102 protein-coding genes and 1 pseudogene (1 of these 103 running past the window's edge) are annotated in these 115,343 nt (G+C 33.8%); 36 read left to right on the forward strand and 67 right to left on the reverse strand.

All coding sequences use genetic code 11. The features are described from left to right. Nucleotides 1-140: 140 nt before the first annotated feature. The 7 genes from BM239_RS12500 to tamL all read right to left on the reverse strand — a co-directional run bounded on the left by BM239_RS12500 (nucleotide 141) and on the right by tamL (nucleotide 9,854). Complete coding sequence (locus tag BM239_RS12500) at nucleotides 141-998, reverse strand: DUF4595 domain-containing protein (RefSeq protein WP_092209146.1); 858 nt, start codon at nucleotides 996-998, stop codon at nucleotides 141-143. A 163-nt stretch (nucleotides 999-1,161) separates the two neighbouring features. Then, complete coding sequence (locus BM239_RS12505) at nucleotides 1,162-2,280, reverse strand: tyrosine-type recombinase/integrase (RefSeq protein WP_092209148.1); 1,119 nt, start codon at nucleotides 2,278-2,280, stop codon at nucleotides 1,162-1,164. 95 nt (nucleotides 2,281-2,375) lie between these two features. Further along, nucleotides 2,376-4,631 (reverse strand): polyribonucleotide nucleotidyltransferase, encoded by a 2,256-nt coding sequence (locus tag BM239_RS12510; RefSeq protein ID WP_092209150.1) that lies wholly within the window; start codon nucleotides 4,629-4,631, stop codon nucleotides 2,376-2,378. A 190-nt stretch (nucleotides 4,632-4,821) separates the two neighbouring features. Continuing rightward, complete coding sequence (gene rpsO, locus BM239_RS12515; protein WP_092209152.1) at nucleotides 4,822-5,091, reverse strand: 30S ribosomal protein S15; 270 nt, start codon at nucleotides 5,089-5,091, stop codon at nucleotides 4,822-4,824. Nucleotides 5,092-5,234: 143 nt separating this feature from the next. Beyond that, nucleotides 5,235-6,092, reverse strand: a complete 858-nt coding sequence (gene accD, locus BM239_RS12520; RefSeq protein ID WP_092209154.1) for an acetyl-CoA carboxylase, carboxyltransferase subunit beta — start codon at nucleotides 6,090-6,092, stop codon at nucleotides 5,235-5,237. 124 nt (nucleotides 6,093-6,216) lie between these two features. Beyond that, nucleotides 6,217-7,284 (reverse strand): class II fructose-bisphosphate aldolase, encoded by a 1,068-nt coding sequence (gene fbaA, locus BM239_RS12525; RefSeq protein ID WP_092209156.1) that lies wholly within the window; start codon nucleotides 7,282-7,284, stop codon nucleotides 6,217-6,219. A 44-nt stretch (nucleotides 7,285-7,328) separates the two neighbouring features. Continuing rightward, nucleotides 7,329-9,854: a translocation and assembly module lipoprotein TamL gene (gene tamL / locus BM239_RS12530; RefSeq protein ID WP_245758238.1), complete on the reverse strand. Its 2,526-nt coding sequence runs from the start codon at nucleotides 9,852-9,854 to the stop codon at nucleotides 7,329-7,331. A gap of 182 nt (nucleotides 9,855-10,036) precedes the next feature. Here tamL and BM239_RS12535 point away from each other — a divergent pair, with 182 nt between their 5' ends. Further along, nucleotides 10,037-10,756 carry a TrmH family RNA methyltransferase gene (locus BM239_RS12535; RefSeq protein WP_092209466.1) on the forward strand — a complete coding sequence of 240 codons (720 nt, stop codon included), beginning with the start codon at nucleotides 10,037-10,039 and terminating at the stop codon, nucleotides 10,754-10,756. Nucleotides 10,757-10,833: 77 nt separating this feature from the next. Here BM239_RS12535 and porT read toward each other — a convergent pair whose 3' ends face one another. Both porT and ubiE read right to left on the reverse strand, forming a co-directional pair. After that, nucleotides 10,834-11,547 (reverse strand): type IX secretion/gliding motility protein PorT/SprT, encoded by a 714-nt coding sequence (porT, locus tag BM239_RS12540; protein ID WP_092209160.1) that lies wholly within the window; start codon nucleotides 11,545-11,547, stop codon nucleotides 10,834-10,836. A 5-nt stretch (nucleotides 11,548-11,552) separates the two neighbouring features. Next, nucleotides 11,553-12,278 (reverse strand): bifunctional demethylmenaquinone methyltransferase/2-methoxy-6-polyprenyl-1,4-benzoquinol methylase UbiE, encoded by a 726-nt coding sequence (gene ubiE, locus BM239_RS12545; RefSeq protein ID WP_092209162.1) that lies wholly within the window; start codon nucleotides 12,276-12,278, stop codon nucleotides 11,553-11,555. Nucleotides 12,279-12,518: 240 nt separating this feature from the next. On the opposite strand from ubiE, the gene trkA reads away from it, so the two are divergent. Together trkA and BM239_RS12555 are read left to right on the forward strand one after the other, a co-directional pair. Beyond that, nucleotides 12,519-13,868, forward strand: coding sequence for a Trk system potassium transporter TrkA (gene trkA, locus BM239_RS12550; RefSeq protein ID WP_092209164.1), 1,350 nt, complete (start codon nucleotides 12,519-12,521; stop codon nucleotides 13,866-13,868). Between the two features lie 2 nt (nucleotides 13,869-13,870). Further along, on the forward strand, nucleotides 13,871-15,364 hold the full coding sequence (locus tag BM239_RS12555) for a TrkH family potassium uptake protein (protein ID WP_092209166.1): 1,494 nt from the start codon (nucleotides 13,871-13,873) through the stop codon (nucleotides 15,362-15,364). 68 nt (nucleotides 15,365-15,432) lie between these two features. Here BM239_RS12555 and BM239_RS12560 read toward each other — a convergent pair whose 3' ends face one another. Both BM239_RS12560 and BM239_RS12565 read right to left on the reverse strand, forming a co-directional pair. Then, nucleotides 15,433-16,620 carry a pyridoxal phosphate-dependent aminotransferase gene (locus BM239_RS12560; protein ID WP_092209168.1) on the reverse strand — a complete coding sequence of 396 codons (1,188 nt, stop codon included), beginning with the start codon at nucleotides 16,618-16,620 and terminating at the stop codon, nucleotides 15,433-15,435. A gap of 29 nt (nucleotides 16,621-16,649) precedes the next feature. Further along, nucleotides 16,650-17,744: a fatty acid desaturase family protein gene (locus BM239_RS12565; RefSeq protein ID WP_092209170.1), complete on the reverse strand. Its 1,095-nt coding sequence runs from the start codon at nucleotides 17,742-17,744 to the stop codon at nucleotides 16,650-16,652. Nucleotides 17,745-17,890: 146 nt separating this feature from the next. Here BM239_RS12565 and rsmG point away from each other — a divergent pair, with 146 nt between their 5' ends. Continuing rightward, nucleotides 17,891-18,520, forward strand: a complete 630-nt coding sequence (gene rsmG / locus BM239_RS12570; RefSeq protein ID WP_092209172.1) for a 16S rRNA (guanine(527)-N(7))-methyltransferase RsmG — start codon at nucleotides 17,891-17,893, stop codon at nucleotides 18,518-18,520. 156 nt (nucleotides 18,521-18,676) lie between these two features. On the opposite strand, the gene BM239_RS12575 is transcribed toward rsmG, so the two are convergent. Both BM239_RS12575 and pruA read right to left on the reverse strand, forming a co-directional pair. After that, nucleotides 18,677-21,052: a T9SS type A sorting domain-containing protein gene (locus BM239_RS12575; protein ID WP_092209174.1), complete on the reverse strand. Its 2,376-nt coding sequence runs from the start codon at nucleotides 21,050-21,052 to the stop codon at nucleotides 18,677-18,679. Between the two features lie 128 nt (nucleotides 21,053-21,180). Continuing rightward, entirely contained in the window at nucleotides 21,181-22,809 is a 1,629-nt protein-coding gene (pruA, locus tag BM239_RS12580) for an L-glutamate gamma-semialdehyde dehydrogenase (RefSeq protein WP_092209176.1), read from the reverse strand. 149 nt (nucleotides 22,810-22,958) lie between these two features. On the opposite strand from pruA, the gene BM239_RS12585 reads away from it, so the two are divergent. Then, on the forward strand, nucleotides 22,959-23,675 hold the full coding sequence (locus tag BM239_RS12585; protein WP_092209178.1) for an NRDE family protein: 717 nt from the start codon (nucleotides 22,959-22,961) through the stop codon (nucleotides 23,673-23,675). A 6-nt stretch (nucleotides 23,676-23,681) separates the two neighbouring features. Here BM239_RS12585 and apaG read toward each other — a convergent pair whose 3' ends face one another. Then, a complete protein-coding gene (apaG, locus tag BM239_RS12590; protein ID WP_092209180.1) occupies nucleotides 23,682-24,068 on the reverse strand; it encodes a Co2+/Mg2+ efflux protein ApaG in 387 nt (128 codons plus the stop codon). A gap of 96 nt (nucleotides 24,069-24,164) precedes the next feature. After that, nucleotides 24,165-25,418: a type IX secretion system plug protein gene (locus BM239_RS12595; RefSeq protein ID WP_092209182.1), complete on the reverse strand. Its 1,254-nt coding sequence runs from the start codon at nucleotides 25,416-25,418 to the stop codon at nucleotides 24,165-24,167. A 194-nt stretch (nucleotides 25,419-25,612) separates the two neighbouring features. Between BM239_RS12595 and BM239_RS12600 the strand changes: the two genes are divergently transcribed. The 6 genes from BM239_RS12600 to nqrF all read left to right on the forward strand — a co-directional run bounded on the left by BM239_RS12600 (nucleotide 25,613) and on the right by nqrF (nucleotide 31,737). Continuing rightward, complete coding sequence (locus tag BM239_RS12600; protein ID WP_092209184.1) at nucleotides 25,613-26,968, forward strand: Na(+)-translocating NADH-quinone reductase subunit A; 1,356 nt, start codon at nucleotides 25,613-25,615, stop codon at nucleotides 26,966-26,968. 31 nt (nucleotides 26,969-26,999) lie between these two features. Then, nucleotides 27,000-28,199 carry an NADH:ubiquinone reductase (Na(+)-transporting) subunit B gene (locus BM239_RS12605; protein WP_092209186.1) on the forward strand — a complete coding sequence of 400 codons (1,200 nt, stop codon included), beginning with the start codon at nucleotides 27,000-27,002 and terminating at the stop codon, nucleotides 28,197-28,199. A gap of 2 nt (nucleotides 28,200-28,201) precedes the next feature. Continuing rightward, nucleotides 28,202-28,993: a Na(+)-translocating NADH-quinone reductase subunit C gene (locus BM239_RS12610; protein ID WP_092209188.1), complete on the forward strand. Its 792-nt coding sequence runs from the start codon at nucleotides 28,202-28,204 to the stop codon at nucleotides 28,991-28,993. A gap of 3 nt (nucleotides 28,994-28,996) precedes the next feature. Then, entirely contained in the window at nucleotides 28,997-29,641 is a 645-nt protein-coding gene (locus BM239_RS12615) for an NADH:ubiquinone reductase (Na(+)-transporting) subunit D (protein ID WP_092209190.1), read from the forward strand. A gap of 70 nt (nucleotides 29,642-29,711) precedes the next feature. Beyond that, entirely contained in the window at nucleotides 29,712-30,428 is a 717-nt protein-coding gene (gene nqrE, locus BM239_RS12620; protein ID WP_092209192.1) for an NADH:ubiquinone reductase (Na(+)-transporting) subunit E, read from the forward strand. 1 nt (nucleotide 30,429) lies between these two features. Continuing rightward, complete coding sequence (gene nqrF, locus BM239_RS12625; RefSeq protein WP_092209194.1) at nucleotides 30,430-31,737, forward strand: NADH:ubiquinone reductase (Na(+)-transporting) subunit F; 1,308 nt, start codon at nucleotides 30,430-30,432, stop codon at nucleotides 31,735-31,737. 72 nt (nucleotides 31,738-31,809) lie between these two features. On the opposite strand, the gene BM239_RS12630 is transcribed toward nqrF, so the two are convergent. Further along, nucleotides 31,810-32,259 carry a Na(+)-translocating NADH-quinone reductase subunit F gene (locus BM239_RS12630; RefSeq protein WP_092209196.1) on the reverse strand — a complete coding sequence of 150 codons (450 nt, stop codon included), beginning with the start codon at nucleotides 32,257-32,259 and terminating at the stop codon, nucleotides 31,810-31,812. 107 nt (nucleotides 32,260-32,366) lie between these two features. Between BM239_RS12630 and BM239_RS12635 the strand changes: the two genes are divergently transcribed. From BM239_RS12635 to BM239_RS12655, 5 genes are all read left to right on the forward strand, one after another. Beyond that, entirely contained in the window at nucleotides 32,367-32,744 is a 378-nt protein-coding gene (locus BM239_RS12635) for a Na(+)-translocating NADH-quinone reductase subunit F (protein WP_092209198.1), read from the forward strand. A 62-nt stretch (nucleotides 32,745-32,806) separates the two neighbouring features. Then, nucleotides 32,807-33,781: an FAD:protein FMN transferase gene (locus tag BM239_RS12640; protein WP_092209200.1), complete on the forward strand. Its 975-nt coding sequence runs from the start codon at nucleotides 32,807-32,809 to the stop codon at nucleotides 33,779-33,781. 93 nt (nucleotides 33,782-33,874) lie between these two features. Further along, nucleotides 33,875-35,851 (forward strand): tetratricopeptide repeat-containing sensor histidine kinase, encoded by a 1,977-nt coding sequence (locus tag BM239_RS12645; protein ID WP_092209202.1) that lies wholly within the window; start codon nucleotides 33,875-33,877, stop codon nucleotides 35,849-35,851. 2 nt (nucleotides 35,852-35,853) lie between these two features. Continuing rightward, nucleotides 35,854-36,603 (forward strand): LytR/AlgR family response regulator transcription factor, encoded by a 750-nt coding sequence (locus BM239_RS12650; protein ID WP_092209204.1) that lies wholly within the window; start codon nucleotides 35,854-35,856, stop codon nucleotides 36,601-36,603. Between the two features lie 96 nt (nucleotides 36,604-36,699). Next, complete coding sequence (locus BM239_RS12655; protein WP_092209207.1) at nucleotides 36,700-39,339, forward strand: T9SS type A sorting domain-containing protein; 2,640 nt, start codon at nucleotides 36,700-36,702, stop codon at nucleotides 39,337-39,339. Between the two features lie 54 nt (nucleotides 39,340-39,393). Here the strand turns inward: BM239_RS12655 and BM239_RS12660 are convergent, their stop codons facing one another. Beyond that, on the reverse strand, nucleotides 39,394-40,158 hold the full coding sequence (locus tag BM239_RS12660) for a class I SAM-dependent methyltransferase (protein ID WP_092209209.1): 765 nt from the start codon (nucleotides 40,156-40,158) through the stop codon (nucleotides 39,394-39,396). Nucleotides 40,159-40,160: 2 nt separating this feature from the next. After that, nucleotides 40,161-40,979 carry a type I methionyl aminopeptidase gene (gene map / locus BM239_RS12665; protein WP_092209211.1) on the reverse strand — a complete coding sequence of 273 codons (819 nt, stop codon included), beginning with the start codon at nucleotides 40,977-40,979 and terminating at the stop codon, nucleotides 40,161-40,163. 121 nt (nucleotides 40,980-41,100) lie between these two features. Here map and BM239_RS12670 point away from each other — a divergent pair, with 121 nt between their 5' ends. Then, the gene (locus tag BM239_RS12670; RefSeq protein WP_092209213.1) at nucleotides 41,101-42,372 is read left to right on the forward strand and encodes an acetyl-CoA hydrolase/transferase family protein; all 1,272 of its coding nucleotides are present in this window, start codon (nucleotides 41,101-41,103) and stop codon (nucleotides 42,370-42,372) included. Nucleotides 42,373-42,376: 4 nt separating this feature from the next. Here BM239_RS12670 and BM239_RS12675 read toward each other — a convergent pair whose 3' ends face one another. From BM239_RS12675 to pepE, 4 genes are all read right to left on the reverse strand, one after another. After that, nucleotides 42,377-42,790: a BT0820 family HAD-type phosphatase gene (locus BM239_RS12675; RefSeq protein WP_092209215.1), complete on the reverse strand. Its 414-nt coding sequence runs from the start codon at nucleotides 42,788-42,790 to the stop codon at nucleotides 42,377-42,379. A gap of 35 nt (nucleotides 42,791-42,825) precedes the next feature. Next, nucleotides 42,826-44,343, reverse strand: a complete 1,518-nt coding sequence (gpmI, locus tag BM239_RS12680; RefSeq protein ID WP_092209217.1) for a 2,3-bisphosphoglycerate-independent phosphoglycerate mutase — start codon at nucleotides 44,341-44,343, stop codon at nucleotides 42,826-42,828. 137 nt (nucleotides 44,344-44,480) lie between these two features. Further along, a complete protein-coding gene (locus tag BM239_RS12685) occupies nucleotides 44,481-44,948 on the reverse strand; it encodes a GNAT family N-acetyltransferase (protein WP_092209219.1) in 468 nt (155 codons plus the stop codon). 2 nt (nucleotides 44,949-44,950) lie between these two features. After that, nucleotides 44,951-45,658, reverse strand: a complete 708-nt coding sequence (gene pepE / locus BM239_RS12690; protein WP_092209221.1) for a dipeptidase PepE — start codon at nucleotides 45,656-45,658, stop codon at nucleotides 44,951-44,953. A 113-nt stretch (nucleotides 45,659-45,771) separates the two neighbouring features. Here pepE and BM239_RS12695 point away from each other — a divergent pair, with 113 nt between their 5' ends. The 7 genes from BM239_RS12695 to BM239_RS12725 all read left to right on the forward strand — a co-directional run bounded on the left by BM239_RS12695 (nucleotide 45,772) and on the right by BM239_RS12725 (nucleotide 52,174). Beyond that, nucleotides 45,772-46,557: a hypothetical protein gene (locus BM239_RS12695; RefSeq protein ID WP_092209223.1), complete on the forward strand. Its 786-nt coding sequence runs from the start codon at nucleotides 45,772-45,774 to the stop codon at nucleotides 46,555-46,557. Continuing rightward, a complete protein-coding gene (locus BM239_RS12700; protein ID WP_092209225.1) occupies nucleotides 46,544-47,323 on the forward strand; it encodes a peptidase associated/transthyretin-like domain-containing protein in 780 nt (259 codons plus the stop codon). Before BM239_RS12695 ends, BM239_RS12700 begins: the two co-directional genes overlap by 14 nt. Further along, nucleotides 47,310-48,053 carry a peptidase associated/transthyretin-like domain-containing protein gene (locus tag BM239_RS12705; protein WP_092209227.1) on the forward strand — a complete coding sequence of 248 codons (744 nt, stop codon included), beginning with the start codon at nucleotides 47,310-47,312 and terminating at the stop codon, nucleotides 48,051-48,053. The genes BM239_RS12700 and BM239_RS12705 overlap by 14 nt, the downstream gene beginning before the upstream one ends. 7 nt (nucleotides 48,054-48,060) lie before the next feature. Beyond that, nucleotides 48,061-48,864 (forward strand): peptidase associated/transthyretin-like domain-containing protein, encoded by an 804-nt coding sequence (locus tag BM239_RS12710; RefSeq protein ID WP_245758239.1) that lies wholly within the window; start codon nucleotides 48,061-48,063, stop codon nucleotides 48,862-48,864. 63 nt (nucleotides 48,865-48,927) lie between these two features. Next, complete coding sequence (locus tag BM239_RS12715) at nucleotides 48,928-49,431, forward strand: DUF6702 family protein (RefSeq protein ID WP_177209041.1); 504 nt, start codon at nucleotides 48,928-48,930, stop codon at nucleotides 49,429-49,431. A gap of 64 nt (nucleotides 49,432-49,495) precedes the next feature. Next, the gene (locus BM239_RS12720; RefSeq protein WP_092209229.1) at nucleotides 49,496-51,805 is read left to right on the forward strand and encodes a M1 family metallopeptidase; all 2,310 of its coding nucleotides are present in this window, start codon (nucleotides 49,496-49,498) and stop codon (nucleotides 51,803-51,805) included. An 81-nt stretch (nucleotides 51,806-51,886) separates the two neighbouring features. Continuing rightward, nucleotides 51,887-52,174 (forward strand): Sec-independent protein translocase subunit TatA/TatB, encoded by a 288-nt coding sequence (locus tag BM239_RS12725; RefSeq protein ID WP_092209231.1) that lies wholly within the window; start codon nucleotides 51,887-51,889, stop codon nucleotides 52,172-52,174. A 199-nt stretch (nucleotides 52,175-52,373) separates the two neighbouring features. Here the strand turns inward: BM239_RS12725 and BM239_RS12730 are convergent, their stop codons facing one another. From BM239_RS12730 to BM239_RS12800, 15 genes are all read right to left on the reverse strand, one after another. Further along, complete coding sequence (locus tag BM239_RS12730) at nucleotides 52,374-53,015, reverse strand: MIP/aquaporin family protein (RefSeq protein WP_092209233.1); 642 nt, start codon at nucleotides 53,013-53,015, stop codon at nucleotides 52,374-52,376. A gap of 68 nt (nucleotides 53,016-53,083) precedes the next feature. Beyond that, complete coding sequence (locus BM239_RS12735) at nucleotides 53,084-53,482, reverse strand: GlcG/HbpS family heme-binding protein (RefSeq protein ID WP_092209235.1); 399 nt, start codon at nucleotides 53,480-53,482, stop codon at nucleotides 53,084-53,086. Nucleotides 53,483-53,614: 132 nt separating this feature from the next. Beyond that, entirely contained in the window at nucleotides 53,615-54,454 is an 840-nt protein-coding gene (locus BM239_RS12740) for a helix-turn-helix domain-containing protein (RefSeq protein ID WP_092209237.1), read from the reverse strand. A gap of 147 nt (nucleotides 54,455-54,601) precedes the next feature. Continuing rightward, complete coding sequence (locus BM239_RS12745) at nucleotides 54,602-54,826, reverse strand: hypothetical protein (RefSeq protein ID WP_092209239.1); 225 nt, start codon at nucleotides 54,824-54,826, stop codon at nucleotides 54,602-54,604. A 66-nt stretch (nucleotides 54,827-54,892) separates the two neighbouring features. Then, the gene (locus BM239_RS12750; RefSeq protein WP_092209241.1) at nucleotides 54,893-55,537 is read right to left on the reverse strand and encodes an O-methyltransferase; all 645 of its coding nucleotides are present in this window, start codon (nucleotides 55,535-55,537) and stop codon (nucleotides 54,893-54,895) included. An 85-nt stretch (nucleotides 55,538-55,622) separates the two neighbouring features. Beyond that, nucleotides 55,623-56,708 carry an amidohydrolase family protein gene (locus BM239_RS12755; RefSeq protein WP_092209243.1) on the reverse strand — a complete coding sequence of 362 codons (1,086 nt, stop codon included), beginning with the start codon at nucleotides 56,706-56,708 and terminating at the stop codon, nucleotides 55,623-55,625. A gap of 3 nt (nucleotides 56,709-56,711) precedes the next feature. Next, a complete protein-coding gene (locus BM239_RS12760) occupies nucleotides 56,712-57,248 on the reverse strand; it encodes a 3-hydroxyanthranilate 3,4-dioxygenase (protein ID WP_092209245.1) in 537 nt (178 codons plus the stop codon). Between the two features lie 48 nt (nucleotides 57,249-57,296). Next, the gene (locus BM239_RS12765) at nucleotides 57,297-57,779 is read right to left on the reverse strand and encodes a hypothetical protein (RefSeq protein WP_092209247.1); all 483 of its coding nucleotides are present in this window, start codon (nucleotides 57,777-57,779) and stop codon (nucleotides 57,297-57,299) included. Beyond that, nucleotides 57,754-58,536, reverse strand: a complete 783-nt coding sequence (locus BM239_RS12770; protein WP_092209249.1) for an SDR family oxidoreductase — start codon at nucleotides 58,534-58,536, stop codon at nucleotides 57,754-57,756. The genes BM239_RS12765 and BM239_RS12770 overlap by 26 nt, the downstream gene beginning before the upstream one ends. Beyond that, nucleotides 58,533-59,195: a hypothetical protein gene (locus BM239_RS12775; protein ID WP_092209251.1), complete on the reverse strand. Its 663-nt coding sequence runs from the start codon at nucleotides 59,193-59,195 to the stop codon at nucleotides 58,533-58,535. Before BM239_RS12775 ends, BM239_RS12770 begins: the two co-directional genes overlap by 4 nt. Nucleotides 59,196-59,197: 2 nt before the next feature. Further along, nucleotides 59,198-60,676 (reverse strand): aldehyde dehydrogenase, encoded by a 1,479-nt coding sequence (locus BM239_RS12780; protein WP_245758240.1) that lies wholly within the window; start codon nucleotides 60,674-60,676, stop codon nucleotides 59,198-59,200. A gap of 115 nt (nucleotides 60,677-60,791) precedes the next feature. Beyond that, nucleotides 60,792-61,232 carry a RidA family protein gene (locus BM239_RS12785; protein ID WP_092209253.1) on the reverse strand — a complete coding sequence of 147 codons (441 nt, stop codon included), beginning with the start codon at nucleotides 61,230-61,232 and terminating at the stop codon, nucleotides 60,792-60,794. A gap of 112 nt (nucleotides 61,233-61,344) precedes the next feature. Further along, nucleotides 61,345-62,760, reverse strand: coding sequence for an FAD-dependent oxidoreductase (locus BM239_RS12790; RefSeq protein WP_092209255.1), 1,416 nt, complete (start codon nucleotides 62,758-62,760; stop codon nucleotides 61,345-61,347). Nucleotides 62,761-62,841: 81 nt separating this feature from the next. Further along, on the reverse strand, nucleotides 62,842-64,110 hold the full coding sequence (kynU, locus tag BM239_RS12795) for a kynureninase (RefSeq protein WP_092209474.1): 1,269 nt from the start codon (nucleotides 64,108-64,110) through the stop codon (nucleotides 62,842-62,844). Between the two features lie 173 nt (nucleotides 64,111-64,283). Next, nucleotides 64,284-64,958 carry a hypothetical protein gene (locus BM239_RS12800; RefSeq protein ID WP_092209257.1) on the reverse strand — a complete coding sequence of 225 codons (675 nt, stop codon included), beginning with the start codon at nucleotides 64,956-64,958 and terminating at the stop codon, nucleotides 64,284-64,286. Between the two features lie 60 nt (nucleotides 64,959-65,018). On the opposite strand from BM239_RS12800, the gene BM239_RS12805 reads away from it, so the two are divergent. Next, complete coding sequence (locus tag BM239_RS12805; RefSeq protein ID WP_092209259.1) at nucleotides 65,019-65,819, forward strand: class I SAM-dependent methyltransferase; 801 nt, start codon at nucleotides 65,019-65,021, stop codon at nucleotides 65,817-65,819. A 49-nt stretch (nucleotides 65,820-65,868) separates the two neighbouring features. On the opposite strand, the gene msrA is transcribed toward BM239_RS12805, so the two are convergent. The 3 genes from msrA to BM239_RS12820 all read right to left on the reverse strand — a co-directional run bounded on the left by msrA (nucleotide 65,869) and on the right by BM239_RS12820 (nucleotide 68,544). Then, nucleotides 65,869-66,525, reverse strand: coding sequence for a peptide-methionine (S)-S-oxide reductase MsrA (gene msrA / locus BM239_RS12810; RefSeq protein ID WP_092209261.1), 657 nt, complete (start codon nucleotides 66,523-66,525; stop codon nucleotides 65,869-65,871). A 120-nt stretch (nucleotides 66,526-66,645) separates the two neighbouring features. Continuing rightward, nucleotides 66,646-67,425 (reverse strand): zinc ribbon domain-containing protein, encoded by a 780-nt coding sequence (locus BM239_RS12815; RefSeq protein ID WP_092209263.1) that lies wholly within the window; start codon nucleotides 67,423-67,425, stop codon nucleotides 66,646-66,648. A 3-nt stretch (nucleotides 67,426-67,428) separates the two neighbouring features. Further along, the gene (locus BM239_RS12820) at nucleotides 67,429-68,544 is read right to left on the reverse strand and encodes a Nif3-like dinuclear metal center hexameric protein (protein ID WP_092209265.1); all 1,116 of its coding nucleotides are present in this window, start codon (nucleotides 68,542-68,544) and stop codon (nucleotides 67,429-67,431) included. 47 nt (nucleotides 68,545-68,591) lie between these two features. Between BM239_RS12820 and lpxK the strand changes: the two genes are divergently transcribed. Then, entirely contained in the window at nucleotides 68,592-69,602 is a 1,011-nt protein-coding gene (lpxK, locus tag BM239_RS12825; protein ID WP_092209476.1) for a tetraacyldisaccharide 4'-kinase, read from the forward strand. Here the strand turns inward: lpxK and BM239_RS12830 are convergent. The 10 genes from BM239_RS12830 to BM239_RS12875 form a co-directional block, all read right to left on the reverse strand. Further along, on the reverse strand, nucleotides 69,599-71,827 hold the full coding sequence (locus BM239_RS12830) for a tetratricopeptide repeat-containing hybrid sensor histidine kinase/response regulator (RefSeq protein WP_245758241.1): 2,229 nt from the start codon (nucleotides 71,825-71,827) through the stop codon (nucleotides 69,599-69,601). The genes lpxK and BM239_RS12830 overlap by 4 nt on opposite strands. Before the next feature lie 48 nt (nucleotides 71,828-71,875). Further along, nucleotides 71,876-72,874, reverse strand: a complete 999-nt coding sequence (gene gap / locus BM239_RS12835; protein WP_092209267.1) for a type I glyceraldehyde-3-phosphate dehydrogenase — start codon at nucleotides 72,872-72,874, stop codon at nucleotides 71,876-71,878. Beyond that, on the reverse strand, nucleotides 72,874-73,752 hold the full coding sequence (gene lipA, locus BM239_RS12840; protein ID WP_092209269.1) for a lipoyl synthase: 879 nt from the start codon (nucleotides 73,750-73,752) through the stop codon (nucleotides 72,874-72,876). The genes gap and lipA overlap by 1 nt, the downstream gene beginning before the upstream one ends. A 78-nt stretch (nucleotides 73,753-73,830) precedes the next feature. Then, nucleotides 73,831-74,391 carry an RNA polymerase sigma factor gene (locus BM239_RS12845; RefSeq protein WP_092209271.1) on the reverse strand — a complete coding sequence of 187 codons (561 nt, stop codon included), beginning with the start codon at nucleotides 74,389-74,391 and terminating at the stop codon, nucleotides 73,831-73,833. After that, on the reverse strand, nucleotides 74,382-75,494 hold the full coding sequence (locus BM239_RS12850) for a glycosyltransferase (RefSeq protein WP_092209273.1): 1,113 nt from the start codon (nucleotides 75,492-75,494) through the stop codon (nucleotides 74,382-74,384). The genes BM239_RS12845 and BM239_RS12850 overlap by 10 nt, the downstream gene beginning before the upstream one ends. Before the next feature lie 5 nt (nucleotides 75,495-75,499). Further along, on the reverse strand, nucleotides 75,500-75,703 hold the full coding sequence (locus BM239_RS12855; protein WP_092209275.1) for a membrane or secreted protein: 204 nt from the start codon (nucleotides 75,701-75,703) through the stop codon (nucleotides 75,500-75,502). 92 nt (nucleotides 75,704-75,795) lie between these two features. Next, a complete protein-coding gene (locus BM239_RS12860; protein ID WP_092209277.1) occupies nucleotides 75,796-76,590 on the reverse strand; it encodes an anti-sigma factor in 795 nt (264 codons plus the stop codon). A gap of 2 nt (nucleotides 76,591-76,592) precedes the next feature. Then, on the reverse strand, nucleotides 76,593-77,132 hold the full coding sequence (locus BM239_RS12865; protein ID WP_092209279.1) for an RNA polymerase sigma factor: 540 nt from the start codon (nucleotides 77,130-77,132) through the stop codon (nucleotides 76,593-76,595). A gap of 71 nt (nucleotides 77,133-77,203) precedes the next feature. Continuing rightward, complete coding sequence (gene murB, locus BM239_RS12870; RefSeq protein WP_092209281.1) at nucleotides 77,204-78,217, reverse strand: UDP-N-acetylmuramate dehydrogenase; 1,014 nt, start codon at nucleotides 78,215-78,217, stop codon at nucleotides 77,204-77,206. After that, a complete protein-coding gene (locus BM239_RS12875; protein WP_092209282.1) occupies nucleotides 78,217-79,407 on the reverse strand; it encodes a pyridoxal phosphate-dependent aminotransferase in 1,191 nt (396 codons plus the stop codon). The genes murB and BM239_RS12875 overlap by 1 nt, the downstream gene beginning before the upstream one ends. Nucleotides 79,408-79,530: 123 nt before the next feature. Here BM239_RS12875 and BM239_RS12880 point away from each other — a divergent pair, with 123 nt between their 5' ends. Next, complete coding sequence (locus tag BM239_RS12880) at nucleotides 79,531-80,883, forward strand: PDZ domain-containing protein (protein WP_092209284.1); 1,353 nt, start codon at nucleotides 79,531-79,533, stop codon at nucleotides 80,881-80,883. Between the two features lie 53 nt (nucleotides 80,884-80,936). Here BM239_RS12880 and BM239_RS12885 read toward each other — a convergent pair whose 3' ends face one another. Beyond that, nucleotides 80,937-81,362: a DUF1573 domain-containing protein gene (locus tag BM239_RS12885; RefSeq protein WP_092209480.1), complete on the reverse strand. Its 426-nt coding sequence runs from the start codon at nucleotides 81,360-81,362 to the stop codon at nucleotides 80,937-80,939. Between the two features lie 186 nt (nucleotides 81,363-81,548). Between BM239_RS12885 and BM239_RS12890 the strand changes: the two genes are divergently transcribed. Together BM239_RS12890 and BM239_RS12895 are read left to right on the forward strand one after the other, a co-directional pair. Then, nucleotides 81,549-84,185, forward strand: coding sequence for a valine--tRNA ligase (locus BM239_RS12890; protein WP_092209286.1), 2,637 nt, complete (start codon nucleotides 81,549-81,551; stop codon nucleotides 84,183-84,185). Further along, entirely contained in the window at nucleotides 84,185-84,991 is an 807-nt protein-coding gene (locus BM239_RS12895) for a DNA/RNA non-specific endonuclease (protein ID WP_092209288.1), read from the forward strand. Before BM239_RS12890 ends, BM239_RS12895 begins: the two co-directional genes overlap by 1 nt. 490 nt (nucleotides 84,992-85,481) lie before the next feature. On the opposite strand, the gene BM239_RS12900 is transcribed toward BM239_RS12895, so the two are convergent. The 4 genes from BM239_RS12900 to BM239_RS12910 form a co-directional block, all read right to left on the reverse strand. After that, nucleotides 85,482-86,771: an HlyD family secretion protein gene (locus tag BM239_RS12900; protein ID WP_092209290.1), complete on the reverse strand. Its 1,290-nt coding sequence runs from the start codon at nucleotides 86,769-86,771 to the stop codon at nucleotides 85,482-85,484. Next, nucleotides 86,771-88,963 carry a peptidase domain-containing ABC transporter gene (locus BM239_RS12905; protein WP_092209292.1) on the reverse strand — a complete coding sequence of 731 codons (2,193 nt, stop codon included), beginning with the start codon at nucleotides 88,961-88,963 and terminating at the stop codon, nucleotides 86,771-86,773. The genes BM239_RS12900 and BM239_RS12905 overlap by 1 nt, the downstream gene beginning before the upstream one ends. 51 nt (nucleotides 88,964-89,014) lie before the next feature. Next, a complete protein-coding gene (locus BM239_RS15445) occupies nucleotides 89,015-89,188 on the reverse strand; it encodes a hypothetical protein (protein ID WP_177209042.1) in 174 nt (57 codons plus the stop codon). A 119-nt stretch (nucleotides 89,189-89,307) separates the two neighbouring features. After that, the gene (locus BM239_RS12910) at nucleotides 89,308-90,927 is read right to left on the reverse strand and encodes a vitamin K epoxide reductase family protein (protein ID WP_092209294.1); all 1,620 of its coding nucleotides are present in this window, start codon (nucleotides 90,925-90,927) and stop codon (nucleotides 89,308-89,310) included. A gap of 213 nt (nucleotides 90,928-91,140) precedes the next feature. Between BM239_RS12910 and BM239_RS12915 the strand changes: the two are divergent. Then, nucleotides 91,141-91,488: pseudogene (locus BM239_RS12915) on the forward strand (DNA/RNA non-specific endonuclease); the annotation flags it as partial. 1 nt (nucleotide 91,489) lies between these two features. Here BM239_RS12915 and BM239_RS12920 read toward each other — a convergent pair. The 4 genes from BM239_RS12920 to gcvP form a co-directional block, all read right to left on the reverse strand. Next, a complete protein-coding gene (locus tag BM239_RS12920) occupies nucleotides 91,490-92,338 on the reverse strand; it encodes a glycosyltransferase family 2 protein (RefSeq protein ID WP_092209298.1) in 849 nt (282 codons plus the stop codon). A gap of 91 nt (nucleotides 92,339-92,429) precedes the next feature. After that, on the reverse strand, nucleotides 92,430-92,960 hold the full coding sequence (locus BM239_RS12925; RefSeq protein WP_092209299.1) for a methyltransferase: 531 nt from the start codon (nucleotides 92,958-92,960) through the stop codon (nucleotides 92,430-92,432). A gap of 51 nt (nucleotides 92,961-93,011) precedes the next feature. Next, the gene (locus tag BM239_RS12930; RefSeq protein WP_092209301.1) at nucleotides 93,012-94,070 is read right to left on the reverse strand and encodes a 3-oxoacyl-ACP synthase III family protein; all 1,059 of its coding nucleotides are present in this window, start codon (nucleotides 94,068-94,070) and stop codon (nucleotides 93,012-93,014) included. A 179-nt stretch (nucleotides 94,071-94,249) separates the two neighbouring features. After that, nucleotides 94,250-97,099: an aminomethyl-transferring glycine dehydrogenase gene (gene gcvP / locus BM239_RS12935; protein ID WP_092209303.1), complete on the reverse strand. Its 2,850-nt coding sequence runs from the start codon at nucleotides 97,097-97,099 to the stop codon at nucleotides 94,250-94,252. A 119-nt stretch (nucleotides 97,100-97,218) separates the two neighbouring features. On the opposite strand from gcvP, the gene BM239_RS12940 reads away from it, so the two are divergent. Beyond that, nucleotides 97,219-98,052 carry a UbiA prenyltransferase family protein gene (locus BM239_RS12940; protein ID WP_177209043.1) on the forward strand — a complete coding sequence of 278 codons (834 nt, stop codon included), beginning with the start codon at nucleotides 97,219-97,221 and terminating at the stop codon, nucleotides 98,050-98,052. Here BM239_RS12940 and BM239_RS12945 read toward each other — a convergent pair. From BM239_RS12945 to BM239_RS12965, 5 genes are all read right to left on the reverse strand, one after another. Continuing rightward, nucleotides 98,029-98,292 (reverse strand): hypothetical protein, encoded by a 264-nt coding sequence (locus BM239_RS12945; protein WP_092209308.1) that lies wholly within the window; start codon nucleotides 98,290-98,292, stop codon nucleotides 98,029-98,031. The two genes, BM239_RS12940 and BM239_RS12945, sit on opposite strands and share 24 nt — an antisense overlap. A 4-nt stretch (nucleotides 98,293-98,296) precedes the next feature. Further along, nucleotides 98,297-98,851, reverse strand: coding sequence for a sigma-70 family RNA polymerase sigma factor (locus tag BM239_RS12950; protein ID WP_092209310.1), 555 nt, complete (start codon nucleotides 98,849-98,851; stop codon nucleotides 98,297-98,299). Between the two features lie 41 nt (nucleotides 98,852-98,892). Further along, the gene (locus tag BM239_RS12955) at nucleotides 98,893-100,926 is read right to left on the reverse strand and encodes a M3 family metallopeptidase (protein WP_092209312.1); all 2,034 of its coding nucleotides are present in this window, start codon (nucleotides 100,924-100,926) and stop codon (nucleotides 98,893-98,895) included. A 280-nt stretch (nucleotides 100,927-101,206) separates the two neighbouring features. Continuing rightward, nucleotides 101,207-101,695 (reverse strand): 5-(carboxyamino)imidazole ribonucleotide mutase, encoded by a 489-nt coding sequence (gene purE / locus BM239_RS12960; RefSeq protein WP_092209314.1) that lies wholly within the window; start codon nucleotides 101,693-101,695, stop codon nucleotides 101,207-101,209. Nucleotides 101,696-101,718: 23 nt separating this feature from the next. Continuing rightward, entirely contained in the window at nucleotides 101,719-102,873 is a 1,155-nt protein-coding gene (locus BM239_RS12965) for a 5-(carboxyamino)imidazole ribonucleotide synthase (protein WP_092209316.1), read from the reverse strand. A gap of 156 nt (nucleotides 102,874-103,029) precedes the next feature. Between BM239_RS12965 and BM239_RS12970 the strand changes: the two genes are divergently transcribed. From BM239_RS12970 to BM239_RS12985, 4 genes are all read left to right on the forward strand, one after another. Next, complete coding sequence (locus BM239_RS12970; RefSeq protein ID WP_092209318.1) at nucleotides 103,030-104,139, forward strand: adenylate kinase; 1,110 nt, start codon at nucleotides 103,030-103,032, stop codon at nucleotides 104,137-104,139. A gap of 168 nt (nucleotides 104,140-104,307) precedes the next feature. Continuing rightward, entirely contained in the window at nucleotides 104,308-105,306 is a 999-nt protein-coding gene (obgE, locus tag BM239_RS12975; protein ID WP_092209320.1) for a GTPase ObgE, read from the forward strand. Nucleotides 105,307-105,312: 6 nt separating this feature from the next. Next, nucleotides 105,313-106,020 carry an ion transporter gene (locus tag BM239_RS12980; RefSeq protein ID WP_092209322.1) on the forward strand — a complete coding sequence of 236 codons (708 nt, stop codon included), beginning with the start codon at nucleotides 105,313-105,315 and terminating at the stop codon, nucleotides 106,018-106,020. A 23-nt stretch (nucleotides 106,021-106,043) separates the two neighbouring features. Next, complete coding sequence (locus BM239_RS12985) at nucleotides 106,044-106,550, forward strand: DUF4136 domain-containing protein (RefSeq protein ID WP_092209324.1); 507 nt, start codon at nucleotides 106,044-106,046, stop codon at nucleotides 106,548-106,550. 2 nt (nucleotides 106,551-106,552) lie between these two features. Here the strand turns inward: BM239_RS12985 and BM239_RS12990 are convergent, their stop codons facing one another. From BM239_RS12990 to BM239_RS13000, 3 genes are all read right to left on the reverse strand, one after another. Then, nucleotides 106,553-107,944, reverse strand: a complete 1,392-nt coding sequence (locus BM239_RS12990; protein ID WP_092209326.1) for a M64 family metallopeptidase — start codon at nucleotides 107,942-107,944, stop codon at nucleotides 106,553-106,555. Between the two features lie 5 nt (nucleotides 107,945-107,949). Continuing rightward, nucleotides 107,950-108,423 (reverse strand): hypothetical protein, encoded by a 474-nt coding sequence (locus BM239_RS12995; protein ID WP_143094925.1) that lies wholly within the window; start codon nucleotides 108,421-108,423, stop codon nucleotides 107,950-107,952. Between the two features lie 83 nt (nucleotides 108,424-108,506). After that, on the reverse strand, nucleotides 108,507-114,575 hold the full coding sequence (locus BM239_RS13000) for an alpha-2-macroglobulin family protein (protein WP_092209330.1): 6,069 nt from the start codon (nucleotides 114,573-114,575) through the stop codon (nucleotides 108,507-108,509). A 298-nt stretch (nucleotides 114,576-114,873) separates the two neighbouring features. Between BM239_RS13000 and BM239_RS13005 the strand changes: the two genes are divergently transcribed. Further along, a protein-coding gene (locus BM239_RS13005; RefSeq protein WP_092209332.1) for a tetratricopeptide repeat protein crosses the window boundary here: on the forward strand, nucleotides 114,874-115,343 show its 5' end (the start). Its footprint extends 484 nt past the window's final position; only the first 470 of its 954 coding nucleotides appear in the window; the start codon lies at nucleotides 114,874-114,876; the stop codon falls past the right edge of the window.

Raw genomic sequence — 115,343 nt, forward strand, 5'->3', positions numbered from 1 at the left:
GGTAACGTGTTTGTATATGAAAAGTGCGTGCTTGTGTCAGAGGATTTTCGGAACGAAAATCGGATGAAAGCAAGTACGCACTTTCCTTTGATTTAGCACTAAACTACGCATTTTTTATATACAGTGTTAGCAAACGTTTTTTAATAATATTCTAAATCAAATGTAATTGTATTCCCAGAAGTGTCTCCAAATACATTGGTTGGATAATCATCACTGTCATAAGTATAAGTGTATGTTGTAGTTTCTGCTCCTGTTTTAGAAATTGAAGCTATGTTGTTCTTTAAAAAAGGAAAACTATAACCTTCAAATCCGCTTATATATATTCCTTCAAATTCCCAAAAGAATTCTATGAAACGCTCAATGTATATAGATTCTAATTGTCCATAAAAAGGATTTACTTTATTGTCATAAGTCAAAGTGTATTCAAGCAAAAGGTTGTCAGAGTTATCATAGGATTTAGCTGTTGTCATATTTCCATTCGAATCATACTCGAAATTTGTATATTGATTACTTTCAGTTAATTTAATAATTAATCCATTGGGATTTAATTCTAAATCAGCTGACGAACCTGCATTGCCTTCAATCATTCCAGTAACAGTTACTATGTTGTTATTGTATTCTAAATTTACACTTTCATTATTTGCTGTGTAGCTGGATAGTTTTCCATTAGCATCGTAAGAGTATGCGTAATTGTCGCTGTAAGTTGATGAACCACTCTCTTGATAATTCCATTCCGTTATTTTATTTGTAGAGTTATAAGTGAAGTCAGAAACATATATAAAGCTGTTATAAACTCCAGTCAAACTAGAAAGTAAATCGTTTCCATCGTAAATATAATCAACTTTTCTAGTGTCGGATATTTTTTCTGTTTTAACGAGTTTGATTGTTTCTTCTGGTTCTGGTTCAGGTTCTTGTGTTACAGGGTTATCATCAGATGAACAAGAAAATAATACAATGTTTAGTAAAATTAGGGCTAAAAATAATTTGTTTTTTTTCATAAAGTTTGGTTTTTCAAATGTTTGCTAACTTAATTATATGCATAAGTTCTTTCAGGATATCTTTCCAATCTGGAGGGATATGCTTATGTTTTTGTAATATCGAATCAGCTTATTAAACACCAATTGAAAAGTAAACTTATGTGTTTCTAAATGTAGTATACTTTTACATATTGTCAAAAGGATTCTTAATATTTCGGATACTTGTTTCGCTTACATGTGTGTAAATCATAGTTGTTTTGGGGCTACTATGCCCTAACAAGGTTTGTATGTATCTTATATCAGTACCATTTTCAAGTAAATGTGTAGCGAAACTGTGTCTAAGTGTATGCAATGTTATAGGCTTTTTTATATTGGCCTTTTTTGCAGCTGTTTTTAGTATGGATTGTGCACTTGATCTGCTATAAAGTGTGCCATCCTGTCCCTCAAATAATAAATCTTTTGGTTTATAAGCCTTATAATATAACCTTAATAAATCTAGAAAATTTTTTGAGAGTAACGTGTATCTGTCCTTTTTGCCTTTAGCCGATTTTATATGAATCACCATCCGCTTACTATCAATATCCGTTATTCTAATGGATAAGGCTTCACCTATTCGTAAACCAGCCGAATAAACTAACGAGAGTAAGGTTTTGTGTTTTAAATTAAGTATGCTATCTAACATTGTTTTAACCTCGTAACTGCTTAAAATTTCTGGTAGTTTTTTTGCCTTTTTAGGTCGTTCAATGTTTAAAGTCGTCAAAACAAATCCAGTATATTCCAAATATTTCTTTATACCACTTATACACTGATTTTGATAGGAAATGGATTTATTTGGTTTTACAATAAAATCGTAATTAAATTGCTCAATTAACCGAACCGATATGGGTAGGTTTTTTAACTGAACATACCGTAAGAAAAATGCAGTGACTTCTACATATGTATGAATTGTATTATTGCTTAAACGCTTCTGTTCTAGCCATTTTTTGTAGCTTGTTAAATTGGTTTTTAAAGGGTCGTCAAGTTTTGGAAGCCTTACAGGTGTATACTGCCCTTTAGGCTTTGTTGTCACTTTATTAGTGGTTAGTGCGCTATAATCTACATAGTAATTTTTTAATCGTAACGCTTTATAAAGACGTTGCTTGTTTTGGCTGCTGTGTGCCATATAATAGGTGCCATGCGTTTGGCTCCAAGTAACACCTTCTATAGATTTTAAGTAGGCTTTTACCGATGCGTTAAATTCAAATTTAATAGCAATACAAGACTGTGATTTGTGTGTAAATGGCTTTAGAGTAATAGCGTTCATACTTGAATATTAATGGATTACAACTAAAGATAAGAAAAAAAGCCTATTCGTTAATTTGAATAGGCTTTTTAATATATAAATGATAAAAAGAAATATTAATCTTTTTTGTCGTTTCTTGGTTTTCTGTCGTCACGACGGTTGTCACGTCCTCGGTTGTTGTCACGAGATCCACGATTATCCCGTCCTCCAGAACGTTTGTCATCTCTTGGAGGTCTTTCAACAAAACCTTCTGGTTTAGGTAAAATAGCTTTACGAGACACTTTTTCTTTGCGTGTTCTAGAATCAATACCAAAATACTTCACATCAAAAACATCGCCCATGTTTACAACATCTGATACGTTTTCGGTGCGTTCCCAGGCTAATTCACTTACGTGCAATAATACTTCATTTCCTGGTGCATCTGTATATTCTACAACAGCACCAAAATCTAGCATTTTTATAACCTTCACTTCATATATACTGCCTACTTCAGGTTTGAATAAAATAGCATCAATTTTTGCTATAACAGCATCAATTCCTTTTCTACCAACACCTAAAATTTCAACTATACCTTCTTCTGTTACTGGATCTTCATTAATAACAATAGTCGTGTCTGTTTCTTTTTGCATTTCCTGAATTACTTTTCCTCCAGGACCAATTAAGGCACCAATAAATTCGTTAGGAATGCGTCTTGTTACCATAGTAGGTGCATGCTCCTTAACGTCAGCGTTTGGTTTTGCAATAGTATCTGTTAGTTTTTCTAAAATATGTAAACGGCCATTACGTGCTTGTTTTAACGCGTTTACTAATATTTCATAGGATAATCCTTTTACTTTAATATCCATTTGGCAAGCTGTAATACCATCAGCAGTACCAGTTACTTTAAAGTCCATGTCGCCTAAATGATCTTCATCACCTAAAATATCAGACAATACAGCATATTTTCCAGTTCCTGCATCAGAAATTAAACCCATGGCAATACCTGAAACGGGTTTCTTTAATTGTACACCAGCATCCATTAAAGCCATAGTTCCAGAACAAACAGTTGCCATAGAAGACGAACCATTAGATTCTAATACTTCAGAAACTACACGTACGGTATAAGGACATTCGTCAGGAATCATGCCTTTTAAAGCTCGTTGTGCTAAATTTCCATGACCTACTTCACGACGAGACGTTCCACGAATTGGGCGTGCTTCACCAGTTGAAAATGGTGGAAAATTATAGTGTAAGTAGAAACGCTCTTCACCTTCAAAAGATGGCATATCTATTTGGTTTGAATCTCTTGATGTTCCTAATGTTACAGTTGCTAAAGCTTGAGTTTCACCACGTGTAAAAATAGCTGAACCGTGTGTGGATGGTAAATAATCTATCTCACACCATATTGGTCGAATTTCATCTGTTTTTCTACCGTCTAGACGTAAACCTTCATTTAAAGTTAAATCACGAATAGCAGCTTTTTCTGCTTGGGAGTAATATTTTGAAATTAAGTCGCCAAAATCTTCTTGTTCCTCTTCGGAAAAAGAGTCCTTAATAGTTTCTTTTATTTCTGCAAATGCAGCACTTCTTTCATGTTTTGCCGATCCAGCTTTGGCAATTGCATACACTTTATCATAAGCCATACCATGAATTTTCTTGGCTAAATCTTCATCTGTTCTTTCTGGTGCATATTCACGAACTTCTTTCTTTCCAAAAGCTTCGGCTAGTTTTATTTGTGCGGCACATTGAATTTTAATGGCTTCGTGAGCAAACTTAATCGCTTCAGCCATTTCTTCTTCAGAAATTTCATCCATTTCACCTTCAACCATCATGACCGAATCAGCAGAAGCACCTATCATCATATCAATATCAGATTCAGCTAATTGAGCTCGTGTTGGATTGATAATAAATTCGCCATTTACACGGGCAACTCTGGCTTCAGAGATTGGACATTCAAAAGGGAAGTCAGATAATTGAATAGCTGCTGAAGCGGCTAAACCTGCCATAGCATCTGGCATTACGTCATCATCATGAGACATTAACTGAATCATTACTTGTGTTTCAGCGTGATAATCTTTTGGAAACAACGGACGTAATACACGGTCTACTAAACGCATGGTTAATACTTCGCCATCACTTGGTCTAGCTTCTCTTTTGAAGAAACCTCCTGGATAACGACCTGCTGCAGCAAATTTTTCTCTGTAGTCTACCGTTAATGGTAAAAAATCAACATCGCTTTGTTTGTAATTGGAAACAACGGTACATAATAACATACATTTCCCTGACTGAACAACAACAGAACCATGAGCCTGCTTTGCTAGTTTACCGGTTTCGATGGAAATTTCTCTACCATCACCAAGGTCTATGACCTCTCTAAATACTTTTGGAATCATAAATTTTTAATTCAAATTAAACATTGGTAGTTGTGTTGTGTAGTTGTTGTGAACCAATGAAAAACCTTTAGTCCTGTCCCGATAATTACCGGAATATAGCAGGATCTAGCTTCTTATTTACGAATTTTTGACTCTTGCGAATGAGTTATTACTAAAACAAAAAAGAGGCGCAAAGCCTCTTATATTGTGATTATTTTCTTAATCCTAATTCTTTAATAATAGCACGATATCTTAAAATATCTTTCTTTATTAAGTAATCAAGTAAAGCACGACGCTTTCCTACTAACATCACTAATGAACGCTCCGTATTGTAATCTTTACGGTTTGTTTTTAAGTGTTGCGTTAAATGTTCAATACGTTGCGTAAAAATGGCAATTTGGCCTTCTGCGCTTCCAGTATCGGTTTTCCCTTTACCGTGTTTTGCGAAAAGCGCTTGCTTTTCTTCTTTTGATAAATACATTCTAATATTATTGTAAATGATTGTTATGTATATGAAAGTTTTTCTTTCAAGCTGCAAATATAGTAAATTTTAATTATTCAGCTATTTTTTGTAAAAAAAAGACAGCTTCTCTTTAAAATTTTATTACTGATAAAAATGTGTTTTTACGCTCTTAATGGCTGATTGGTAATTAAATCAATATATAAATTGACTTTATCTTTCAAATGTTTTCGGTGTGTAATGAAATCTAAGAAACCGTGTTCTAATAAAAATTCCGATGTTTGGAAATCTTCTGGTAAATCTTGTCCTGTTGTGTCCCGAACTACACGAGGTCCTGCAAAGCCAATTAAAGCACCAGGTTCTGCAATGTTAATATCGCCTAACATGGCAAAAGATGCTGTTGTACCTCCCGTAGTTGGGTCGGTACATAAGGATATATACGGAATGCCAGCATCTGCTAATTGTGCCAATACAACAGACGTTTTTGCCAATTGCATTAAGGATAAAGCAGCTTCCATCATACGTGCTCCTCCAGATTTGGAGATAATCATGAATGGTATTTTTTTCTTTAAGGCGTATTGTCCAGCACGTGCTATTTTTTCGCCAACCACAGAACCCATAGAGCCACCTATAAATGAGAAATCCATACAAGCAACTACTAAATCGTTTCCTTTAGATTTTCCTACTGCTGTACGTACCGCGTCTTGTAGTTTGGTTTTTTCTTGAGCTGCTTTTAAACGGTCTGGATATTTTTTAGTATCCTCAAATTTTAAGGGGTCTTTAGATTCTAATTTAATATCTAATTCCTTAAATTTATTATCATCGAATAAGATTTCGAAGTATTCTTTACTGCCAATTCTTACATGATAGCCGTCTTCAGGACTTACATAAAAGTTTTGCTCTAATTCTTTAGCGTCAACAATTTTTCCGGTTGGCGACTTATACCACAGCCCTTTGGGTGTGTCTTTTTTTTCTTCCGTAGAAGTTTGAATTCCTTTTTCTTTTCGTTTAAACCAAGACATAGTGATTAACGATTTTAAATTATGCGATTTTCAACTTTTACTATTAAAAGCGTTAAGATTCGCGTTAGTTATACAAGCAAAATTACACGATTAATTTTAAATGCGTGTTTTTTGCACTTTTATTTTATAAAGTGTTCACGTTGTTTAAGTCCTCAAAGGCCTTTTTTAAACGGGCAACAAATGTTTCTTCTCCTTTACGCAACCAAACACGAGGGTCGTAATATTTTTTGTTGGGTACATCAGCACCATCTGGATTTCCTATTTGAGCTTGTAAATAAGCTTCCTTTTCTTTCATATAATCACGAACGCCAGAAGTAAAGGCATACTGCATATCGGTATCAATGTTCATTTTAATGACACCATAACCAATAGCTTCACGAATTTCTTCAACGGAACTGCCTGACCCACCATGGAATACAAAATCGATATGATTAGGTGCTACATTGAATTTTTCTGAAATATGTGCTTGCGAATTTTTAAGAATTTTAGGTGTGAGTTTTACATTGCCAGGCTTGTAAACACCGTGTACATTCCCGAAGGCTGCTGCAATAGTAAATTGATGGCTTACTTTGCTTAACTCTTCGTAGGCATAAGCTACTTCCTCTGGTTGTGTGTATAGTTTAGAATCGTCTACATCCGTATTATCCACACCATCTTCTTCGCCACCTGTAATACCTAATTCTATTTCGAGGGTCATCCCCATTTTGCTCATACGCTCTAAATAGCGCTTACAAATTTCGATGTTTTCTTCAATTGGCTCTTCACTTAAATCAATCATGTGCGAGCTGTAAAGTGGTTTCCCAGTTTCTTTAAAATGCTGTTCACTTGCTTCTAATAAGCCATCTATCCAAGGTAATAACTTTTTAGCACAATGATCTGTATGTAAAATTACGGGAACACCATAGGCTTCTGCCATAAGGTGTACATGCTTGGCGCCTGCTATACAGCCAGCTATAGCTGCTTTTTGGTTTTCATTACTTAAGCCTTTTCCAGCATTAAAAACACCACCACCATTTGAAAATTGAATAATTACGGGTGCATTTAAATCTCTAGCTGTTTCTAATACGCCATTTATAGTGTTGGACCCAACAACATTAACAGCTGGTAGTGCAAAGCCTTTTTCTTTAGCAAGTTTAAAAATAGCTTGAACTTCTTGGCCAGTTGCTACGCCTGGTTTTATAGAATGTGACATAATTTTTAGTTTTTTAGTGAAACAAAAATAATAAAATTAATAGCTTAAAACGGGTAATTGATACCAATGTTATAAACAGCATTGGTGAAATTATAATCATTTAGCCAGCGGTTGCCCATTTCATAGGAGGGATCATAGGTTTTAAAACCTGTGTCAAAACGGAAAATAATAAAACCAAAATCGTATCGTAATCCGAATCCTGTTCCAAGTGCAATATCTTCTAAAGATTGAAAGCTGGTAAAGGTTGCCTGCGGATCTTCAATATTATCTAAAACGTTCCATATATTTCCTGCATCTGCAAAAAAGGCGGCATAAAAATCGCCAAAAACATTAAAACGGTATTCTAAATTGAAGGCTAGTTTCATGTTTGCTTCATTAAATTCATCGTTACTATCTGAACTTCCAGGACCTAAACTATAGGCGGTCCATGCACGATTATCATTGGTACCACCTGCAAAGAAACTTTTTGAGAAGGGAATACTGTTCGAGTTTCCATAGGGAATGGCTATTCCAAAAAAGCTGCGTAGTGCTAAAACTTGTTTCTTGCCTAAATCCCAATGCTTGATATAATCGAGTTCCGTTTTGATGTATTGTGAATATGCTACATCAAAAATTTCAAAATTATCATTCATGTTTTTAGCTGCTCCAAATGCATTGGATGCTAATGAAAGTAGGTTTCCCGCCGATTCAATTTTACCTCGAAATATGGAGAAGTTTTCATCAAACAAACTGGTTCGGTTATCCCGAACATAATTATAGCTGGATGCAATTATAAGGTTGTTTTCGGTTAAACGTTCTTGACGTTCATTGATATAGTTGATATTTTGAATATTGTCTGCTGTTAAGCCACTTGGAGGATTGTCTCCAATGGATTCCTGAATGAACTGATTGGCTTGATCTGGAATGCCTAATTCATCGTCTGGTCCTATGTAATTGATATCTTGAGCAATATCATTCAAAGTGTTGTAGGAAGTACTGTAAACATTAAAATAATTATCAGGATTTAAGTTTTTTACATATTGGATGCTAAATAAATCGAATCGGTTTGTGACTTTAAAGTTTGGTTTCCAGCGGTAATTTAATGTTCCTGTAAGGGTCTGTTTATCTAAACCAATATTGGTCTGACTTGAGGTGGAAATACTCATGCGTGTACTTGGCGACATACTTTTAGGTATCAATTTTTCGGTATTGAAGGGGAGAAGTAGGCGTGGAACGGTTAATTTTAAATCGGCTCCCCATTCATTAATATCAAAAAACTTATCCTCATCATTGGCGGCATCTTTAGAGGCTCCAATGGATCCAAAGGCTGTGAGTTGTAAGGTTTCAGCACCACCAAAAACATTTCGCATGAGTACTGATGGATTAAAAGAGAGCCCAATAGTTTGAATATTACTCTGTGAAACTTCAGCGCTAAATTCTAAACCAAATTTCTTTAACGGTGTTAAATACACATTAGCCGTTAGTGTGGTATCGGCATTTTCAACATATTCTATGTTAGGGTATTTAAAGGTGCGTAATTCGGAAATATGTCTGTAAGATAACGTTCTGTCTCGATCTCTAAAGGTTGAATCTGGTGTAATAAAAACAACATCTGTTAAAGCCTTTGGCTTGAAACGAAGTTTGCTGTTGCTAAACAAGTTATAGCCTTTGTATTGGGTTGAATCTTTTTGAGGTTTGTTCCGGTTGCTATAGGAGTAATCGGTATAAATATTAACGTCTTTAATGGTGTAGATAGAAAACGGTTCGCGTCTAGATGAATCTTCATTTTTTATTAATCGATCCTGAATTTGTAATTCTACTTTTACTTTTTTGTCTGTATCAATCGTGTCCATTTCAAAATAGACATAGTCTTCACTAAAATGATACACGCCATGATTTCTAAAATAATTAGTTAATCGGTCTTTTTCCTGTTCAAAAGTAACGGTCTTATACTGTTTGTTTAACTGAATGAAAGATTGCTTTTTGGATTTGTTATATAAGCTATCTATGTTTGGTGACGAGATATTTACGCTTAATGAATCTACAAAATAAGGGTCGCCAGTTTTTACATAATAATCTACTTTGGCGCGATTAGAGTCAATTTTTGTTGTTTCAGAAGTGGCTTTAGCCGTAAACCATCCATTATGAAAATAATAGGCTTCTAAACGGTTTAAGGAGCGTTTTGTTTTTTCTTCATCGAGTATAACGGGAGCTTCACCTGTAGTTTTTAACCAATTATTAAAGCCTTTACGGGATGCGATATATTGATCCAGTTGTTTTTTCGATAGAAAACGTTCCAAGTTTTCTTCACGATTAGGTTTTTTAGCAATATTGGCCTTTAAAATGGAATCTATATTTGGCCGTGCTAAATTATAGATATGTAGCCTGATGGGTATGGTTAGTAGTTTTCGGTTTGTTTTTTGATAAATTAAGTTGTTGATTGTTTCAGTGTTATTTACTTTCTCATTTACAAAAACTGTATTTTTATCTAATAATTGTTCATCTTTTCCTACACGTTTTATTGTATTACAAGAAACCAAAAACAGGGTGAAAGTAATATAAAATGCTATTTTTGAAGAATGGATTCTCAAGGATACCTAATTATAAAAATTTAGTGATGCTTTTTGTGTAAATTTCAGACTGAATAAAAATCTAATAACTGATTCAAAAATACATTATTTCATTTGAAATAAAGCATATATATAAGGACACATTTTGAAAGCATTATATTTTAGTGTTTTTAATGTCTTTACAATCATTTAAAAGCTATTTCATGTTATCAAAAAATAAAATAAAACTACTAACGAGTTTAAAACAAAAAAAGTATCGGCAACAGCATGGGTTGTTTGTAGCTGAAGGTATCAAAACAATCCAAGAGCTTTTAAATTCAAATTTGGTATTACAACAACTCTACACACGGATTACTTTTAATTTAGATACTTCTTTAGAAACACTTATAACTGAAACCGATTTAAAAAAAATTAGTTTCTTGAAAACGCCCAATCAGGCTTTAGCAGTTTTTAAAATTCCTGATTCAAAACCCTTACCTAAAACAGGACTTATTTTAGTTTTAGATGCGGTTCGCGATCCAGGAAATTTAGGCACTATTATTAGACTATGTGATTGGTTTGGTATTTATAATTTGGTTTGTAGTGAGCAAACAGTAGATTGTTTTAATCCAAAAGTTATCCAAGCAACCATGGGTTCCATTACGCGTGTTCAAATACATTATACAGATTTGAATGACTATTTAAGTTCAACATCTCTGCCTGTTTACGGTGCTTTTATGGATGGTAATACGGTGTATCAAGAAACACTCATGAAAGAAGGTGTTTTGGTTATGGGGAATGAGGCTAATGGCATTTCCGAGGCCATTGAAAAGCTGGTAACAAAACGAATTAGCATTCCGCGTTTTGGCTCCATTCAAGAAACAGAAAGCCTAAATGTGGCTACTGCAACGGCTATTTTGTTGAGTGAATTTAAAAGGCGGTAGTTGTTAAGGTGTTTGGTTTTAGTTGTGGCGTGTATTAATTATGTGGTTTTTATCAATAAATAATATACAACTAACAATTATTGAAACGTGAAATTTAGAAACACACCACGTGTTTTCATGCTATTTACATTGCTTGTCCACGGACTATTAGGATCCTTGTCTTGAATAATTTCATCATTTAATGCAAAAACACCTCGGATAGAAGGGGTGAATTTAAAAAAGTATAAATAGAAATCAACTCCAAAACCAACCTCATAAAAGAACATGTTCTTTTTGGTTCTAAATTGTCCGCTGCTATTGTCATCTGGGTTGTTTTCGTTACTCGATAAATTTAATGCGGTAGATAAACCAGCAACAACAAACGGTTTAAAATTGTTTATACGTTTGGTGGAAAATTTCATTAACAACGGGAAATGGATGTAGGTAGACTTTACTTCGCGTTTTAAATCGGTATCGGTAAATTCCATGCCTTGAAAATAACTTTCATTGTAAACTAAATTCCGTGTTGTAATATATAAACCAGGCTCGAAGCGTAGATCCATGTATTCCATAATACGCAGATTTCCAATTAAACCAACACTAAAGCCTCCCGTTTTTTCTACTAAAATATCAGCCTGATCCGTATTGTAATCAAAATTAAAATCATAACTGTTGTACCCTAAAAAGAAACCATAACTCAAGCGCTTTTTGTCTTCAGTTTCAAGATTTCTAATTTTTTCTTTTGAAAACAATTGAGCTGAAGCTACTTGCGATAGTAAAATGAAACCAAAAAGGAAAAGGTGTTTTCTCATAAAAACTATTTTGATAATGTATAAATTGTGGCTACACCAAATGTTTGTGGCAAGTCATTCACATTAGTAAACCCAATTTTACGCAAAATATTGTTTAATTCCTCACCAAAAGGAAAAACAGAGGCTGATTCACATAAATAGGCGTAAGCCGTTTTATCTTTTGAAAATAGTTTTCCTATTACGGGTAAAATATTTTTAGTGTAAAATTTATAGCCTTGTTTATAAGGTGTTTTAGTAGGCATAGATGTTTCCAGTATGACAAACGTGCCTCCAGGTTTTAAAACGCGGTAAATTTCTGACAAGCCTTTTTCTAAAGTTTCAAAATTGCGTATTCCAAAAGCAACTGTAATGGCATCAAACGAATTGTCTTCAAAAGGCATGTTTTCAGAATCACCTAAAACCATGTCTATCCGATTGTTTAAATTTTTGTGGGCTACTTTTTTCTTGCCTATTTCTAGCATGCCACTACTAATATCAAAACCAACAATTTTTTGTGCTTTAGTTTGGGCAAGCATAATGGCTAAATCGCCAGTTCCTGTAGCAATATCCAATATTGTTTCAGGATTGCTAGCATTTACAATAGCGACTACTTTTTTACGCCAAGACACATCAATACCAAATGAGATAACACGATTTAAACCATCGTAATTTCCTGAAATTGTATCAAACATTTTTGTAACCTGTTCTTTCTTTCCAAGGTCACTGTCTTTATAAGGATTTACTTTTGACAACTTATATTTTTTTTTCGCAAATATAAACTATTACACAACCATTAAGCAACTAGATAGTAATTTATTATATCCTATTGAATTTATGTTTGTCCTAATTTTTCCTTTATCTTTGTACTACTTTTTAGAAAAAAAATTGAAACGGAAACGAATTAATCCCTGGCATTACGATGCTAAATTTTAATAGGTTTATTTGTTTTGGTTTCCGCTGATGACTATTGAAAAAAGAATAAAAGTAAGCAGATGAAAATTATTATTGCGGGAGCTGGTGAAGTTGGATTTCATTTAGCTAAACTATTGTCTTTTGAATCGCAAGAAATTACACTTATTGATACCAATAAAGAATGTTTGTTAAATGCAGATAATCATTTGGATATTAAAGTTATGAAAGGCGACTCAACGTCTATTTCCATTTTAAAAGATGCACGCGTTGCCGAAAGTGATTTGGTAATTGCTGTAACGTCCTCTGAAACAACAAACATTACTGTATGTGTACTAGCCAAACAATTAGGCGCTAAACGAACCATTGCACGAATTTCAAACACCGAGTTTATTCAACACAAAGACGAAGTTGGATTTACCAAATTTGGTATAGATGAACTCATTTCACCAGAAGCTTTAGCAGCTTCAGAAATCAGATTGTTATTGTCGCAATCAGCATTCAGTGATACATATGCTTTTGAAGATGGTGCACTAACCATGGTTGGTTTAGATTTGTCTAGAACCATGGCATTTGCAGGAAAAACAGTTAAAGAGGCAGCCGAAATATTTCCGGAAATACACTTTGTCCCCATTGCAATACAGCGTTTTGGAACACAATTTACCATTATTCCAAGAGGTGATACGCAATTAAAAGAAGGCGATCATGTGGTGTTTATCACATCGGAAGGTGGTGCTGAAGAATTGTGCAAAATTACGGGAAAAACAAATACAGATATCAAGAATGTTATGATCCTTGGTGGCAGTAAAATAGGTTATAAAACGGCTCGTGATCTTGCAAATAGTGGCTTTAATGTAAAATTAATAGAAAAAGATAAAAATCGTGCCTTTGATATTGCTGATGAGCTGCCAAACGTTCTAGTAATAAATGGTGATGGTCGTAATGTAGATTTGCTAGATGAAGAGAATATTGGCGATATGGACGCTTTTATTGCCGTTACTGGTAACAGTGAAATCAATATCATGTCTAGTTTGGTGGCAAAATCGAAACACGTTAAAAAAACGATTTCTTTGGTAGAAAACATGGATTATTTTGAGTTGTCGCAATCCATAGGAATAGATACTTTAATAAATAAAAAGCTGTTAGCGGCTAATACCATTTTTAGATATGTGAGGCGTGGTGAAGTATTAGCCATGACCAAACTGAATAATATGGATGCCGAGCTTTTAGAGTTTAAAGTAAAAGCACGTTCAAAAATTTGTAATAAATTAATTAAAGATGCTGGTTTTCCTAGATCAGCAATTATTGCCGGTGTTATAAGAGATGGCATTGGAAATATAGCTTTAGGAGATTTCAAGATTCAAGAAGGTGATTTAGTCGTTATATGCGGTTTACCACGTTCTATTAAAGAAGTTGAAAAACTGTTCTTATAAGTATGAAACTGAACTATAAAATCATTTTTCACTTTTTAGGATTGTTGCTTCTATTTAATGGCGGCTTTATGCTCGTGTCTACACTTATTAGCTTTATTTATAAAGATGGTGTTACATTTCAGTTGCTTTTAGCCGGTTTAAGCACGCTTTTAATAGGTGTTTCAATGATGTATCCCACACGAGACCATAAAAAAATTATGGATAAGCGTGAAGGTTATGTGGTGGTTACTTTTGGTTGGCTTATTATGGCATTTTCTGGATGTTTGCCTTATGTTTTTACAGGAGCTATTCCAGATTTTACCAGTGCTTTTTTAGAGACCATGTCTGGTTATACAACCACTGGAGCTACCATTTTAAACGATATTGAAATTATCCCAAAAGGGGTTCTTTTTTGGCGTAGCATGACGCATTGGATAGGTGGTATGGGAATTATTGTGTTAGCCATAGCTATTTTACCACTTTTAGGAATAGGTGGTATGCAATTATTTGCTGCTGAAGCTCCTGGACCCAATGCCGATAAATTGCATCCAAGAATTACTGATACTGCTAAACGTTTATGGCTTATTTATTTTGGGTATACCGTTGCCGAAACAATTTTGTTAAAAATAGCAGGAATGAATCTATTCGATGCCATGAACCATGCATTAAGTACGTTGTCTACAGGTGGTTTTTCAACTAAAAATGCAAGTGTCGCCTATTGGAATGATCAACCAATAATTCAATACATCATCATTCTATTTATGTTTTTGGCAGGTACTAATTTTGTATTAAGCTATTTTGCGTTTAAAGGGAAAATTCAAAAAATATTAAAGGATGAAGAGTTTAAACTTTATTTGTCTTTTATTGTGATTTTTACGATGATAGCTGCAGCCATTATTTATTTTAAAGCAGATCCATCGCTTTCATCTATAGCGCACCCTATGGTTTGGGGAGAGGCTGAAAGTGCCTTTCGTCATGGTCTGTTTCAGGTGCTAACCGTGATAACTACAACGGGTTTTATAACAGCCGATTATACCTTGTGGTCGCCATTTTTAGTGGTGTTTTTCTTTGGGCTGATGTTTTTAGGTGGTTCAGCAGGAAGTACCTCTGGTGGTGTAAAAGTAGTACGTCATTTAATTTTAATAAAGAATGGTTTTTTAGAATTTAAACGCGCTTTGCATCCCAATGCTATATTACCTGTTCGCTATAATTCCAGAGCCGTTACAGGTGATATTGTTTTTAATATTCTAGCCTTCTTTATCTTATACATGTTATCCTTTATTGTAGGTTCTTTGGTGTTTTCCATGTTTGGTTTGGATCTTATGTCGTCCATAGGAATAGCAGCTTCTAGTTTAGGAAACGTCGGTCCAGCTTTTGGCGATTTTGGCCCTGTTAATAATTACGCTGCCTTACCAGCTTTAGGGAAATGGTGGGCCGCTTTTTTAATGCTAATTGGGCGTTTGGAGTTGTTTACTGTTCTGATTTTATTAACGCCTTTCTTTTGGAGGAATCGTTAATGTAAATAAAAAAAAATCCACTTAAAATGATGTGGATTTTTTTTAGCTGTTACTTTAAACTATATTTATTATGAAACCGCTTCTTTAATTCGCTTAATAGCTTCCACAATTTGTGCCTGACTAGCTGCATAGGATAACCGAATGCAATTTGGATCGCCAAAGGCATCACCCGTAACCGTTGCTACCAAGGCGTGTTCTAATAAAAATAATGAGAAATCGGTTGCATTGTTAATGGTGGTTCCTTTTAGGGTTTTTCCGAAGAAAGCCGAAATGTTAGGAAATACATAAAAAGCACCTTCTGGTGTGTTGTTTACAAAGCCAGGAACATCCTCCAATAAGGTTAGTATCAAATCACGACGAATATGAAATTCATCAATCATGAATTTAACACGTGTTGGCGATTCATTTAAAGCTGTAATTACCGCACGCTGAGCAATGCTATTAGCACCACTAGTTACTTGACCTTGCATTTTATTACAAGCACGTGCTATATGTTCAGGAGCACCTAAATAGCCAATTCGCCAGCCTGTCATAGCAAACGCTTTAGAAACACCATTTATAGTTATGGTTCTGTTAAACATATCTGGAAATTGTGCCATACTTGTATGACCATCTTCAGTGAAATTAATGTGTTCATAAATCTCATCAGAAACCACATAAATATTTGGGTGTTTTTGAAGCACATCTGCCAAAGCACGTAATTCTTCTTTGCTGTAAAGGGAGCCACTTGGGTTACAAGGCGAACTATACCAAATCATTTTTGTTCTTGGTGTAATTGCGGCTTCTAATTGTGCAGGTGTCATTTTAAAATCGGTAGCAATACTGGTTTGCACTTCTACAGGAACACCTTCGGCAAGCTTAACAATATCAGCATAACTCACCCAGTACGGACAAGGTAATATAACTTCATCACCTGGATTAATCATGACTTGAGCTACATTATAAAGTGCTTGTTTAGCACCCGTAGACACCACAATTTGTGGTAAGGTATATGTTAAGTTGTTATCACGTTTAAATTTCGTGATAATAGCTTGTTTCAATTCTACATAACCGTCAACAGGTGTGTAGGAACTATAATTATCGTGAATGGCTTGAACGGCTGCTTCTTTAATATAATCTGGTGTGTTAAAATCAGGTTCTCCTAAACTTAATCCAATAATATCTTTGCCTTCAGCACGCAATTCGCGTGTTTTAGCTGCCATAGCTAATGTGGCAGACGTGGCCATGTTTAAAACTCTATCTGAAAGTACATTCATTAGAAATATCTTTTAAAAGTAAATGATAATTAAGCCATACTTGGTTTTGCACCAAGTGTTTTTAACTGGTTGTAATGTTCTGCTATTGCTGTCCAAATAGAATTGTACTCGTTATATGGTAAGCTAAATTCATGAGCAGTTTCCTTGACTATTTTGGCAATGTTTTTATAATGGACATGACTAATATGAGAGAATAAATGATGTTCCACTTGTCGGTTTAAACCACCTGTGTAAAATTCTACAATCCAACTTTTAGGTGAAAAATTGCTAGTTGTAAATAACTGGTGAATAGCCCATGTGTTTTTCATATTCCCGTTTTCATCAGGTAGAGGCATTTCCGTATTTGGCATAACATGTGCTAATTGGAAAATAACACTTAAAATAATTCCTGCAGTATAATGCATAATGAAAAAACCAATTAATACTTGCCACCAAGCAAAGCCTAATGCTAACGGCAGAACAACCCAAATTGAATAATAAATTATTTTTCCAATAATTAACTTTGTCCACTGCGTTGCTGGATTAGGAAAATCGCCATACGATAGTTTTCTTTTTAAGTAAATATAGGTTTGCTTGAAATCGGTTGTAATGGCCCAATTAACGGTTAATAAGCCATAAAGAAGAAAGGCGTAATATTTTTGATATTGGTGAATCTTTAACCATTTCGAGTGTTTAGAAAAACGGATAACACGTCCAGCATCAATATCCTCATCATGACCTTGAATGTTCGTGTAGGTGTGGTGTAATACGTTATGTTGTACTTTCCAATTGTAATCATTACCAGCTAAAATATGAATGCTGCTTCCCATAAGTGTATTCACCCATTTTTTACTTGAAAAAGAACCATGGTTAGCGTCGTGCATTACATTCATCCCTACGCCTGCAATACCTATTCCAATGACAATCATGCAAAGTATTTGAAGCCAGCCAGGCATTGTTACAGTTAATAAAAGAATTAAAGGTCCTAAAAGTAAGGTGAACATGATAATGGCTTTAATATATAATTTCCAATTACCAGTTTTTTTTATATTGTTCTCTTTGAAATAATCATTCACACGTTTATTCAGGGTTCTGAAAAATTTTGCAGAATCATTTCTTGAGAAAGAAAGGGTTTTATTTGTCATGCTATTTAATTTATAATATATAAACGCATTTAAAATGCGTAAAATATATATTTATGCAAATATAATTATTATGAGCCGTTATGGGCACAAAGTTTTCATAAAAATATGCACAAAAAAATACCTACTTTTGTCGAAAATATAAGAATATGGAACTCATTTTAAAGTATTTTCCAGATCTAACCGATGATCAGATTGCTAAATTTACTCAACTCGAAGCCTTGTATCAAGATTGGAACTTGAAAATAAATGTGGTGTCTAGAAAAGATATAGACGAGCTGTATTTACGTCACGTACTCCATGCTTTAGCTATAGCAAAAGTAATAACATTTAAACCAGGTACTAAATTAATGGATGTTGGAACGGGTGGCGGTTTTCCTGGAATTCCACTAGCTATTTTATTTCCGGAATGTTCGTTTCATCTAGTGGATAGTATTGCTAAAAAGCTTAAAGTTGTTGATGAGGTTGTTGCTGGTTTAGAATTGACCAACGTAAAAACTACGCATTCCCGTGTTGAAGAAATTAAAGATACTTACGATTTTATTATCAGTAGAGCAGTGGCTGCCATGCCAACTTTTGTACATTGGATAAAAGGTAAAGTTGCTAAAAAGCAAAATCATGAGCTTAAAAATGGGATTTTGTATTTAAAAGGAGGCGATTTATCTGAAGAACTCCAAGACTATAAAACAGCAACGATTTATAATATTTCCGATTTTTATTCTGAAGCATTTTTTGAAACAAAAAAGGTGGTTCATTTACCTATCAAGTTTAAAGGTTAACTTTTTGTTAATCAGTAATTAAAACGATTTTAAATTAATCTGGAATTATTATGAAATGCCATGCTGTAAACGTTTTAAATAGCCGCTCATTTTCCTCATAAAATGAAAAAGCTCCGAATATACTTCGGAGCTTTTTTAATTAGAATCAAGTATGTGCTACTTTACTAATAATCTCGTTTTCAAAATCTGATTGCCATGACTTTCAATAGTTAAAATGTACAATCCAGAAGTCATTTGAAAAGGAACAGTTGTGCGTTGATTGACATCTAAATTTGATTGTAAAACCGTTTTTCCTGTAACATCAACAACAGAAATACTCGCATTTTTATGAGCTTGAGAGCTTAATATTGTCAAGCTTTGCGATACCGGGTTTTGTTCTAGTTTTATAAAGTTTTCCGAAAAAGAATTTGTACTTAAAGTTTCTAAAATAATTTCACTTAAAGCAAAAGCAACGTTTTGAGGTGTTAAAGTTACGTGAGGTTCATTTTCATTTGGCATATACCATGCGTCAAAAGGGGTTATGTTCGATGTAGCGCGAGCCGTTGTAACGTTGCTTGGTGTGTGAAACCAGTTAATTTCATTATTTGTTACTTGGAAAGCCATTGAACTAACGCTTGGAATGAAATTGAAATAATCTGTAGACAATGAATTTAAAAAATCGCCCACTAAACCATCAGTTTCTAAATCTTCAGTTAAACTTAAAATATCAAATAACCCTCCAGAAGCAGCATCAACACCATTAGAGAAACTTGGTGCTGTTGAAGTTGCGTTATTAATTCGGTCGTTTGCTAATGGAAACCACCACGCAAAATCCAAATGGACTTTACTACTAAAAACTTGTGTTCCCGCATTTGGAGTAAAGCGTGTTTCAGCCTTTAATTCAGCTCCAGTAATAACATCAATATTAGCATTTAAAATGCGGCTACCAGGATTTAAATTGTTCGTAGCTGTTGTGTTGTCTTGATACCTAGCATTCATACCACTACCATTAATAATTGAAATATTTCGTGTTAGTTCTGGAAATCCAGAGGCATTAAAACTGTTTAGTCGCGCATCCAAAATGGCTTTGTATGGATGTTCTTGAGGTAAATCTAGAGAGCTGTTAAAAGATACACCGTCATTATTTGTAATATGTGGTTCAAACTGGTCTACAAGCATTTGCCTAGCAGCAGATGATGTTAACATACCATCAATAATAGGCTGTAGTTCTTCTACATTTTGATCTCCTAATACCGTAAAATCATCTAAACCAAAAGCTAGAAAATTAAATTGATGCTGAAATCCAATTGGTACATTTGCGCCATGATGTGGAGCATCAAAAGAAATCCAAAGTCTGGTTTCATGGTTTAAATTAGCATGTTCCATATAATTTAAAGCATATCTAGAAATTAATCCACCCATACTAGGACCAATAATAACATTGTCTTCAGTGCCAATTTTTTGAGCATTAACGGTATTTATTAATTCCACTAGAAGCATGGCATTACGCTCTATAAAATCTACACCACCATCAATAACTTGATTGTCTGCCGCACGTGTGTAAACAGGGAAATTTAATATAACCACATCAAAACCTTCGTCTCTTACTAAATCGCCTAAATTAGAAGTCGTTCCGTTTTGTTCAAAATTTAGTAATTCATAAATTCCAGCAATGTCGCGTCCATCAGCAGGATCAAAACCATCAACTAAAATAATGGGTTTGTCTAAAACGTTATCTGCGCTTAAAAACAATTCATATTCTCCAGTTCCATTGTAAGATGTTGTTTCGCCATAAGGAGAGAGGTCTGGTGTAATTGTTGAATTAAAAGTTGTTACCATACGATTAAAATTTCTTTCTAAATCGGCATTGGAATACGTAATTTCTATTCTTGTTTGACGAAAAACAACACTTCCATTGTCTAATGTTATTTGAAAAGTAAGTGTTTTATTGCCTGCTTTTAGATAAGAAACTTGTATGTTCTGATTAGTGCTTACAGTCCTAAAACCTTGGCCATCGTCAAAATTAACAGCTATTTTCTCAATAGTTTTTTCTGTTGTATTGAATATATGATTTGAAGCTATTGAAAAAGTCGTTTCTAAACCTTTGTGCTTGCTCCTTAAAGGGGCTGCTATAGTAATATTATTTTTCTTGAAAATAATGTCATTTGCATGGCTTCTAATAATATAGCCTTGTGCATCTCTGGTTACTGCTTGATTTTGAAAAGCTTGTTCCGTTATGGATTCATAATCTGAAAGCAAAATTGCCAATGGAATCTTGTTAGTAAAATGACTCTTTTTGTTAGCTTCTTTAAGGCTGGAAAGTGGTTTTAAGCGTTGTTGAAAATCGTTTTGAGCAATTGTTTTATAGGCTTGGTAGAAACTATAGGTGTTTGTTATCTTGTTGTTGTAGTTGTCGAGGTCTATAACGGGTGATTGTGGGACCAATATAGAAGTTTCCATGTCTTGTTTGTCAAATTTCTCGAAGGCTTTTTGTTTTTGTGAAAAAACGGAAATGGAAAGCATTGTGATTAGTAGTAAGTAGTTTGTTTTCATGAGTATTCAATTATTGATTATTTAAATATACAGCCTGAAATTAATTACTACTAATACTTTGGATAAACAACAGAAAAAACCCCTTAACTGGTATGGTTAAGGGGTTTTGTTTTAATCAATTAGAATTATTATTCGCCTAAAAAAGGATATCTGTAATCAACAGGTGTTACAAAGGTTTCCTTAATCATTCTAGGTGATACCCAGCGTAATAAGTTTTGTGCCGATCCAGCTTTGTCATTTGTTCCAGATGCTCTTGCACCGCCAAATGGTTGCTGACCTACAACGGCTCCTGTTGGTTTATCATTAATATAAAAATTTCCTGCACTATTTTGTAGAGCAGTTGTAGCCTCTTCAATAGCATAACGACAGGATGCTAAAATAGCACCTGTTAGGGCGTATTCGCTAGTTTCATCAACTAATTTTAATGTTTCAGAATAGGCCTCTTGATCGTAAACATAAATGGTAATAACAGGTCCAAATAGTTCGGTACACATGGTTGTGTACTTTGGATTTTTTGTAACAATCACTGTTGGTTCAATAAAGTAGCCTTTCGACTTATCATAATTGCCACCAGCAATAATTTCAGCATCTGTATGGGCTTTAGCTTCATCAATATATTTTGCTAATTTATCAAAAGAGCCTTCATGAATTACGGCTGTAATAAAGTTACTCATGTCTTCAGGAGATCCCATTTTAAAGGATTTTAAATCTGCAAGAACAAAGTCCTTAACATCTTCCCAAAGGTTATTAGGGATGTAAGCTCTGGAAGCTGCGCTACATTTCTGACCTTGGAATTCAAAAGCACCACGTACAATGGCAGTAGCTACTTGCTTGGCATTTGCTGATTTATGAGCAATTATAAAATCTTTTCCACCTGTTTCACCTACAATTCTTGGGTAGGTTTTGTAGGTGTCAATGTTATTTCCAATTTGTTTCCAAAGGGATTTAAAAATAGTTGTTGAACCTGTAAAATGTAATCCTGAAAAATCAGGGCTATTTAATACGGTATCTGTAATCATAACAGGGTCACCAAAAACCACATTAATTACACCATCTGGAACACCTGCTTCTTTAAAAACGTCCATGATAACTTTTGCAGAATAGATTTGGCTATCGCTTGGTTTCCATACAACTACATTTCCCATTAATGCCATACAAGATGGTAGGTTTCCAGCAATGGCTGTAAAGTTAAAGGGTGTTACTGCATAGGTAAAACCTTCTAAAGGACGGTATTCAATACGGTTCCAGGCATCACTAGTGCTCTCTGGTTGATCCATGTATATTTCGGACATGAATTGTACATTGAATCGTAAAAAATCAATCAACTCACAAGCGGCATCAATTTCAGCTTGGTAAATATTTTTAGACTGTGCAATCATGGTTGCAGCATTAATTTTAGCTCTGTAAGGGCCTGCAATTAATTCGGCAGCTTTTAAAAAGATACCCGTACGTTGTTCCCAAGGCATTTGAGACCATTTTTTTCTAGCTTCTAATGCAGTTGAAATAGCTTCTTCAATATGAGATTTTTCAGCTACATGATACGTTCCAACTATATGTTGATGGTCATGAGGTGGTGACATCGTTCTCGTATTCCCAGTTTCAACATCTTTTCCGTTGATGTACATTGGTACATCAATTTTACTGTTGTACATGTCTTTGTAAGCTTTTAAAACTTCTTCGCGCTCTGGCGATCCAGGCGCATAAGATTTTACAGGCTCGTTTACTGCAATTGGTACGTTAAAGAATCCTTTTCCCATGAGTATGTTGGTATTTAAATGTTTATGTTATTTTAAAGCTGCAAATGTACGATTTTTTAGCTGTTTTTTTGATAGAAAGCATCTTAAATACACGTTAAAAGTTTTTGTTTTTTTTGTAAGTTTCGTTTTTTATTGAAACACGCTAAACTATGTGTACAGTTACATTTATTCCTAAACAGAATAATCATTTTATTTTTACATCTAATCGAGATGAAGCTCCCGATAGAATAACAATTCCTCCTGAATTTTATACCGAAAATGGTGTGAAACTACTCTATCCCAAAGATAAAAAAGCTGGTGGGACTTGGATTGGCGTTAGTGAAAAGCAACGGTTAGTGTGTTTGTTAAACGGTGGATTTTCGGCTCATAAACCTGAACAGAATTACAGAATGAGTCGTGGTATTGTGGTTCGAGATATTTTAATAGCTTCTCTTTGTATAAAAACGATTGAGGATTATAACTTTAAAGGAATAGAACCATTTACAATGATAATTTTAGATTGGGAGAATGGCCTTGAACTGCATCAATTGGTTTGGGACGGTACGGTTAAACATTTAGAAAAACTCCCTAATGAACCAAAAATTTGGTCGTCTTCGTCCTTGTATACAGATTCTATGAAGCACTTACGAATGATTTGGTTTAATGAATTTAAAAACCAAAATAATTTTCAGTTGGAAGCTATAAATCAATTTCACAAAACAGCAGGTTCCCAATATCCAGATATGGGTATAATAATGGACAGAGGTTTTGTGAAAACCACTAGCATTACTCAAATTGAAAAAATGGATTTAAAAGTAACTATGAATTATACTGATCTACAAAATAATCAGACTACCCATAATGAGATGTATTTTAATAACTGGTAATTTGTTTTAATTTAATGCAAAAGGAGCACTTAATCTGAATGCTGGAATGGCTACTTTAAATTTTTTGTCAGATTCTAAATTAATCATATTATAAAAGCCATGCATAGCTCCAAATGGAGACGTTAACAGGCAACCTGAAGTATAGGTGTGGGATTCTCCAGGTTTTAAAATAGGTTTTTTACCTATAACACCTTCACCAGATACCAATTCAACATTGTTTAAAGCGTCAAGAATTGTCCATTCTCTGGCATAAAGTTGCACAAGGTGGTTGCTTTGGTTTTCAATTGTGACCTTATAACCAAAGGCAAATTGAATTTTATAATCTTTATAAAATGTGCCTTCAAAATGTGTTTCTACCGAAATTTTAATGCCTTTTGTAACTTGTTGAACCATGCTATTAATGGGTTTTCAAGGGTTTAGATTCTTGCTAATGTAATAAATAATAAGCTAGAATAAAAAAAAATAAATTTTTGTCGATTAACTGCGGACTTAATTGGATATATTCACAGAATTTCCTTCACCAAGACCAATAATTCGGTCGTATCTGGCACCCAAATCACGATAATAAACTAGAACCTTATAATTGTTTTCAGTTTGCCAATAGCTGCCACTAATTGCGCTTTCGTTTATTTTACCCGTTTGATTATTTACTATAACATACTTGTAATTATAAAACCCTTGCTTTAAAATAATTGGAACTTCGTAAATCCCTTTATTTGGATTAAAAGTCATTTTGGTAAAATCATCAATAGCATAGTTATTAAAGTTGCCATAAACATGTACAGATTGGTTAGCTGGTAGTTCATCTAATAATAAGGAGAAATGTATCCAAGCATAATCAGCCTCAATTGTCGGTCTTTCGGCATCAATAGCTGTAATTAAAAAGTTACCATTTATGTCTGGGTTATAGGTGTATGGCTGATTTAAACGCGGAACGTTAGTAAATAAATAATTGCTATACAATTCGTTTAATTCAATATACTGGATTGCTGCATTTGCACCTCGAATATCCTTGTTTTCAAAGTAAAAATATTCGTTTCCACCTTCAAAAAGAGTCTCTTTAGTGTATTTGTAAATTAGTTCGTTTCCAATAGTGTATTGAGGTGCCACATTGCTTATAGCCGTGTTGAGGTTGTTGTTTTGTATGATAAGTGTCTTAACCGTTTGTAATGGGTTGTTAAATTGCATATTCCCAGAATTAATAACAATATCTACGCTTTGCATGGTTTCTACTTGGCGCACATCGCGAGAGCGTTTAATAGAAACACCTACATTAGCAAGGTTTTCTTGAACCATGAATTTTCTAGAGAATACAAGTTCATCTAAATCATTAAAAATTTTAATCATATAATTACCAGAAACCTTAAGTCCACGAGTTTGCGAATTAGGAAGACGCAATGTGTAATGAGAATAGATTTGATACGTATTGAATGAATTCTCGTAATTACGAATTCGTTGATTGTCAATACCGCTTAAAAATTCGGTCTGCATAAGTTGAGAAGGAGTCCAATCGTAATCAAAGTGTTCAATTTTGTAATAGAAATCTTCCTCGTCACCATTTAACGCATCAAATTCTAAAATTAATTGTTGTCCAAGCTGTAAAATTGGTAATTGGCTCTCGCGAGTCTGACCTTGAAATGTAATCGATTTAATATAGCCAGGAGGATTAACTTCTTGTGCTATTTGAGAGTAAATAGACTGGCCGCAGATAATAATGACTAACGAGAAAAATGATTTAAACATGCATTGATGGTTTTGAGGGATAAATATAAGCAATTTTTATGCCTAATCATTCTTCATTATTTAGAATAAATATAAATAACAAACTTCATCGAAGTCTGGTATTAAATGATGTATAATTTCGTAAATTTGCACCGATTTTATCTGAATTAAAATCAGAATCATATTTTTTACTATTAACAAATAGATTTATAAACATGTCAAACGACATTACCATTAAAAAAGGTCTAGACATCAAGCTTAAAGGTGCTGCCGAGAAGGTGACTGAAAATGCTATTATTAGTAATTTTTGCACTGTTAGACCAGAAGACTTCCATGGTGTTACACCAAAATTAATTGCAAGAGTTGGAGATAAAGTAAAAGCTGGAGAGCCTATTTTTTATGATAAGGCTCAAGAAGCTGTAAAGTTTGTTTCGCCTGTATCTGGAGAGATTTTAGATATACCAAGAGGTGATAAACGTCGTATTTTAGCTTTAAAAATTCAAGCAGACAAAGAGCAAATTTTCCACGACTATGGAATATTTAATGTAGAATCTGCCACGTCAGAATCCATTAAAAACCATTTATTAGCATCTGGTTGTTGGCCATTTATTAAACAAAGGCCGTATGATGTTATTGCAAATCCTGAAAAATCGCCTAAAGCTATTTTTATATCGGGATATGCTTCCGCACCATTAGTTGCTGATTATGATTATGTGCTCCAAGGAAAAGAAGCTGAGTTACAAGTTGCCATAAATGCCCTTGGGAAATTAACCGAAGGTCAGGTGCACGTATCTGTATCTAAAAACGGAAGCTCTCCATTGTCAGGATTAAAAGGTGTTACCCTACACAAAGTGTCAGGCCCACATCCATCAGGAAACGTAGGAACACAGATAAATAAAATAGATCCAATAAACAAGGGTGAAACAGTTTGGACGATTAACCCTCAAGATTTAGTGATAATTGGTGAGTTGCTTTTAACCGGTAAATTTAATGCCGAGCGTTTAGTAGCTTTAGTAGGCTCTTCCGTTAAGAAACCGCGTTACTTTAAAACGAAAATAGGTAGTGAAATTGCAACGATGGTTTATGATAATGGCGTTGAAAAAGATGGTAATGATCGTATCATTTCTGGAAATGTTCTATCAGGAAAGCAAATAAAACCAGATGGTAGTTTGGATTTTTACAGTAACACCATTACTGTTATACCAGAGGGAGATGATTATGAGTTTTTTGGTTGGAATAAACCAGTTTTTAATAAAATTTCAACATCAAGAGCATTAACATTCTCATGGTTAACACCAAATAAAAAGTACGATTTAAACACCAATACTAACGGTGAACATCGTGCCTTTGTTTTAACAGGAAATTACGAACAAGTTTTTCCATTAGATATCTATCCACTTCAAATACTTAAAGCATGTATGTATGAAGATTTAGATGAAATGGAAGCTTTAGGTATGTATGAAGTAGCTCCAGAAGATTTTGCATTAACAGAATTTGTATGCGTATCTAAACAGCCTCATCAAGCTATTATAAGAAAAGGGTTGGACCTCATGATTAAAGAAATAGGATAATTCATTTTTACAATGAAAAATAAATAAAGAAATGAGTTTAAAAAGTAATTTACACAACTTAAAAGAAAAGTATAAAGGGACCAAAATGGCTCCTGCATTTAATGCACTTCATACATTTCTATATTTGCCAAATGAGACCACTCATAACGGAACTCACATTAAAGTGGCAGACGATTTAAAGCGTACCATGAATACGGTTATCATGGCTATGGTACCTTGTTTAATTTTTGGTATGTTTAATGCTGGTTACCAGCATTATGCCGCATTTGGCACACCTGTGGATTTTTTATCATGGGATGCATTCTACATTGGTTTAATTAAAATTTTACCATTAGTGGTTGTTTCATACGGTGTCGGTCTAGCTATTGAATTCCTTTTTGCTGTCATTAAAGGACACGAAGTAGAAGAGGGTTATTTAGTGACTGGTATGTTAGTACCATTAATTGTTCCTGTAGATACACCACTATGGATGTTAGCTGTTGCAGTAGCCTTTGGGGTTGTAATTGGTAAAGAAGTTTTTGGTGGAACAGGTATGAATATTTTAAATCCGGCATTAACAATCCGAGCCTTTTTATTCTTTGCATATCCAACTTGGATGTCTGGAGATAAAGTATGGGTTCATGGTGCGGTGGAGCGCTCTAAAGAAATAGCTAATGGTGCAAACCTAGATGCTATTTCAGGTGAAACTATACTAGGTAGTTTGGCGCAAGGACAAGAAACATCTTACTCCGTAGCTGATATGTTCTTTGGGTTTATTCCAGGTTCTGTTGGTGAAACATCAACCCTATTAATTCTTTTAGGCGGTTTGTTTCTAATTTTTACTAAAATTGGAAGTTGGCGTATTATGGTATCATCGGTTGTAGGTGCTCTTGTTATGGGCTTAATCTTTAATGGTGTTGTTAGTGCAGGGTGGATTTCTGAAAGCAGTAAGTTTTTCGGATTAATGAGTACAGAGTTCTGGCATCACTTATTAATAGGTGGTTTTGCTTTTGGTACTGTATTTATGGCTACAGATCCAGTAACAGCCTCTCAAACCAATAAAGGAAAATGGATTTACGGATTTTTAATCGGATTTATATCCATTTTAATCCGCGTATTTAACCCAGCTTATCCAGAGGGAGTTATGTTAGCTATTTTATTAATGAATGTATTTGCACCAACAATAGATCATTATGTGGTACAAGGCAATGTAAAACAACGTATGAAACGTTTAAAAGTTAAAACAGCATAATTATGAGCAATAGAACAGATTCTAACGTTTACACTATAATATTTGCCATTGCTATGGTAATTGTTGTAGGATCTTTATTAGCGTTTGCAGCGTCTTCTTTAGAACCAAATATTTCTGAAAATAAACGTTTAGAAAAGCAACAGAATATTTTATATGCTATGGGTGTTAACGATAATGATGAAGGTAGTGCTATCTTTATCTCAACCGATAAAGCCCCTGAAGCATTTAAAACTAACATTAAAGAACAACTGGTTTTAACGGTTGATGCAAGTGGTACGATTATTAAATCACAAACACGTGATGAGTATTATAACGAAACCAAAGAAGAACCATACTTAATTGACATTAAAAAACAAAAAACCAATGCCAAAAAGGGTGAGCCACGGAAGTTGCCATTATTTATTGGTGAAAAAGATGGTAAAACATTTTATATAGCACCAATTTATGGTAAAGGATTATGGGATGCTATTTGGGGATATGTATCTGTAGATGCGAACATGGTTGTTCAAGGTGCTTACTTTGACCACAAAGGTGAAACGCCTGGTCTTGGTGCCAACATAAAGCAGCGCTATTTTATGGACGATTTTTATGGTGAGCACTTATTAGATGAAGCTGGATATTTTAAAGGAATTACCGTTTCTAAAAGTAATGCCGATCCAAAGAATGAAGATAAAACAGATAATGAAGTAGATGCTATTGCAGGTGCTACCATTACAGGAGATGGTGTAACAGCCATGATTAAAAGCGATTTAAAGCTTTATGTGCCTTATTTTAAAAATTTAAAAAACAACTAATTTATGGGACTTTTATCAAAAAAAGACGCCAAATTAATTACCGATCCTTTAGCGGATAACAATCCAATTACTATTCAAGTATTAGGTATTTGTTCTGCTTTAGCAATTACAGCAGAATTAGAAGCGTCTATCGTAATGTCTGTTTCGGTATTATTCGTTTTAGGTGTAGGTAATGTGGTTATCTCACTTATGCGAAATATTATTCCAAGTAAAATTAGAATTATTGTTCAGTTAATCGTTGTAGCAACGTTAGTGATTATCGTAGATTTAGTTTTAAAAGCTTTTGCTTACGAGTTAAGTAAAACACTCTCCGTTTTTGTTGGTTTAATTATTACTAACTGTATCATTATGGGGCGTTTTGAAGCTTTTGCATTAGGAAATAGTCCTTGGCGCTCGTTCCTTGATGGAATTGGAAATGCAGCAGGTTATGGTGTTATTTTAATCATTGTTGGATTCTTTAGAGAGTTATTAGGTTCTGGTACCTTATTAGGTATTCCTGTTTTAGGAGACCCAATTGAAAAAACAGGATTGTATTCCATAGGTTATGAAAATAACGGGTTTATGTTATTGTCGCCAATGGCATTAATTGTTGTTGGTATCATAATTTGGGTGCAACGTAGTAGAAACAAAGCATTAATTGAAGATTAAAAAATTAGTCAGTAGTTTGGTATTTAGGTTTTGTTCCTGATTACTTCTACTGCGACTGAAAACTAATAATATGGAACATTTAGAATTATTTTTAAAATCAATCTTTATAGATAACATGGTATTTGCCACGTTCCTTGGAATGTGTTCGTATTTAGCCGTGTCTAAAAAAGTAACTACCGCAGTTGGTCTAGGAGCAGCTGTAATATTTGTATTAGCAATAACAGTCCCTTTAAACTGGCTGTTAGATCAGTACTTGCTACAACCAGGGGCTTTAGCTTGGTTAGGAGCCGAATATGCTGATTATGATTTAAGTTTCCTTTCGTTTATCATGTTTATTGCAACTATTGCAACCATGGTTCAGTTGGTTGAAATAGTAGTAGAAAAATTTTCACCATCCCTGTATAATTCGTTAGGTATTTTCTTACCGCTTATTGCTGTAAATTGTGCCATTTTAGGTGGTTCGTTATTCATGCAGTCGCGTGAAATTGCAACATTAGGTTTGGCTACTACTTATGGTGTTGGATCAGGAATTGGATGGTTTTTAGCTATTTTAGCTATTGCAGCTATTCGCGAAAAAATTAGATATTCTAATGTGCCTCCTGCCTTACGTGGTTTAGGAATAACATTCATTATTACAGGTTTAATGGCTATTGGCTTTATGAGTTTCGGTGGGATGTTAACAGGTGGTGATGACGAAGGCCAAAAAGAAGAGACAAAATCTGCACAAGTAGAGACTTTAAATGATACAGAAACAGAGTTAGCTAACAATACAAAAGTAATTGAGTAATATGATATTAGCAGCAAGCACACTAGGAACAATTATAACAACGGTTTTAGCTTTTATGCTAGTAACGATGTTATTAGTCGCATTACTATTATTTGTAAAGCAAAAATTATCACCGTCTGGTCCTGTTACCATAAAAATTAACGGCGAAAAAGAAATTGAAGTTTCATCTGGAGGTACGTTATTATCAACATTGGGTGGTAATAAAATATTTTTACCATCAGCTTGTGGTGGTGGTGGAACTTGTATTCAATGTGAATGTCACGTATTATCTGGAGGTGGCGAAGCATTACCAACAGAAACGCCTCATTTTTCTAGAAAAGAATTAAAGCATGGTGCGCGTTTAGCTTGCCAAGTTAAGGTGAAACAGGATATGGAAATTACCATTCCTGAAGAGGTTTTTGGTATTAAAAAATGGGAAGCTACAGTCGTTCGTAATTACAATGTAGCATCGTTTATTAAAGAATTTGTTGTAGAAATCCCAGAAGATATGGGCTACAAAGCTGGTGGATATATTCAAATAGAAATTCCACCTTGCCAAATTAAATTTGAAGACATGGACATTACTGCTCACCCAGAAGAGCATGAAACACCAGATAAGTTTCAAGCAGAATGGGATAAATTTGCGTTATGGCCTTTAGTAATGAAAAATACAGAAACAGTTGAGCGTGCTTATTCTATGGCTTCTTATCCTGCAGAAGGTCGCGAAATTATGCTAAACGTACGTATTGCAACACCACCTTTTGATCGTGCTAAAAACGGTTGGATGGATGTGAATCCTGGTGTGGCATCATCGTATATTTTTGCTCAAAAACCTGGCGATAAAGTAACTATATCTGGACCTTATGGTGAGTTTTTTATCAACGAATCTGAAGCTGAAATGCTGTATGTTGGTGGTGGAGCTGGTATGGCACCAATGCGCTCACATTTGTACCACTTATTCAAAACCTTAAAAACAGGTCGTAAAGTTACTTATTGGTACGGTGGACGTTCGAAACGTGAATTATTCTATTTAGAGCATTTCCGAGAATTAGAAAGAGATTTTCCAAACTTTAAATTTTATTTAGCATTATCTGAACCAATGGAAGAGGATAATTGGAAAGTAAAAGAAAATATTGATGCACCAGGAGATGGTTTCGTAGGTTTTATTCATAACTGTGTTATTGATAATTACTTAAATCATCATGAAGCACCTGAAGATATTGAATTATACTTTTGTGGACCACCATTAATGAATCAAGCTGTTCAAAAAATGGGTGAAGATTTTGGTATTCCAGATGAAAACATTCGTTTTGATGATTTTGGAGGTTAATTCAAAATTTTATTATAAAGATATAGCCGATTCTATTGAATCGGCTTTTTTTTATTGAATCGGTGTTTACTTTTAAACTGGTTTAACAAAATGGTCTTCAACTTTAAAACTAAACAAAACAGAACAATCCATTATGTTTGGAATATTGTCTAATTGGCATAAAAGTGCTACTACCGCAGATAAGCCTTTAAAAAGCACGTCTTTATCAGCTAGATTGGTAGGTCTTTTATTTCTATAATTTAAAGGTAATTGAAACCCACAAGCCTTTAAAAATGTAGCTTCAATTTGTAATAATTCCGATGGTTTAAAGCCTTGAAATCGTCTCCCAAAATTCTCATTTACTAAACCAATATAATTTAATTGGAGGCTTCCATGGGAATCACTGAAATGTTTCCACGCGTCAGTATTGTTTAAAATATTGCCAACAGCACATTGTTTATTGCATTCAGGTATGAGTGTATTGTTATGAAATGCTTGATAAAGTTTTTTTACGGCTTGCTCGAATCTGAAGGAAGTTTCCATGGCTCTACTTTTTTTAATAGGTCATATTAAGATACAAAAATTAAATTATTTTCAAGTATTATAACCCAATTTGGATACAGTTTTCTATTAATTAGTAATTTTGTATTATGAAAAAAGAACTCACAGAGCAAGAGCGACATAATTTAGCTATGAATCACGTTGGTAAAGATTTGGAGCAGCGTGGTTTTGAATTTATTGCTATTAATAGTAAGCTTAAACGCCATCCACAATTTGTGTGTATAGATAAAAATAGCCAGTATTTCTTTGTTATTGTTAAAGCTGTTTTACTGCCAGATAATCCCAATAATTACGATATTGTATGGATGGAGAGCTTTAAAAAACACGCCATGGAAAACGATGCTAAAGTTTTATATGCAGGTGTTGGTTTAGGCAACCCAGAAGGTGAAGATTTACCCATATATTTAAATGAAGAATACTTAATTGAATATAATGGCATTCAAGTAATTGAAACCAATTTAAATTAAAATTTGACTACCAAAACACAGAATGTGGCATTTTTAAAAAAGGAAGTAAATAAAATTTCAACATGAAAACATCATCAATTCTATTTTTAACTGTCATACTATTTGTTTCCTGTAAACAAGCACCTACAAATACTAAATTAAGCGGTTCTGTTTTTGGAACATCATATTCTGTAATTTATGATTCAGATGTTAATTATCAAAAAGAGATTGATAGTTTATTTGCGGTAATTAATAAATCTATGTCTACCTATATGACAGATTCTGATATTTCTAGATTAAATCGAAATGAAACAGTTTCGGTTGATAATCATTTTTTGAATGTTTTTAATACATCAAACACTATTTATAAAGCAACAAATGGTGCTTTCGATCCAACAATAGGAGCTGTTGTAAATGCGTGGGATTTTGGTCCAAAAGGAAAAATAGTTGCTTTAGATAGTCTGAAAATTGATAGCCTCATGCAAGGCGTGGGTTTTAATAAAGTTTCAATAAAAAATAATACCATTTTAAAGCCTGCAACTACGTTTATTGATTTTAATGCCATTGCCAAAGGGTATGGTGTGGATGTAATAGGTTTGTTTCTTGAGCAGAAACAAATTAAAAATTATTTAGTTGAGATTGGAGGTGAAATTCGAACACGAGGCACTAATGTCGTTAAACAAAGCAATTGGAAGGTTGGAGTAGAAATGCCACATTTTGATGGCGAACAATCCATTTTAAAAGCCATCAGTCTGCACAACGAAGCGATGGCAACCTCTGGAACGTATAGAAAGTTTAAAATTGATGATGAAGGAAACCGTTATTCCCATATTATTGATACTAAAACAGGTTATCCTAGTAAAACTAATTTATTAAGTATCTCTGTAATAGCACAAAATTGTATGACTGCCGATGCCTATGCAACGGCTTTTAAAGCTATGGGAATTGAAAAAATTCAAGAATTTCTAAAAACACATCCTGAATTAAAAGTGTTTTTAATTTTTGAAAATGATAAAAGAGAGTTAGAAACTAAAGGTTTTAACGGTTTCCCTGAATAAAGGTTTTGTTTAGAAATTATAAACTGCTTTTCAGAAACAATCCTAAATTTTCAAAAAATTATTTTCATTATTTTGTGGTTACAAAACTAATCAATGAAAATATCTTATACTTTACTTTTTATAGTTCTCATTACTTTTAGCGCTAAATCTCAATCCAAATTACCAGATAGTGTATTAACTAGAATTTCTGTTATAAAAAATGACAGTTTACGTACTTTAGAGTACCAAAAACTTATAAATCTTTATAGAAAATCTAATCCAGATTTACACTTTAGTATTGTAAAGCTACATTTAAAAGAACTTGCTCAAGATAGTTTAAAAAGTAATTATGGTAAATTATTAAGAGAGTTAGGTATCAATTATAGAAAACAAGGTCAGTTAGATTCTTCATTAGCTTACTATAAAAAGGCAAGTGTTATATTTTTAAAAAATAACGACAGTCTTAATATTGCTAAAATACAAAGTAGTTTAGCAAATGTTCTAAAGGCTAAAGGGGATTATCCGGCCGCTATTACAAACATTAAAAAATCTATTAAATTCTTTCAGAATTTTGAAGATAAAATTCCGCAAGCAATTGTAGTTAATAAGGTTAATTTAGGAGGTATTTATGTATCCCTTAAAGATTGGAAAAATGCCGATAAGTTTTTTTTTGAAGCATACAGTCATCCGTTCACTCAAAATAACAAAAGTGTTTTAAGCACTGTATCTATTAATTTAGCCATTACTAAAAATGAATTAGGTTTACTAGATGAAGCCTTAAAATACGCTAAACAAGCAGAACAAATAGAAAAGCGGCTAACTAGTCTCGCCAATCTTTACAATAACATAGGGAACATTTATGAGAAAAAAGAAAACTTTAAAGAAGCTAATAACTATTACCAAAAAAGTTTAGAATTATATAGAAAAAATAACAATCAAAATGGTATTATAAAAAGCTTTAATAATTTAGGGAATAATGCTACCAAATGGGGAAAATACAAGCTAGCGGAAGCGTATTTGCTAAAAGCCAATTCTTTATTAAACGAAGTAGATAATTTAGGCTCACTGCGTTATAATTACGAAATGCTAACTACACTTTATAACAAAAAGCAAGATTATAAAAAGTCTATATACTATAGTTATTTGGAGCAAAAAATTCAAGATTCGTTATTCAGTTTAGATAAGCAAAAGGCAATTGCAGAATTTGAAGTCGCTTATAAAACTGAAAAAACAGAACGAGAAAAAAATATTGCAAAGCAACAATTGGAGATTACACGTTTAGAAAGTATAAAGAACAGAAACTTGTTTTATAGTGCTCTAATCATAGCGAGCTTGCTAATATTAGCAAGTCTATTTTATTACAGCAGATTCAAAGCCCAAAAAAAAGCCGAAATAGTAACATTAGAATTAAAGGAAGTCCAAAAACGACTAGCATTAGAAAAACAATACAAAGATTCAGAATTAAAGGCTTTGAAAGCACAAATGAATCCGCATTTTATATTTAATGCATTAAATTCTATACAAGATTATATTGTTTTAAATCAAAAAGATTTGGCTAGTGATTATTTAGGTAAATTTGCCGATTTAATACGTAATTATCTTCATTTTAGCGATACAGGTTTTATTTCTATTCCAGAAGAAGTACACAACTTAAAATTGTATTTAGAATTAGAAAAGCTACGTTTTGAAGATGCATTAGACTACAGTTTTAATGTAGATTCTACAGCTAATTCTGAAGGCACAAAGATTCCAACAATGCTTATTCAGCCTTATGTAGAAAATGCTTTGAAACACGGGTTACTTCATAAAAAGGATAACAGGAATTTGACTATTTCAATTTCAAAATCTTCAAAAAACATTATTGAATGTGTTGTGGAAGACAATGGTATTGGAAGAGAAAAATCTAAAGCTATTAATCAAAAAAGACAAATACTGCACAAATCTTTTGCGCTTAAAGCAACAACAGAACGATTAGACTTATTAAACTATGGTAAAGAAAAGAAAATAGGAGTAAAGATAATTGACCTTAAAGAAAATAATAAAGCAATAGGAACAAAAGTAGTTTTGAAAATACCAACGATAAAGCGATAAATATGAAGGCACTAATTATAGATGACGAAAAAAAAGCAAGGCAAGTGCTACAAATTTTGGTAGAGGAAAATTGCCCAAAAATAAGTACCATTTTACAAGCCGACAATTTATTATCAGGTGTAGATTTAATAAGGCAAGAAACACCAAGCATCGTTTTTTTAGATATAGAAATGCCAGAACATTCTGGATTAGAAATACTAAATTTTATAGAAAAAGAAGTACATAATTTCGAAATTATTTTTACAACAGCTTATAGTGAATATGCTATACAAGCGTTTCAGTTATCCGCAATAGATTATCTGTTAAAACCAGTAAGACCAAGTCAGGTAAAGGAAGCTGTAGATAAAGCGATTGCATTTCTTGGCAACAATCAAATTAATAAACGTCTTGCCGAATTAAAATCCAGTATTCAAGAGTTTAACTTTAAAAAAATAGGATTGCCAAATGCAGATGGAATAAAATTCGTAGATTTTAATGACATCATTATGCTCGAGGCTGATGGTATGTATACTAATGTTTCAACTTTTAACAATAGTACCATTTTAGTAAGTAAACCATTAAAGTTTTTTGTAGAAAGTCTTCAAAAAATAAAAACGTTTTACCGTCCGCATCGTTCATACTTAATCAATTTAACCTATATAAAAGAATACATTAAAAAAGATGGAGGTTATATTGTTATGGAAAATGATAAATCAGTATCCATTTCAAACGACAAAAAAGAGGAATTCTTAACCATTATACAAAATATTTAGCCTTTAAAAGTTGAAATGCCAGTTTCAGAAACTTGCCATTAATTCTAGTAGTAATTAATGGCATTTTTGTTTTCATAACCAATGAAATAAATTATTATGAAAACAAGATTACTAATTTTTTTTTACCTAACTACATTTAGTTTTGTTCATGCTCAAGTTCCTTCAGATTATATTGGAAAATACAATTTTGATAATGGAAGCTTGGCAGATGAGGTAAATGGCATAGGAGATTTAATAAATCCTACTGGTCAACCAAGTAATTATTCTGTTACTGATGGATGGGACAATTTAACCAACAGTGCAATTGATGTAACAAATGTATTATTTGTAACAGGTGCATATCCTCAAATAGCTCAAGAGTATGCGTATTCCTTTTGGATTAATACAACATCAAACATTTCTAATAATAGAGATATATTTAAAAGATTAAATAATAACCAAAGTAATACTTTCTTTATGCAATCTGGTGGTATAACCATCCAATTGGAAGATGGAAAAGTGAAGGGTTACGTAATGCCGATTCTTAACGGTACAGCTGGTATATTAGGTTCTGTAGAAACTAATGTTATATCAGATGGTAATTGGCATCATGTGGTTATTTCAATTAAACGCATAACTTCAGGAGCTTTTAAAGGTTGGGAAATTGAAGCATTTCAAGATGGTACTTTAATTAGTACAGATCAAACAAATTTGTATCCAACATCCCAAAATCCTAGTATAACTACATCAAACCAATCATTATTTGTAGGATCTAACGCACAATCTTTTGTTGGAAAAATTGATGATATTAGAATTTTTGAAAGAGAGTTGTCTTTACAAGAGGTAATAGCAACACAAAATGATCCTGGTTACGTTAATTTTACGGATTCTAATTTTAAGTCATGGTTTGTAAATAATCCTTTAATTAATACAAATGGCAGCAGTGAAATAGAGTATACTGAAGCTTTAGCTTACACAGGTTCCGTTATGACTACTAATCTTAACGTAACTGATATAACTGGTATTGAGGAATTTACAAATGTAACAGCTATAGACGTTTCAAATAATCAAATTACTTCAGCAGATTTTTCAAAAAACAGTAATTTAACATCATTGAACGTATCCAGTAATAGTCTCGTAACATTTAATTTGCAAAATGGAAATAACACTTTAATTTCGACTTATAATTCTACTAATAATCCAAATTTAACTTGCGTATTAGTAGATGATTTTAATTATGCTAATACCAATTGGACTTTAAAAGATGCACAGACAAATTACTCATCAACGTGTAACAATTCTCAAGTATATGTGGCTCCTGATGCTACAGGAGCTAATAATGGGACATCTTGGTCAAATGCTTATACTAATCTACAAACTGCTTTAACAAATAATCCTTCAAGTACATTTTGGCTCAAAGCAGGATTTTATGTGCCAGGAACATCACGTACCGATAGCTTTATTGTAACAAGTGACCAAACTGTGTATGGCGGATTTAATGGTACAGAAATAGATGTATCACAACGAAATCCAGATGTAAACGAAACTATTCTTTCTGGAGATATTAATAGTAATGATAATGGTGTATTACAACATAATATACCAGCTTACGCAGATAATACATATCAAATAATCCAGGTTAGTGGAGATAATGTTGTTTTAGACGGTTTAACAATTAAAGGCGGAAACGCTGCTAGTAGTAGCAGTAATGATTTAAGATTTGGAGCTGCAATTACAATAGGTCAATTAGCAAAGAATATAACGTTCAATCGGTTACTTATTGAAGATAATAGAGTAAATAATGCAGGTGTTGTTTATTTTGGTCATACTTCAGCTCAAACAGGTAATTATAATTACTATTTTACCAATTGTATATTTAGAAATAATTTAGGAAGGTTTGCTACAGTTTATTATGCTTCTAATCCACGAACATCAGGTACTGCTAAAACAACATTTGTAAACAGTGTGTTTTACGATAATATAGTCGCTGATGTGCCAGCTTATAGCAATGGAACGAATACTTTAATTTGGTTTAGATCGGATATTTCCACCACACATATTGGAGAAATTATTAATTGTACTATTTCTAGTAATGATTTTAATGCAACTAACAACAATGCTTCTATAATTTCTGCTTCTAGGATTAATGGTTCTTGTACTGCAAGATTGTACAATAGTATTGTTTGGGATAATAAACGAGCAAGTGATAATAATGAGCATGTTACACTTGGTACATTTAATACACAAGCTGTTGCTAGTCGTGATGTACAACATAGTATTGCACCAAATTTTGCTTCTGGAATCGCACAAAATTCTAGTACTACTAACCCAATACTTTCAGTCGGTCAAACTTCTAATAAATATAAATTTCAAATAGCTAATGCAAGTTCTAATGCTATAAATTTTGGCAATAATGCATTACTCCAGTCATCAATAACAAATGATCTGTTAAATAATAATAGAATAATAAATACAACGGTAGATGCAGGAGCTTATGAATTTGATTCTACTTTAAGTTCAGAATACTTTGAAACTAATAATGAGTTTGTTGTTTATCCTAACCCAACAGAAAGTACCATAAACATAAAGATGAATACCAAACTAAAACAAGTAACTATTTATAACATGCTGGGAGCTGAAGTTTTAAATAAAAATAATTATAAAATTGATGTTTCAAGTTTAAAAACTGGTGTGTATTTAATCAAAATTGAGGACCAAAACGGAAAGAGTTATACTAAACAATTTATAAAAAAATAAAAGACGTTATTAATCAGTTATTGAAGAAGGGAAGACTACAATGGCTTCCCTTTTCTATTTATAAACCACTGGAATAATTTCACCTTTTGCCAAGCAATAGCGCTCTATTTCGGCATTGGTAAGTTTAGTGGTGTAATCCATTTCTTTAACCTTAAAGCCAATGTTTCGGAGTTTGTCAAAATAATCACGGCCATAAATACGAACATGGTCATATTGTCCAAAAATGGCAGCACGTTCTTTTTTATCAGTTATACTATCATCTTCAAACGTCGTTTCCCTATTTAAATCTTGAGGAATTTGAAATATACCATACCCACCAGGTTTCATAACTCTGTATAATTCCTTCATGGCTTTCGTATCATCTGGAATATGCTCTAAAACATGATTGCATAAAATAATATCATAGCTGTTATCTTCAAAGGGAAGATTACAAATATCTGCTTTTACATCAGCAATTGGCGACTCTAAATCTGTTGTAGTATAGTTGAGGTTATTAAGTTTTTGGAAGCGTTTTAAAAAACACTGTTCTGGTGCAAAGTGAAGCACGCTTTTTTTTGCGGTAAAAAAATCGGTATCATTTTGTAAATAAAGCCACAATAACCTATGTCTTTCTAAAGAAAGGGTAGAAGGTGACAAAACGTTATTTCGTTGCGTACCATAACCATAAGGCAGAAAAGACTTAAAGCTTTTACCGTCTATTGGGTCTGTATAGGTATTGCCTTTCATGAAAAAAGCTAAAATAGGACGTACTAGATAGCTTAACCTAATTAATAAAGGTCTAGGAATAACGTTAAGAATTGTTTTAAAAAGTCGCTTCATTATTAAAGCACTAACGCCTTCTGTCTAAATTCATCTTCCTCATTACTCACAATCCCTAAAGCCTCATAAATATATCCAAACGTAGAAAGCAATTCAGGTTTTCCATCAACAATAGCCACATCATGCTCAAAATGTGCCGATGGTTTATTGTCTAAAGTGGTAATGGTCCAGCCGTCTCTATGTTGTTTTATTCTGTGTGTTCCCATGTTTATCATCGGTTCAATAGCAACTACTTGGCCTTCCACAAACTTCTTACCACGACCGCGTTTACCATAATTTGGCATTTCGGGATCCTCATGCATTTTACGGCCTATGCCGTGGCCTACTAATTCCCGAACGACACCATAGCCTCTGTCTTCACAGTATTTCTGAATAGCATAACCAACATCGCCAACACGATTTCCTACTTTAAACTCGCGAATCCCTTCATATAAAGACTGCTTGGTAACTTCTAAAAGTGTTTGAGTTTCTGGATCAATTTCACCAACAGCAAAAGTATAGGCATGATCACCATAAAAGTTGTTTTTTATGGCACCACAATCAATAGAAATAATATCGCCTTCCTGCAGAGGCTCATTCGTTGGGAATCCATGTACGACTTGTGAGTTAGGGCTCATACAAAGCGTATTTGGAAAATTATACAAGCCTAAAAAGCCAGGTATGGCACCTTGTTCCCGAATAAAATCTTCAGCTAATTTATCTAATTGTAATGTGGTAACACCAGGCTTTACCTCTTTGGCAAGCATTCCTAAAGTTTTTGATACAATTAAAGCACTTTCACGCATTAATTCTATCTCTTCTCTTGTTTTTACTATAATCATAATTCAAAAATATGGGCAAAGATACTTAATTTAGATAAGCTATGTAATCTTTAGGAATATGACTTTTGACAGGTTTTAGTTCGTACTTTTTTAAGACCTTTGCAATTCAAAATAGTAAATTATGTATAAATCAGTTTCGGCCGAAGAAGCCGTGAAAATCGTAAAATCGAATAGTAAAATATATATTCAAGCAGCAGCAGCAGCTCCTCAAGTATTACTTCGTGCGCTAACGGCTAGGCATGAAGAGTTACGGAATGTAGAAATTTGCCAATTACACACCGAAGGAGACGCTCCTTATGCTAACCCAGAATATCGTAATAGTTTTCATGTAAATTCGTTCTTTATAGGAAAAAATGTAAGACATACCTTAAAAGCTGGAAATGGATCTTATACACCTGTTTTTTTAAGTGAGTTACCGTTACTTTTTAAACGTAATATTGTGGATTTGCAATATGCATTTATTCATGTTTCTGTACCAGATAAGCATGGATATTGCTCGTTAGGTGTTTCTGTTGAAGCTACTTTAGCAGCTATTGATAATGCCGATGTTGTTATAGCACAGGTAAACGCCCAAATGCCAAGAACACATGGTGCTGGTATTATTCACCATTCTGAAATTGATGTTTTTGTAGAGTGTGATGAGCCTTTACCAACACACAATATGGTAGAGCCTTCTGAACTAGAAAGTAAAATAGGAAATCATGTTGCAGGTTTAATAGAAGATAGAAGTACATTGCAAATGGGAATTGGTAACATTCCAAATGCCGTTTTAACACGATTAACCAATCATAAAGATTTGGGATTGCATACCGAAATGTTTTCAGATGGTGTTATTGATTTAATTTTAAACGATGTTATTAACGGAAACTATAAAGAAATTAATCGTGGTCGTGCCTTAACAACCTTTTTAATGGGTTCTAAAAGACTGTATGATTATGTGGATGACAATCCATTTGTAGAAATGCGCGCATCAAATTATACCAATGATGTGTCTATTATTAAAAGAAACCCAAGGATGGTAGCCATTAATTCGGCGGTTGAGGTGGATGTAACTGGACAAGTTTGTGCCGATTCTATAGGAGCACATATGTATTCAGGAGTCGGTGGACAAATGGACTTTATTAGAGGTGCTTCTTTAAGCGAAGGAGGAAAGGCTATAATTGCATTGCCATCAACAACAAAATCTGGAATTAGTAGAATTGTGCCTAGTTTAAAACCAGGAGCAGGTGTGGTAACAACCCGTTCACATGTTCACTATGTGGTTACAGAATATGGTATTGCAAATTTGTACGGTAAAACTATAAAAGAACGCGTAAAAGCTCTGGTAAATATAGCACATCCAAAGCATCAGGAATCCATTGATAAAAGTTATTTTGAGCTGATTAGAAGCTAGGAGTTTATTTTTTTAAAAACGAAAAGAAACCTTTCTTTTTAGGAAGTTTGTTAGGGTGGTTTTTTGGGTTGGCAAGTAGTTGATAAATTTCGCCCCAACCTAAAAGACCTCCTATATTTCTATCGTCAATAAAAATGTCAGCATGGATTTTTCGGCTTTTTGTGTAATCAAATTGTTCTTCAGGAAAACTTTTATTTACAGCATAAAACTCCAAACCATTTTCTTTACAAAAAGTTACGGCTTCTTCAAGTCTTAGATCACTTCTGTAAGTCCAAAGAATTAATCTATGACCTTCCTTTTGCAAGCGGACAAGTGTTTCGAAAGCAAATAGTTTAGGCTTCCCAATTTTAGGGTAAGCATCTTCTACAATGGTGCCATCAAAATCGACAGCTATTATAAGTTTTTCAGTAAAATTCATATACTAATTCTAATTCCCAAAATACAAAATCTAGTTTAAATAATAGGTTGTTGTGTCATGGCTTCTGGTTGTGGGATTCCCATGAGTTTTAAAATAGTTGGTGCTAAATCCCCTAAAACACCATCTTTAATAGATTTTAAATCGTTATCAATTAAAATAATTGGAACCGGATTTGTAGTATGTGCTGTATTGGGTGAGCCATCAGGATTGATCATGGTTTCGCAATTACCATGATCGGCAATTAATAACGTGGAATAACCATTTTCTAGAGCAGTAGTTACCACATCCTTCACACAAGAATCAACAACTTCACAGGCTTTTATGGCAGCACTCATAACACCCGTATGGCCAACCATATCTCCATTAGCAAAGTTAAGGCAAACAAAATCGGCCTCGCCTTTTTGTAGTTCGGGAATTAAGGCGTCTCGTAATTCATAAGCACTCATTTCGGGTTTTAAGTCGTAAGTTGCAACTTTTGGTGAGTTTCTTAAAATACGTGTTTCTCCTTCAAAAGGTGTTTCACGGCCACCAGAAAAGAAAAATGTAACATGTGGGTATTTTTCAGTTTCTGCAATACGTATTTGTTTTTTGTGGTGTTTTTCTAAAACTTCTCCTAGGGTATTGTTTAAATTGTCTTTGTTGTAAACAACATGAATATTAGTGTAGGTCTCATCATAATTGGTCATGGTTACAAAATATAAATTAAGTTTGTGCATATTTTGTTCATGAAAATCCACTTGCGAAAGCGCTTCAGTTAACTCACGCCCTCTGTCTGTTCTAAAATTAAAAAAGATAACAACATTGCCATCTTTTATAGTTGCTATGGGTTGTTTTTGCGCATCAACCATCACGATTGGCTTTATGAATTCATCTGTAATTTCAGCATCATAACTTTGTTGAATGGATTTAGTAGCGTTTTCAGATTGAATACCAATACCTCGTACCAAAGCATCATATGCCAATTTAATTCGTTCCCAACGTTGGTCGCGATCCATCGCGTAATAGCGTCCAGTAATACTTGCTAATTTGGTTGGGGTATTAACCATGTAATTTTCTAATGAAGTGATAAATCCAAAACCCGATTTTGGATCCACATCACGTCCATCTGTAAAGGCATGTACGTATGAGTTTGACACACCTGCTTGATGAGCCGCATCAATTAATCCGAATAGGTGATTTATATGAGAATGCACACCTCCATCACTCACCAAACCTACAAAATGAACTGCTTTATTGTTAATTTTCGCATAATTAAAAGCATCAACTAAAGCATGTTCGTCTTTAAGGGTATTATTTTTTACGGCTAAATTGATTTTTACCAAATCCTGATAAACTATACGTCCTGCGCCAAGATTCATGTGTCCGACCTCGCTATTTCCCATTTGACCTTCGGGAAGACCAACATGTAAACCATCGGTTCGTAAACTAGCGTGTGGATATTTGGCGTATAATGAGTCTATAAATGGTGTGTTGGCGTGATCTATAGCGGAAACTTCTGGGTCAGGAGATTTTCCCCAGCCATCTAAAATCATTAATATCACTTTTTTATTCATGGTAAAACGGTAAAAAATTAAAAACACAAAGATAGACGATAATTGTCTAGTTGAAAGTTTTTCGGTTGTTTTGATTTGCTCCTTGGTTTTATGTTATTGATTATTGAGTTACTTACCAGAATAACCCAATCACTTTTTTATTTATTTGTCATCAGGAAATGAATACCAACGCCTTCAATATTAAAACTTTTACCTTCAATTATATAGCCATGATTTTTATAAAATTGAATTGCCGTTTCACGCGCATTAAACCATAATCTGTCAACCTTCCTGTTTGATAACTCTTCCTTACCAGCTTGAATTAAAAGTGTGCCCAGACCTTTTTTTTGATACTCTTTTAAAATAGCCATTCCACGTAATTGATACTGGTATTCTTCTGAAAAATTTGCGTGATGGTTTTTCATGTAGGAAGCAACTCCAATTAAAGTGTCATTGAAAAAAAGACCTAAATGAAAGGTGGATTCTAACGTGTCACCTTCAAATTTACAGTCATCAATAGGCTTTCCAGCTCTTAAAATGGGTTGCCTAATTGCATAGGTTTCTTCAGCTGAAATAGGCTTAATGGTGAAATTAGAATCTGTTGTTATATGTAAGTTTTTTATCATATTTAATTTAAATGCTGTAATGTGGTGCCTGATTTTACTTCATAAGGCTCTTTGTTATATTCGAAAATTCGGGCATCTAAAGTTCCTTTTAGTAGAATAGTTTTGTCTTTTACCTCTAACCAACTACCTTCTCGCAACCCTATTACTGGAAAGGTGTTATAGGCATGAAACTCTTTAATTCGTGTTTCGCGAGTTTCTCCCATATGGGTATTGTTAGGAATGGGATCTAAATAATGCGGATTAATATTAAAAGGTACCAAGGCTAGCGCTCTAAAACTTGGCGGATATACAATAGGCATGTCATTGGTAGTGTTTATGGTTAAGCCACAAATATTACTACCAGCACTGGTGCCTAAATAAGGGGTTCCAGTATTGATAGCCTCTTGCAATGCTTCTATGCAGTTATTTTTATAAAGTTGTGCTAATAGTACAAATGTATTGCCTCCACCTGTAAAGATGCCATCTGCCTGTTGAATGGCACTTGCAGCCGATTCAAACTCATGAATACCCACTAGACTTTTATTGATTTTCTGAAAGGCTTCCCGTGCTTTTTGAGTATACTCGTCATGCGTAACGCCGCCTGGTCTTGCGTAAGGAATAAATAAAATAGTTTGGCAGTCTTTGAAGAACACACGTAATTCGTCTAATAAATACTCTAAATAACCACTGCCATGTATGGTTGATGTGCTAGCAATAAGTAATTGTTTCATAAGCCTTTTTTTTGTAAATTTAAGTAAACATTGTTTTTAACAAAAGTTTATAGGCTATTTGCATTTTAATTAAGATTTGAAATAGTTTCTTTATCACAACTAAACCTGCCACTATGAAACATCAACTACTCAAATTTCTTTTTTTAATAACATTGGGAACTGCTTTTTCTCAAAATACATCGCGTGTTGAGGTGGAAGGAAAAGTTATAGCTAATAGCGATGTGGAAGGGGTTACTATTTTTAATATATCTTCTAACAAAGGGACTATTGCTAATATTGATGGCGATTTTACCATGGAAGTCGCAATAAAAGATGTATTAGAAATTTCAGCTTTACAATACGAAGCCAGAACTGTAGTGATAACACAAGATGTTATTGATTCAAAAAAATTACGGTTGTTTTTAGTTGAAGCTGTAAATACATTAAGTGAAGTTATTTTGCTGCCTTCAAAATTAACAGGCGATTTATTAGCGGATATCAATAATGCTGAAACACAAAAAGCAATTTTAATGAGTTTTGGCGATTTGAGCAATATGGAATATGGTGAAGATGAATTTACAAAACCTCAAAATATTGCAGCAGATCCTGGTGTTTTTTACAATGGGTTGAATTTTGCTAATATTTTCGGCATCAATAAATGGTTAAACAAACCTTTAAAAAAAGAATCCATTCAGTTACTACGTGATAAAAGACCTTTAGATTTAGCTGATATTTATTCCACACAGTATATAAATGAAACCTATGGTGTTCCTGTAAATCAAGTAGAATTGTTCTTTGCGTTTTGTATTACAAACGGATTTGAAACCAGCATGCTAGGTGAAAAAAATGAAATTACTCGGATGGAGTTTCTTGAAAACCAAAGTAAATTGTTTTTAAAACAGACCAATGAGCAAAACTAAACTTGTTATTTTTTTACTGTTTATAGCATTTCAGCAAACTTACGCACAAACCATAGAGCTTTTAGGAAATGTACAAAGTACAACTGATGTAGAAAACATTCATGTAATAAATAAAACCGCACAGAAATTTACGGTTACTAATTCAGAAGGTGATTTCCGTATTGCTGCCACATTAAATGATACCCTAGTTTTTACGTCTATTCAACATAAAACACTTACAATTTTAGTCGATACAGAAATACTAAAAAACAAGACATTAGTGGTTACTTTAGAGGAACAGTTAAATGAGTTGGATCAAGTAGTGGTAGGTAAAATATTAACAGGAAACATGGAGTCCGATGTTTCTAATGTGGAGGGCGAACCAATGACATCTAATAAGGCTGGCGTACCAAGTTATCAAGGGCCGTTAAAAACACAAAGTGAACGCAAATTAAATGAAGCCACAACAGGAGGTGGAATTGTACCACTAAATCCAATTATTAATGCCATTACAGGAAGAACAAAAAAGTTAAAAAAACAGATTAAGTTAGAAGAGAAAGATGATTTAATGCAAACAATTAAGAATGAATTATCTAACGACTTATTTACTGAAAATCCGTTACCAGAAGAAAATATTATGGAATATTTCTACTTTGTTTCGGAACAACCTGACTTTTTGGTGCGCTGTAAAAATAAATCATCAATTGATATTCTGAATTATTTAATTGAAAAATTACAGATTTTTAAAAAGAATCTAAATACCATAAATTTACATGAAAGCGATTAGGTTTGGATTACCGCTATTAGCTTTCTCGTCAAATATGTTTTCACAAACAATAGACTTACAAGGTCAAGTGGTTTCTAATTTAGATGTAGAAAACATTCATGTTATTAATAAGACCTCCAAAAAATTTGCCGTAACAGATGCTTCTGGTGCTTTTGTAATTCCAAGTAAATTAAACGATACTATTATCATTTCATCCATCCAACACCAATTAACGTCTTTAGTTGTGGATGCTGAAATTTTGAGTGAAAACAAGTTTCAAGTTTTTTTAGAACCGTTAGTCAATTTGTTAGATGAGGTGGTTGTAGGTAAAGTGCTTTCGGGTAATTTACATCACGATGTACAAATGGTGGAAGGTGAACCCATGACCTCCAAAAAGGCAGGTATTCCCAGTTACCAGGGAAGTATGCCTACTTTAACACAAAGACGTTTAAGTTATGCTAGGAGTAGTTTAGTAGGCTTGTTAGTAAACACCATAAATGGCAATTTAAAACGTTTTAAAAAACAAGCTGTTTTAGAAGAAAAGGATGAACTTTTACACAAAATACGGATAGCTCATGAGGAAAATTTATTTGCCACTTACTCGCTAGAGCCACATTTGCGTATGGATTATTTTTATTTTTGTTCTGAAGATCCTAATTTTTTAGAACGCTGTCAGAATAAAAATGGGATAGATATTTTACAGTTCTTAATTGAAAAGTTACTACAATATAAGCAAAACATCAAAAAGTAAAAAAGGCATGAAACAAATCCTTTACATACTATTTTTAATCTGTAGCTTTACATCACATCAGCTTGTTGGACAAACTATTATCCTTCATGGTAAAGTGCTTACAACTCAAGACGCCGAGAATGTTCATGTTATAAATAAAACATCAAAAAAAAATACCATTACTAATAGTTCTGGATTGTTTAATATTGAGGTTAAACGTCAAGATACCTTAATTTTTTCATCCCTTCAACATGAATTGCAAATGCTTATTATAGATCGGGAAACCTATAATAAGGGAGCAGTAGTAATAACCTTGTTGGAGCACGTTAATAAATTAGATGAGGTAACCGTTGGAAAAATCTTAACTGGAAATATGAATTCTGATGTGGCTAATGTGGAAGGCGAACCAATGACATCTAAAAAAGCGGGTATACCCAGTTATCAAGGCAAACCGTTAATACAGACACAACGACATTTGAAAGATGCTGGCGATTTAAACCCAAAACTCGGAGGCTCATTAGGTGGTTTGGGTGCTTCTATTCGGTTGATTCCTGTTATTAATGCTATAAGTGGACGTACCAAGGAAATGAAAACTTATGTGCGTTTGGAGGAAAAGGAAGCCTTAATATATCATTTAAAAACTCATGTTTCAGCATCCGTTTTTGCAGACTATCCACTAGATGAAGACTATGTTATGGAGTTTCTCTATTTTGCTTCAGAACAACCAGATTTTTTAGAGCGCTGTAAAAACAAAACGACTGTAGATCAATATGAATACCTTAAAGAAAAACTACATGTATATTATAGCAACAAAAATGTTACCACTAATTAATAATAGCATGGAATAGTTTTTGAAACCACCAAATAACTACTTTAGCATTTTAAAATGACACATATGAAATTAATTAAATATCTGTTTGTTCTGGCTGTTGTTTCACTTATGGCATTTACATCAGCACACAAATATTATGTAAGCATAACCCAAGTTGAATATGTTAAGAACAAACAATCGGTTCAAATTATTACACGGATTTTTGTAGATGATTTGGAACGCCTGATTCGCATGCGATATGATGAAACGGTAACATTGGCCGCTATAGATGAATCCGAAAAAGTAAACGGATATATAGAAAAATATATTGGCGAAAAAATGATTATTACCATCAATGGAAAACAATCAAACATGAAGTTTTTAGGCAAAGAATATGAAAATGATATAGTATATTGTTATTTTGAAATAGAACAGGTAGCTTCCATTCAATCTTTTGAAATTCAAAATCAAGTTTTATTTGATGTCTTTCCTGAACAAAAAAATATTGTCCGAACCGAAATTAATGATGAAAGTAAAAGTTTTATCCTTATCAAACAAAATGATAAAGGTTTGTTAAACTTTAAATAAAACATCTTAAAAGCTTAAAAAAGTGTTAATTTTCAACTCAAATTTTTCGTAATTCATAACAACCATGACAAAAATTAAGTATCTCTTCTTATCCGCTTTGTTTATATCTATAGGTGCATTTGCCCAAGATCAAGAACAAAAGCCAGAACGTAAACCTGGTCATACAAACAACAACAAATTTAAACAACTGTATGACGAATTTTCAACACCAAATATGTTTCGTACAGCGTCTGGTGCGCCTGGTCCAGCATATTATCAGCAGCAGGCTGATTATAAAATGGATTTGACATTGGATGATGATAACGCTAGGATTTCTGGTTTCGAAACCATTACCTATACTAATAATTCTCCAGATCCTTTAAAGTATTTGTGGGTGCAATTAGATCAAAATATGCGTGCTAAAGATTCACAATCGCCTTTAATTGAAGGTAGTGGTGTGGCTCCAGCACAACAAGCAGGTAGTTTTGCTTCAGAGTATATGACCGATGGTTTTGATGGTGGTTTTAAAATTGAAGCTGTTACAGATGCTAGCGGTAAAGCCTTACCACACATGATTAATCGTACCATGATGCGTGTAGAGTTACCAAAAACACTAAATACTGGCGATAAATTTTCGTTCTCCATTAAGTGGTGGTACAACATTAACGATTATGTAAATATGGGTGGCCGTTCTGGATATGAGTATTTCCCAGAAGATGGTAATAGAAACTATATTATTGCACAGTTTTTTCCAAGAATGGCAGTTTATAATGATGTGGAAGGATGGCAAAACTCTCAATTTTGGGGACGTGATGAATTTGCGTTACCATTCGGTAATTACGAGGTGAACATAACCGTTCCGTCCGATCATATTATGGATGCAACTGGTGTTTTAACAAACCGTAAGGAGGTGTTTTCAAAAGACATGATGAAGCGTTACGAGCAAGCACAAAAATCATATGATAAGCCTGTTTTAATTGTAACACAAGCCGAAGCTGAACAAGCTGAAAAAAATCGTGCTAAAGGAACAAAAACATGGAAGTTTTCAGCCGAAAATGTGCGTGATTTTGCCTTTGCAACGTCTAGAAAGTATATTTGGGATATGATGGCCGTTAAAATTGGTGATAAAGATGTCATGGCTGTATCTATGTACCCTAAAGAAGGAAACCCGCTATGGGAACAATGGTCAACCTACGCGGTAGCTAGTACCTTAAAGTCGTATTCACGTATGACTTTTGATTACCCATACCATAAGGCTATTTCAGTCCATGCCAAGCAACAAGGTATGGAGTACCCAATGATTTGCTTTAACTATGGTCGTCCAGATAAAGATGGAAATTATAGTGATCGTACAAAATACGGTATGATAAGCGTTATTATTCATGAAGTAGGACATAACTATTTCCCAATGATTGTAAATAGTGATGAGCGTCAGTGGACATGGATGGATGAAGGTTTAAATACCTTTGTACAGTATGTTGCGGAACAAGATTTTGGTGAGTGGTATCCTGCTGCTTTATCTGAAGGAGATGCTAAATACCCTTCAAGTCGTGGGCCAGCTGCTAACATTGTGCCTTACATGGGTGGCGATCAAGATTATATTGCACCAATTATGACTAAAGGTTTAAACACCTACCAGTTTGGAAATAATGCTTATGGCAAACCAGGAACTGCTCTAAATATTTTAAGAGAAACGGTTATGGGACGTGAGTTATTTGATTATGCATTTAGAGAGTATGCTAACCGTTGGATGTTTAAGCACCCAACACCAGAAGATTTCTTTAGAACTATGGAAGATGCATCTGCATTCGATTTAGACTGGTTTTGGAGAGGTTGGTTTTACACAACAGACTATGTAGATATGGGTGTTAAAGAGGTGAAAAAGTATTACGTATCATCTGAACCTAACGCACGTATTAAAGAAATGGTTAAACAACGTGGTATGAAAATGAGCGATTTACCGCCTTTAGTTTATATGGTTGAAGAAGGTAGTGATGAGTTTACTGAAGATATGAAAAATGGAACGTTGCTAGAAAATTCGCCTACGTTAAACGAATACGTTATGGATAATTTCACGCCTGAAGAACGCGCAAAAATAAAACAACCTAAATATTTCTACAGTGTAACGTTTGAAAAGCCAGGTGGATTGGTAATGCCTATTATTGTTGAATATACGTATGCTGATGGCACTACAAAAATGGAGAAATATCCAGCGCAAATTTGGCGCCTAAATGATAAAGAAGTTAGCAAAGCAGTTGCATCTGATAAGGAGATTGTAAAAATTACAGTCGATCCTAATTTAGAAACTGCCGATGTGGATACCTCAAACAATTCTTGGCCAAGAGAAGTGAAACAAAGCCAGTTTGATCAGTTTAAGGAAAAGAATAAAGATTAATTATTATAATATTTTATTAAAAGCCGACTAATTACAGTCGGCTTTTTTTATTCGTATCAAACTACTTACTATATTTGCATCGTGATACAGCAAGCAACATTTTTATTTATAGGGACTACCGAAATCATGTTTATACTATTTATAGTAGTTATGGTCTTTGGTGCCGATAAAATTCCCGAGATAGCACGCGGAATGGGTAAAGGTATGCGCATGCTTAAAGATGCGTCCAACGACCTGAAATCTGAAATCACTAAAAGTGCCGAAAAAAATGGCATTGATACCAGCGTTACCAAAGACGTTCAAGACGAACTGAATAAAGTAAAAGACGAATTGGAGGATTTTACGGGTTCTGTAAGACGGAAGCTCTAAAGGAATATTGGGTCTTTACTTGGTTAGATAAGTATTTCTTTATTTTAATTTTTCAGTTTCGTTTACGGTTTTGTATATGAAAAGTAGCGGATTTTAAGCACTAACTTTTCGGTTTATAACTGACTTTAAATTTATAAAATTCACTTAAAATTAAGCACTTAAACCGCTATTTTTTATATACGTTGTTACCTGCTGGCTTTTATTCCGTTTTGTTAATTCCTTTCCAAACAAACATTGCTACTATTGCTCCTAATGTTGGAGCAGTAATATAAATCCAAAGGGCTGTAAAGTTTCCTGATACAATTGCAGGTGCTAAACTTCTTGCAGGATTAAATGAGCCACCAGAAATTGGTCCTGCAAAAAGGATAATTCCAGTAACTACTATTCCAATTATAAGTCCTGCTAAATTGGAAAATTCTTTTTTTGATGTTACCCCCAAAATTGTAAGCATTAAAAAAAAAGTCAGTACAAATTCTAAAATGAATGATTGCACTAATTCGCCAGAAGGAATTGTAGCACCTAATGTTAGGTTTTCTGAAAACATAATTTTAAGTAGAACACTTGCCAATATTGCTCCCAAAATTTGTGCGAAAATATAAAATGATGCTTCTTTTAATGTTGTTAATTTTCCTATTACTAAAGCTATAGTCACAGAAGGGTTTATATGTGTTCCAGAAATATTACCGAAAACATAAATCATAGCACTAATTATTATTCCGAAAGTTAAGGCGATTCCTATTAATCCTAAACTTCCATTGGATTGCTCGTTTACAATAATTGCTCCTGTACCACAAAATACTAGAGCAAACGTTCCAATGAATTCAGCTAAATATTTTTTCATAATTAGTTAATAAAAAAAAAGAGGATAATTTGTTTTAATTATCCTCTTTTATATTAATTAAACTGTGATTAAATTGCTGATGCTCCAGCTTCTGCAACAGTATGGTCGTTCTCAACCGTACTTCCGCTTACTCCAATTGCTCCAATAATTTCGCCATTTGCGTTTTTAATTGGCACACCTCCAGGGAAAGTAATTAATCCGTTATTTGAATGTTCTATATTATATAGAGAACCTCCTGGTTGAGATAACTCTCCAATACTTCCAGTATTCATATCAAAGTAACGAGCTGTTTTTGCTTTTTTGATAGATATGTCAAGTGAGCCTAACCAAGCACCATCCATTCTTCCAAATGCTACTAAATTTGCTCCAGCATCTACAACTGCAATATTCATTTTTGTGTCAATTGCCGTAGCTTTTTGTTTTGCTGCTACAATTGCTTTTTCTGCTTGTTCTAATGTAATGTTCATAATTTTATGTTTTAGTTCTGTTATTATTTCTGATACAAATCTACAATGAGAGTTGTATTTTTGAATTACTAAAACAGTTCAATAACTTATGAAAAAAGGTCAATTTTGAAAACAAAGTTGAAAATAAGAAACTTATGAAGTTATTTCACTTGGATTAATTCCGAATTTGTTTTTAAAGGCAATACTAAAGTTTGAAAGATTGTTATAGCCAAAATCCAAATAGATGTCGGAAGGTTTTAAATTACCTAGCTCTAAAGTTTCTTTTGCTTTTTGAAGTCGTTTGTCCTTAAGCCATTTTCCGGGTGATGTTTTATATTCTTTAATAAAATGGCGTTTAAAAGTAGATAAACTCATATTACATAAAAAAGCAATTTCTTCTAGTTTTAGATTTGAATGTATTTTGCTTTCTACAATTTTTTTAAAAGGTGAAGTTTCTTTAATTATTAAAGAATGTAGAAATAGTTCAAATTTTCTCCCATATTTTTGTAAAAGATAAAGCATTAATTCTTCAAATTTGACTGAAAGTAAATTATCAGCAAAAACTGTTGGTGCTTCACTAATTGTAGATAATGAATTTAGATATGAACTAATGTATGAGTCATTTCTAATTATGAAATAAGGTGTTTCTTCTTTTACTATTTTGCTATTTTTTTTGTGCTTTTCTAGAAACTCTTTCAATTTTTTTTCTGAAAAGAAGAAGAGTTTACAATAATAAATAGTCTCTGTATCTAGTAATTCTGTCCAAAGCCAATTTCCTTTTTTTAATAATAAAGATTGGTCTTTGTTAACTGCAACTGTTGTTCCTGCAAAGTGTACTTGCTTTTTCCCAACTTGTAAAAAGCTAAACATATTCATTCCTAAATTGACCTTACTTTTAACAACATCATTGGTCATTTTAAAGTCATACACGAACAAGTCAGATTTTTTTTGATTGTCCTTAATGTATATTTCAGGTATGTTTTCTATTGGCATCGAGATGTTTTTTCAGCTTGCAGGTAACGTTATGATATGAAATCGTTTGAATGTTTTATATCAGTTGTAAACGAAGTTCGTTATTTTTTTTAAGAAAGTCAAGTTTTAACTATTCTGTTAAATGATAGGCTACTACGAAATATTAGCTTACTCAACAATCTCATAATCAATATCCAATTTTCGTAACGCTCGTAAAGCGGAACCCGAGTTTTTATCAGATACGGCAATATCTACAGCATTGCCTTCTAATAGAATATCGGTGAGTTCATTAGCTAGAGATTCAGATATGTTTTTTGAAATCTCAACCATACATTTGGCTATCGCTCGTCTGTCTGGTCTTTGAGCTTCACAGGACAATAAGTTTAATTTCATATTAAATAATTAAGAGAAACCAAGTTAGGTAAAATTAAATAAAGAGATTGTTGTATTTACAGCAATTTAGCGCTTCCTACTAATGGTTAACCCATCACGAATGGGTAATAAAACGGTTTCTACACGCGGATCGTCCTTCAAAAGCTTATTGTATGCAATGAGTGCAGGTGTAGCTGTATCGTCCTTTTTAAAGCTTGTATTCAGTATTTTCCCACTCCAAAGCACATTGTCTGATAAGATAATACCTCCAGGATTTAAACGGTCTATAATTAGTTTAAAATATGCAGAATAATTTTCCTTATCGGCATCTATAAAAACCAAATCGTAGCTGTTATTGAATTTGGGAATAATATCTAAAGCGTTTCCTAAATGCTGATGGATTTGGTTACCAAATTCTGATTTATCAAAATACTTGCGTTGAAAATCAACCAATTCCTCATTGCTGTCAATGGTATGTAGTTCGCCTTTTTTTTGAAGGCCTTCTGCTAAACACAAAGCGGAATATCCTGTATAAGTCCCTATTTCCAAAATATTTTTTGGGTTGACTAATTTAGAAATCATACTCAACACACGACCTTGGTAATGCCCACTCAACATACGTGGTTGCAAAATTTTTTGGTAGGTTTCGCGTGTTAGTTGTTGTAATAATTCGGGTTCGTCCTCCGAATGGTTTGTCACATAGGTATCTAATTCTTCTGAAAGAAATTGCATAGTTTATCTAATATTGTCATTCAAAGTGAAATGTGGAATCTTATGTTTTATCATGAAGATTCTTTACATGAGCTCAAAATGATAGTTATTGACCTAGAATTCGGTTGACTAATTTTTGTTTGGCTGCTTCATCATCACCACAAAGCCACTGGATAACATTATCTTCCCAAATAGCATCCCGTTCGGTTTCATTAATAATGTTACGTTCCATTGCTAAATCGAGAATTTTACCTGGATAGGAAGATTGTTTTTCGCTCTCCATTTCACCTAAAGGATAAGGGTCGTCCAGTCCCATTAATACTTGTTTTGAGCCTTGATTTTTAATTAATAACTGTAGTCCACCTGTATCATGAACCAAGGTATCAAAAAAGATATTTTTATGCCCTACGGCTTTTCTTGGATGACTTTTTCCCTCAAATAAATCAGGTCTGCCATCAAAACCTTGAATACGTCTTCCCAGATTAATTTGCGCCAATTGGCCTCCATGAGCAAAACACGTTCGCATATTTGGGTATTTATCTTGGTAACCGTTAAGAGTTAAAAAGTGGTAAGCATCTGCACATTGTGCCAACATCCAAATTAAATGAAAACGCCACGAAGTGTTTTCTAATTTAATGAATTTTTCACCATCATATGGGTGAATTTCTACGGCTAAATTATATTTATTGGCCAATTCAAAAATAGGCTCATTTTCTTCATCAAAAATACAGCGCCAAGTTCCAATGGTGTCCATATAATGTGTAGGTAAACACAATAACTGCATACCTAATTCATTTACACAGCGTTCAATTTCCCAACAAGCGCCACGAACAAAACCAGGATGTACCACAAATCCGCAGGTAAATTTACTTGGGTTTTCACGCTGAACTTTAGCGTTAAAATCATTCTGAAAGCGCAAGGCTTGTTTCATTTCCTCTACGCGCAGACCATTTCCATAGAGTTGCGATAAATTTAAAACCACCGCATGATCTATTTTAAAACGTTCCATCCATGCAAGTTTCTCATCTAAAAAGAAACTAGAATCCGTAATGGGTCTGTTCCAATCTTTTTGAAGCATAAATTTCCGGTCTTTATCTACCCAGAAAATGCCTTTGTCTTGCATAAACTGCGGAATCTCCTCTGGATAAGGAAGTAGGTGAGAGTGGCCGTTAATTCGAAGTTTTCGTTTCATATTTTAGTCTTCTATCTGTACTTTTTTGGGTGGCTCCATAGTTTCACCACAGTTTGGGCACGTTCGTTTGTTTTGGTCGCCATAATATTTATCAAAAATAACAGGCATATCTGTTTCAATATTTTCAACAGTAAAATCCTCTTCGTATAGTTTGGTAGTACAATTTTCGCAAAACCATAGTAAGGCATCTTTTACGCCTTTTTCCCGAGGATATTCTATAACTAATCCGACGGTGTTTGCAGCGCGTTGTGGAGAATGTGGTACTTTTGGTGGTAATAAGAAAATGTCACCTTCGTTGATATGAATATCTTTTGGTTCGCCATTTTCTATAATTTTTAAAACCATATTCCCCTCTATTTGATAAAAGAATTCAGGTGTTTCGTTATAATGGTAATCCTTTCGGCTATTTGGACCACCTACAACCATTACAATAAAGTCGCCATCTTTCCAAACGACTTTATTGCCAACAGGTGGTTTTAAAAGATGTCTGTTTTCTTCAATCCAGGCTTTAAAATTAATAGGTGGAAATATGGTGCTCATTTTGTGTTTTTTTAAGAAATGAATGATATAAAGTTACAAACTTTGGTGTCAATTTGTATCATACTCACTAGTGTTTATTTTTTTCTTCTTACCAAATTGAAGGTCAATTATTCTATAGGAGTCATTAATAAATTCCACTGTAAAGTAAATTTGATAGCGTGGTTTTAATGTCGATTTGCTTTTTTTATAAAAGTTACGTTCATACCAAACGATATTTCGATTATCTGCTACCGTTGTATGCGTGTTGGATTCAACTCTATCTCTAGAGTACTCTAAAGATAAGAAGGTTGATTCTGAATCGAAATAAGTTTGATCTATGATATTTTTATTGGTTAATAATGGGATAACATTATCAATTTGATGGTATTGAATCCAATTAGCAATTTGTTGTACTATTGGCAACTCATCAATCTCTGCATTGGAATAATTTTTCAACGCATATTGTGCATGACTGATACCTGTAAACAACGTGAATAAAATTGTGATGTAAAAAGCTCTCATCGGGTTATAGGCTTTTAGTTCTACCACCATCAACAGGGAGGTTAATGCCATTAATGTAACTAGCACGCTCACTGGCTAGAAAGGTAATAGCATCAGCTAATTCTTCAGGTTTCGCAAAACGTTTTGCCGGAACAGCTTGTTTCATAGCATGAGCAGCTTCTTCTTCTGAATTTCCAGATTTAGCCGATTTATTTTTAATAATCTCAGTTAACCTTTCGGTTCCAGTCGCACCTGGAAGCACGTTATTTACGGTTATTCCAAACTGACCTAGTTCATTAGCAAGCGTTTTGCTCCAATTGGCAACTGCACCACGAATGGTGTTACTGACACCTAAACCATCTAATGGTTGTTTAACAGATGTAGAAATAACATTTACAATTCTACCGTAACCAGCTTCTTTCATAAATGGAACAACCGTTTGTGCTAGCACATGATTACATTTTAAATGTTGGGTGAATGCTTTTTGAAATTCATCCAAATCTGCCATAAAAACTGGTCCTCCAGCTGGTCCTCCTGTATTATTTACCAAAATATGAAATCCGTGATTTTTAGAAATATAATTGGAAACTTTAGACTTCAGTTCGTCTGGATTCGAAAAATCCGCTACTATATAATCGTGCTGTCTTTGCTGTGGTAACTCTGTCAAGGTTGCTTTTAATTTCTCTTCATTTCTCGCAATTAAGGTTACTTGAACACCTTCATTGGCAAGTGCCATAGCTGTAGCTTTTCCTATTCCTGCTGTGCTTCCGCAGACTAATGCGTATTTGTTGTTTAGATTTAGATTCATATTAATTTTATACTGTTTTTAAAGGCTTCAAATTCAATATCTGCTTTTTCGTTCATTTCTAAAGACTGATGACAACTAAACTCATAATAAAAGTTTTGATGTTCAAATTTAATGCTCTTTTGTTCTACTTTTATTGGTTTTTTGAGTTCTTTATGTTCAAATAAATATTCTGAGTCATCTTCAAAAAATTGACAATTATTTAATGTGTAGGGGACATAAATATTAACAATTTTATAATCTTTTAAAACAGAGTTGTCATTTTTTCTTGACATATGGATTAATTCTTCAAAATTCTTATGGCCATAACTATCAAACTCTGATTTAGGTGTTATTTTAAGTATTATAGAAGGAGAAAACAAGCCATCATGTTCGGGAAGGTCTTCGTAATATTTTGTAACAATACAAATAGGACTTCCTAAATCTTCATAAACTTCATTTTTTATCGATTCATAAAAACCATCAAGAATTTGTTTGTCTTTTATTTTGCCAAAATCTTTAATTTTAACAAAACCCCATGATTTAGGAATGGTAAACATGATTCCTAATTTTTTATTTATATAATATTCATTATGAGTCACAACTGCTTGAAGAGGATCGATTATTGTGCCTGTCAGAGCTAAACCAATTAATTTTGTGAATTCTCTTCTGCCAATTCCCATCTTTAATATTTTATACAAACATTTTTGGCTTCTGTAAAAAAGCGTAGGGCTTCATAACCACCTTCACGGCCAACACCAGATGCTTTTACGCCTCCAAAAGGGGTTCGTAAATCACGCATCATCCAGGTGTTAACCCAAACAATACCAGCCTGCAGTTCATTACTCAGGCGCATGGTGCGTTTTAAGTTATTGGTCCACAAGGTTGCAGATAAACCGTATTTGACTTTGTTTGCCATTTGTAAAACGGCATCTTCAGTTTCAAAAGGCATAATAGTTACGACAGGGCCGAAAATTTCTTCTTGATTTACACGGCATTCATCGTGTGGAACTTCGATAACAGTTGGTTCTAAATAATAACCGTTTTCGTAACCTGCAACTGTTACTTTGTTGCCGCCACACAGAATTTTACCATTTTCGTCTTTGGCAATTTGGATGTATTCCATTACTTTTTCAAGGTGTGGTTTGGAAACTAAAGCACCAATATTGGTTGTGGCTTCTGATGGATGTCCAACTTTTAAAGCTTGAATTTTAGTCACGAAATCACGTTTGAATTTTTCGTAAATAGCCGCTTCTACAAAAATTCTGCTGCCACATAAACAAATCTGACCTTGATTGGCGAATGAGGAGCGAACAGTTGTTTCAAGCATGTCATCATAATCACAATCTGCGAAAATAATGTTTGGATTTTTACCTCCTAATTCCAGCGATAATTTTTTAAACATAGGCGCAGCTACTTTAGCAATATGTGCTCCAGTGGTAGTGCCTCCTGTAAACGAAATGGCCTTAATATTTGGATGTTCAATAATAGCTTGACCTGTTGAACCACCCAAGCCATGAACAATGTTTAATACCCCTTTTGGTAAACCGGCTTCGTTGCAAATGTCTCCTAATAGATAAGCTGTCATGGGTGTTACTTCACTTGGTTTGGCAACCACACAGTTTCCAGCTGCTAAAGCTGGTGCAATTTTCCAAGTAAACAAATATAATGGCAAATTCCATGGCGAAATACAACCCACAACACCAATTGGTTGCCGTAAGGTGTAATTTATAGCATCTTGACCAACGCTTTCATGGCTTTCACTTGCGAATTGCGTAATGGCATTTCCAAAGAAACGAAAGTTGCTGGCTGCTCGTGGAATATCAACAGCTTTGGCTAAAGAAATAGGTTTGCCATTGTCTTTACTTTCGGCTTCTGCAAATTGTTGTAAATTGGCTTCTAGTAATTCTGAAATTCTAATGAGAATACGACTGCGTTCGTCTAATGTTGTTTGAGACCAACTAGGGAATGCTGATTTTGCAGCAATATAGGCATTCTCAACATCTTCTTTTGATGAGTTTGGTATGCGTCCGTAAACTTCACCATTTGCAGGGTTATAATTGTCTAACCACGCATTAGCGATGGGAGGTATGAATTTTCCGTTTATGTAGTTTTGAATTCCTGCGAAGGCAGGAATCTCTTTATTTCCTGATTTTGTTCCCACTTGATAAGGTGTTTATCTAAAGTTCTCGGTTTTGAGAAAAAAGAATTCTTGTAAATTACAATAAAAAAGAATGTTACAGCTTTTAAGGCTTTACTTTTTTCTACGAAATTCCTGTTTAGGCAGGAATTGGTTTGTATGCCGTTACCTTAATTTCCACTACCAAATCTGGATGCGGTAATTGGTGAACAGCAACAGTTGTTCTGGTTGGTCCTGTTTCTTTATCAAAAAATTCTGCATAGGCTTTATTATAGCCAGCAAAATCGTTCATGTTTACTAAAAACGTGGAAACATCTACAACATCTTTAACAGATGCTCCCACAGTTTGTAGGTTTCTATCAATATTTTTCAAAACTTCACGTGTTTGAACTTCGGCATTCAGATGTTTGGTTCCCATTTCATCAATAATTTCAACGCCTGCAATGCTGTTGTCTGCTCTTCGGGAACTGGTTCCTGAAACGAATATAAAATCGCCAACACGTTTTACATGTGGATAGGCTCCTCTTGGTGTAACACTAGTTCCTGCAGAAGCTGGAGTCTCGTTTTTTATGTTGCTCATAATTTTATAATGTTTTAAAGGATTCTTTTTTAATTTAATTTACAATTATAAGAAATGTTAATAACCTTATAATCATTTTGGGCTTATGGATTCCTGTTATTGAAGGAATTTGTTATTTCAATCCAGCAATTCTATCATCCTCAAGTATGGCTTCAGTTTCAGCTTTTACGTTTTCTAAAAGGGTTTTTAATGCTTGGTTTGATAAATTTTCTACCTCTGTAATTTTTCCGTCTGCTAACATATTTAATATGGCTTTATCTTGAGCACGACCTCGCGTCATGGCATCATGATAGCTAACATCTTCATTAAAAGTTACTAGAGAGTATTTTGATGAATAATCATTTGGGAATGTTTTTTCAAATGCCATTTCTAATGTGCGTTTTTCTCTAAAATTGGCGTGATTTACATGGCCTTTCATTTCATAAAAATTATCGATGGCTAAATCGGCAATGGCATCGGTATTTTTTTTGCGAGAGGATTCATATTTTTTAAATATGGTTTCCCAATCGCCTAAATTTTCATCTAAAACCTTATCGAATTCAACCACATCTTCAAAAGACGCATTCATACCTTGACCATAAAATGGAACAATAGCATGAGCCGCATCACCCATTAACAGCGTATTGCCTTTATAGTGCCAAGGTGAACATTTAACTGTACCTAATGGAGCTGTTGGATTTCTAAAGAAATCATCAATTAAATTAGGCATTAATTCTAATGCATCTTTAAAGTATTTTGAGAAAAACTCTAGTACACGCTCCTTTGTTGTTAAGTTGTTAAAATTATATTCACCTTCGTTATAACTTAAAAATAAAGTTACTGTAAAACTACCATCCAAATTTGGTAAAGCGATGAGCATAAAGGCTTCGCGACCCCAAATGTGGAGCGCGTTTTTATAGGTTTTATAGCTGCCATTTTCGCCGGGAAGGATACTTAATTCTTTGTAACCATGGGTTAAATAGTCTTGTGAAAAGCTAAACAAGAACTTATGCCCTAAATAGTAGCTTTTACGCATAGCGGAACCTGCACCATCTGTTGCAATAATCAAATCAGCATCTTCAATAAATTCGTTTTTAGTATTAAATTCTGTAAAGTGTGCTGTGGTATTTTCAAAATCTACCGATTCACATTTTCTATTAAAGTAAATGTTAACATTGTCATGTTTTTCAGCTTCATTTAATAATAAGGCATTTAGTTCACCTCGAGAAATAGAATTAATGTATTCATGGTCTCGGCCACTATACGGAGCCAAAGTTGTATTGCCATTTATATCATGTAGCATTCGGCCATTCATAGGAATGCAAAGAGGTTCTACCTTGTCTTGAATACCAACTAAATTCATGGCTTTTATACCACGATCAGAAAAAGCTAAATTTATGGAACGACCAGCACTGATATCAACTTTTCTTAAGTCAGGTCGCATTTCCATTACGGTAACCCTGTAGCCGCGTTGCCCAAGCCGCAATGCTAGAAGTGAGCCACAAAGTCCTGCGCCAATTATGAGTATGTTTTGTTGTTTGTTTTTCATATTAGTATATCACAATGGTGATGTTTACTGTTATTTTGGTTGTTTTGAAGACTTTTTAATATGACGCTTCAAATAACATTTTTATTTTAATATATTTTTTAATTTCTCTACCATATGATAAATATCTTGATAGGAGTTATATAACGGTACTGGCGCACAGCGAATAACGTCTGGTTCGCGCCAATCACTTATAACTCCTGCTTCAGTTAGTTTATCATGCAAAGCTCTATCGGCATTTTTTACTTGTATTGATAATTGACAACCACGTGCATCTGGATTGTTTGGAGTTATAATACGGATAGTGTCTTGGCCTAATTCTTTTAATAGGAATTCGAAATAAGCAGTTAAATCTTTCGATTTTTGATTGAGTTTTTTTATGCCTACTTCTTCAAAAATATCTAACGATGCTTTTATGGCAGCCATAGATAAAATTGGTGGATTACTTAATTGCCAACCTTCAGCTCCTGGTATAACATCAAACTCATCGCGCATTTTAAAGCGTGTTTCTTTATTATGACTCCACCAACCTGTAAAACGATTCAATGTTTTGTTATGTGCATGACGTTCATGAACAAAGCAACCACCTAAACTTCCTGGGCCTGAATTTAAATATTTATAGGTACACCAAACAGCAAAATCGGCACCAGAATCATGTAAATTAAGTTCTACATTTCCTGCACCATGAGCACAGTCGAAACCAACCATGCAGCCGTGTTTGTGTCCGAGTTTGGTAATGCGCTTCAAGTCGAAAAATTGTCCTGTGTAATAGTTGACACCGCCAATCATCACCAGAGCCACTTCGTCACCATGTTTATCCAGAATGGTTTCTAAATCTTCATAGCGTAGTAACTCTTCACCTTCACGTGCTTTCCAAAGTATTAAGCCTTCTTTATCATCATAGCCATGATGACGTAGTTGGGACTCTACAGCATATTTATCAGATGGGAATGCATCCGCTTCAATGATAATTTTGTAACGTGTAGTTGTGGGTTTATAAAAAGACACCATCATGAAATGTAAGTTAGCTGTTAGGGTATTCATAACAACTACTTCAATGGGTTTGGCACCAACAACTTTAGACATGCTTGTAGTTAAAAATTCATGATAAGGTAGCCATGGGTTTTTGGCATGTGTATGTCCTTCAACACCTAAATTAGCCCAATCTTCTAATTCTTGATTGATATAGTTTTTTGTTGATTTTGGTTGCAGTCCTAATGAATTGCCACAAAGATAAATAAGTTCGTTATTGTGTTTATCTTTTGGTATGTGAAACTGCTCTCGATAGCTAGATAGTGGGTCGTTTGCGTCTTGTTTTTTTGCAAAATCAAGACCGGTTTTGTAGTTGGACAAGGTGTTATGTTTTTCGGTTTCCCACAAAAATAAGAATTATAAATTTAGGAATGAAGGGAAAAAGAAAAAGGGCTTCAACCATTGGATGAAGCCCTTTTTGAATATATATAGACGCTTAAAGCGGGATATTTATTAGATATACGATTGTATTACTAGTTTTGGATGTTTTATAGTTAATTTATTGAAACATTATCAAAAAATAATTCCCAATTATCATCTGTTTTTTTATGGCTTAACGCGATTATAACACCATTATATCCAACGTTGTTCTCCCAAGTAGACATCATGGAAGGTTCTTTAGCGTTTCCTTTTCGGTAAACCCATTCCTCGATAAAGAAATCAGAATTATAATAAAAATCGTAAGCATCGCCAGGTGTATAGCCACCTTCATTAGGATACGTTAGCGTAATTTTATAAAGTGTTTTTTTACTAATTGGAGCAGTTTCTTCAACGGGCTCAGAAATTGTTGTTCCAGAATCCCAAATTAAATTAAATGGTGCCAATAACCAGAATTTATCGTTTATAAATGCTTTGTCGGCATTTATAAATGTACTATCCATTTCATTTCTGTTATACTGCAGCGTGTCGTTAGGTGTAATTAATGTAATGTTATTTGTTTTAGGAGACCATTTCCAAGAACGTTTAAAAAGCGAGCTATCTTTTCTCACATTAAAATCGAAACTAATAGTGTTTACCTCATTCCAATTTTCAATACCATAAGCTTGTGCTATTTTTTCAGAAGTTGTTAGTTCTTTTTCATTCATTTCCGTTATAGGGGTATTTTCCTTGTCGGATTTACAAGATTGTAAAATAAGTAACACACTTAAAATAAGTCTAAAATGTTTCATAGTTTAATTTTTTAAGAAGTTGTAAAGTTATAGTAAATTGGACAGATATTTAACTAGAATATGGAATTAGAAAAAAACTATTTTGAAACCAATAAGGCAACCTGGAACCAAAAAGTGCGTGTTCATGCAGAAAGTGACATGTATGATATGGAAGCTTTTAAAAAAGGGAAGTCGTCATTAATGTCTTATGAGTTAGAGGCTTTAGGTAATGTTTCTGGGAAATCTATGTTGCATTTACAATGTCATTTTGGGCAAGACACATTAAGTTGGAGTAGAATGGGAGCTTCGTGCGTCGGTGTCGATTTAAGTGATGAAGGCATAAAATTAGCCCAAACTTTGAATACCGAATTAGGTTTGGACGCTAAATTTGTTTGTTGTAATGTGTTAGATACTTCTAAACATATTACCGAGCAATTTGATATTGTTTTTACCAGTTATGGCGTTATTGGTTGGTTGCCAGATTTAAAGCCTTGGGGAAGGATGATTGCTGAACGACTGAAAAAAGGAGGGACATTTTTTATGGCGGAATTTCACCCGATAGTTTGGATGTTCGATTACATAAACGGGAAACCTAACATGAAATATGGCTATATGCAAGATGAAGTAATTTTTGAAGAATATGAAGGCACTTATGCCAATCAAGACTCTAAAATAATTAGTAAAGAATATGGCTGGAATCATGGTTTGAGTGAGGTAATTAATGCCTTAACTCAAGCAGGATTACATATTGAACATTTAAATGAATATCACGAAAGCCCTTATAATGTATTACCTAATTTGGTTGAAACCAAAAATGGTATGTTTAAAATAGCCGCTAATTTATATCCTTTAATTTTTACAATAAAGGCAACAAAACCATAAAAAGGAATCAGAACTTTTAATTGTAGAATCTAAATAGCCACTTAATATTTTAGTGATTGGCCTTTAAAACTTCTGGCATCTTTCTTTTGAAACGATTTAATCTTGGTATAGATACATTCTGGATGTACGGATTGTCGGGATGTAAGCGCTCATAATCTTGGTGGTAATCTTCAGCAATCCAAAATTTTTGAAACGGATAGACTTCAGCAGCAACAGGTTTACCAAGTTCTTTTTCTAAAGCGTTTTTCTTTTCCATAATAATATTTTTTTGCTCTTGGTTTTGATAAAAGATAATAGATCGATATTGAGAGCCTGTGTCTGGACCTTGACCATTTACTTGTGTTGGGTTTTGCGAAGCAAAATACACATCCACTAACGTTTCAAAACTAACAATTTCAGGATTGTAAATAACTTCTACCGCTTCCGCATGTCCTGTTCTACCAGTATTACTGGATTCGTATGTTGGATTTTTTGTATGACCTCCAGCATACCCTGAAGTAGATTCTTCAACTCCTTTTACACTCTCATAAACTGCTTCTACACACCAGAAGCAACCACTAGCAAAATAGGCTTTAGCCTTGCCGTTTTTCATGGCTACTTCTACAGGTTCTGCATTAATAACGTCTTGTTGTTTGGAGTTGACTTGAGCGTTGTTATTACAACTAAATAACAAGGCCGTAAATACCATTATGAGTAACTTATTCATAGTTTTCTTTTTAGTGTTAGACGTATAGAAGTCTATTACCTTATAAATGAAATGCTAAAGTTATATTAAAAAAAAAGCCTTCAATTTATTGAAGGCTTTCTATATAATTTTGAAAATAGCTTATAATTTAGAGAAAAGCTTTTCCATTTTTTCGCGTTCTTCTTCAGCTAAAGCGGCATCCACTAAAATACGCCCACTGTGTTCATCTGTTATGATCTTCTTGCGAGATGCGATTTCCATTTGAACCTGTGGTGGAATTGTAAAAAACGATCCTCCAGAAGCACCTCTTTCAATGGCTACAACGGCTAATCCGTTTTTAACATTGGTACGGATTCTGGTATAAGCAGAAACTAAACGCTCTTCAATAGATTTTTTAAATTCCTCCGATTTTTTAATAAGTGCTTGCTCTTCTTTTTCCGTTTCAGCCAAAATAGCATCTAACTCACTCTTTTTGTGTTTCAGGTGTGTTTGGCGTTCTTTTAAGCGTTCTTTAGTCTGGGCTATAACTTCTTTTTTCTGTTCAATCTGAACTTTGTGTTCATTGATGTTTTTTTCAGCTAATTGAATTTCTAATTCTTGAAATTCAATTTCTTTAGAAATAGAGTTATATTCTCTATTATTACGAACATTTTTTTGTTGCTCGTTGTACTTTTTGATGAGTGCTTTAGCCTCTTCTATCAAGTTCTTTTTAGAACTGATTTCATTTTTTATAACATCTAAGCTGTCTTCAAGCTTTTCATGTCTGGTGTTCATTCCAGCAACTTCATCTTCTAAATCGCGTACTTCTAAAGGAAGTTCTCCACGCACATTTCTAATTTCATCGATACGAGAATCTACAAGTTGTAAATCATACAGGGCTCTTAAACGCTCTTCTACCGTTGCTTCTTTCTTTTTTGCCATACTCTAATAATACTTAACTGGATTTGTATTGGTCTTTGATATAATAAGCCTACCTACCGGTAAGGCAGGTGCAAAATTAGTAATTTTTTTCGTAAGATATGCTACTAAAAGGTTTTTTGTGAACTGCTCACTTTCATAATGTCCAATATCAGCTAAAATTAGGCTGTTTTCGGCTTGAAAAAAATCATGATATTTTAAATCTGCTGTGATAAATATATCAGCACCAGCACGTTTGGCAGCCGAAATAGCAAAACTACCAGAGCCTCCTAAAACGGCAATTTTTTGAATAGGTTTGTTTAGGAATTGCGAATGCCTGATTGTTCCAGTTTGCATGGTCTCTTTTACATACTTGAGGAAATCAGTTTCCGTCATGGGCTTTTCTAGCGTGCCAATCATTCCCATACCAATATGCTGATTGGTATTGTCAATTTGTATTATTTCATAGGCAACTTCTTCATAAGAATGAGCCCTGAAAAGTGCTTGTAATATTTGAGATTCTAAATGCTTCGGAAATGTAACCGATATTTGTGTTTCTGGTTCGGAATGCATTTCCAATTTTTTGCCTTTTGTTGGGTTTGAAGTTTCGTTGCCTTTAAAAGTACCTGTACCATCTGTATTAAAACTACAATAATCATAATTACCAATGCTTCCTGCACCAGCAGTAAATAGCGCTTCCCGAACGGTAGCTGCTTCAGCTTGTGGCGCGTAAGTTGTTAGCTTTTTTATAGTTCCAGATTGGGGAATAAGCACTTTACGATTGGTAAGATTGAGTTTTTCACAAATCATATCATTCACGCCATGAAATGCATTATCTAAAGCCGTGTGAATTGCGAAAATGGCAATGTTGTTTTGGATTGCTTTAATAACAACACGCTCAACATAGTTTTTACCAGTGATTTTTTTTAAACCTTTAAAAACAATAGGATGAAAGCTTACAATTAGGTTGCAATTTGTTTCAATAGCTTCATCTATGACAGCTTCGGTTGTATCAAGGGTTACTAAAATACCCTTTACGTTTTCTTGGCTATTTCCAACTAATAAACCCACATTATCAAAATCTTCTGCGTAAGAAGATGGTGCTAAATTTTCTAAATAATTTATTATGTCTTGAACAATCATTTCTATTTATGTTTAACATCAAAGATAAAATAATTACTTTCGTTGTTATGAAGCTTCTGCGAAAAATATTGTTTCCTATTGTTCCTATTTACTATTTGGTAACATGGTTGCGAAATAGGTTTTACGATTTGGGACTTTTTAAAAGCCAATCTTATCCTGTTCCAATTATTTGTGTTGGTAACTTAAGCACTGGAGGTACGGGCAAGTCGCCTATGATTGAACTTTTAATTCATTTTTTGAAAGATTCATTTCGCGTTGCAACCTTAAGTCGTGGTTACAAAAGAGAGACAGAAGGATTTCGGCTGGCAACCGTGTCTGATTCTGCTAAAACGTTAGGAGACGAGCCGTTTCAGTTTTATAGTAAGTTTTATAAAAATGTACAGATAGCTGTAGATTCTAATAGACAACGTGGCATAGAAAATTTGTTACGTTTACCAAAAAAACCTAATGTTATTTTGTTAGATGATGCTTTTCAGCACCGTAAAGTAACAGCTGGTTTGAATATATTATTAACTACATACCAAGACTTATACGCTGATGATTTGGTTTTACCTACAGGTAATTTGCGGGAGCCAAAACAAGGAGCGAAACGTGCTCACATTATTGTGGTGACCAAGTGTCCTGATGATATTTCGGCTTTAGAAAAAAAACAGATTATTTCAAAATTGAAACCACAAAATAACCAAGAGGTGTTTTTTAGCGCTATTGAATATTCTGAAATTGTTTTTTCGGCAGAGGCCTCATATAACTTATCAAATTTAAAAACCTTTACTTTAATTACTGGTATTGCCAATGCAGGTCCATTGGTTTCGTATTTAAAAAATAGCGGATTGGAGTTTGAGCATCTTAACTTTCCAGATCATCATGTATTTACCGATGCTGAAATTTTAAAACTGGCTCAATTTGAAATTCTATTAACTACGGAAAAGGATTTTATGCGATTGAAAGTTTATGAAACACTACGTAAAAAGTTATTCTTTATACCTATAAAAGCAGTAATTCATGAACAAGAGAGGTTTCAGAATTTGGTTTTAAATTATATAAAGGGAGCTGTTTAAACAGATTTTGTTTCTTTGTTACTTATTAAAGCTTCAAAGAGTTTTTTCTCAAAATCTTCTTGTTTAAATGGTTTTGAGATGATATCTGTAAATCCAGCTTCATCAAATTCATGCATTTTATCTTCTATAGTTACCGCAGTTAAAGCAAAAATAGTTAGCTGCTCATTAAATGCGCGAATGCGTTTAGTAGCTTCTAGACCACTGATACCTGGCATATGGATATCCATTAAAATAACATCATAGTTTTCTGTGCGCGCTTTTTCAACAGCTTCTTCACCATTATCAACAATATCACATTTAAGCTTCATTTTGTTTAGGATTTTTTTGGTAATCATTTGGTTGATTTTATTATCCTCAACTACTAAAATCTTAATGTTTTCTAAATCAATATCTGCCACATTATTGAAATAATCTACTTTTTTAGGTTTTGCTACTGGTGCAGCATACTTCATTGGAACTTCAAAAATAAAATTAGAGCCTTTTCCAAGTTCACTTTTTAAATAAATAGTTCCTTTTAAAATTTCTATTAATCCCTTCACAATAGATAACCCTAAGCCTGTTCCGCCATATTTTCTATTAATTTGTATGGAACCTTGAGAGAAACTTTCAAAGAGTTTTTCTTGTTTCTGTTGACTTATACCAATCCCGTTATCTTCAACTTCAAAACGAATGGTATAATTATCGCCATCTTGATGTAGTTTTTTAGCACGTACCCAAATATCGCCATCTTTTGTAAACTTGATGGAGTTGCCAATTAAGTTAATCAAGATTTGTGATATTTTAAGCTGATCTGCATTATAGGTTTCTGGAATATCTGAATCGTATTCTAAGTGTAATTTGGTGTTATTATCGTTTGCCGAATTATTTAACGCTGCAATAACGTTTGTCATTTTCTTTTTAAGATTAAAATTCTCGGGTTCGATATCCACTTTATTAGCTTCAATTTTATTAATTTGAAGAATATCATTGATAAATGTTAGAAGATATTCACCTGAAAATTTTAAAGATTTTAGATGTTGAATTTGATTGGGTTTTGGGTCTTCATCCAACAGCATATTTGTTAAACCAGTAACTGCATATAACGGTGTTCGTAATTCATGAGTAACCGTAGAAAGGAAGTTAGCTTTTGTTTTTGAAGCCAATTCGGCTTTTTCCATGGCAACAATAAGCTCACTATTTTTAATGTGCAGCATGTTGTTGGTTTTAAGCCTAATATTGTTGTTTTTATATAATGAAAGTGTTAGTAAAGATAAAATAGTAATTAAAGCAATACTCAAAATAGTTGTAAGCTTACTTAAGTTATTTTCTTTAATTTTCTCCTCTAAATTTGCAGCTTGTTCCTTTTGAAATTCAGTTTGATTATTAAGTAAAATTTTAATACGTTTTTCTGGAGATAGGTTCGCACGTTTAACCTGCAACAAAGAATCGGATAACTTCATATACTTTTTCAAGTAATCTGAAGATGTTTGATAGTCGCCATTTAATTCATTTAAATCGCTTAAAATTAAATACCCATTAGTGAGTACTGTATTAAATTTGTACTCTTTAGCTAATTGAACGCCCTTTAATGTTAGCTCAAGTCCTGCTTGTTTTTTTCCTAAATAAGCTAAAGCTAGGCCATTGTGTATCATGGCGCTACTTTGTATTTTATCTAATTCGTAACGATTAGCTAATGCAATCGATTTTTCAAGCTGTTTATTGGCTTTATTATAATCCTTAATTTTAATAAGTGTTTTACCTTCGTTAAGAAGTACTTCAGCAACAAAATCGTCTAGACCTTCTTGGTCAAAAAGCGAGTTAGCAGATACGTAATAATCTAAAGCTTGCCTGTATTCTTGCTTGCTATTGTAAACGTTACCAATTATTTTGTAGGTCTCCGCCCTATTAACATCATCCTTTATAATTCGTTGGATTTCATTAGCTTTAAATAAACTAATTAAAGCCGCATCAGGCTCTTCAATAATGTACTGAAGTTTGCCTAGTTTGGCATAAATAATTCCAATGCTTTTTTTGGTGCCTATTTTTTCAGCAAGAACGAGCGCTTCTTCTAATTTTTTCTGCGCTTCAAAAAAGTCGCTAGACTCAATATCTTCTTGGGCTTGGTTTATCTTGTAATCAATGTTGATTTGAATGGTTTCTTCATCCTCACTAATTTCATCCTGTGCTGATAAATTCAAGCTTAACAGCATAAAAATAAAACCTATATATTTATATAATTGGGACATGATTCGTGTAACTGTTATCGACAAATATAATTATTTATTCGATAAAAGTTATGGTTTTACCGATAAAAAGCAAATTAAATCAACAATCCTTTGTGAATAGGCGGTTTCATTATCATACCAGCCAATAATTTTAACCATATTACCAATGACAGATGTCATTTGAGAATCAAAAACACATGAGTACGGATTTCCAACAATATCAATAGATACAATAGGGTCTTGTGTATAAGCTAAAACGTTTTTTAAATAACCTTCAGATGCTTCTTTAAAGGCTTTATTGATCATATCTATTGTTACGGTTTTTTCAACATTAAAGGTAATATCTGTTAAAGAGCCATTAGCAACAGGAACACGAATACCACAGCCACCTATAACATCTGAAAGTTCTGGAAAAATACGTGTTAAGGCTTTTGCAGCTCCTGTGGTTGTTGGGACGATAGATTGTCCAGCAGCACGAGCACGACGTAAATCACGATGAGGCTGGTCATGCAGACTTTGGTCTGTGGTGTAGGAGTGAACGGTTGTTATATAAGCTTGTTTAATTCCGCATAGTTTATGAATTACATCCATCATTGGAGCGGCATTGTTGGTCGTGCATGATGCATTTGATATAATGGTTTCTGAACCATCTATAATTGACTCATTGATGCCTAAAACAATAGTTTTTATGGATTCATCTTCAGAAGGAACACTTAATATAACACGTTTGGCACCATTAGTAATGTGGTGTTCTAATGCGTTTTTGGTTTTAAATTTACCAGTAGATTCAATAACATAGTCCACATTATGAGCTGCCCAGTTAATTTCCTTTGGGTGATTATGATGTGATAAGGTTATTTTTTTACCATTAATAATGATATGATTTTCATCATGAGCAATAGTCTCATGGAAAATACCATGAATACTATCGTATTTTAACAAATGACTCAAGGTCTTGGAATCGGCTAAATCATTAATGACAACCACCTCTAGTTTCGGATGGTTATGAAGTAACCGCAATACACGTCTGCCTATTCTACCGAATCCATTAATTCCAATTCGAATCATCAATTAATGTGTTTTTGAGCTTTATAAGAAGATCGTACTAATGCGCTACTTTCCACATGTCTGAATCCTAAATCGAGTCCTATTTGTTTGTATTCATCAAATTGGTCTGGCATAATAAAACGCTTAACAGGTAGGTGTTTTTTGCTAGGTTGTAAATATTGTCCTATGGTTACTACATCTACATCATTTGCTCTTAAGTCGTGAAGGGTTTCAATAACTTCTTCGCGTTCTTCCCCAAGTCCTAGCATGATACCAGATTTGGTTCTGCGTTGACCTTGAGATTTTAAGTATTTTAAAACACCTAAACTTCGGTCGTATTTAGCTTGAATTCTAACTTCGCGAGTTAGGCGTCTTACTGTTTCTATATTATGCGACACAACTTCGGGTGCAACCTCTATAATTCTATCAATGTGTTGTTCAACTCCTTGAAAATCTGGAATGAGTGTTTCTAACGTTGTTTCAGGATTCATACGTCTAACAGCTTTTACAGTTTCTGCCCACATAATGCTTCCCATATCTTTTAAATCATCCCGATCAACACTGGTTAAAACGGCATGTTTTATTTGCATGAGCTTAATGGAGCGCGCTACTTTTTCAGGTTCGTCCCAATCTACCGTTTCTGGTCTGCCAGTTTTTACACCACAAAAGCCGCAAGACCGTGTACAGATATTTCCTAAAATCATAAAAGTTGCAGTACCTTCTCCCCAACATTCTCCCATATTTGGACAACTTCCAGAGGTGCAGATGGTATTTAAACTGTACTTGTCAACTAAACTCCGTAATTCTGTATATTTCTTGCCTGTAGGTAATTTTACACGCAACCATTTAGGCTTGGCTTGTCTTTCAGGTAAAATATTTGAAACTGTTTCTGTTTTCATAGACTAAATTTTCCATTGCAAAGATACAAAGTATTATGGGAAATAAATGGCTATTGTGCTAAAGTGCTAATTAGAATTTTAGCTTAAGTGCGACTGGTTTTGAATAATATCGGCCAGTAGTTTTTTGGCACGAAGTAATTTAACTTTTACATTGTTAATGGGTTCGTCTATTTCTTGAGAAATTTCTTTATAACTCAATTCCTGAAAGTATCTTAAATTAATGACTTTTTGATAATGTGGTTTTAGTTTTTTAATATCACGAAGCAATTTTACTAAATTCTGTTCGGTTATTAGTTTGTCCTCTGGTGAAGGCGAATCATCTAAAATGTCTTGATAACCAGTATCGTTAGTATGGGCTATGTTTTGTGAAATGGAATTTTTTTGCTTCCTAATTAAATCAATATGAATGTTTTTGGAAATGGTAATAAGCCAAGTTTTAAAACTGTATTCAGTTTTATAGGTACTAATTTTATCGAATGCTTTTGAAAATGTTTGGATGGTAATATCTTCTGCATCGTTTTCGTTCTGAACACGCTTTAATTGAAAACCATATACATCATCCCAAAACGAATCCAATAAAAAATTAAAGGCTTTTTGGTCATTGTTTTTGGCGCGCTCTATGGCTTGGGTTATTTCCAATGTTTAGGTTTTGATATCAGGTTGGATATAAATATAGTTAAATGAAAAACAACTAAAAAGAATTCTAGAAAAGGAAGATAGGGTAGCAAATCTTGTTCGTCTAATTTTTTCGATATAAATGATACAATTATAAACTGACAGATAAAACGCAATACCATAATAACCAGCACTACTTCCCATTTAAATAAAAAACTTAACAACACAATGCCTGACAGCCAGAATAATAATTGTGAAATATAAAATAGGGCTAATACAATTTTATGGTGCACTTTATAATGCTCGGCAGTGGTTACATGTCGTTTTTTTTGAGTAACCCAAGCTTTGAAAGTTGTTTTTGGATTAGATAGTGTAAAACTGTTTTTGGTAACACAAATGTTGGTATTGTTAGCTGTGGCAATTTCATTTATAAATAAATCATCATCACCAGACCGAATATGCATGTGTTTCATAAAGCCACTAGCTGCAAAAAAAGCATCTTTAGTATAGGCTAAATTTCTACCAACACCCATATATGGCAATCCCATTCTGGCAAATGAAAGATACTGAATGGCAGTAAATAACGTTTCAAACCGGATTATTTTGTTGAGAAATGAGTTTTTAATTTTGGTATAACCACCATATCCTAAAACAATTGATTTTTCGGTATTGAAATGAGCTGTCATTTCTGAAATCCAGCTTCTGGAATTAGGTTTACAGTCGGCATCAGTAAATAATAAGTGGTTGTTTTTGGCTGATTTAATACCTAATGTTAAAGCATATTTTTTATTAGCCCAAAAAGCTTCGTTATTTTTTACGTTTACAATTTTAATGTTTGGATGTTTTTCTGCAAAAGATTCCATTACCTCCATTGTGTCATCATAGGATGCATCATTAATTAAAACTATTTCAAAATTAGGGTAGTCTTGAGAAATAATTAACGGCAGAAATTTTTTGAGATTTTCGGCCTCATTTTTGGCGCAAATTATTAAGGAAATTGGAATATTTTTAGGTGTCGGACTGCTTTCTTTTTGAAAGGCAAAGGGGCTAAAAAAAAAGAGGTAATAGCAAACCTGAAAACATGCTACTAATATAAATGTATAGTAGAGAATGTCTAGTATGAGCATTAAAATTACGAGTGTTGAGGTTCGTTACAGTTCTCAAATTGATCTGGTGTTTTGCCGCAAAAACCACAAGCTTCACCTTCTGTGTTTAACATAGGGTTTTGACTTGCACAAGTGCCTGCAAACTTTCCATCTTTTTTTGCCCATATTTTAATGGCAATTCCTGCAACAGCAATTCCTAATAATGCTAATGTTATTAAAAAAAGTTTCATAAAAATTATTTTTGCAAAGATACGGATTTTTAAAAATAAATAAGCCTCGATTTTCAAAGAAAACCGAGGCTTATTTTAGGGTTTAAATAGTGTTATTTGTTTAAGGTAATTTCAGCAACAGAGTTTTCCTTTGTAGCACTTAATGTACTGCCTTTTTGTTCAATGGTAATACTTAATGCTAAAGCATCTTCGGTGTAGGGAATAGATTTTAACTGTCTGTCTCCTTCACTTAAAATACCTAAATTAACCATTTTGTCTTCTAATTCAGCCCAAATTTGATAACATTGCTCTTCGGGAAGTTGTGGTAAAGAAACCACATCTAACATAGAGGTTTTCTCTTTTGGATTTATGTAGGCTACTGTTTTTAAATTTTTTGCACGATTGTTACCGTTTATAATATACTTTTCAGTTTCTGGATTATTTAGTTGATTCATTTGGCGCATAATCTCATCTAAACGCATATTTTTCTGATCTAAATCATCTAACCTGTCGTAAATTTCATCAGCAATTTTTTGATTTTCAATTTTTAATAATTGATTTTGTTGATAAAATATATACGTTGTACTAGCAAACATAATAGCAATAACACTAGCAGCTATACTTAACTGAAACCATTTTTTACGTGATTTTGGTTGGTTAAGTTGTACTACTGGTGTTTCTTCATCCAATGTATTTAAAACAGAATTTAAAATACTTTTTGGTGCTTTAACAGATTGACTTTGCGCAACCAATTCTAATTGGTTTTGTAAGTTATTGTAAGCTTGTTCTACTTCAGGATATTTGGAAATGTAAGATTCTACAGTTTCAGTTTCTACTGAAGTTGTTTGGCCTATTAGATATTTTTCTAGTAGGTCAGAATTTAAAAATGTAGTTATTTTATCATTCATGACTATTTTGTTTCTGGATCGTAAATTTTTTTAAGTTCACGAAGTCCAATTTTTAATCTCGATTTTATGGTGCCAAGCGGAATATCCAACTCGTCACTGGCTTCTTGTTGTGTCATACCCTCAAAAAAGAGCGCGTTTAAAACAATCTGATATTTTTCATCAATTGAACTTAAATGCTTTTGAATGTCTAGTACGTCTTGATTTAAACTATCACCTGTTAATGTATATACGTCCGAAGCGTCTATTTGGATTTCCTTACTGGCTTTATTATTATACGAACGCACTTTGTCAATAGCTGTGTTGTAGGCAATTCGGTAAAGCCATGTAAATAATTTTGCTTTTTTTGAATCGTATGTTTTGGCTTTTTTCCAAACTTTAATAAATGTTTCCTGTAGAGCATCTTGAGCCATATCAGGATCGGTTAACACTTTTGAGATGACACCAAAAAGGGCGTCGCCATAATTTTCATATAATAATGAAATGGCTTTTTTGTCGCCTTTTTTTAATAGGCCAACGATTTCGTCTTCTATAGGTGTGCTCAATTTTTTTGGTTGACGTTAGTTTTAGTTTCTTAAATGCATAAGAAAAGTTAAAGTTATATAATTCTATTCAATTAAATAATATTTACTTCTGCTTCAATTTTTATTTTAAATAACCGGTAAATGGTATCTTGGATTAATTGGGCTAATTTAAGAATGTCCGAACCTTTGGCGTTACCATAATTAACCAGTACTAAAGCTTGTTTTTTATGAACACCATAATCACCAAAACGCTTACCTTTAAATCCAGCTTTTTCTATCAGCCAACCTGCAGGTACTTTTACTTCTACATCTGAAATTACATAACCAGGAGCGTCTGGAAATTCTAATTTCAGGTGGTTGTATAATTTGGTTGAAATAACCGGATTTTTAAAAAAACTGCCACTATTTCCTATTATTTTAGGATCAGGTAATTTACTTTGCCTGATAGCAATTACGGCTTTTGAAATATCTTGAATTGTTGGGTTTTTAATTCCCATTTCTGCTAATTGCGCGGAAATAGAGCCATAATTAGTTTGGAGCTTGTGCTTGTTTTTTGATAGGCGAAACGTTACACTGCAAATAACAAATTGTCCTTTAGCACCCTGTTTAAAAATAGAATTTCTATAGTCAAACTGGCAAGCTGCTTTATCAAACGTTTTCATCGTGCCCGAACTTGTCATTAATGCGTTACAAGACACAAAACTATCTTTTAGTTCCACACCATAGGCACCAATGTTTTGTATAGGTGCGGTTCCAACATTTCCTGGAATTAAAGATAAATTCTCTAAACCACCATAGTTATGTTTCAAACACCATAAAACAAATTCGTGCCAATTTTCGCCGGCATTTGCCTTAACAGTCACGAAATGCTCTTCTTCTGAAACAATGGTAATGCCTTTCAAATTTATATGAATAACTAATGCATCCATATTTTTAGTGAGTAGCATGTTACTACCACCTCCTAAAATAAATTTTTCAGGGTAGTTAGGCAAAGCTAAAACATGTTGTAATTCAGCAATAGAACTAACAGATATAAACTGTTTAGCTATTGCATCTAATCCAAACGTGTTGTAGGGTTTTAGTGATATGTTATGTACGATTTGCACTAGTCTTTATAGACTTTTAAGGCTTCTTTTAAAATGTTTACCGCCTTTACTAAACTATCTTTATTCAGCACGTATGCAATACGGATTTGATTTAATCCAACACCAGGAGTAGAATAAAAACCAGCAGCTGGAGCTACCATAACCGTTTCACCATTAATATCAAAATCCTCCAATAACCATTGGGCAAATGCATCAGAATTTTTAATTGGCAGTTCAACAATACAATAAAAAGCGCCTTTAGGCTTGGCAACTTTTACACCTTCAATTTTTTCTAATTCTGCAATTAGAATATCACGACGCGATACATATTCTGTTTTTACTTCATCAAAATAACTTTGCGGTGTTTGTAAGGCAGCTTCGCTAGCAATTTGTGCTAATGTTGGTGGACTTAAGCGTGCTTGAGCAAATTTTAAAGCAGTTGCTATAACATCTTTGTTTTTGGAAACCAAACAGCCAATTCTAGCACCGCACATACTATAGCGTTTGGAAACAGAATCAATCATTATAGCGTGTTCTTTTAAGCTTTCTTCCTGCATAATTGAGTAGTGCGTGATACCGTCGTAAGCAAATTCACGGTAAACTTCATCAGCAATTAAAAACAAATCGTGTTTAATAACGATTTCTGCTAATTTCTTAATTTCTTCTTTGGTGTACAGGTAACCTGTAGGATTTCCTGGGTTACAAATTAAAATAGCTTTTGTTTTGGGTGTGATTAATTTTTCAAACGCATCAATAGGTGGTAAGGCAAAGTTATTTTCAATTTTTGATATTACGGGAACAATATTTACACCAGATGCAGTTGAAAACCCATTGTAGTTGGCGTAGAAAGGTTCTGGGATTATTACTTCGTCATCCACATCCATAATACTACCAAAGGCAAATAAAAGTGCTTCACTGCCACCTGTAGTAACTATAATATCTTCTTTTACTAAATGAATCTCATGTTTGCTGTAGTAATTAGCAATCTTGGCTCTATATTCATCAGAACCTTCCGATCTGGTATAGGCTAAAATGTCTAATGAATTAATTTTTACAGCATCTAGAGCTATTTCAGGTGTTTTTATATCTGGTTGACCAATATTTAAATGGTAAACCGTTTTTCCTTTTTTGTAGGCTTCTTCTGCAAATGGAACAAGCTTTCTTATAGGCGATTGTGGCATTAATGCGCCTTTTTGAGATATTTTTGGCATGAGCTTATAGTATTAAAGGCGTAAAGTTCTGAAAATAATATTGATTTAATTGTTAAAAAGACGTTGTAATTAGAGAATTATCGGGAATTTGTTGTAAATTAAAGTTTCTTTCATGCTTTTTATATGAAACGTTCTAAATTTATTCTCGTTGTTCTTGCGCTCTTGGTTGGTTTAAACTTACAATCACAAGAGCAGGGATTTCAATTTCAGAACGGAAAAACTTCTGATAAAATTCATTTTCAATTAATCAATAATTTAATTGTTATTCCAGTGGTTATAAATGGAATGCCTTTGTCTTTTATTTTAGATAGTGGTGTTACGAAGCCTATTTTATTTGATAACCTAAATGGCTTGGAAGTGTTAAATTTAGAAAAGAAAGAAACTATTTTTTTAAAAGGATTAGGTGAAGGACTACTAGTTCAGGCTGCAAAATCGACACAAAATAAAATTGAAGTCGGTAATGCTATCAAGTACCAACAAACCATTTTTGCCATTTTTAATGGTAGTATGGATTACGCTCCAAAACTAGGTGTTCCTATACATGGTATTATTGGTTATGATATATTTAAAGATTTTATAGTTGATATTAATTACCGAGCAAAACACATTAAGCTAACCAAGCCTCAATCGAAAAATAAAAAGCCTTGTAGAAAATGTGAAAAAATACCTTTAGAGTTTCATAATTCTAAACCCTATATTACTGCCGAGGTATCTATTGATAACAAACAAATTCCAATAAAAATGTTATTAGATACAGGAGCTAGTGATGCACTTTGGCTATTTGAAGACGCTTCGCAAGATATTGTTTCTACTGATAATTATTTTGATGATTTTTTAGGTTATGGATTAAGCGGAGAACTATATGGTAAGCGTTCAAAAGTTGAAGCATTAATTATTAATTCATTTGTTTTAAATGAATCGTTAGTTGCTTTTCCCTTTGGAGAATCTATTGAAACACTAAAAAAAATAAAAGATAGAAATGGTACCATTGGTGCTGAAATTTTAAAACGTTTTCACGTGACTTTTAATTATCAAGAATCCTACATGATATTAAAAAAGAATGCGAACTTTAATAATCAATTTAGTTATAATAAGAGTGGAATTGATATTGAACAGCGTGGTGTCCGACTTATTAAAAATTACTATTATCAGATTAATAACGGTCGGTTGACGTATGGAGGAACTACAGATGTAACCAAGTTTATTACTAATTCAGACTCCAGAAGTGATTACCGTTTAAATGTAGCGCCAGCTTTTGAAATTGTTAATTTAAGACCCAATAGTCCAGCACAATTAATAGGGTTACAAATGGGTGATATAATTTTAGAAGTTAATGGTGCTGATGTTAAGAAATATTCATTACAAGAAGTTGTTCAATTGTTTAAAGGTAAAGACGGTAAAAAAATGACGATTAAAGTTGAAAGAAATGGAAAGCCTTTTTTATATAAGTTTCAGTTAAAAAACCTATTAAACTAAAAACAGCCTTGAGAAATCAAGGCTGTTTTTAATAAATGTGTTTGTATCAATAATTATTGATTCATAACACTTGTACTTTTCTTTTCTAGAACACTTGTTTTGCTTGGGTCAATTACTTCCCCTTTTATTTTAAGTGCTACTGTAGGTGTTTCAGCATTTGAAAGAACCGTAATGGTTTTACGAATAGGATTCACACGATTTGTGTCATACTTAACTGAAATCTCACCTGTTTTACCTGGTGCTATTGGACCTTCTGGTTTTTTTGGAACGGTACAGCCACAGCTAGACTTTACGTCTGTAATAATTAAGGGCGCATCACCTGTATTGGTGAATTCAAAAACACGTACACCATCAGCGCCTTTTTCTATAACGCCGTAATCAATTGTTGTTTCTTTAAATTCGATTTTTGCTACTTTTTCTTGAGCGTTTGCCGCAAAGCTAATCAGACCAACAAAAAGTATAGTAATTAAATTTTTCATAATATATATGTTTAATTCGGTTGTAAACTTACTCACTTTTTCGGCATAAAACAAAAAAAATAGATGTATGGCAACGTTATAAATATGTTAAACTTGAATAGTTGCACAATAACACGTCTTTTAATTTTATTGAAAAAAGAAATATAAGTACTTTTGTGTGTTATATTTCAAAAACTATTCCAAAGTATGCAAATTCCATCAAAATATGATGCAAGTCAAGTAGAGAGTAAATGGTATGATTACTGGATGAAACACAATTATTTTCATTCCAAACCAGATCATAGAGAACCATATACTATTGTTATTCCGCCTCCTAATGTAACAGGAGTGCTTCATATGGGTCATATGCTTAATAATACCATTCAAGATGTCTTAATTCGGCGTGCGCGCTTACAGGGCAAAAATGCCTGTTGGGTACCAGGAACTGATCACGCATCTATTGCTACCGAAGCCAAAGTTGTAGCAAAATTAAAGGAACAGGGAATAGATAAAAATGACTTATCACGCGATGAATTTTTAGCGCATGCTTGGGATTGGACACATGAATATGGTGGTGTAATTCTTGAGCAACTAAAAAAACTAGGATGTTCATGTGATTGGGACAGAACCAAATTCACCATGGATGACGATATGTCTGAATCCGTGATAAAAGTATTTGTTGACTTATATAATAAAGGTCAAATTTACCGTGGTTACCGCATGGTAAATTGGGATCCAGAGGCTAAAACAACCTTGTCTGACGAGGAGGTTATTCATGTGGAACAACAAGGGAATTTATACTATCTTAATTATAAAATTGAGGGTAGTGATGAGACATTAACCATTGCTACCACGCGTCCAGAAACTATTTTTGGAGATACAGCCATATGTATCAATCCAAATGATGAACGTTTTACCCACTTAAAAGGTAAGAAAGCCATTGTACCAATTTGTAATCGTGTTATACCTATTATTGAAGACGAATATGTAGATGTTGAATTTGGAACCGGATGTTTAAAGGTTACACCTGCTCACGATGAAAACGATAAGAATTTAGGAGACAAACACAATTTAGAAGTTGTTGATATTTTTAATGATGATGCAACACTAAATAGTTTTGGTTTGCATTATGAAGGAAAAGATCGTTTTGTGGTTCGTAAGGAAGTCGTAAAAGAACTTACGGAGAATAATATTTTAATTAAAACCGAACAGCACTTAAATAAGGTAGGAACCTCCGAACGTACCAAAGCCGTAATTGAACCACGATTATCAGATCAATGGTTCTTAAAAATGGAAGATTTGGTAAAACCAGCAATTGAAGCCGTTTTAGGTGAAGATGCTGAAATTAAATTATTTCCAAAGAAATTTGAAAATACCTACAGACACTGGATGGAGAATATTCGCGATTGGAATATTTCCAGGCAACTGCTTTGGGGACAACAAATTCCAGCTTATTTCTATGGTGACGGTAAAGAAGATTTTGTAGTTGCTGAAACAGCTAAAGAAGCTTTAATAAAAGCTCAAGAGAAAACAGGAAACTCTAATTTAACTGCAGACAATTTAAAGCAAGATAAAGATGCTTTAGATACCTGGTTTTCCTCATGGTTATGGCCAATGAGTGTTTTTGATGGAATTCGGAACCCAGAAAACGAGGAAATAAAATACTATTACCCAACCAACGATTTAGTTACAGGTCCCGATATTTTATTCTTTTGGGTAGCACGAATGATTATTGCTGGTTACGAATATAAAGATGAAAAACCGTTCCAAAACGTTTATTTAACTGGTTTGGTACGTGATAAACAACGCCGAAAAATGAGTAAATCATTAGGGAATTCACCTGATGCTTTAAAATTGATTGATGATTACGGTGCTGATGGTGTTCGTGTTGGTTTATTATTAAGTTCAGCCGCTGGAAACGATTTAATGTTTGATGAGGCACTCTGCCAACAAGGAAAAGGTTTTGCCAATAAAATATGGAATGCCTTCCGTTTAGTAAAAGGCTGGGAGGTAAGTGATACGATTCCACAACCAGAATCTAGCAAGATAGCTTTAGAATGGTTCGATGCGAAATTCCAGGAAACACTCATTGAAATTGAAGATCATTTTAGTAAATACCGTTTGTCTGATGCTTTAATGGCAACTTATAAACTTATTTGGGATGATTTTGCTTCGTGGTTATTAGAAATTGTAAAACCTGCTTACCAACAACCAATCGATGCGAAAACTCTTCAGGAAGTTCATGCACAATTTGAAAATATTTTAAAAATATTACACCCATTTATGCCATTTCTTACAGAAGATATTTGGCAGTATATGGAAACTCGTACACCTGAAAACGCATTAATTGTTTCGGCATGGCCTGAACAAAAAGCCGTTAATACAGCGTTGATTGCCGAGTTTAACTTTATGCAAGATGTCGTTTCGGGTATCCGAAACATCCGAAAGGACAAAAATATTCCGTTTAAAGATGCCATTGGTTTTTCAGTCATTAATAATGAAGCAGCTTCTATATCCTTGGATTCGGTTATTATGAAATTAGGAAATTTGGAAACTATAAAGTACGTAGAAGGTGCTGTTGATGGCGCTTTGACATTTCGTGTAAAGTCTAATGAATATTTTATTCCTATTGCAGGCGCTATAAATGTTGAAGAGGAAATTAAAAAGCTAGAAGATGAATTAAAATACACCGAAGGCTTTTTAAAATCGGTTCAAAAAAAATTAGCCAATGAGCGATTTGTTGCTGGGGCTCCGGAACAAGTAATTGCTAATGAACGTAATAAAGAAGCCGATGCATTAGCTAAAATAGAAACGTTGAAAAGTAGTTTAGGAAGTTTAAGATAATGACTAACCGAACCGTTTATTCCATACTAGCCATTGTATTAGTTTTTGGTGTTTACGGTTATGAGTTTTTTTTGAATAAAAAAGAAGAACAAGCAATTGTAGATTCTGGTCGCGAGATCAAGACGCCTACAGTTGCTTTTTTTTTACCAACCAGTACAACGGGTCAAGTGGTTCATCATCAAGGTTATTCCTTAAGTTATAGTGAATCTCATGAACAGGCAGAATGGGTTGCTTACGAATTGAAAAAAGAACACCTATCTCAAACTAATTTTGAGCGTCCCTATTTTGAGATTGATAAAGCCGTAAAAACAGGCGCTGCCAATTGGCGTAATTATAAAAATTCAGGCTATGATCGTGGACATCTTTGTCCAGCTGCTGACAGGCGCTATAGCAAAGAAGCGCATGATGAAACGTTTTTAACCAGTAATATTAGTCCGCAAAATCATGACTTTAATTCGGGTATTTGGAACACGCTGGAACAAAAAACACGCTACTGGGCTTCAAAGTATAATGGTGTTTTTGTGGTTACGGGTGGTGTTTTAGGAAGGAATTTAAAAACTATTGGAAGCGAAAAAGTAGCCGTCCCAAACCAGTTTTATAAAATTATTTTAGACTATAACGATGGAAACCCAAAGGTGTTGGCTTTTTTAATGCCTCATGTTAATTCTATCAAACCGCTTTATGAGTTTGTCGTCTCGGTTGATACTGTTGAAGAGCTAACAGGAATCGATTTTTTTCCAGAATTAGAGGATGCTATTGAAACTAGAATTGAAGCTTTATCGGATTATAGAAAGTGGCGATTTTAAATTGTTTCGGATTAATTAAGTTTACCAAATATGCCGTTCCAACGGAGTTTTTAATAAATGCGACTTATACTTGATTACTGCGTAATTCAATTTATTCAAGTTTGTTTCACGACTATTTTGATTAAAATACTGAACCTAGTGAAAGGCACAGTAAATAATAAATTGATGATTTATGAACCTGTACAAGTAGTGCCATTCGACTGCACGTAACCATAGCAATTACCACTTGATGTAGTAAAGCCACAAGGTGCTCCTGGTCCTGTTTCACCAGATATCGAAGTATAAAGCCATTCACCATATGTATATGAAGAACCAGGGCATGTAAGCGTAGTTGGAGGTCTTCCTCTATTAGTTGCTTTTTGTTCAGCTTTAAATAAAACTGTTCCTAATTATTTTAAATTTTTCATAATAAAAATATTTATAAATTAAATTTGCCTTGATCATTTAAAGACACTCAAGGTTTATGTCTATTCCTCGCGAGAGAATTCGGTTATTTAAATATGTCTTTTATTTGATAGAAAAAACGTTCAATTAATCGCAGATCTTCTGTAATTATTTCTGCTTTTCCAATCATTTCTTGTTTAAACTCTATTTCTTTGTTATATGATGTTATTAATTTATTCGGGAGTTTTACATCTATTAAATAAAAGCCTTCATTGTCTGGAATTATAGATATTTGATTAATACTGCCAGACAAGAATCCGAATTCAGTTTCAGGATAATTTTGTACGCTTATATTAACTTGCTGACCAACCTTTAGTTTTCCTGAATTTTGCATGGGTGTTTTTAGTTTTGCTATGTAGGAAAGGTTTTGAGTAGGAATGATGGTGAAAACCAAATCTCCAGTACTTACATTTTGATTCGCATTCCAGAAATGTAAAAAAGAAACTTTACCTTTTATATTAGATTTCAATACATATTTTTGTTCCCAATTATGAATAGCATTTTTCAATTGGTTGAAAGCTTGTAGCACATTTTTTAAAAGCTTAATTTCTTCTCTAGTTTTTGTTATTTCTGTTCCTGTTGTGCTTTTATTGGCATTGCTTATGGCTTCTCTTATTTGTGAAATTGAGGATTCAAAATTCTTTAAATTACGTTGGAATTGTGCGTATTCTAATTGTTTGTTTTCATATTCTAATTTAGAGATAATACCTTTTTTGTATAAGGCTTCATGGCGTTCTAAATTAGTTTTGGCAAATTCTAATTCTGTTTGGTTAATTTTTAATTGTGCTTTTGCGTTTTGTAGTCTGTTTTGTAATTCCAGTAGTGTGTTTTTGTTAGCTAAAGCATCATTAGAAAATGGTTGTAATTGTTTGTTTAAAATGTATTGAGAATAATAGTTCTCAAAAAGTGCAAAATCTGCATCAACTTCTCCTAAAAATAGAATGGGTAATTCATCTAAAGGAAAGTAGAACGACTTGTTATTGGGTTTTATAGTATCTACAATCTGTTTTAAAGTTTGTATATCGTTAAAACTTGCAGTGTTTTCTAAAGTAGCCAAAATGGTGTTTTTATCTACAATTTGATTGTTTTTAACAAAAACACTATCAATTCTACCGCTTATTTTTGCATATTCTTTTTGAGGCGGATTTTGTGTGGTTATTAAAGTTTCTGCAGTAATAACATCAGGATATTTAATAAGCCAACTTAAACTAAAAAACAGCATTATTAGGGCTAAAAACAATAAATTGCCATAACGTATCATCCAATGTGGGACATAAGATAGTATATCTTGCACTTGCTCGCTACGTAATTCTATTTCTTCTAGTTTTTTTGACATTAATTCCCAAGTTCTAATTGGTTTTTCACCAAGTTGTAATAGTTTCCTTTTTTGGTAACTAGTTCATTGTGATTTCCTATTTCTACAATTTTACCATCTTCTAAAACTACAATCTGGTGCGCATTTTTTACCGTACTTAAACGGTGAGCAATTACAACCACCGTTTTGTCTTCAAAAAAAGTATTTAAATTCCCCATAATCACTTTTTCATTATTAGCATCTAAAGCAGAAGTTGCCTCATCGAAAAATAAATAATCTGGGTTTTTATAAACAGCTCGTGCTATAAATAGACGTTGTTTTTGTCCTGTACTTAAACCTGTTCCTTCTGTGCCAATTTTTGTGTTGTAAGCTAAAGGTAAGGATTCTATATATTCTCTAATATTAGCCACATCAATAGCATGTGCTAATCTTTCTTTATCTATAATATCTTCTCCAATGGCTATATTATTGGCAATGGTGTCATTAAATATGTAACCTTCTTGCATAACAACACCATAATGGTCTCGCCAAGCTTTTTGCGAGATGTTATTCAGCGAAAATTGATTGACTAGGATATCTCCCTTATTGGGTTGGTAGTAGCCTAAAAGCAATTTCATTAATGTGGTTTTTCCACTTCCACTGGTACCGACAATAGCTGTAGTTTTGTTTGCAGGAACTTCTAGGTTTAAATCTTTTAAAACTTCAATATCGGAACCTGTATATGTAAACGTTACATCTTTGATAGAGATAGCGCCACTTTTTGGGATGTCTTTTATTTTATTTTGAGGATCCATTTCCTCGTTATCCATATTATGGATCTCACTTAAACGATCTAAAGATATTTTAGCATCCTGTAATTCTCGAACAAAATTAATTAACTGTTGTACAGGTGAATTTAATTGTCCAACGATATAGGAGATAGCAAGCATCATACCTAATGTAATGTCACCATCTATTACCAATTTTGCGGAAAGAATAGTGATAAAAATATTTTTAAGTTCATTAATAAAAGATGAACCAACGCCCTGTGTTTGCTCTAAAGCCAAGCTTTTTATGGATACTTTAAATAATTTAGCTTGTGTATGTTCCCAATTCCAACGTTTTTGTTTTTCGGCATTATGCAGTTTTATGTCATGCATGCCATTTATTAGCTCTATTACAGTACTTTGTTCTTGGCTTAAAGCTGAAAAACGCTTATAATCTAATGTTGCTCGTTTCTTTAAGAATATTTTAATCCATAAAAAATACAGCAAACTACCAATTAAAAAAACACTAAAAATTTGTAAACTATAATAAGCCAAAACAAAACTGAATACTATAAAGTTGACCATTGAAAACAAAACGTTTAACGATGAGGTGGTTAATATTTGCTCAATACGTTTGTGGTCGTTAATACGTTGTAATAAATCGCCTGTCATTTTTACATCAAAATAGGCAATTGGTAAAAGCATTAACTTGATAAAAAAATCAGAAATTAAAGAAATATTAATTCTGGTACTTACATGTAATAAAATCCAACTTCTAATAATTTCAATAGCTGTTCGTCCAATAAATAACGTTATTTGTGCAAATAAAATTAAATAAATAAAATTAAGGTCTCTATTCTTTATCCCAACATCTACAACACTTTGGGTTAAAAACGGAACAACTAACTGTAATAAACTTGCAGCCAGTAAACCAATACAAAGTTGAATAATAAAGCTTTTGTATTTGTATAAATATTTTGATAAATAAGTGAAGTTAAACTTCTGTTCTTCATCTTCATCAAATTCATTCTTATAAAAATTGGGAGTAGGATCTAATAGTAGCGCAATACCTTCTTGTGTTTTTTCGGTTGCATTATTACCAATCCAGAATTTTAGAAATTCATCTTTAGTGTAAGAAATTAAACCATGGGCAGGATCTGAAATATAATAGGTTTTTTTTTTTATTTTATAGAGTACTACATAATGATCTTTATTCCAATGTAAAATGCATGGTAAAGGTGCTTTGTTTAAATCATTTAAAGTTAATTTAACGCCCAAACTTCTAAAACCAATGGCTTCACTTGCGTCACTTAAATTAAGCAAGTTACTTCCTACTCTTGTAGTTTCACTTATTTGCCTAATTAAAGGAATTGATAAATGTTTGCCATAATGCTTAGCTATAATTTTTAAGCATGTTGGCCCACAATCTTTAGATTCGATTTGTTTATATGTAGGAAACCTTTTCATTTTTATGAAGAACAAGAAGAGAGAAGCCTCTCTTCTTGTTTAAATTAAATGTTATCCATTACAATCCCATTGTCCGGGTGCATACTCGTTACACATTGATTTGACTGGACAAGCAACTACTACTGGAAAACCAGAACACATGAATGGTTTTCTGCCTCCACCTCCATTAATTTTTCTTTGTTCTGCTTTGTTTAAAACAGTTCCTAAATTCTGTAAATTTTTCATAATTAAAAATTTTAATAAATTATATTTGCTGTGAACATTAAAGACACTCACAGTTTGTGTCTATTCTTCGCGAGAGAATATTGTTCAAGTAAAACCCTTTAATTAGGGTTTTACTGTTTTTAGATATGTTTTAAAATAAAGGGTGTTTCTATGTTTCGATTGTGTTGATAGAATTCAGCTAACTCTTCAATGAAAAATACTAAATCACTTCTGTCATAAGCTTTAGGAAAAGATTGCCCGTTGATTAAAATTTCTGGTGTAAAGTTTATATTATTAACTAAACACCAGTTGTATTCCGCTTCAAGTATAGAAATGTAATCGTTGTTGGAAGATGTTTTCCATTTTTGTAACCAAGATTTTGCATCTGGATTATTATAAATTTCATGCAAGGCTTCTAGGCATTTAATTTCGCTTTCTATATGAAATAGCTCCAACAATCTGCTTGATACTAATACGCCATCCGTTTCTAAATTATTAGTGTTAATGTTAAACCTTATAGTTATATTTAATTCGTTATGGTGCTTCCTTAAGATTGTTTCTGCCAAATTATGAACAGCCTTACAATGGCCACAAAATGGGTTGGTAATTATTGTAATGTTTAAAATTGCTTTTTTGTTACCTAAAACTATTTCTGAAGTGTCAGGTAATAATGTGTTTACTGTTTCTGATTGTTGTAACAGCGTATTAAATAAATCAAAATTTCTTTTAAATTTACTAGATTCTATTTTTAGTTTTTTATATGCTTGTTCATCTTTTAATTTTGTAACTATAAAAAGCCAAAAGGAAGCGATAACTGAAAATGAGAATCCTACTAATAGGATCGATTCTATATTTATTGTTTTAAGGTTAATATCAGTAAAAAGGAACATTAATGATTGACAAACTAAAACAGATGCAACACCCAAGCATAATAAACACCATGTTTTAGAAATTTTAACCTGATAATATATAGAGTAAATAACTACTGGGAAGGCGGCTAAACTTATAACATATAATGATTTTAATGAATTATTTGTTGTGATTAATAGAAAAGATCCAATACTAATTGAAATAAAATAGATAAAACTTAAATCACTTAATTTTATGTTTTTGAAAAGTGTTGCTCCTTTTGAGTTTAATACTGCATTGCAATTGGTAGTTTTACTTTCTTGAGAGCATATGCTATCTACTATTTTGGAACTTAATCCTAAATCGTGTTGAACAATTAAATAACTTATGGAAATACCTGCTAATGATAAAATGAAATAAATAGGTGCTAGAATATTTACATTGTTTTTAAAAAATAACAGAATAAATAGCACTAAAGCTAATATAAATAGTGGTTTTTGAAAATTGGTTGTTTTTAATTGATTTGTATTTATAGTTTCATCTTGTTCTATGCCAACAAGAATGCCGGTAAATTTTTTCAAGAATATTTCTTTAGAAATAGTTTCACTTTCTTGATTACCAAATATTAATTTATTTTTTTTTTCTTTCTTTACGACTAATGAAAAATCATTGCTATTATTGTTTCTAATTTGAGCAATAAAACTTTTAGGTAATTGTTCTAAAGTTTCTTTATTGACAGGAACATTAACAGCAATATTTTCAATATTAAAATGATTTAGAACCCCTGTTATAGTATGTAAACTGGGATAGGAAGGATGACTTTTTATCTGAAATTCTAATTCTTCTCTATCAATAAAAATTTTATTTTTTTTGAGAAAACTATCTAAAAGAAATGTTAAAGAGTCCTGCATTTAAATTTTGTTTTTTTAAAGCTACATTATTTTAAACTATTTGGATTACGGTAAAACCACAGCAGTGTTGTGGTTTTACCGTAAATGTGAGTTATGAAAGGCGCTATGGTTGTTAATTTTTTTTTAATTTTTAATGATTCTTAATAGTGATTTTTTTTGATTTGCCGTTTCTTGTAAACTTTAAAATTTGTTGATAAATATGACTTTAATTCGGGTATTTGGAACACGCTGGAACAAAAAACACGGTACTGGGCTTCAAAGTATAATGGTGTTTTTGTGGTTACGGGTGGTGTTTTAGGAAGGAATTTAAAAACTATTGGAAGCGAAAAAGTAGCCGTCCCAAACCAGTTTTATAAAATTATTTTAGACTATAACGATGGAAACCCAAAGGTGTTGGCTTTTTTAATGCCTCATGTTAATTCTAACAAACCGCTTTATGAGTTTGTCGTCTCGGTTGATACTGTTGAAGAGCTAACAGGAATCAATTTTTTTCCAGAATTAGAGGATGCTATTGAAACTAGAATGGAATCGTCTAGAAGTTATAATAAATGGCGATTTTAAATTATTTAAACTTCCCCAGTATACCCTTCCAGCGAAGTTTTCTAATAAAAATGCCTTGTTCTTTGGTAACTAACGGTTCTGTTTTATTTTTTTTTGCTTTAAAATAACCAGACATATAATCCTTAAAAAGTCGAAATTCTCCTTTTTTATAAGCTAATTTTAAAGCCGAAATCAGTGTAATTAAAAATCCGTATCGCATTTTATACATGGCTTCACCTTGTAAGTATTTTGACGCTTTATTGTAGCTTTTACCGGTTGGTTTTAAATGTTTAACGTGTAAGTTTTCATCCGTTAAAATCTCCCAGTTGTAAAATTTGGCAAGTAATTCATCTACGGTGTCCCAACCCATGGATGGTTTCAGTTTGCCAATTTCAAAAAAGCAGTTTTTTCTGTAGGCTTTTAATGCGCCACGTATATGATCTTTTCGCGTTAGGTTTTCAAGAATCCATTCATTGTTTTCTTCAATATAACAGAATCCAGAAGCCATTCCTAGCTTGTCATTCGCTTGGAAATGTTTTGCTAATTCTTCCAAATAATTATCGGGAAATATTAAATCGGCATCAAATTTACAAATCACATCATAATCTTCATCCAGCGTTTCATAGCCTTTGTAAAACGCATTGATGATTTTGCTGCCTGGTAAATGTTTGTTAGAAGATATTGTGTTTATTAATGAAATCCAGTTATATTTTGTGGTAAAACCTTCAACAAGTTGCTGAGTTTTATCGGTAGAATTATCATTCACAACAACCACCTGTTTTGGTAAAAAGGTTTGGCTTGCTAGAGATACCAAAGTTTGTTTAATATATATCTCTTCGTTGTGGGCTGGAATGATGATATAAAAATTCAAAAGTTATGATTTAAGGTTTAAAGTTACAGGAATTCAAATTTGGGAACTATTATAAACTTATTCTCAAAATGTGAAATTTTAAATGGAATAATTATTGTTTGTTTATTCTTTCCGCATAGACAATATAATATCTAGGTGTAAACCAACGTAAAATGGGTCTGATGCCTATTTTTTTAGTTGGATTGGTCCATTTTTCACGCGCTATTATCTTCCAGCCAGCTTTTTCTAAAAGCCAATCAAATTGCCAATCTTCAAATTCATGATAATGTCTATCCCACATATCTGTTTTACTTCTGTAGGCAGGAGAAAACCATAGGCGAAGCGGTATACTTGCTACTAATTTATCAGCTTTAATGCGTTGTAAAACGGTAAATGGAGAGAGTAAGTGTTCAAAAATTTCAAAAGCGGTAACAACTTCTGCATCCGATTTTTCTATAGCTGCAGTATGAACATCCAAATCTTCACCCAATGTGTTTTGAACCTGATAACCTAGGTCCTTCATAATAGGTGTAAATGGATTTTCAACACCTAAATCTAAAATATTATAATGGGTTGGAATATGCTTTTGAAGAAATTTAGCGGTATGTTTGAAGCGTTTATTAGGATAACTTTTTTCGTACATAATATTTCTTTAGAAAGCTGAAGGCGGATTTAATAAATTAATTGGAAATTGTTAATACCTATAGACCATAGCATTGATATGCATGCCTGCTCCTACGCTAGCAAATATAATAACATCTCCTTTATTTATATGCTGGTTTTCCATCTTGTCATGCGTAATTAAATCGTAAAGTGTTGGAATGGTAGCTACAGAGCTATTTCCAAACTCTTGAATACTCATAGGCATGATACCTTTAGGAATATCAGTTTCGTATAACTTGTAAAAGCGTTTTAATATAGCTTCATCCATTTTTTCATTAGCCTGGTGAATCAGAATTTTTTTGACATCTTTTATAGGTATACCGCTTTTGTCTAAACACGTTTTCATGGCTAATGGTACATTGGTTAAAGCAAATTCGTAAATTTTTCTACCATCCATTTTAATATAACGCGTATCTCGACAAAGATCTTTATTATTAGAATTTCCGAAGTATAAATAGAAAGCTTCGTCATAGGTAAAACTAGCGGTTTCGTGAGCTAAAATTCCTCTATCCTCATTTGTATCTTCAATGATAGTTGCGCCTGCTCCATCACTATAAATCATAGAATCACGGTCATGCTTATCTACAACACGAGATAGTGCTTCTGTACCAATAACCAAACAGCGTTTGGCAATACCTGCTTTTATAAATGCATGAGCTTGAATGACACCTTCTATCCAACCAGGACAACCAAATAGAATGTCGTAAGCTACGCATTTGGGGTTTTTAATTCGTAAATTATGTTTGATTCTTGAAGCCAAACAGGGCAGAATATCACTTTGAATCGTGTTGTGAACAACATCTCCGAAATTGTGCGCTACAATTATATAGTCTAACGTTTCAGGATCTATACTAGCGTCTGCAATGGCTTTTTCGGCAGCAAAAAATCCCAGATCAGATGTGTTTAGGTGCTTATCAGCATATCTGCGCTCTCCAATGCCTGTAATAGCCTTAAATTTCTCAATAATAACATCGTTGTCATGCTTTAATATAGAGCCATCATTATTAAGAAATTCATGCTTGTTAAAGTTCGCATTTGTTTCTATACTACTTGGTATATAGCTGCCAGTTCCTGTGATTCTTATTGCCATATTATGCGTTAATTTTTATTAGGCAATTACTAAATTAAGTATTAAATTATACTTAATAACTACAACTTTGCCTAATTGTTTATTTTTTTGCGAATATGATAAAAATATCGCCAGAAATTGTTGTATCAATAAAAAATAAAGCCTTCGTTTTAGAAGGCTTTATTAAGTTTTTAAGAGTGTTATGCTTCCATATATTCTTCTATAGGTGCACAAGTACAAAATAAATTACGGTCGCCATAAGCGTCGTCAACACGTCTTACGGTAGGCCAAAACTTATTATCACGAACATATTCTAAAGGAAATGCTGCTTGCTCTCTGGTGTAAGGCATTAGCCATTCATTGGCTGTAATCATTTCTAATGTATGAGGTGCATTTTTAAGAATGTTATTTGTGTCGTCTTTGGAGCTCGCTTCAATTTCTTTTCTGATTGAAATCATAGCGTCACAAAAACGATCCATTTCAGCTTTACTTTCACTTTCAGTTGGTTCAATCATTAAGGTTCCAGCTACTGGGAACGATACGGTTGGTGCATGAAAGCCATAATCCATTAACCGTTTCGCGATATCGGTAACTTCAATGCCATGTTCTTTAAAAGCCCGACAGTCTACAATCATTTCATGAGCAGCTCTCCCGCGTTCTCCTGAATACAGCGTATCAAACTGGCCTTGTAAACGGAATTTAATATAGTTGGCGTTAAGTATTGCTACTTTAGTAGCGTCGGTTAAGCCTTTAGCGCCTAACATTTTTATATAACCATAAGAAATTAAGCATACCAAAGATGATCCAAATGGCGCTCCAGAAATTGCCGAAATAGCATTTGTTCCGCCTGTTTTAATAATAGGGTTGCTAGGTAAAAATGGTGCTAATTGTTTAGCTACACATATAGGTCCAACGCCAGGTCCACCACCTCCATGAGGGATGGCAAAGGTTTTGTGAAGGTTTAAGTGACAAACATCAGCTCCAATATTTCCTGGGTTGGTTAGTCCAACTTGTGCATTCATATTGGCACCATCCATATACACTTGACCACCATTGTCATGAATAATTTGAGTTATTTCTTTAATAGCAGACTCATAAACGCCATGAGTGGATGGGTAAGTAACCATTATACATGATAGGTTGTCTTTGTGTAACTCTGCTTTTTCCCGTAAATCGTCTACATCAATATTTCCTTTTTCAGTAGATTTTGTTACAACTACTTTCATTCCTGCCATAACAGCACTTGCTGGGTTTGTTCCATGAGCAGATGAAGGTATTAAACAAATATTTCTATGATGGTCACCACGAGATTCGTGGTAAGCTTTAATTACCATAAGACCAGCAAATTCACCTTGAGCACCTGAATTTGGCTGTAAGGATGTGGCTGCAAAACCCGTTATTTCTGTTAACTGATTTTCTAATTCTTTTAAGATAGTTAGATAACCTTCGGCTTGATCAGCAGGAACAAATGGGTGAATAGTGCCCCAATTTGGAGAGCTTAATGGTAACATTTCAGCAGCAGCATTCAACTTCATAGTACAGGAGCCTAATGAAATCATTGAGTGATTTAATGATAAATCTTTGCGTTCTAATTTTTTAATATAACGCATTAGCTCTGTTTCCGAATGGTGTGAATTAAATACATCAAGTGTTAAAAAATCCGTTGTTCTTTGTAAGGATTCCATAACCATATTGGTTTCAGAAAGCGTTTCAATTTTTACCGTTTCTTTATTAGCAACACCTGCAAAAATAGAAACAATTTGATTCGCATCTTTTAGTGTTGTTGTTTCATTAATAGAAATTGTAACCGTTTCGGCATCTGGATAATAAAAATTAACGCCTGCTTTTTCGGCAGCAGCTTTAATATTTTCAGCGTTTGCTTTAACTTTAATCGTATCGAAATATGCTGTGTTTAGCTGGCTAATGCCAAGTTTTTCTAAAGCATTCGAAACAGATACAGCTGTATAATGAATACGATTGGCTATAAACTCTAACCCTTTTGGGCCATGGTAAACGGCGTACATACCAGCCATAACAGCTAAAAGCACTTGAGCCGTACAAATATTAGATGTTGCTTTGTCTCGTTTAATATGCTGCTCACGGGTTTGTAATGCCATGCGTAACGCACGATTTCCGTTCATATCTTTGGTGACACCAATAATACGCCCAGGAATATCCCGCTTATACATTTCTTTTGTTGCAAAGAAAGCTGCGTGAGGTCCACCATAACCCATAGGGACACCAAAGCGTTGTGTGGTTCCAACAACCACATCCGCACCAAATTTCCCAGGGGCTTCTAATTTCACTAAACTTAAAATATCGGCAGCAACAGCAACTTTTATTCCGTGATTGTTGGCTGAAGAAATAAATGTTTTTATATCTGTAATTTGTCCGTCTTTGCCTGGATACTGTAATAGGGCACCATAGAATTCGGATGAGAAATTGAAAGTGTCTTCATTTCCTACAACCAATTCAATACCAATTGGATTTGCACGTGTTTCTAATAGCGATAAGGTTTGTGGTAAAATATTTTCTGAAACGAAAAATTTATTAACGTTTGCTTTCTTTTGATCACGAGACCTAACAGCAAATAATAAGCCCATAGCTTCAGCTGCAGCCGTACTTTCATCTAAAAGTGACGCGTTAGCGAGTTCCATACCTGTTAAGTCGCAAATCATGGTTTGGAAATTTAAAAGAGCCTCTAAACGTCCCTGTGCAATTTCTGCTTGGTAAGGCGTGTATGCTGTATACCAACCAGGATTTTCTAGTATATTCCGTTGAATAACCGCTGGTAATATTGTTGGGTGGTATCCTAAACCAATATATGTTTTGTACGTTTTGTTACGTTTTGATAATTCATGAATATGTGTCAAGTATTCTTGCTCACTCATGGCTTCATCTAGATTTAACGCTGATTTTAATCGGATATCATCTGGAACAGTCTCATAAATTAATTGATCTAATGAGTCCACACCAATGGTTTGTAACATGCGATTTTGGTCTTCTTCTCGTGGACCAATGTGACGTTGTGCGAAAGCAGTTGTATTCATTAAAAGTTGTGTTGAATTTAGGCTGCAAATTTACGGAATTATTCACGTTTTAATGTTAATGAAAATGAAAGTTTTTAACCAATTAATTTTGTTATTAACACTTTGTGTATTTTTGTATTATGCGTTTCGGAAAACACCTTTTTGATTTTTATTTAAACAGCAGTATTCACGTAGCTTTATCCGTTTTTGCGTTAAGTTGGTTAACACTCATTGAGTATCAAATTCCATTTGATGCAAATGTGCTTTTTTTTATATTTTTTGCATCTATTGCTGGTTATAATTTTGTGAAGTTTTTTGGTTTGGCAAAATTTCATCATAGAAGCTTGTCACGTTGGCTGAAAATTATTCAAATTTTGTCCTTTATATGTCTAATGTTTATGAGCTTTTTTGCCTTTCAATTGCAAATGGAAACCATAATGTATTTAAGTGTTTTTGCGCTTATTACATGTTTATATGCGATACCATTTCTTCCAAAAAGTTTTTATTTTGATAAACAACAAAATTTACGAAACGTAAGTGGGCTTAAAGTTTATGTGATTGCTTTGGTTTGGGCTGGAGTTACTGTGCTTATTCCGTTAATTAACAATAATCGCCTTTTAGATGTTACTGTAGTCTGGGTCTTTTTACAACGGTTTTTGTTGGTTTTGGCTTTAATGCTCCCTTTTGAAATTCGGGATATGCAATTTGATAGTCTGAAGTTAGCTACAATACCTCAAAAAATTGGTATTAAAAACACTAAAATTATGGGCGTTATTTTAGCGTGTTTATTTTTTGGATTGGAATTCTTTATTTCTGAAAAAATTGCGGATAACTTGTTAATTCAATTGATTGTTGCTGTTTTAGTGATGTTAAGTATCTTGTTTGCAAGCAGGCGTCAGGGGAAATATTACAGCGGCTTTTGGGTGGAGAGTATTCCTATTTTTTGGTTGCTACTTACGCTCTTGTTTGGATAGTTCTTTAGTGAACTGTGCTTTTATTTGCTCGCGCTCTATGGTTTTTAAACAGTTAAGTTTTGAGTTTTTTACAGATTCAGAAAGTTTGCTGTTTCTTTTAACATAGGAACGCGTTATATGGCACCAAAAATACCGTAAAGTGAGTTTGAATTTTTCCCAATTAGTAGCTTCATTATATTGTGCTTTGTCACAAATGTGCTGTGCTTCCTCACAGGTAATAAATAAATATCTTTTTTTCATATTGCTAATTAAACCATGTTTTTTCCATACAATCTGCCATGGCAGTTCGGGCTCTATGAACAATAACCCATAGGTTAGACGCTGTAATGTTTAATTCATTACAAATGGTTTCTGTTTCTAACCCTTCAATAGTTTTCATTTTAAAAACGGTTGCTTGTTTCTCTGGAAGCTTTTCTAAACAACTATAAATGGCATCACCTAATTCATCATTTTCTAAAGTGTCTTCGGCTGTTTTATCAAACGGGTCTGCAATACGTTCCTCAAGCCAATCACCTTCTTCCTCGTTACTATTGTAGGACATGCGCACTTCGGCTTGTCCTTTTTTAGAATTTATTTTCCGATAATGGTCAATAATTTTTCGTTTTAAAATAGAGATTAGCCATGTGCGTTCGCTGGCTTCACCTTTAAAGTTTTTCATGGATTTTAAGCCTGCAAAAAATGTGTCTTGTACCAAATCTTTAGAAATTTCACGATCACTAACACGTGATATCGTAAAATTAAATAAGTAATCTGAATACCGATCTATCCATTGATCTGGGTTTATAAGATGTTTAGGCATAAAATTATTTAGCAATTTTTATCAAAAGTAGGGTAAAATTTCTATTTCTCAATCAACCCAGCACGTTTTAGTAAAGCGTCTGGTTGTGGTTCTTGACCTCTAAAGCGTTTGTATAAAACCATAGGGTCATCGGTTCCGCCTTGGGATAAGATGTTGTCTTTAAATTTTGTAGCGACATCAGCATTGAAAATGCCTTGTTCTTGAAAGTACTCAAAAGCGTCTGCATCTAAAACTTCAGCCCATTTGTAACTGTAATATCCTGAACTGTAACCACCTTGAAAAATATGAGAGAATGATGTGCTCATACAGTTTTCCGCAACATCCGGATATAATTTGGTGTTTTCAAATGCTTTTAGCTCTTGTGCTTTTACATCAATAATACCCGTTGGATCTTGTCCGTGCCAGCTCATGTCTAACAGTCCAAAACTAATTTGGCGCATGGTTTGCATGCCTTCATGGAATGTTGCCGATGCTTTAATTTTTTGTATCAAATCCATTGGAATAACGTCGCCAGTTTCATAGTGAGTTGCAAAAATTTCTAAAGCTTCACGCTCATAACACCAATTTTCTAAAACTTGACTCGGTAATTCTACAAAATCCCAAAACACACTTGTTCCCGATAAACTTGGGTAGGTAGTGTTTGCTAACATACCGTGAAGAGCATGGCCAAATTCATGAAATAGCGTTGTCACTTCATTAAAAGTTAACAACGATGGTTTTGTTTTTGTTGGTTTCGTAAAATTGCAAACTATAGAAATATGTGGGCGACTATTTTCACCTTCTCTAATAAATTGTGGTTTGTAAACCGTCATCCAGGCACCATTGCGTTTTCCTGGTCTTGGAAAAAAGTCGGCATAAAATATAGAGACTAAATTGCCTGCTGTATCGGTTACCTTATATGTTAGGACATCTTTATGGTATTTATCTATGGTGTTGATTTCTTCAAACTGCAAGCCGTAAAGCTTTTCAGCAATTGTAAAAGCACCATGAATAACATTTTCTAATTTGAAATAAGGTTTTAATTTTTCATCATCTAAATCGAATAACTTCTGTTTGAGTTTTTCACCATAGTAGGCACCATCCCATTTTTGAAGTTGATCAATACCATCTAAATCTTTAGCAAATTTCTCTAAATTTTTAAATTCATTTTCAGCTGCTGGTTTTGCTTTATCCAAAAGTTCATTTAGAAATGCTTCTACCGTTTCTGGATTTTTAGCCATGCGTTCTTCCAATACAAAATGTGCGTGTGTTTTGTAACCGAGTAAGTTAGCGCGTTTAAAACGAAGTTTCGCTATTTGCAATACGTTTTCTTGATTGTCATATGTATTATTCTGAAAGGCTTTTGCGCCTGATGCAATAGCAAGCTTTTTTCGAATTTCCCGATTGTCCGCATAGGTCATAAACGGAATGTAGCTAGGATAATCTAACGTAATTAACCACCCGTCTTTATTTTTGCTTTCAGCTAAATTACTTGCTGCTTCTTTAGCGCCTTCTGGTAAACCAGCTAAATCTTTTTCGTCAGTAATATGTAACTCAAAATTATTGGTTTCAGCTAAAACATTCTCGCCAAAAGTTAATTTTAACTTGCTCAATTTTTTGTCAATCTCCCGAAGTTCTTGTTTTTTATCTTCTGGAAGATTAGCACCATTTCTTGAGAATCCTTTATACTTTTTATCTAAAAGGGTTTCTTGCTCTTTTGTTAATTTTAAACTTGCTTTATTATTATATACCGCTTTAACACGCTCAAATAAGTTTTGATTTAAGGTAATGTCATTGCTAAATTCCGATAACAGAGGTGAAACATCTTGAGCAATTTTTTGAATGGTATCATTCGTTTCTGCCGAATTCATATTAAAAAAGATACTCGATAACCTATCGAGTTCTTCTCCTGAAAAGTCTAAAGCTTCTATGGTGTTTTCAAAGGTTGGTGCTTCGGGATTTTTTGTAATTGCATCAATTTCAGTTTTTGCCTTATTTATGGCCGTTTTGAAGGCTGGTAAGTAATCTGAATCTGAAATTTTAGAGAATGGTGTAGTAGTATATAATGTGTTGAATGGTTTATTAAGTATATTCATGACTGTTGTTTACTTTTTTAATTCAGGCATTTTTTTTAGTGAATAAAGGTGGGTAATTTAATTGATTATCCTTGTTAAGGAATATCTAAATAATTGTGATACTTTTCTTACTACATCAATGATTACGGCATTATTAACTAAAATTTAAGAAAATAAGGTGTTTAAAATATGCTTTTATATAGTACTTTTGTACTAGATTTTTTCATGAGAGTTTCATACTCACTTAAAAATTATTGATTAATAGCGTTAAACCTCGGCTTCTAGCCGAGGTTTATTTGTTTTAGAACTTTTTTAATTCGTTTGCCGAATCTATAACTTTTGCTTTTAAGCCTGCTTTGTAGGTTATTATTTTATCCAAAATATCTGCATCTGAACTGCCTAAAATTTGAGCTGCTAAAATTCCGGCATTTTTAGCGCCATTTAAAGCAACTGTTGCTACAGGCACACCTCCAGGCATCTGTAAAATAGACAAAACGGAGTCCCAGCCGTCTATAGAATTGCTACTTTTTACGGGAACACCTATAATTGGTAAAGGTGATAAAGATGCTACCATACCTGGTAAATGTGCTGCACCACCTGCTCCAGCAATTATTACCTGAATGCCACGTGTATGTGCATATTTTCCATAGTCGAAAAGTTTTTCAGGTGTTCGGTGAGCTGAAACAATATCCACTTCAATTTCAATTCCAAATTCAACTAAAATATCAATCGCGTCTTGCATAACTGGCAAATCGCTTTTGCTTCCCATTATAATTCCTACTTTGCTCATATTTTATATATTATAGTCTGTGTTTATTCACTAATAACTTGTATTGCTTTCTTTACCTCCTCTGCAATTTTTCGTGCTTCTGAAATTGAGTCACTAACAATGGTTACATGGCCCATTTTCCGGAAAGGTCGTGTTTGTTTTTTGCCATAAATATGAGGTGTAACACCATCCATTCCCATAATGGTTTCAATATTTTTATAAACCACATTGCCTGTATGATTTTCGGCACCAACTAAATTTACCATAACTCCTGCGGCTTTATTTTTTGTGTCACCTAAAGGTAAGTTTAAAACGGCACGAAGGTGTTGTTCAAATTGCGATGTATAATTGGCTTCAATGGTTTGGTGTCCCGAATTATGCGGTCTTGGAGCTACTTCATTTACAAGAATGTTGTCATCCTGTGTTTGAAACATTTCAACTGCCAAAAGACCAACATGATTGAAGGCTTTAGAGATTTGCAAGGCAACATCTGTAGCTCTTTTAGCAACTTCAGAATCAATTCTGGCAGGGCAAATAACATATTCAACTTGATTGGCTTCGGGATGAAATTCCATTTCTACTACGGGATAGGTTGCTACATGACCATTTGAATTTCTTGCCACAATTACTGCTAATTCATTTTTAAAGGAAATCATGGTTTCGGCAATGCATTCCACATTAGGAAGTCCATTTAAATCTTCTAGTTTTCGTACTACTTTTACGCCATTTCCATCATATCCAAATTGAGCACTTTTCCAAACAAAGGGCAGTTTTAAACCACCATTTTCAATGGCATCTTTAATTTCAGTAGTGTAAGCAAAGCGTGAAAATTCTGCTGTAGGTATGTTATGATCTAAATAAAATAATTTTTGCGTAGCTTTATTTTGAATAATCCGTAAGGTCTTGGAAGACGGGAAGACCTTAACACCTTTTTTTTCTAAATCTTCCAAGGCATCCGTATTTACATTTTCAATTTCAAAAGTAACCACGTCTAGATCTTTCCCAAAATTATAAACCGCATCATAATTCATCAAATCGCCTAAATGAAATTCGTTACAAGCAATTTTACAAGGTGCTTCTGGGCTAGAGTCCATGACGCTTGTATAGATGTCAAATTTACGGGTGTCGTTTAAAAGCATTTTGCCTAATTGGCCACCACCTAAAATGCCTAATTTAAAATTGGAAGAAAAGTAATTCATGGTTTTTTACATTTAGCCTATTGGCGACTGGTAAATTATTTCCAACAAAAATACAAATCCTGTGTTTCCCAAAAAACTTATTTCCTAACTATATATATAAGAATTCGTAAAACGTTAATCAAATGATTATCTTTGCATTTCTAAAATTAAGAACACGTGATAAAGCTCCACGATTTATATTTTAAACCATTTATTTCTGAAACAGAAATTGCAGCAACCGTAGAACGTATGGTTCATGAAATTGCTGATGAATTAGGTGATGAGATACCTGTTTTTATTGGTATTTTAAATGGCTCGTTTATGTTTGTAAGCGATTTTGTAAAAAAATACCCCAAACCTTGTGAAGTCACTTTTATTAAATTGGCCTCTTACGAGGGTGTGAAATCTACTGAAGATATTCAGCGCCTTATTGGTTTAACTCAAGATTTAACAGGGCGTACAGTTGTTATTTTAGAAGATATTATCGATTCTGGAAACACCCTTACAGAGGTTCATAGGATTTTTGAAAATGAAAACGTTAAAAAGCTCATTATAGCCACTTTATTTTACAAGCCAGAAGCGTATAAAAAAGATTATAAATTACATTATGTAGGTATGGAAATTCCTAATAAATTCATAGTTGGCTACGGTCTAGACTATGATGGATTAGGGCGTGATTTACCTGAAATATATCAACTTAAAACAACACAACACATGACGAATATTGTCCTATTTGGACCTCCAGGAGCAGGAAAAGGCACACAGGCGGAATTTTTAAAAGAAAAATATAATTTAGTACATATTTCCACTGGTGATGTGTTCCGATTTAATATTAAAAATGAAACGGCTTTGGGCATGTTAGCTAAATCATACATGGATAAAGGCGAATTGGTGCCTGATGAAGTGACCATTGATATGTTGAATGCTGAAGTTGAAAAAAATGCCGACGCAAAAGGGTTTATTTTTGATGGATTTCCAAGAACCAATGCGCAGGCAGATGCACTGGACAAATTTATGGATGAAAAAGATTCTCAAATTGACGCTATGATAGCTTTGGAAGTAGATGATGAGGTCTTGGTGAAGCGTTTATTAGAGCGCGGAAAAACAAGTGGTCGACCAGATGATGCTGACGAAACTATTATTAGAAATCGGATTAAAGAATACTATAAAAAAACAGCTATATTAAAGGATTACTATTCTGAACAAAATAAATATTTTGGTGTGAATGGAGTGGGTAGTATTCAAGATATTACCAAGCGCTTAAGTCAGGTAATTGACAAGCTATAATTGCTTTAGCAGAAATTTGTTTTTTGAGAGCTGAACAGGCTTAAGTTCAAAAAATCAAAATAAAGCAAGCATCCTATTTAGGGAAAAATGTAACGATTAATTTAAAGTACCAGGTGTAAATTTAGGCCTGTAATCTTTAAATATAAGTTTATAAATTAAAATATAATTATGACTGAAGGAAATTTCGTGGATTACGTAAAATTGTATGTGTCTTCCGGAAATGGTGGAAAGGGTTCTGCACATTTACATAGAGAAAAATATATTGAAAAGGGAGGTCCAGATGGTGGCGATGGTGGTCGTGGAGGACATGTCATTATACGCGGAAACCAAAATCTTTGGACCTTATATATTTATAAATTTAAAAGGCATTTTAAGGCAGAACATGGCGAACACGGAAGTAAGAGTAGAAGTACAGGAGCCGATGGTTCTGATGTCTATATGGATGTGCCATTAGGGACTGTTGTTCGTGATAAAGAAACAAACGAAGTTCTGTTTGAAATTACCGATCATGGTGAAGAAAAGATAATAGCAAAAGGCGGAATGGGAGGTCGTGGAAATTGGCATTTTAAAACCTCCACAAATCAAACACCACGTTATGCCCAACCAGGCATACCTGGTGAAGAGATTGAAATTATTTTAGAACTCAAAGTGCTTGCCGATGTTGGACTTGTTGGATTTCCTAATGCTGGGAAGTCCACCTTATTATCGGTTGTTACGGCTGCAAAACCTAAAATTGCAGATTATGAGTTTACTACCTTAAAACCTAATTTAGGAATTGTAGAGCATCGTGATCATCAATCGTTTGTTATTGCTGACATTCCCGGAATTATCGAAGGTGCTGCAGAAGGTAGAGGACTTGGTCATTATTTTCTTCGACATATTGAGCGTAATTCGGTGTTGTTATTTTTAATTCCTGCCGATGCCGATGACATTAGAAAACAATACGATATTCTTTTAGATGAATTGAAACGTTACAATCCTGAAATTTTAGATAAAGAACGTATTGTTGCCATCTCCAAAAGTGATATGCTGGATGATGAACTGAAAGCTGAACTGAAAGAAATTTTAGATGGCGAATTGCCTGTAGATTATTTGTTTATTTCATCTGTAGCGCAACAAGGACTTCAAGAGCTGAAAGATAAATTGTGGAAATTGTTGAATGATTAATTAGTCATGAAGCAGCAAATAAAAAATATTGTAGAAATCCATGATACGCCATTAAGTCGGATTTTTGCTATTTTTATTCAGGTGCTTATTTTAGTTTCTATTGTAACATTTACTGTTGAAACCATTCCTGATTTGGATCCAAGTACACGTTTAGTTTTAAACGTTGTTGAGGTTTTTAGTGTTGTTGTTTTTACTATTGAGTATGTCCTTCGTATTTATGTAGCTGATAGCAAGCCAAAATTTATTTTCAGCTTTTTTGGGATTATAGATTTACTAGCTATTTTACCATTCTATTTGTCGTTTGGTGTTGATTTACGCTCCCTGCGTGCGTTACGTTTTTTAAGACTTTTTAGAATTTTGAAATTAGTTCGCTATAATAGAGCCATGAATCATTTTACTACGGCTATTAAATCTGCAAAAGAAGAAATTCTCCTATTTCTATTTATTACTTTAATTTTAATTTATTTCGCAGCTGTTGGTATCTACTATTTTGAAAATGCAGCTCAACCTGAACACTTCTCTTCCATATTTGATAGTTTATGGTGGGCAATAGTAACCCTAACTACAGTAGGATATGGCGATGTATACCCAATAACAGTAGGCGGAAAGGTATTTACGTTCTTTATTTTGCTTATCGGTTTAGGGATTGTTGCTATTCCAACAGGTATCATCTCATCAGCTTTAACAAAATCTGTTGATAAAAACGCAGAATAATTTTCGTATATTTAAAATAAAAAATGAAAAAATTTCAAGCCCTAATTCTTACCTTGATATTAACGTCTTGTGGTGTTACGGTAAGTTATGACTACGAAAAAGGAACAGATTTTACCCAATACAAAACCTACCATTATTTTGATGATATGCAAACGGGTTTTAGTCAGTTAGACTCCAAACGATTTTTTACGGAATTAGATGCGGAACTTCAAAGTAAAGGATTTGTATTATCAGAAACACCAGATTTTATTATTGATGTCAAGAGTGTAACGTATCAAAATCAACAATCCAGTTCCGTTGGTATGGGAGTTGGTAGTGGTGGAGGTGGCATGTCTGTTGGTATACCAATTGGTCAGGGCTCTGTTTCTAGACAAATTATTTTAGACTTTGTTGATGGTAAAACACAAAAACTGTTTTGGCAAGGCGTGAGCAGAGAACCAACGGCACCTGAAAACTCTCCCGAAGCACGAACCGCTCAATTTAAAACGGTGGTATTGAAATTATTGGAGAAATATCCACCCAAAAAATAAGCTTACTGTTTAATAACTTTTTTGCTTGCTAATAAAACAGAATCACTGTAAATGTTAGCAATATAGAGTCCTGCCGCTTGCTGATTTAAATGTATAGTATTTGTTATACCAGATTCTAAACGGGTTGATAAAACCTCTTTACCGTCCATACTCGTTAATTCTAAACGTAAATTTGACGAATTGAAATTCTCAAATTTCACATGTAGAGCATTGTTTGTAGGGTTTGGAAAGAGTGCAATAGAAAACCGATTTTCTTCAGTTGTAATATCAGTAACACCCAATGTTGTATTGTCAATACTCCAAGTAATTGTTGCAATGTGAATAGTTTCATGGTTATCTATACGTTGCAAATTGGTGTTGTCGGTTACAGCAACCGAAAGATTGTTTATCCCGTTATTCACTTCTGCTTCCAAAAGCGACACCATATTGACACCAGTTGTATATGCAGAGCCATTTAATGTCCAAGTTGTTTCTAACGTATTTGAGGTTGGGTTAATAAGTGAGACATTAAAAGAAACTGGAAAGGTTGAGGTCTCAATGGATAAATTGGTTGGTGAAAAGCTATCAATTGGTGATACTAAATCGTGAATTTTTTCAATAATTCCTTCTTTACAAACAGCACAAAACGGGAATCCTAAATAACGCATTTTACAAGTTTGGTGTGGTCTGTACCACGTGGAACAAGATCCAGTGGTGCAATATTGAAATACGCCAACACCATTAGAACCGACCCAATTAGACCATTTTACCAAACTTGGATCTGTTTCTTGAGTCATATTAATACCTTCTTCAGCATAAAAATCACCTGGATAATATTCGTCTTTCAAGTCTACAAACGAATGTCCTATTTCATGAATGGCAATTTCATCAGCACTTGTTCCTGTAGATGCTACGGGAAATTCACCACCACTTCCACCGTAATACGGCGAATTAACTAAAATAAGCGCTTGCTCGTATTCAGGAAAATTTGTTGCTAAAACTGAAGTGATTAAACTATAGTTTGGTGCGTATAATAAACGATGTGAGCCAAAACCATCATAAGTACTGCCAAAAAAATTATCAACAGTTGAAACAGGAACGCTATAACTCGCTTCATCTGCTGCCGTTCCTGGATGTGTGGCGCCACTTTCGTTTGAAATAACCTTGATGATATGCACGTTAAAATAATCTGAATACTCTGAAAAAGGTGATTGACCAAATAGAGCACTCACAAAATTTGCAGCGTCAGTTTCAAAATCTGTCAATTCACTTGCCGTGTAACCATCACCAAGAATAACCATATTGATGCGTTTGTCATTATCGCCAGCATTTTTAATGGTTTCTACATCAAAAGTCTGCGCGAAAGCGCTCGTTACATAAAGAAGTAATAATAGTGGAAGTAGTTGTTTTGTCATAATAATTATAGCTTGGTTATTATGTAATTGGTGGTGTCCGAATTGGTTATAACATACATCCGAGCATATTTAGCGGTTTCATGGTAAGGCATTCTGAAAGCAAAATCGGTACTTTCCAATGCAATAAGGCGTTTTTCTAAATCACCAGAGTCATTTACAAATTCAACCACTTTTTCAAGCGGATTTTCTATATAAAGCGTTTCAATTACCTGTAACTCCTTATCCAGTAAATCACATGCGAGATTACCTTTTTTAAACAGTTCTTTTTCTTCATGAAATCCTTTAATACGTCCTTTAGCTAATATCGTTTTTAAGTGACGTATTGTAGGTGTTGCATCAGATGATTTTTTAATATGATAGGTTAAAAAAATCATGCTGTCCGCTACTTTTTTAATGTCTTGCTTTACGGTACTATTCTGTGCGAACACAGTTGTTCCAAAAGTGAAAACGGTTAGCATTATAAGAAGCCTGTGTTTCATAAATAAATACAGATTGTATGGATTTGTAAAGTTAGTGATTTCATAAATAGAACATTAGCAAATATTAGTTTTTTCATATAAATTTAGTCAACTGAAATTCGAACACCCTCGCTATGGCTTGAAAATTCAGGTGCATACATACTTTGGATTGTGGTAATTCCATTGCTCATATTTCCAGCATTATTCACGCGTAAATCGTATTCAAATACATAAACACCTTTCGGTAAAAAGTCGAAAAAGAAGTTTGTACTCGCATCTTTCGTGCTTTCATAATAACCCAAACCGTCCTGCCATTTGTAGGACGATAAGACATTGATAGGTTCTAATCCTGCGGCACGCATATCTTTCATGTGAATGAATTCCATATCACGATCGCTATGTAATTCTATACGTACGCGTACTAAATCGCCAATCTGTAAATCGGTTTCTGATGTGATTTCTGAAATAACTTCGCCAGAATCTGTATTGGTTTTTTTGAAGAGTTTTTTCTTCAATTGTAACGGTGTTTTGGCTGTGGTGATTTTATCTAAATCTTCAAAATATTGCCAATATAAACCTCCCCAAGCAATACCTTTCCCTGTTTTTGTTAAGGTAACATCTGCCATTTCTGGTTTTATTTCTGAAGCATTCCAAGATGTTTTATAGTAACCAGTTCCCGCTTCCACTTTTACGGCTTCTAGTTTTGAAGGGTCTATTTTTTTATTGCCAACTAAAACGGTAACGGCTTCGGTTACCGATAACCAATCGCTTCCTTGTAGCAATAAAGCGTAAACAGCTTCGGTAGTTGCTTTGGTGCTTTCCCATTTATTGGTTTGCTTATTTTTTAATAACCACATTTTTAGATTGTCAATGTCATGGGTATTATTGGTTGCGCTATATATGGTTGAGCCAACTTCCTGAAATGCCTCAATCAGCAACGCTTGGGTTTCTATAGGCGCTTGATACCAATGCCAAGATGCGGTATTGTCTTTCCAGTACATGCCTAATTCGTCATTCGTGATGCTGGTTTCTTTTAAAGATTTTAAAATTTTGCCAGCAGTTTTAGGCTTGTTCATTCTATGTGAAATAAGCGTCATTAAGCCTTTTGAATAGATAGAACGCGACAACCAATAGCTGTCTATTTGCCCTAAATAATATTCCGAAATATCTTGAACTTCTTTACTACGTTTTATCTCTGGAAAGAAGCTTCGCATATATAAATAATGTAATTGCGTATAACTTAAATGGTCTTTGCTTAAGTCGGCATCCTTATTGTATTTGGTGATGTTTTTATATTCTTTTATGAATTCATTATCTAAATAAGCAATAGCGTTTGAAATCATAGCTACTTCGCTAGCGCTCTGAATGACATTTAATTTATCCAAATGTCCAAAACCGGTTATAATATGTTGCGTAATAAAACGGTTTTCGCGTCCACCTTTAAACCAAGGCCATGCGCCAGATGTCATTTGATTTTGTTGGAGTTTACCCAATGCGTTTTGCAATTCGTTGGTCATTTTATTCAAATCGAATAACAAAGCAATCCGTTTTTTCTGTTCCGTTTCACTTTGTGCATCACGTAACCAAGGTGTTTCTTGAATTAATATGTTTTTTAGTTCGGGGTTTTTCTCCAAATTCGAAACTAATGCATCCGAATTTCGCCACTGATTAAACACCTCTTGAATCCGTGGATTGCTATTGGCTATGTGACTTGCCAAGGCATTGGCGTAATAGCGACTAAAAGTTTGCTCATTACAGTCATACGGATATTCCATTAAATAGGGAAGTGCCTGAACCGCATACCAAGCTGGATTGGAGGTCATTTCCAAAGTCAGTTGGTGATGTTTTAAACTAGATGAGGTATTCGTTTTTAGTTTATCCAACGTGAATGTTCTGGTTTCGTTGCTCTTAATCCACATCGGTAAGGTTTCGGTTACCAATAATCGGTTAGATAAAACAGGCATGGCATTTTGTTCGCCATCACTAAATGCGCCAGCTTTGGCAACTACTTTATATTGAACAGCATTTACTGTTTCGGGAATGTTTAATAACCAAGATACTTGGGTGTTGCCTTTGGCATCAACTTCAAAAAGCCTCTCTGGCTTCACCATCTCTCCTGAGGAGAGAACCAATAATTGTGCAGATATATCTTCACCAGTTATAGCATCGGTTAGTTGTAATTGCGCTTGTCCTGATAAATTTTTGTTTGATAGATTCGCAATTTTAGTACTGATGGTTATGGCATCACCATGACGTAAAAATCGTGGTGCGTTTGGAATGACCATCAATTCTTTTTGGGTAACCGTTTCTAAACTGGTGACCTGACTTTCTAACGTTTTGGTATGTGCCAACACTTGCAATTTCCATTTGGTTAAAGCCTCTGGTGTGGTGAAATTAAAACTTACATTGCCTGCTTCATCTGTTTGTAATTGTGGAAAGTAGAATGCGGTTTCTTGGAGGTTTTTGCGGATGGTGATGCCTGAAAAGTCTGATTTTTTAGATTCAGAACTTTCTTGGTTTTGTAAACTGTCTTTTGGACTTCCTAATGCTTGATCAGCTTCAGGTGCCATTTCTGTTTCGTAAGCTATGTCACGTTTTTCTCTTTTTATTCCCATCGCAGACACAATAACTTCTTCATGTTCCAAATCTTCTTCATAAAAATAATTATCATCTCCAAAATAAAACCCAAACCAGTTCAATTGGTCATAACCTTGGTGTGGAAACCCCATATTTAAACGTGGTGTATTTTGTATCCTGAAATTTTGGATTCCAAAACTGTAATGCGCTTGTCTGGTTGCGTTGGAATAATAAGTGGGCTTTTCTAACGGATTGAATGTCCAATTATGAGGTTTAAATTGGTCTAAAGATGCGTCATACATACTAGCCAAAATTTCAGCAGATACTTTGTTGCCTTGAGGTCCTTTAATTTTAAATGCCCAAGTTTCATCAGTTCCTGGTTGCAATTTATCTCGGAATGTGGTGGTTTCAATTTCTAAATCGGTTTTAGGGTATGGCACTGAAATGATTTCTGTTCCCGATTGAAAACTATTGGCAAAAGCAAAACTGTAGTTGACAGCAAATCCACCAAAATCTGCTTCTGTAACTGGGATTTCAATGGTTTTTTTGTTGTTGTTTAGGTTTACTACATAGCTTTTTATTGTTTTTTTGTCTTTCTCAATATCTATCGTAAATGTGATATTTTCGGCTGCTGAACCCATGGTTAGCAAAACAGTATCATTTGGTTGATAGGTGTTTTTATTAGTTGTAATTATAAATAATTGATTGTCGGCAACGGTTTTATCGGTATCACTATACAAATTTGTTTTGGCTTCTGCTGTAACTGCATGACCAAATTTATCGGTACTTTCTAGAACAATGACATACATACCGGAATCCCATTTTTTGATGTTTCTTAATGTGATGGTTTTCGATTTTTCCGTGTTAAAATCGGTTTCAAAAACCATATCGCCTTTTTTCCAATTATTGGGGTTATCTTCATTCGCATACGCATCGTGTGGAAATTTCGCTTTAAATTCCGTTTCTGAAAGCATTTTATATTCTGGTGCTTCCCAAGGTCTACTGCGTAAAACCTCTTCTGGTGCTTGCAGTTTATATATTTTAAGCGTTCCAGTGGCTGGTGTAAATTCGCCATTTAAATTTCTCGTATCAATTTCAATAGTGTGATTTTTAGTGGTTTTGTCTAACGTATTTTCAACAGCAATAGAAGCCGTCATGGCATGATAACCTACATTTACTATAATGGAACTACTTCGTGTTTCGCCATTGATATCGGTGACATCGGCTGACACTTCATAATTAAATATTGGTAAGGTGCTTTTGTCAACACTGCTATCTGGAATGGCTTTAAAAGTAATTTCGAATTCGCCTTTATCGTTGGTGGTACTTTCGCCATGGGTAATTTCTTGAACTTCCGAATTAAAACGCGGACGATACCAATAATACCAATCTGGATATTGGACTTTTCTGTGCACGCGATACACCACTTTAGCATTTGTAATATTACTACCAGCAAAAGCCAATGCAGTTCCTTTCACTGTTATGGAGTCATTAATTTTAAAAGTTTCTGAAATGGGTTTAAAGGTGGTTTCAAACTTTGGACGTTTGTATTCTTCTACTGAAAAATAGGTGTTTGCATTTCCTAAATGATGCGATTTTCCTAATAATTGGATTCTAAAACCACCAGTTAATCCAGTATTCGGCAAAATAAATTCGCCAGTAACAGAACCGAATTCGTTTGTTCTTAAAGTCAACCGATTAACCTCTTCGCCGTTTACATTATATAAAACGGCGTCGGTTTCTGCATCCACTAAAACGGTGGATTTACCATGTGTAGTTTTCATAGCAATCCCTTTAAAATAAACCGTTTGCCCAGGTCTGTAAATACTTCTATCCGTAAAAAGGAAACCTTTATAGCTAACCGGATCTTCGTTCAGTTTGTATTCAGGATTCACGTAATAATCACCAAAATAGGCTTTGTCGGTTTTAGAGTTGGCTACAATTTTTACTTGGGTCCAACGGCTTTGTGTTTTTGATATTTCAACGTTGCCATTGGAGTCAGATGTGAACGTTTTATGTTTAAAATCACCATTGTAATTTTCTTTGTAACTTATTTTAACAGTGAGATTCGGTATGGGCTGCCCATTATTCCGATTAATAAACTGGTAGATCTGTCTGTCGTTTTCCGCTTTATCCACCAAAGCAATATTGGTAATTTGAAGTGTTTGAATAGCAAATGTGTTCGCTTCGTTTTTCGCTGAAGCTACAATCAGAAAGCGACCATTTTCCAAGGCCGGAATTATTACTTCGGTTTGATGTTGTTGGTAATCGCCTTCATTTTTTAAGGTGGCTTGCCAAGATTTTGAAAGTGTTAATTTTTTTACAAAGGCCAGTTGTTCGTCCTCTCTATAAATTTTTCCGAAGGCTTCAAATTCCTTTTCGGTGAGTTTATAGGCTTTAAAACCTAACGTATTTAAGTTTTTGTAGGTCACCAACATTCTGGCATCTTGCTGAATAGGTACATGTCTTTCGGTTTGTACTTGTAAGCTTTGGAGTTTTATTTGTTTTTGTAAAACAGCACATTTTTTGGCAGCCGTAGTGTTTGGAAAGTTCTTATTTACGGTTTCGCAAAGATCATAGGCTTCTTTAATTTTCCATTGCAATTCGGGTGCTTTTTTTGGTTCATAACGTTCGCCTTGTTCGTTAAATAATTGCGCGATTTCAAAGGCATATAAGCCCGATTCTTCAGATGTATAATCAGCACGGGATTCTTTCAACGTTTCTAAATACACCATTTCTTTATTGCTGAAAGTGGCATAATCTTTTACAAATTTTAAACGCGCGATGTCAATATCCACTAACGCTTTAGTAGTCTTGTTTTTTAGGTGAAATTGAGTCAGCTTCTGATAGATTTTTAATGCCTGAAGCTGCAAGGATGTACTGTCTTTAGAGGCGATTTCTGTTTGTGAAAATTCAATTGCTGGACATAAAAATTTAGGATCATTAATTTCAAATTTATAGGCAGGTTGGCTGATGCTGTTTTCATCTGTTTTATAAAAATTGAGCGCTGTGTTAGCTAATAAATCGTAAAGCGTTGGTCTAAATTGTTTGGAGTTTGGTTGCGAGTAAATAATAGCATCAAAATCGGAAATAGGTGTTTGTTGAAGCGTCTGTTCATTTTCTAAAGACAGCTTGTACTGTGTTTGAATTTCCGTAAATAACGTTTCTAAATCCCAAGTCCTGAAATCGGTGTCATCTACTTTTTCTGCCGTTTGTGTTCGGTTATAAAATTGCCATCTGTTTTGCTGAAAATACTGCCAATACATAGTGGCTAACATATTTTGTAAGATGTTTTTAGTAGGTGTTTCGCTTTGAGCTATTTCATGTTTGAAATCGGCAATAATTTGTAGTTGTGCCTCTTCTTCCAAGGTTAAGGCATACTTGCTTTTATACAGCAAAGCTTTAATTGCTTGTGGTTGATTATCTTCGTGTTTTGCTTGCCTTGAAATTTTGGTAACAATATCTAAAGCCGATTTCGGTAAACCTTCGTTTTCAAGTTTTTCAACCGATTTCCAAAGTGCATCATAATCGCTGTTTTGTGCTTTGGCGAAATTGGCAAATAATACTATCATGGCGAGTATGGTAACGTGTTTCATGTGGTTATTCTTATTGCTAGTCTTTAACAGTTTGAGGCATTGTACTGGTTAAAAATACACATTTCAAAATCGATTTTTATGTTTTTTGCCGATACTGTTTCAGAAAGTTTTTGTTCGTTCAATAGTACATTCAAAAGTTGTTCCAAAAAAATGAAATTGGGTAACTGGAGGCTTTCAATTCGTAACCCTTTATTTTCAGTAAGGGAATTTCTTAAAAAATAAAAGGTACTAGAAGTTAAAACGACCAATACTAAAAACCATTTTGAATAGTTATCTTTGTATAATTGATTGTTGTATTATGAAAAAGCTGCTTTTATGTTTATTGGTTCCCGTTTTAGGAATGGCACAACAGGCATTGGATGACGTGGCATTATTATTAGATAAGAAAAATTATAAACAAGCAGAAACTATAATAGAGCCTTATGCTTTAGCCAATCCAACAAACAAGCGTGCCGTGGAATTGTTAGGTGATGCCTATGGGTATCAATCCAAATGGGATGCCGCAATTAAGCAGTATAAGTTGTTGGTAGCATTAGAACCCAATGAGGCAAATTTCCATTATAAATATGGAGGCGCTATGGGTATGAAAGCTTTAGAAGTCAATAAAGTAAGTGCGTTAATGCTTATAGATGATGTAGAAGATGCATTTTTAAAAGCTGCCGAATTGGATAGCAAGCATATTAATACGCGCTGGGCTTTGGTGGAATTATATATGCAGTTACCAGGTATTGTTGGTGGAAGCGTCAAGAAATCCTTGAAGTATGCCAA

Source organism: Algorimicrobium echini (genome assembly GCF_900115185.1).
In the GTDB taxonomy this organism is placed as follows: Bacteria; Bacteroidota; Bacteroidia; order Flavobacteriales; family Flavobacteriaceae; genus Algorimicrobium; species Algorimicrobium echini.

Coding starts and splice junctions, on each gene's coding strand:
- BM239_RS12500 (WP_092209146.1), bottom strand. CDS start 998: ATGAAAAAAAACAAATTATTTTTAGCCCTAATTTTACTAAACATTGTA.
- BM239_RS12505 (WP_092209148.1), bottom strand. CDS start 2,280: ATGAACGCTATTACTCTAAAGCCATTTACACACAAATCACAGTCTTGT.
- BM239_RS12510 (WP_092209150.1), bottom strand. CDS start 4,631: ATGATTCCAAAAGTATTTAGAGAGGTCATAGACCTTGGTGATGGTAGA.
- rpsO (WP_092209152.1), bottom strand. CDS start 5,091: ATGTATTTATCAAAAGAAGAAAAGCAAGCGCTTTTCGCAAAACACGGT.
- accD (WP_092209154.1), bottom strand. CDS start 6,092: ATGTCTTGGTTTAAACGAAAAGAAAAAGGAATTCAAACTTCTACGGAA.
- fbaA (WP_092209156.1), bottom strand. CDS start 7,284: ATGTCACATTCTATAAAACCAGGCGTAGCAACTGGCCAAGAAGTTCAA.
- BM239_RS12535 (WP_092209466.1), top strand. CDS start 10,037: ATGTTATCAAAAAATAAAATAAAACTACTAACGAGTTTAAAACAAAAA.
- porT (WP_092209160.1), bottom strand. CDS start 11,547: ATGAGAAAACACCTTTTCCTTTTTGGTTTCATTTTACTATCGCAAGTA.
- trkA (WP_092209164.1), top strand. CDS start 12,519: ATGAAAATTATTATTGCGGGAGCTGGTGAAGTTGGATTTCATTTAGCT.
- BM239_RS12555 (WP_092209166.1), top strand. CDS start 13,871: ATGAAACTGAACTATAAAATCATTTTTCACTTTTTAGGATTGTTGCTT.
- BM239_RS12560 (WP_092209168.1), bottom strand. CDS start 16,620: ATGAATGTACTTTCAGATAGAGTTTTAAACATGGCCACGTCTGCCACA.
- BM239_RS12565 (WP_092209170.1), bottom strand. CDS start 17,744: ATGACAAATAAAACCCTTTCTTTCTCAAGAAATGATTCTGCAAAATTT.
- rsmG (WP_092209172.1), top strand. CDS start 17,891: ATGGAACTCATTTTAAAGTATTTTCCAGATCTAACCGATGATCAGATT.
- BM239_RS12575 (WP_092209174.1), bottom strand. CDS start 21,052: ATGAAAACAAACTACTTACTACTAATCACAATGCTTTCCATTTCCGTT.
- pruA (WP_092209176.1), bottom strand. CDS start 22,809: ATGGGAAAAGGATTCTTTAACGTACCAATTGCAGTAAACGAGCCTGTA.
- BM239_RS12585 (WP_092209178.1), top strand. CDS start 22,959: ATGTGTACAGTTACATTTATTCCTAAACAGAATAATCATTTTATTTTT.
- apaG (WP_092209180.1), bottom strand. CDS start 24,068: ATGGTTCAACAAGTTACAAAAGGCATTAAAATTTCGGTAGAAACACAT.
- BM239_RS12595 (WP_092209182.1), bottom strand. CDS start 25,418: ATGTTTAAATCATTTTTCTCGTTAGTCATTATTATCTGCGGCCAGTCT.
- BM239_RS12600 (WP_092209184.1), top strand. CDS start 25,613: ATGTCAAACGACATTACCATTAAAAAAGGTCTAGACATCAAGCTTAAA.
- BM239_RS12605 (WP_092209186.1), top strand. CDS start 27,000: ATGAGTTTAAAAAGTAATTTACACAACTTAAAAGAAAAGTATAAAGGG.
- BM239_RS12610 (WP_092209188.1), top strand. CDS start 28,202: ATGAGCAATAGAACAGATTCTAACGTTTACACTATAATATTTGCCATT.
- BM239_RS12615 (WP_092209190.1), top strand. CDS start 28,997: ATGGGACTTTTATCAAAAAAAGACGCCAAATTAATTACCGATCCTTTA.
- nqrE (WP_092209192.1), top strand. CDS start 29,712: ATGGAACATTTAGAATTATTTTTAAAATCAATCTTTATAGATAACATG.
- nqrF (WP_092209194.1), top strand. CDS start 30,430: ATGATATTAGCAGCAAGCACACTAGGAACAATTATAACAACGGTTTTA.
- BM239_RS12630 (WP_092209196.1), bottom strand. CDS start 32,259: ATGGAAACTTCCTTCAGATTCGAGCAAGCCGTAAAAAAACTTTATCAA.
- BM239_RS12635 (WP_092209198.1), top strand. CDS start 32,367: ATGAAAAAAGAACTCACAGAGCAAGAGCGACATAATTTAGCTATGAAT.
- BM239_RS12640 (WP_092209200.1), top strand. CDS start 32,807: ATGAAAACATCATCAATTCTATTTTTAACTGTCATACTATTTGTTTCC.
- BM239_RS12645 (WP_092209202.1), top strand. CDS start 33,875: ATGAAAATATCTTATACTTTACTTTTTATAGTTCTCATTACTTTTAGC.
- BM239_RS12650 (WP_092209204.1), top strand. CDS start 35,854: ATGAAGGCACTAATTATAGATGACGAAAAAAAAGCAAGGCAAGTGCTA.
- BM239_RS12655 (WP_092209207.1), top strand. CDS start 36,700: ATGAAAACAAGATTACTAATTTTTTTTTACCTAACTACATTTAGTTTT.
- BM239_RS12660 (WP_092209209.1), bottom strand. CDS start 40,158: ATGAAGCGACTTTTTAAAACAATTCTTAACGTTATTCCTAGACCTTTA.
- map (WP_092209211.1), bottom strand. CDS start 40,979: ATGATTATAGTAAAAACAAGAGAAGAGATAGAATTAATGCGTGAAAGT.
- BM239_RS12670 (WP_092209213.1), top strand. CDS start 41,101: ATGTATAAATCAGTTTCGGCCGAAGAAGCCGTGAAAATCGTAAAATCG.
- BM239_RS12675 (WP_092209215.1), bottom strand. CDS start 42,790: ATGAATTTTACTGAAAAACTTATAATAGCTGTCGATTTTGATGGCACC.
- gpmI (WP_092209217.1), bottom strand. CDS start 44,343: ATGAATAAAAAAGTGATATTAATGATTTTAGATGGCTGGGGAAAATCT.
- BM239_RS12685 (WP_092209219.1), bottom strand. CDS start 44,948: ATGATAAAAAACTTACATATAACAACAGATTCTAATTTCACCATTAAG.
- pepE (WP_092209221.1), bottom strand. CDS start 45,658: ATGAAACAATTACTTATTGCTAGCACATCAACCATACATGGCAGTGGT.
- BM239_RS12695 (WP_092209223.1), top strand. CDS start 45,772: ATGAAACATCAACTACTCAAATTTCTTTTTTTAATAACATTGGGAACT.
- BM239_RS12700 (WP_092209225.1), top strand. CDS start 46,544: ATGAGCAAAACTAAACTTGTTATTTTTTTACTGTTTATAGCATTTCAG.
- BM239_RS12705 (WP_092209227.1), top strand. CDS start 47,310: ATGAAAGCGATTAGGTTTGGATTACCGCTATTAGCTTTCTCGTCAAAT.
- BM239_RS12710 (WP_245758239.1), top strand. CDS start 48,061: ATGAAACAAATCCTTTACATACTATTTTTAATCTGTAGCTTTACATCA.
- BM239_RS12715 (WP_177209041.1), top strand. CDS start 48,928: ATGAAATTAATTAAATATCTGTTTGTTCTGGCTGTTGTTTCACTTATG.
- BM239_RS12720 (WP_092209229.1), top strand. CDS start 49,496: ATGACAAAAATTAAGTATCTCTTCTTATCCGCTTTGTTTATATCTATA.
- BM239_RS12730 (WP_092209233.1), bottom strand. CDS start 53,015: ATGAAAAAATATTTAGCTGAATTCATTGGAACGTTTGCTCTAGTATTT.
- BM239_RS12735 (WP_092209235.1), bottom strand. CDS start 53,482: ATGAACATTACATTAGAACAAGCAGAAAAAGCAATTGTAGCAGCAAAA.
- BM239_RS12740 (WP_092209237.1), bottom strand. CDS start 54,454: ATGCCAATAGAAAACATACCTGAAATATACATTAAGGACAATCAAAAA.
- BM239_RS12745 (WP_092209239.1), bottom strand. CDS start 54,826: ATGAAATTAAACTTATTGTCCTGTGAAGCTCAAAGACCAGACAGACGA.
- BM239_RS12750 (WP_092209241.1), bottom strand. CDS start 55,537: ATGCAATTTCTTTCAGAAGAATTAGATACCTATGTGACAAACCATTCG.
- BM239_RS12755 (WP_092209243.1), bottom strand. CDS start 56,708: ATGAAACGAAAACTTCGAATTAACGGCCACTCTCACCTACTTCCTTAT.
- BM239_RS12760 (WP_092209245.1), bottom strand. CDS start 57,248: ATGAGCACCATATTTCCACCTATTAATTTTAAAGCCTGGATTGAAGAA.
- BM239_RS12765 (WP_092209247.1), bottom strand. CDS start 57,779: ATGGTGGTAGAACTAAAAGCCTATAACCCGATGAGAGCTTTTTACATC.
- BM239_RS12770 (WP_092209249.1), bottom strand. CDS start 58,536: ATGAATCTAAATCTAAACAACAAATACGCATTAGTCTGCGGAAGCACA.
- BM239_RS12775 (WP_092209251.1), bottom strand. CDS start 59,195: ATGGGAATTGGCAGAAGAGAATTCACAAAATTAATTGGTTTAGCTCTG.
- BM239_RS12785 (WP_092209253.1), bottom strand. CDS start 61,232: ATGAGCAACATAAAAAACGAGACTCCAGCTTCTGCAGGAACTAGTGTT.
- BM239_RS12790 (WP_092209255.1), bottom strand. CDS start 62,760: ATGAAAAACAAACAACAAAACATACTCATAATTGGCGCAGGACTTTGT.
- BM239_RS12800 (WP_092209257.1), bottom strand. CDS start 64,958: ATGAAACATTTTAGACTTATTTTAAGTGTGTTACTTATTTTACAATCT.
- BM239_RS12805 (WP_092209259.1), top strand. CDS start 65,019: ATGGAATTAGAAAAAAACTATTTTGAAACCAATAAGGCAACCTGGAAC.
- msrA (WP_092209261.1), bottom strand. CDS start 66,525: ATGAATAAGTTACTCATAATGGTATTTACGGCCTTGTTATTTAGTTGT.
- BM239_RS12815 (WP_092209263.1), bottom strand. CDS start 67,425: ATGGCAAAAAAGAAAGAAGCAACGGTAGAAGAGCGTTTAAGAGCCCTG.
- BM239_RS12820 (WP_092209265.1), bottom strand. CDS start 68,544: ATGATTGTTCAAGACATAATAAATTATTTAGAAAATTTAGCACCATCT.
- lpxK (WP_092209476.1), top strand. CDS start 68,592: ATGAAGCTTCTGCGAAAAATATTGTTTCCTATTGTTCCTATTTACTAT.
- BM239_RS12830 (WP_245758241.1), bottom strand. CDS start 71,827: ATGTCCCAATTATATAAATATATAGGTTTTATTTTTATGCTGTTAAGC.
- gap (WP_092209267.1), bottom strand. CDS start 72,874: ATGATTCGAATTGGAATTAATGGATTCGGTAGAATAGGCAGACGTGTA.
- lipA (WP_092209269.1), bottom strand. CDS start 73,752: ATGAAAACAGAAACAGTTTCAAATATTTTACCTGAAAGACAAGCCAAG.
- BM239_RS12850 (WP_092209273.1), bottom strand. CDS start 75,494: ATGCTCATACTAGACATTCTCTACTATACATTTATATTAGTAGCATGT.
- BM239_RS12855 (WP_092209275.1), bottom strand. CDS start 75,703: ATGAAACTTTTTTTAATAACATTAGCATTATTAGGAATTGCTGTTGCA.
- BM239_RS12860 (WP_092209277.1), bottom strand. CDS start 76,590: ATGAATGATAAAATAACTACATTTTTAAATTCTGACCTACTAGAAAAA.
- BM239_RS12875 (WP_092209282.1), bottom strand. CDS start 79,407: ATGCCAAAAATATCTCAAAAAGGCGCATTAATGCCACAATCGCCTATA.
- BM239_RS12880 (WP_092209284.1), top strand. CDS start 79,531: ATGAAACGTTCTAAATTTATTCTCGTTGTTCTTGCGCTCTTGGTTGGT.
- BM239_RS12885 (WP_092209480.1), bottom strand. CDS start 81,362: ATGAAAAATTTAATTACTATACTTTTTGTTGGTCTGATTAGCTTTGCG.
- BM239_RS12890 (WP_092209286.1), top strand. CDS start 81,549: ATGCAAATTCCATCAAAATATGATGCAAGTCAAGTAGAGAGTAAATGG.
- BM239_RS12895 (WP_092209288.1), top strand. CDS start 84,185: ATGACTAACCGAACCGTTTATTCCATACTAGCCATTGTATTAGTTTTT.
- BM239_RS12900 (WP_092209290.1), bottom strand. CDS start 86,771: ATGTCAAAAAAACTAGAAGAAATAGAATTACGTAGCGAGCAAGTGCAA.
- BM239_RS12905 (WP_092209292.1), bottom strand. CDS start 88,963: ATGAAAAGGTTTCCTACATATAAACAAATCGAATCTAAAGATTGTGGG.
- BM239_RS15445 (WP_177209042.1), bottom strand. CDS start 89,188: ATGAAAAATTTACAGAATTTAGGAACTGTTTTAAACAAAGCAGAACAA.
- BM239_RS12910 (WP_092209294.1), bottom strand. CDS start 90,927: ATGCAGGACTCTTTAACATTTCTTTTAGATAGTTTTCTCAAAAAAAAT.
- BM239_RS12925 (WP_092209299.1), bottom strand. CDS start 92,960: ATGTACGAAAAAAGTTATCCTAATAAACGCTTCAAACATACCGCTAAA.
- BM239_RS12930 (WP_092209301.1), bottom strand. CDS start 94,070: ATGGCAATAAGAATCACAGGAACTGGCAGCTATATACCAAGTAGTATA.
- gcvP (WP_092209303.1), bottom strand. CDS start 97,099: ATGAATACAACTGCTTTCGCACAACGTCACATTGGTCCACGAGAAGAA.
- BM239_RS12940 (WP_177209043.1), top strand. CDS start 97,219: ATGCGTTTCGGAAAACACCTTTTTGATTTTTATTTAAACAGCAGTATT.
- BM239_RS12945 (WP_092209308.1), bottom strand. CDS start 98,292: ATGAAAAAAAGATATTTATTTATTACCTGTGAGGAAGCACAGCACATT.
- BM239_RS12950 (WP_092209310.1), bottom strand. CDS start 98,851: ATGCCTAAACATCTTATAAACCCAGATCAATGGATAGATCGGTATTCA.
- BM239_RS12955 (WP_092209312.1), bottom strand. CDS start 100,926: ATGAATATACTTAATAAACCATTCAACACATTATATACTACTACACCA.
- purE (WP_092209314.1), bottom strand. CDS start 101,695: ATGAGCAAAGTAGGAATTATAATGGGAAGCAAAAGCGATTTGCCAGTT.
- BM239_RS12965 (WP_092209316.1), bottom strand. CDS start 102,873: ATGAATTACTTTTCTTCCAATTTTAAATTAGGCATTTTAGGTGGTGGC.
- obgE (WP_092209320.1), top strand. CDS start 104,308: ATGACTGAAGGAAATTTCGTGGATTACGTAAAATTGTATGTGTCTTCC.
- BM239_RS12980 (WP_092209322.1), top strand. CDS start 105,313: ATGAAGCAGCAAATAAAAAATATTGTAGAAATCCATGATACGCCATTA.
- BM239_RS12985 (WP_092209324.1), top strand. CDS start 106,044: ATGAAAAAATTTCAAGCCCTAATTCTTACCTTGATATTAACGTCTTGT.
- BM239_RS12990 (WP_092209326.1), bottom strand. CDS start 107,944: ATGACAAAACAACTACTTCCACTATTATTACTTCTTTATGTAACGAGC.
- BM239_RS12995 (WP_143094925.1), bottom strand. CDS start 108,423: ATGAAACACAGGCTTCTTATAATGCTAACCGTTTTCACTTTTGGAACA.
- BM239_RS13000 (WP_092209330.1), bottom strand. CDS start 114,575: ATGAAACACGTTACCATACTCGCCATGATAGTATTATTTGCCAATTTC.